Here is a 115343-nt window from a genome sequence, read left to right as displayed (position 1 = left end):
CGGTGTTGATCGGGTAGCCTGTCGATACGAGCGCGGGGTCGTAGGCGATCCCCGCGGCTTCAAGCGCTTCGCGATACCCCTCGATGCGAAGCGGCACCGCATCCATCGCGGGATCGAATGTCAGATAGGCAATGCGCCTGTGGCCATGCGCGGTCAGACGCTCGACGAGCCGTTTCTCACAGGCCTTGTCGTCGGGCACGATCGCCGGGGTTCCGTGCGCGTCGTAGCAGTTTGCGAGCACCAGCGGGCAAGCCGGTGTCGCGGTCTCGAAGGCCACCCGCTTGTGATAGTCGGCGACATAGATCAGCCCCTCGACCCGATGCTCCTGAAACGTGCGCAGGAGTGCGGGAACCTTGTCGATCTGTCCGGCCGTATCCGCGATCATCAAGGTCAGATCGCGCTCGGCGACGACCTGCTGAATGCCCTGAAGGATGAACAGATCGGGCAGGCCCTTGGGGTCGGACAGCTCGGCCGTGCGCGAAATTGCCCCCGTCACGACGCCGATCAGCCCCGACCGGTTCGAGCGCATCATGCGTGCCGCGCTCGAGGGGACATATTTCAACTCGCGAATGGCGGTTTCCACCTTCTCGCGGGTCTTTTTGCCGACCGGCGCATCCCCGTTCACGACGCGCGACACCGTTTTCGGCGAAACGCCAGCCAGCTTTGCTACATCGTAAATCGTCGACACGACAGACCCTCCAACGCAGAGAAAACTCCGCGACTCCCAAAAGACATCGATGTCATAATCAGAAATGTCATCGATGTCAAATTGAGTTGGGAGGCGATCCTTAGGCCCTGCCCCGTGCGCCAAAGAAGTGCGCTATCCCGAACTGGTGCTCTCCCCGAACACTCAGCACCACCACGAAGTCCGGGAGATCGATAAGCGGTTCAATATCTTCGGAATGCATATTCCGCGCAGGGCCCGCACGCGCGCGATCGTTCTCGGGCCGATTGTAGCCGGGCAGCACGACAAGGCCGACGCCGAGCGACGACAGGCCGCCCCCCGATGCCTTGAGGATCGCATGCGCCGCAGCCCGGCAGTCAGCGTGCGGCCCGCAAGATCTGCTCGACCCCTTCCGCGTCCAAGCGGATCGGATTGCCTCCGGCGCACGGATCGCGCAACGCATCGGCGATCAGATCGGGAATATCACTGTCATTCACCTTCACGCCCATTTCGCTCAGCGTCGAAGGCATGTCGATGCGCGCCTGCAACGCCTCGAGCCAGGCAAGAACCGCCGTGCCGGGATCGCCGCCCTCGAGCCGCAATTCATGCGCGAGCGTCGCCATCTGCTCTCTCACGGCAGGCAGGTTGAAGCGGAGCACATGGGGCATCAGCACCGCGTTGAGCATTCCGTGATGCGCATCGTAACGCGCGCCCAACGGATGCGCCAAGGCATGAACCGCCCCGAGCCCCTTTTGCAGGGCCGTGCAGGCCATCGCGGAGGCAACGATCATGTTCGAGCGCGCCTCCAGATTTTCGGGCTCCCAATAGGCCGTCGCGAGGGCCCCGTCGATCATCTTCAATGCAGTCAGGGCCAAGCCATCGGCCATCGGGTGCCAGCCCGGCGCACAGAGCGCCTCGAGCGCATGCGAAAGCGCATCCATACCGGTTGCGGCCGTCAAAGTCGGCGGCAGGCCAACGGTCAGCTCGGGATCGAGGATGACCAGCTCCGGCAGCATCTCGGGGTGGAAGATGATGACCTTGCGATGGGTCTGGGTATCGGTGATCACCGACGATCTGCCGAATTCGGAGCCCGTCCCTGCCGTTGTCGGAATCGCGATGACAGGCACCATTCCCTCGGTCTGAACGCGCCGGAAGTTGTCGCCGACATCTTCGAAATCCATCAGCGGGCGCGACTGCCCCGCCATCATCGCGACCGCCTTGGCAGCATCCATCGCGGAGCCCCCACCAAGCGCGATGACGCAATCATGGCCGCCTTTGCGCAAGATCTCCCGTCCCGCCATGACATTTTCCACAGTGGGGTTCGGCTGCACATCGTGGAAAAACCCGGGCTCCATGCCTGCAGCTTTCACGATCTCCAGCGCCTGCGTTGCGATCGAAGACGTGGCGAGACCTCTGTCGGTGATCAGGAGCGGTGCCGTCGCACCGATCTCCGCCAAACCTGCCGGAAGATCGGACAGGCGCCAAGCTCCGAACCAGACTTGCGTCGGGAAACTCCAGCGCGCGTGGAGGCTCGCAAAATCGAATTCACTCATGGGAAGGTCCTGTCGAAGTGATCAGCTCTCGGCAATCGCGCTCAGGCGGCGACGGGCGGCGCGTTTGCGCAACCTGTCGACGGCGAAGATCAATACCAAGGCGGGGATGAAGGTCAGCGTGGCGAGGGCCGGGTAGATCGGGGACGAGCCCACGGCGATCCCCGAGAAGACGAAGGTCGGAAGCGTGCGCGTCGAGCCCGAGAGGCTGTAGGTGATGTAGAAATTCCCCCACGATAGCAGGAAGGCGAAGATCGCGGCCGAGAAAATCCCCGGCCAGATCAGCGGAAGCGTGATCTCCCGCAGGATCTGCCAGCGGGTCGCCCCCGCATCCTCGGCGGCATAGTCGAGCGTGTTGTCATAGCCCTGCATCTGCACCGAGATGATCACGATGCAGAAGGGCGTGATGTAGATGACATGCCCGATCACCGCGGACCAAAGCCCGGGCGACATGTTCAGCCAGCCGGCCAGAACCGAGAACCACAAGAGCATCACGACGCCCAGCAGAAGCTGCGGGAACAAAAGCGGCGCGAAGGTCAGGATACGAAAGCCCCACTGGAAGCGGAACTTGTAGCGGCTCCAGGCGAAGGCGCCTCCGATGCCAAGAAGCGTCGCGAAGACCGTCGCGAGCACCGCGAGAAGCGCCGAATTGCCAAGCGCGGACCAGAAGTCGCGATCCGCCAGCAACTCGCCATACCAACGGGTCGAGAATTCGGGGATCGGCCAGGACAGGAAGCGGCTCTTGGTGAAGGAGAACAGCACCAGCGTGGCGATCGGGATGTAGAAGAAAATCAGCGCGGCGAACACGGAGCCGTAAAGCAGGACATCCGCAATTCGCTTTTCCATGCGATCAGTCATTCGCCCCCCTCCGCGCCTGCCAGAGCGCGACCGCTCCAGCCACCGTCAAAGCCGCCGCCCCGATTACGATCAGCACGAGCGTCAGCGCCGCCCCCAGGGGCCAGTTCACACGGGTCTCGAAACTCTGGCGGATCAGTTCCGCCGCGAGCGGGGACGTCCCGCCCCCCATCACCTTCGGCTCGAGAAACACGCCGAGGCTGAGGACGAACACCAGAACCGCCCCGGCCCAGATACCGGGCTTGGCAAGCGGCAAGGTCACCTCGATGAAGGCGCGCAGCCGGGACGCGCCCGCGTCACGTGCCGCGAGCACCAGATCTCCATCGATCCGCGCCATGGAGAGCGCGATGGTGAAGATCGTATAGGGCAGCAGGTTGTAGACCATGCCGATCATCGTCGCGTTCGGCGTGAAGAGCACGTTCACCGCGGCCGGTGGGAATCCGATCGCCTCGAGCGTGCCGTTCAGCACGCCGGAGCGGTCGAGAAACAGCACCCAACCGAAGGTCTTCAGGACCGCGTCGGTGAGAAAGGCGAACACCATCAGCAGCGTGATATGGTCGGACCAGCGCGACAGGCGATGCAGCATGCCATAGGCGATCGGGATCGCGAGGATGGTGCAGAGCACCGTGCAAACCAGCGCCATCGTCAAGGTGCGCCACATGATCGTCCAGTAATGGACTTGGCTGAACACGTCGGTCCAGACCTTCAGATCCCAGGTCCAGACAAGCCGATAGTATTGCGTGCCCTGAAAACTCAGGAGCGCCGTCATGATCAGCGGGATCACGAAGAACAGCCCCATCAGCAGCAAGAGAGGCAAGGTCGACAGGCGCAATGCCCCGTCCCGCCAGGATTTCTGTATCTCGGCCATCGCTTACGCCTCCACCGCGAACAGATCGCCCAGCGCGAGACCGAGCTTCACCGGATCGCCCTGCTTCGCCGGCAAGGTGGAGGTGCCGGGGATATCCATCACGATCTCGGTTCCGGCCGCCGCGATCCGATATTGGATCGATGCGCCGCGGATGAAATACTCGTTCACCGTTCCGGTAATGGTGCAGTCGGCGCTTTCGCCCGGCGCAAGCAGGCGCAGCATTTCCGGACGGATCATCAGCGCCGCATCGGCCCCCGCCGCAACACCGGGCGCGACCTGATCGGCAGCAATGATCGGGTTTGCGCAATCGAGAACGTCGCAGTTGAACCGGAACGCATCGCCTTCTCGCGTGACCTTGGCGGGCAGCAGGTTGGTATCCCCGATGAACCCGGCCACGAAAGCATTCGCGGGGCGATAATAAATCTCTGAAGGTTCGCCCAGTTGCACGATCTTCCCGGCGCGCATGACGCAAATCCGGTCGGCGAGCATCATCGCCTCTTCTAGGTCATGCGTGACATGGACGAAGCTCGTCCCGACATGGCGATGCAGGTGCTTGAGTTCAGCCTGCAGGGATTTCTTGAGCTTCGCATCGAGCGCGCTCATCGGTTCGTCCAGCAGCAGCACCGGCGGCTGCGACACCATCGACCGCGCGAGCGCCACGCGCTGTTGCTCCCCGCCCGACAGCTCATGCGGATAGCGGTTGAGGTAGCTCTCCTTGAGATGCATCAGCTCCAACATCCGGCGCACCGCCGCATCGATCTCGGGCTTCGGGCGTTTGGCCAGATGCAGCGGGAAGCCGATATTCTGCGCGACGGTCTTATGCGGGAAAAGCGCGAGCTTCTGGAACACCATCCGCGTCGGTCGGGCCGAGGCTGGGATCTCCGTCATATCCTCCCCGTCGATCACGAGACTGCCCGCCGACAGGTCCTCGAAACCGGCCAGGATCTTGAGCAACGTGGTTTTGCCGCAGCCCGAAGGCCCGACGAGCGCCAGAAACTCACCGTTGGCGACTTCCAATGAGATATCGGTCAGCGCGCGATAGGTGCCGTAGTATTTATCGATTCCGGTGGCTTTGATGATGGGAGAAACCAAGGGGGACTTCCTGTCTCAGAAAGGGAGCAAGGGCGGCGAAACCGCCCTTGCAAATCGGGAGATCAACGCGCGGCGGCCAGTTCCTGAGACCAGATCTCAAGCATCTGGTCGATATTCGGCGCCACGTTGTGGAAGTGGGATTTGTCCCAGGCCTCCCACATGTAATCCATCTGCAGCACGTCCTTCTGCTCGTCGGTGAACAGAGCTTCGGCCTCCTGCGAGGGCACGAGGTTGCAGGTCGCTTCCGTCCAGGCGAGTTTCACGGCCACTTCCGGCGAGGTCAGGTCGCGCAGAAGCGCCTTGGCCTTGGCGTCGTCGACCGGGTCTTTCACGATCCCGCCCGCTTCCATCCAGATGATGCCCTGATTCAAGCCGTCCTTGGGTTCCGGCACGATCGACATGATCTCTTTCTGACCGTCCTTGCGCAGCGCCGAGGTGCAGTAGGTGCCGCCGCCGATCAGGGTTCTGAACGAGCCGTCCATCAAACCCTTCTGCGCGACCGAAAGGTCTCCGACGATCGCCCGCGTGTTCTTGAAGAGCGCGCGCAGCACGAGGCGGATCTCGTTGAGCTCGGCGTCGTCGAGCTCCTTGTAGGGATCGATCCCGGCATAGAGCGCCATCGGCATGATCGGCCAGTCGCCCCAGTCGAGCACACAGATCTTGTCCTTGTAGGCCGGATCGAAACAAGGCGCATAGCTGCTCCAGTTCTCAAGCTTGTCATACTTCGTATTGACGGTCGGCCCGACCCAGCCCCAGCGCGTCGGCAGGCCCGTCGTCTTCCCGTCGAAATCCAGCGGCGCGAAAGGTGCGCGGAATTGCGGATAGAAGCTCTCGTAGACATCGGCGAACTCGGCATCGTCGAGGAATTCCCCGATATCGGCCGGGCCCATGCGCTGCACCCACGGGCTGTCGGTGGCCACGACGTCGAAATCGCGCCATGCGCCGGCTGCGAGCTTGGCGAACCCGCCGGGGCTGTCGGTGATGAGGTCGATCGAGATCGAAACGTCGTTCGCCTCCTCGAAGGGCTTGATGATCTCGGGGCTGTCATAGCCCTCCCAGCACATGAATTTCATCGAGGTGGCGGCATGTGCCTTTCGCGGCATCAACCCTGCCCCCGCGAGCCCTGCCGCCCCCATGCCTTGCAGGAAGGTTCGGCGATTGGGCGAAAACATCGGTATTCCCTTGGACTTTGTCATCTCTCTTTACTCCCGGTTGGTTGGATCAAGGCCAGCTTTCTTTTCTTGTTTCAGACGACCTCTAGGTATCTTTCACGTTCCCACGTGCTCACATGGCGAAGGAAAGAAGCGTATTCGTGGCGCCGCGCGCGCACGAAACTGTCGATGAACACGTCGCCGAAAATCGCCCGAGCGACTTTGCTTTCGTTCAGCCGCTCGGCGGCCATGCCAAGATCGCTCGGGAAACGGGTGTCGGGCGACGGGTCCAGAAGATACTGATCACCGGAGGCAGGCGGGCCCGGATCGAGCTCGTTCTCGATCCCCCACAACCCGGCTCCGAGGCACATGGCCAAGGCCAGATGCGGGTTCGTATCTGCCGATGGCACACGGAACTCCACGCGGGTCGCATCGGGGCTGTCATTCATCACCCGCGCCGCGACCGTGCGGTTCTGGATCGCCCATGAGGCCGCCGTGGGCGCCCACATCCCCGGAACCATCCGGCGATAGGCATTCACGGTCTGGCTGCACAGCGCGAGCATCTCCGGCATCAAAGCGACCAATCCTGCGATGAAATGCCGGGCGGTCTGGCTCAGCCCGTCCGCATCGCCGGGATCGACGAAGGCGGGGCTATTGTCGGTCAGGTTGCGCAGCGAGACATGCAGGTGCCCGGACTGCCCCGAGAGGTTTTCATTCAGCTTCGACATGAAACAGGCGGTGAGCCCGTGGCGCCGGAAGTATGTCTTCGCGAAGTTCTTGAACAAGGCGGCATCGTCGGCGGCTTTCACACCGGGCGCATGGGTCAGCGGCACTTCGAGACAACCGGGCCCAAGTTCCGTATGCAGCGCGTCGAGACCGATCCCGAGGCTCTCCATCATCGCCACGAGCCCATCGAGCAGCTCGTGCTCATTCGCCAGCGTCTCGAGCGAGTAGGTCTTATTGCCCAACGCGTAATGCTTGGGCTCGGCATAGCCGCCTTCGCGCAGGCTCGCCGCGTCCTCGTCGAGCAGGTTGAACTCGAACTCGAAAGCCGAATGGACCGAGAAGCCCATGTCCCGCGCTTTCTCGAGCTGGCGGATCAACTGATTTCGCCCCGACCGCTCTCCGAAGGGCATCGCATAATCGGCGATGCAGATCGCCTGATCGCCCTCAAAGGGCCAGGCGCGCACCGTCTCGGGGAAAAGCTGCGCCGGAACATCGGTATAGTCGCCGCTCCCATAGGTTTCCTCGGCGCTGTCCCAATTGTAGAGCACATCGCAGAACGGGTAGCCGCCTTGGGCCAGCTTCTCCGCCTTGGCGCGCGCGACCCGTTTGACGCGGAACATCCCGTCCTGATCGAAAATCCCGATATGCACATATTGCGCGCCGATCCGATCGAGCATTTCGTGCATATCGACATGATTGGGGGTATCAGCTTGCATTCCGCAGCATTCCATTTTTTCCTGATCCGGTTCAGCTTAGAGCCTTGGCTGAGCCTACCAATACCCCCCAAGGGGTATGCCGCGTTCCCCGCAACGGGCGCCGCGGATCGAAGCGAGAGCGGGAACGATGTCAGGATGGAATGAGCGCATCGCCGATGCGATCACTGCGATGGGGACCGAAGAGTTCGCCCGAACGCTCGACCGGGCGACGGAGACGCTGTTTCCCTACAAGATTTGCATGGTCTTTGCCTATGAGGGCAACGCGACGCCGCAATCGCTCTACCACAACCTGCCGCCGGACTCGGCTCGGATCGTGATCTGGGATTACTGCACCGGTCCGTATCTGCTCGACCCGTTCTACGCCGAGACCGAACGGCGGCGCTCGGGGATGGCCGGTCTTCGACAGATGGCACCGGACAAGTTCTTCCAATCGGAATATTACGCCAAGCATTACAGCCGCACCGGCATTCGCGACGAGATCGGCATCTTCGCCGCGATCGGGCCCGAGCGGGTCGCGGTGATCAGCTTCGCCCGGGAACGCGGCCAGCCAGTTTTCAGTGCGCGAGAGCGGGCGCGTCTCGCCGAGGTGGGGCCCGTCATCGAAGCCCTGATGCGCGGCCATTGGGGCGTTACGGCAGTGCGCGAGGCGCGCGACGATGCGGCGGAGACCGCCCTGCCCCCTCTGCAGGTCCTGCTCGACCGAATTGCCGGTGGCGTTCTGACCCCGCGCGAGACCGAGGTGATCGCGATGGTGCTGCGTGGGTATTCGACGACCGCGATCGGCGCAAATCTCGAGATCAGCGACGAGACAGTGAAAGTCCATCGCAAGAACGCCTACCGGAAGCTGTCGATCTCGTCTCAGGCGCAGCTCTTCTCGCTGTTCCTGAAGGCGCTGGACGAAAGTTCAGTGGCAGGTCAGTTGCAGCAGCGTCGATCTGGGTAGCCCTGCGTCCAGCGCCGACGACTCCGAGACGGCTAGAAAACCATGCTCCCGACGCCTTCGCGCTTCGCTTCGCGAGCTGCCTCTGGCGCGGCGCGCGCCATCGACTGGTAGGCCATCAGTTCGACCGTGTCGCGAATGGCCACGAAATGCCCCTCCCTGACTTCACGCAGCGCGATGCGCTCGGGGTCTGTGGCGCGCGGCAGCAGAAGCTTCGGCGTTTTCAGGTCGGCTGTGCGCTCGCGCTGGAGCGGTCTGCGCTGCGGGTCCGGATGCGGCACCGCCGACAGCAGCCGTCGGGTATAGGGATGCAGCGGGTTCTTCAGCACGGTGTCGGTCGGCCCGGTTTCGACGACCTGCCCCGCCCACATCACGGCGATGCGGTGGCTGACGCGTTCGACGACTGCAATGTCATGGGAGATGAAGAGGAACGAGACGCCCTCCTCCCGCTGCAGCTTGGCGATCAGATCGGTAATCTGGCGCGCGACCGATACGTCGAGGGCCGAAACCGCCTCATCCGCGACGATGATCGCCGGTTTGACCGAGAGCGCGCGGCAGATGCAAAGCCGCTGACGCTGCCCGCCGGAGAACTGGTGCGGGTAACGGTCCATCGCGGCGGCTTCCAGCCCGACCCGTTCCAGCAGCTCGCCCGCCATCGCCCGCCGCTCGGCGCGCGTCATCGGGTTGCGGATATGGGCGGGCTCGGTGATCAGATCATAGACCGGGAGCCGCGGGTTGAGGCTGGCATAGGGGTCCTGAAAGACCATCTGCATCTTTCCGCGCAGCGGGCGCAGCTCTTGCGCCGTCAGGCCGGTCAGGGTCTGCCCGCTCAGCCGGACCCGCCCGCTAGATGCCGCCTCGAGACCGAGCAAGGTCCGCGCCAAGGTGGATTTGCCGCAGCCGGATTCCCCCACCAGCCCGAGCGTTTCTCCGCGCCCGAGGGTCAGCGAGACCTCGTTGACCGCGTGATAATCGAGCGCAGGCCGTCCCGGAGCGGCGCGGCGCACCGGGAAACGCACAGAAAGCCGGTCGACTTCGAGGAGCGGCGCATCGGCGCTGAGCGGTCGTTTCGGAGCCCCCGCGCCCAGCATCGGCGTCGCCGCCATCAGGTTGCGGGTATATTCGGCCTGCGGTGCCGCGAAGATCTGCCCGACCGGAGCGGTTTCGACCTGTTCGCCGCGACACAGCACGACCACGCGGTCGGCGATCTCGGCCACCACCCCCATGTCGTGGGTGATGAACAGCACGGCCATTCCGCTCTCTTCCTGCAGCTCTTTGATCAGCGACAGGATCTCCGCTTGCGTCGTCACATCGAGCGCGGTCGTCGGTTCATCGGCGATCAGCAGATCGGGCTGGCAGGCCAGCGCCATCGCGATCATGACGCGCTGCCGCAACCCGCCCGACAGCTCGTGCGGATATTGCACCAGCCGCCGATCGGGTTCTGGGATTTTGACCCGCGCGAAGGCGGCACGGGCCGCCGCCAGCGCCGCCTTGCGGTCCAGCCCCTGATGCAGGCGCAAGACTTCTGCCACCTGTTCGCCAAGCGGCATCACCGGGTTGAGCGCGGTCATCGGCTCCTGAAAGATCATCGAGATCCGGTTGCCGCGCACCTGCTGCATCTCGCGTTCCTCGAGCGCCGTGATCTCGACCGGCGTGTCGCCGTCCAGATCGATGCGCCCACCGGTCAGGCGTCCGCCCTCGCGTTCGATCAGGCGCATCAGCGCCAGCGCGGTGGCGGATTTGCCCGAGCCGGACTCCCCCACCAGCGCGACGGTCTCGCCGCGTGCGATGTCGAAGCTGAGCCCCGACAGCGCGGTGTGGGAGCCGAAAGCGAGGCTCAGGTTCTGGACTGACAGAAGCGGTGCGCGGCTCATGGATCAACTCGCGGCTGCGGCAGCGCGGCGGACGCGTGCCTCGGGGTGGTCGGCGAAGGACGGCAGCGGGGGCGTCCAGCGGCGATGGCGGGGAGTGGTCTCGAAGGAGAAGGGATCGTCGCCCACGACCTCCCAGCGGAAACTGTCGCCCAGTTCGATCATCCCCATCGCGCCGGCGGGCTCACCCTCGGTGGTGAAGCTCTCGGTCAGCGATTGCTGGGTCAGATGGGTAATCCCGTCGACCGTGGTGACGGTGTTCCAGTGCACGTGACCGGCGAGACAGACGACCGGCACCTTCGCGCGAGACAGGGCGGCACGGGCGCGCTCGGCCATCGGATAGGTCGAGCTGGCCGGGTTGTTCTCGAAATAGTAGTTGCCCAGCTGCGAATGGCCCGAGATCGGCACATGGCTGACCACGAGCGTCGGACGATCGCTCGCCTGCATGGTGCGCGAGAGCCAGACCACATCGGGCTCGGTCAGCACGAAGCCGGAATAGTCGGGCATCCGGCGGATACGCGTATCGGCGCGCCACAAAACGATCCGCCAGCCACCGATGTCGACCACCCCGTGATCGAGCGTCTGGCCGAGGATCCCTTCGTTATCCGAGACCTCCAGATGATCGCGATCATGGTTGCCGTTGAGATGCAGGATCGGGGCCTCGACGGCGCGGAACGCCTCGGCCACTTCGGCTTCCAGACGCAGGTCGGTGTCGCGGTTCTCATCCGAGATCCGGTCCCCGAGATCGAGCACCAGATCGGCGCCGCCGTCGCGAACGTAACGGGCGAAGTCTTCCATCAGGGGCAGCGCCATGTCGCCGCGCTTCGCGGTCGAGGGTTTGCCATGGTGGATATCAGTGACGATGGCGATACGGGTGGACATGCTGAAACTTTCCAAAGAGTTGGGGGAAGGTGCCCGCCGCCACGCATAAGCGGCGACGGGCGGGGAGCGTTAGTTGGAGGCGAAGGAGATCGCCCCGGCGCGGAAATCGAGCACATAGGGGATGTGGCCCGGCTTCGGCGCCCAGGCGATATCCTTGCGCATCGCCCAGCTCTCATAGGGGCGATAGAGCGGCAGCACCGGCGGGTCCTGCTTGATGCGATCCATCAGCTCGGCATAGGCGGCGCGACGATCCGCGACATCCTTGGAGAAGCGGAACTTGTCCCAGGTCTTGCGATAGGCTTCGTCGGTGGTGAATCGGCCTTCCGATTCCGAGGCCGCATCCGGGGCCCACATGACGCCGAACGAGCCGAAGGGGTCCGCGAAATACATCGGGTTCGACCAGTTGCGGGTCATCATGTCCTTGCTGTTGCCGGTCCATTTCTCGGCAACATTCACCTTGCCCTTGATGCCGACCTGCGCCCACATCTCGACGATGGCCTGCGCGGCCAGAAGGCCGTTGGTGTAATAGACCGGGTCGGTGTCATAGGTGATCTCGAACCCGTCATAGCCAGCTTCCTTCAGCAGTTCGCGGGCTTTCTCGGGATTGTACTCGAAGGTCTTCAGCTCCGGCATGTAGAGATCGCCGTATTCCTTCATCGTGTGGGTCGAGGGAACGACGGCCTTGCCCAGCCACAGCGCCTCGTTCAGCGCGTCGCGGTCGATCGCGAGGCTGAGCGCCTGACGGATGCGCGGGTCGCGCAGCTTGGGATGGTTGGTGTTCATGATCATGACGTGGAACAGCGGCGTGACGCTGCCCGCGGCCTTGATGCTCGGGTCGGCCTCGATCAGCGACAGCTGGTCGGGCGCGACATTGGTGATCATATCCACTTCGCCGGTCTTCAGCGCGGTGATCCGCGAGGCGGTTTCCGGGATATGGATCACGGAGACCTTTTCCAGCGGCGCCTTGTCGCCCCAGAAGTTGTCGAAGCGGGTATAGACCACGCGCTCGCCGGGGCTGAACTCGCTGATCGCATAGGGGCCGGTGCCGACCGGAGCCATCGAAAAGGCTTCGTAATCGCTGTCCTCGGCCACGTTCGGATCGCCGGTCAGGCCCTTGGTGTAGTCTTCGGGGATGATCATGACCTGCTGCAGGTTCACGAGCGTTTCCCAAAGCGGCTCTTCGCGCTTCACGGTGATGCGGACGGTGTAATCGTCGACCTTCTCGGCTTTCTCGAAGTTGTTCAGACGGTCCTTCGAGCGCACCATGTAGGGCGGGAACGTGGCCTGATACATGCGGTTGAGCGAGAAGACCACGTCATCGGCGGTCATCGCTTCGCCGTTCTGGAAGGTCACGCCCTGACGGAGCTTGAACTCCATGACCTTGGGCGAAACGAGGTTCCATTCGGTCGCCAGACCGGGGCGCCATTCGCCGCCGATCTTCTCGTGATCCTTGTCGATCAGCGTGTCGAAGGTGTTGTAGTAGAACTGCGAGCCGACATTCGAGTGGTCGCGGCCGGGATCGAGATATTTGGCGACGTTGGCAGCGCCGACTTTCAGTTCGCGGGCCTGAGCCCCGGTGACGGCAGAGGCAGCGATGCCGGCGGCAAGAGCGGTGGAAACGAGCAGTCTGAGCATTGGTATCTCCATTGCAGGGTTTGACGACGGGCGCTTGCGGCCTTCTGTTCTTGTTGCGGGGTGTCAGCGTGCGCGCAGGCGCACGTCGACGCTGTCGCGTAACCAGTCACCGACCACCTGGACGGCGAAGGTCAGCAACACGATCAGCGCGGCGGGGACGATGACGATCCAGGGGGCGGTCGGCATGTAGTCGCGACCGATGCCGACCATCGAACCAAGCGTCGCGGTGGGCGGCTGCACGCCGAGGCCGAGGAAGGACAGCGTGCTTTCAAGGAGCACGATATTCGACAGCGACAGCGTGAACTGGACCACCAGCGGCGAGACGATATTGGGCAGCAGGTGGGTGAAGGCGATCCGCCGCGGACTGGCGCCTGCGGCACGGGCGGCCTCGATGAACGGCAGATGCATCAGGCGGCGCACGTCGCCGCGCACGATCCGGGCATATTGCTCCCAGCCGGCGAGGCCGAGGACGATGACCATCACCTGAAGCGAGCTGCCGAAGATCGCCAACGTGAACAGCGCGATCAGCGTGAAAGGCACCGCGATCTGGGTGTCGACCGCCGACATGATCGCGGCATCGGTGCGTCCGCCGACCACGCCTGCCAGCAGACCGAGCAGCCCGCCGACGAGAAGGCCCAGCAGCGCGCCGAGGATCGCCAGCATCAGCGTCAGGCGCAGACCGTGCAGGCTGCGCGACAGGACATCGCGGCCCAGCTCGTCCGTACCCAGCGGATAGGCGACCTTCGCCCGGTCGAAGCCGATCGGCGGGCGCAACCGCGAGAGCAGGCTCTGCGCATTGGGATCATGCGGCGCGATCAGCGGGCCGAGGAAAGCCATGAGCAAGAGGGCCAGCCCGACCGCGAAGGCGACTTTCTGGATCACGTTGGTGCCGGTCCAAAGGCGGTGAAGGGCCGAAGGCGCGGGAGTGTTGAGGGCCATGGTCATCGGATCACCCTTTGAGTTGATGGCGCAGGCGCGGATCGGCCCAGGCATAGGCAAGGTCGATGGCGGCGTTGATGAGGATGACGGCGATGGCGACGGTGATGACCCCGAACTGGAGCACCGGGTAGTCGCGCCGGATCGCCGAGGAGACGAGCAGGTCGCCGATGCCGGGCCAGGCGAAGATCGATTCCACCACCACCGAACCGGAGGCGGCGAGCCCCGCGATCTGAAGACCGATCACCGACAGCAGCGTGATCGAGGCGTTGCGCAATCCGTGGCGCAAGATCACCGCACGCTCGGGCAGGCCCTTGGCGCGGGCGGTGCGCATGAAGTCCTGCCCCAGCACGTCGAGCATGGCGTTGCGGGTAAAGCGCGTGAGCGCCGCGATCAGCACGCCCGACATCGCCAGCGTCGGCATGATGAAATGCAAGGGCGTTCCATTGCCCACCACCGGCAGCCAGTTCAGCCAGTAGGCGAAGACCAAGACCATCACCACGGCGAGGATGAAGTTCGGCACCGCGTAGCCGAGGAAGGCCACGACCATCGCCGCGCTGCCCAGCCAGTGCTTGCGCCAGATCGCGGCGATCATGCCCAGCGGGAGCGACACGACGAGCGTGAGCCCGATCGCCGACAAGAGAAGCTGCGCCGAGGGCCACAACCGCTCCGCCACGATCTGGATGACCGGTCGGCGCTCGATGAAGGACAGGCCGAAATTCCCGTCGAGGAAGGCGCGCAGGAAGGCGAAATACTGGTCCCAGAGCGATCGGTCGAGCTCGTAATAGCGGATCAGGATCTCGCGGTCTTCTTGGGTCATGCCCTCGCCCGCGAGGAAATCGATGGCGTTCCCCGACAGGCGCGTGGCGAAGAACACGAGCGTGACGATGACGAAGAAGGTCAGCGCCATCCGGACGAGGGTGCGCAGGGTGTAGCTCAGCATGTCACGATCTCCTGGGCGAGGGTCACGCCGCCCGGCCGGGCGAGCAGGACGAACTCGACCCCGGCGGCGGCAGCCGCGCGGCCATCTGTTTCGGGCGTGTCGCCAAGGAAGACCGCCGCACCCGGCGCGACCCCGGCGCGCGACAGCGCGGCGTGAACCAGATCGGGGGCGGGCTTGGCGAGGCTCGACGCCGTCGCGGCGGGCACTGCGGCGCGTGCCGCGGCCCACAGGGCGCCGGTCTCGGGTCGGGGCGTGCCGTCAGGGCCGGGATGGAACGTGTCGGGATTGCTCAGGAGCACGGGCAGGCCCCGTGCGGCCATCGCGGTGAGTTCCGTCAGGTCGGCGAAGCTGAAACCGGTGTCGCGCGCCAGAAGCACCAGCTCGGGCTGCGCCCGGTCGGGCACAAGTCCCAGCTTGCGCGCCAGCGTGACAAGCGGCGGCGCGGCAAAAAGTGCGACCCGCGCGCCGGGGCGACGGCGCTGCAGATTGCGGAGCGTTTCCTCCCCCGCCAGCACCATGCGCTCGGCAGCTACCGCGAGCCCCATCATGCCGAGCCGGGCCGAGAGGTGCTCGGCAGTGTCGGTGGAATTGTTCGAGACGACCCAAAGCCGCTCGCCGCAACGCTCGATCAGCTCGGGCACGCCGGGCAGCACGCGGTCCCCAGCGATCAGACAGCCATCGAGATCGGCCAGAACCGCAGCACGTTCGGGGAGCGGCCCTGACAGGAACTCGGACAATCCGACAGGCTGGGTCATGGGCAAATCCTCTCCGTTCGGGGCCTCGGCCCCGTTCGCGCGATGCGCGTCTGTTCATGCGGTGATGGGGCGTCGCCCCGGACTGCTCACGGTTTGACGAGTTTCTGTGACGTGGATGTTACATCTGCAAGCTAAGCCGTCGGATGATGAAAGCTTCGGTTGGATCTTTGGCGAGCGCCCTGTCGCTTTCCCGCCTGCGCTCGGTGACTGCGGTCGCCGAGGAGGGCTCTTTTTCGGCTGCTGCGCGCCGATTGGGGGTGTCGCATTCCGCAGTCGCGCAGCAGATTCGCGATCTCGAGAGAGCCTTCGGCGTGCGGCTGTTCGACAAGCTCAACGGAACCCTGTGTGCCACGCCCCTGTGCGAGCAGCTTTGCGACATCGGCGCCCGGATGCGCGAGGCCGAGCATGACGCGTTGCGCATTCTCGAACGCCGGGGCCCGACCGGCAGGCGCAGGCTGCGCGTCGGTCTGGGCAATTCCATGCCGGGCATCGCGATTGTCCACCAGCTCCTGCGCCAGCACCCCTCGCTGACGGTCTCGGTGGAAAGCGGCTCGCATCAGGACATTCTCGCGGCCCTGCTGCGGCGCGAGGTCGATGTCGCGGTGCTGCCCGATCTGCCGAACGATCGCCGGTTCCGCACCGCGCGGGTGCTGTCGCAGGAGGTGGTGGGGATCGTCTCCGCCGACAGCCCGACCGGATTGCGCGACGAGGTCACCCTCGAAGAACTGGCGCGGCTGCCGCTGATCTTCCGCTCGCAGGGGTCCTCGACCCAGAAGGTCGTCGACCGCGCCTTCCGTGCGACCGGCCTGTCCCCCGAGCCGCAGCTGATCGCCGACACCCGCGACGCCGTCTATGAGGCGGTGGCCTTGGGGATCGGCGTCGGCTTCATGTGGCGCTTTGGCACTTACCGAACCGATACGGTGCGCAGGCTGCTGATCCGCGACATTCGGTCAACGGTGGACGAGGTCGTGTTCGCCCTGAAGGACGAAAGGAACGAGTTGATCGAACTGTTCTTCAACGCCGCCAGCCAGATCGATCCGGCCGGGGCGGCTGGCGCGGAGATCATTCGAGAATAGGTGCGCCGACGCCCAAGCGACGTGGCCTAGACCGCCGCCGCGACGCTCTCGGGAAACAGATCGCCTGTCCCGAAGCTTTTCACGCACCCGTCGTCCTCGCGCATCAGGAACAGGGCGTCGAGGCCGCGTTTCCTAGCAACCTCCAACCCCTTGTCCGGGCCAAGCACCATGAGCGCGGTGGCCCAGCCATCGGCCTCGGCGCAACTGCGCGCGACCACCGTCACGGAGGCGGGCGATGCCAGCAAGGGCGCACCACGCGAACGATCCATCGTATGCGAGAGCCTGCGCGCGCCGAGGTCGATCCAGTGCCGATAATCGCCGGAGGTCGCGACCGATGCGTTCTCGAGCGCGAGGATCGAATGCGGCGTGCGACGCAGCGGATCGGGGCTCTCGACCGCGATCGTCCACGGGCTGCCATCGGGCCTGAGCCCCACGGCCCGCATTTCGCCGTCGATCCCGACAAGACCGGCCTCGATCCCCTGCGCGGCCAGCGTCTCGGCAAGGCGATCCACGCCGTAGCCTTTCGCGATCCCGTTCAGGTCCAGCACCACGGGGCCGCTCTTGCGCACGCTGTCATGGTCGAGCTCGAGCCATTGATATGCGGGCTGCCGCGACACACTCATCGCGGCGCGGATCGCCTCGGGAGTCGCATCGTCGGGACCGAAGCCCCAAGCCGTGACCGCATCTCCGAGCCCGATATCGAACGCACCGCCCGAGGCTTTGCCGATCTCCAGCCCGAGACGGAGCACTTCGGCCAAACACCCGGGCACCTTCACCCACTCGCCTTCCGCAGCCGCGTTGAGCCGCATCAGGTCGCTGTCCGGTTTCCAGGTGGACATCTGCGCATCCACTGCCGCAACCGCCGCCTGAAGCGCGGCTTGGATCGGCGCGGGGTCGCGCTCGGGCGGTGCGAAGAACAGGGCGGTCCAGCGGGTGCCCATGGTCGCGCCGTGCAAAGCGTGGCGCAGCAGATCAGAAGATGTCTTCGACATAACGGCCCTCCGTTTTCAGTTTGGTCGCACTCAGGCCCGACGCGGCGAGGATGTCATGCAGAGCCTCTGCGACACCCGCCGCCATGTCCCGCCCGCCGCACACCATGATCCGCGCACCGCTCTGCACGAGCCGGACAAGTTCGGGGGCATCGGCGCGCATCGCATCCTGAACATAGCGCGGTCGCTGGCCGCGCGAGACCGAGGTCACGAGCCGCGACAGACGGCCTTCGTCCTTCCACCCGCCGATCTCCTGCGCATAGAGGAAATCGCTTTGCGGATCGCGCATCCCGAAGAAGAGGTGGATCGGGCGCCGTTGCTCGTTTTCGCGCACGAAGCCCACCAGAGGGCCGATCCCCGTGCCCGCGCCGATCAGGATCAGCGGCGCGCGCGAACGGTCCGGCCGGAAGGCGGGGTTGCGTCGAACGAAGGCGCGGACGCTCTCGCCCGGCTCGAGCGCCGTCAGTTGACCCGAACACAACCCGCCGGGATGTTTCTTGACCACGATCTCCAGAAACCCGTCGCGGCGTGACGACGCGAGCGAATAGAGGCGCGGTGTCGGCGCCCCTTCCGGCAGGATCCCGATCAGATCTCCTGCGGCAAACCGCGTGAAGCCAGCCCCCGTCAGGCGCTGCCAGAACGTGGCGCGCGGCAGGGAAAAGCGCAGGATCGACGTCGGCGCCTGCACGTCCGCCCCATAATCGCGCCGCGACTGGAGCGTGAGTTCGGTCGTGGCAGGGGGCGTCGGTTGGTGATGCAGATCGAGCACGATCCCGAGCACTGCGCCCAGCGCCTGCCCCCAGCGCGCGAAGGCCTGCGGCGACTGACGGTCGATCGTGTCATAGGGCAGAAGAACCGGCCACCCTTTCGCCTCCACGGTGTCGGCAATCGTCTGGGCATAGGCGCAATAGGCAGGGAAACTCCGGTCCCCGAAACCGAGCACGGCAATCGGGATATCCAGCACATCGGAGCAGGCGTCGAGTTTCGTCAGAAAGCCTTTGGCGGAGCTGGGCTCCGCCCCGTCGCCATAAGTGGCCGCGAGCACGATGATCCGATCGGCCCGGGCGTAGCGCTCGGGGGCGAAGGAGGACATCGGCGCGATATGAACACTCTGGCCCGCAGCCCGGAGCGCCGCGTGCAGGGTCGCGGCAAAACCCCAGGTGCTGCCGCTCTCGCTGCCGACGAGGAGGATCGTCTCCGCCCGCGCGGCTGGTTGGTTGGCCCGGATGCGCGGGCGACCGCGCCGTCCGGCCAGCCAAATGATCAGGCCGGTGAGCCCCATCACCGGCACGCCCAGCGCCATGAGACCCAGCACCGCGCCAAGCAGCGCAGCGCCCTGCCCCGTATGCAGCATGTAGATGGTTTCCGAGATGCGTTGCCATGCGGTCAGGTCCGCCCAGGCGAGTACGTCGCCGGTGCCCTGATCGAGATAGCCGGTGCCGCGATCGGTCTTCAGCGTGAAAACATCGGTGGCATCGCCGTCATAGGGAAAACTCAGGCTCCGCAGTTCCTTGACCGGCGTGTCGCCGAGCATCGCGAGACCGGCAAGCGGCACGTCAGTTTGGCCGCTCACCTCGGCGGGGATGCCGAGCGAGGGCCCGCCATCGGGGATCAGCTCGAAGGTCGAGGCCGTCATCCACAGAGACGTGGCGGAGGAGAGAAGCAGGCCGATCACCGCGACGCGCGCGATCTCGACGTGGAGCCGCCCGGCGAGCGGCCCGCGCAAACGCGAGAACCAGTTCCGCCAGCCGCCGACACGCCGCGCGACGAGCAGGGCGCCGGAGACCGAGAGCACCAGCATCGCGACGGAGCCCAGCGCGCTTGCAACGCGGCCCGGATCGCCGAGAAAGAGGGAGCGGTGAAGGTTGGTCAGCCAACGCTGAAAGGCATTCGGGTCAGCCGATGCGACGCCACGCCCCGTGGTGGGATCTATCACCGCCGCGCCGGGCTGTCCGGCTTCGAACCAATAGGCCGTGATCCGCCCCGACGGTGCGCGCCGGATTTGTTCGAGACCCGGATAGATCGTCTGGATGCGCTCAGCGAGGGTCGCAACGCTGAGCTCCGCCCCTGCCTGCGGTGCCGCGATCCGCTCCGCAACCGGAAAGACCGCGAGCACCGCGCCACTGAGCGCCAGCACCGTGACAAGCGCCAGGGCAATCAGCCCCGGCCAGCGATGAAACGCGCGGATCATGGCCTGTCACCTCACATGTCGTAGGTGAAATCGGAGACGTAGCGACGCCCCGGAACCGGCGTGCCCGCGCCCTCGGTCGTGAGCGGCACGGCGACCTCGTTGGGGCTGTCGCGCATGTCCTCGACCGCGGCGTCGATATGCAGCGTGTAACCCGCATCGAAGAGCGCATCCGCAAGATCGAGCGTGATCTCGAGCGTCCGGCCTGCGCCTACGCTTGCGCCGGTGATGCCGTTGATCTGCGTCGGATCGCCGCCGGTCGCGCGATACCAGTCGCGGAGATGCTCGTAATATTTGGACTTGCCGCCCGCCATCCAGAGGCTGCCCGCATAGGCGCCCGACGGGTCGGTGACATAGAGCGCGAGATAAGCGCCGTCGCCGCCGTAGTTGTTCAGCGTGGTCTTGAGCGTGACGGGCTGCGCGGATGCGAGCGCGGGAATAGTCAGCGCCGTGCTCAGCGCCAATGTTGCGAGAAGAGATTTCATTTCGGGAATCCTTGTTCTGGGGAGGAATGCGGCGGCGGCTCAGTTCACCTGAACCTTGGGCGGAGCACCGTCACCGAAGAGACCGTTTTTCGGCGGGGCGACCGTGCCGGCGGGGGCCGGGTTGCGCGCCGATGCGCCGTAGTCGTCATCATCGTCGTCCTCGTCATCGTCGTCATAGTCCGACGTGATGAGGCGCTGCGTCGCCGGATCGAGCTTGGCTTCGATTTTCCGCCCGTCGCGGTCGCGGCCCTCGATCTCGTATCGGCCGTCTTCCATCTCGATTTCGTGGACAGTCCAGCCGTTCTCGCGCGCGATCTGCATCACCGCGTCGCGGGACATTCCTTCGCCGCGCGAAGACTTTTCATAGTCGTCGTCGGCCAGAGCCATCCCCGCAGGCAGCAGGGCGATGAGGGGAAGTGCGGTCAGGATCTTTCGCATGGCAGGGTCTCCTTTTTCATCTGCTAGCGACAATCTGGGCAGCGGACCTGAGCGCTTCCTGACGGGCAGAGAGTTTCCGCTTCAGCTTCGCGTCAGGAAAAAGGCCCCGCCTTGTGAGGGCGGGGCCAGGTGAGGCCGCGGGACAAACGGCCTTGGCGATGTGAAAGGGAATCGTCAGGCGATATCGCCGGGTTCAGGCCCACGCTTGTCGCCGGTCAGCATCGACCGCGCGAGGTTTTCGCGATGCCGGAAGGAGGCCAGAACCACACCGGCGACATGCAGCGCCACGAGCAGCAGGACCAGATTGGCGAGAACCTCGTGCAGCTCTTCCAGCGCCTCGTTGCCTTCGCCTTCCGCGCCCTCGCCGTATTCACCGTATTCGCCATCCTCGTCCGCGAAGGCGGGGGTCACGATCTGCGGCAGCGCGGGAAGCATCGCCACGCGCGTGGGTTCCGCCATCAGCCAGCCGGTAAAGGCGGTGCCCGACAGCGAGATCAGCAGCGCCACGATCATCAGCGCCCCCGCAGGGTTGTGGCCGAGATAGCGACGCTCTTTGCCGCGGAGCATGTCGCCAAGATAGGACAGCGTCTGCCCGGGCCCTCTGAGGAACTGGGTGAACCGGGCATAGCGCCCGCCCACGAGCCCCCAGATCAGCCGGAATGCGACCAGCCCGGCGACGGTGTAGCCTGCGATCTCATGCACCGGCTGCAACTCGTCAGCCGTGAACCAAGCCGTGGCGAAAGCCGCAACGAGACCCCAGTGGAAAATCCGCACCAGCGGATCCCAGACCCGCACCTTGCCTCCGGAGCTACCGCCGGAATTCGTCGTGTCGTGAAATGCTGCTTCAGTCATGTTTGTCTCCTTCACGATCTTCGCGGGACCGACCATGTTCATCGCCCTCATATTCGACCTCGAGAATCTGGAGCGTCGAAGGATGAACCGTCACTTCGAGCTGGCGGCCCTGCGCGTCGGTGCCGTCGATCTCGTAGCAGCCGTCATCGATCTTGATGCGGCGCACCGTCCAGCCGTTCTCTTCGGCGAGTTGGGCCACGGCATCGCGCGGCTGCCAATCCGCCATCGGCACGAAACAGTCATCATCGGCCAGAGCCATTCCAGCCGGAAGCACCGCGAGAAAGGCGAGAATTGTCACTGTCTTCTTCATGGGCCAAACTCCTGTTCGTGGCCAACTCTGCACCTTTCATGGGCGATCAATCTGACGGGAACCTGAAGCCGCATCGCGCGCAACGTCAGCTTGGTGTCAGCCGGGCAGGTGAAGACAGGGCAACGGATAAGAGATGGGACCAACATGCGCATCCTGCTGATCGAGGACGACACTATTCTGGGCACCGCGGTGCGCGACCAGATCGCGAGCGACGGCCACTCGGTGGACTGGGTCACGCGTCTCGACGAGGCGGGTGCGTCGGTCCGCAGCACCGGCTATGATCTCGTCCTGCTCGATCTCATGCTTCCCGATGGCCGCGGCATCGGCTTTCTGAAGTCGCTGCGCAGCCGGGGCGATGTGACCCCCGTGATCATCATGACCGCGCTCGATCAGGTCTCGGACCGGATCGAGGGGCTGAACGCGGGCGCCGACGACTATCTCGTGAAGCCCTTCGATCTCGCGGAACTCTCCGCGCGCATCGGCTCGGTCGCGCGACGCTACAGCGGCAATCCGAACCCGATCGTGACCCATGCCGGGCTCGAGATCGACCTTGCCGCGCGCAGCATCCTGCGCGACGGCAAGCCCGTGCAACTGACCGCACGCGAATGGGCCCTGTTCGAGGCGTTCCTCTCGCGCCCCGGCCAATTGCTGTCCAAAGCCCAGCTCGAAGAGAAACTCTATGCCTTCGACGCGGAGGTGGAGAGCAACACGATCGAGGTCCATGTCAGCCGCCTGCGCAAGAAACTCGGTGCCCATGTGATCGAGACCGAACGCGGTCTTGGCTACAGGCTGGGCAAGGCATGAGATTGCCGCGAAGCCTTCAGGCCCGTCTGGGGCTTTCGCTCGGGGTCGTTCTGGCGCTGATGTGGATCGCAGCGGCAACCGTCACCGCGCTGATCGTGCGCAAGGAGATGAGCGAGGTCTTCGACTCCACGCTTCAGGAAACGGCGCAGAGGATCCTGCCCCTCGCGGTCATGGATATCGTGAACCGCGACGGCAACAACACGACACAGCGTCTTGCGAGGCTGCGCAACCACGAGGAATTCTTCACCTATATCGTGCGGGACGCGGAGGGGCACATTCTTCTTCAGTCCCATGCGGCCGATCCGTCCGTCTTCCCCGCCTATGACGGACGGGGGTTCAGCCAGACGGCCACCCACCGGCTCTATAGCGATGCCGCCCTTCAGGACACGATCCGGATCACCGTCGCGGAACCGCTCGCGCATCGTGCGAAGGTCGCGCGAGAGGTGGAGCTTGGCCTTGGTCTGCCTCTGCTGATCGTGATCCCGCTCGCCTTCGCGGCGGTCGTGCTGGCGGTGCGGACCAATCTCGGGCCGATGCGGCGGTTCCGAACCAGTCTAGAGGCGCGCAGCGCCCGCGATCTCACCCCCATTCCGACCGACGATCTGCAGACCGAAATTTCTCCGGTCGCCGCCACGCTCAACAATCTTCTCGGGCGGTTGCGCGAAGGGTTCGAGGCCGAGCGAAGCTTCGCCTCCAACGCCGCGCATGAATTGCGCACGCCCCTTGCGGGCGCCATCGCGCAGACACAGCGTCTGAGCGCGGAAACCACCGACCCTGTCGCGAAGACACGCGCCGCCGATATCGAGGCGACGCTCAAACGTCTCACGCGGCTCTCGGAACGTCTGCTGCAACTCGCCCGCGCGGAAGGCGGGCCTTTGCGGCTTGAGCGCAGCTCGGACCTGCGGGTCGCCGCCCGCCTGATCGTCGAAGACCTCGCGCGCGGCTTCGATCCCGGGCGTATCGCTCTGGAGCTGCCGGAGACGCCTGTCATCTCGGATCTCGATCCCGATGCTTTCGGCATCCTGTGTCGGAACCTGATCGAGAACGCGCTGAAGCATGGGGCGCAGGACGAACCGGTTACGGTGCGCCTGACTGCGAAAGGCGTTTTCACCGTGACGAATGCCGGGCCTGTCATTCCGCAGGAGACCCTCGCGCGCCTGACCGCGCGGTTCGAGCGCGCCGGCAGCACGAATGATGGCAGCGGATTGGGCCTCGCCATCGTCGCCGTCATCGCGGAGCGGATCGGTAGCCCGCTCTCGCTGACATCCCCGCCGAGCGGTCGCGACTCCGGCCTCGAGGTCAGCCTACAGCTGCCGCTGAGTGCGGCGACATCCTGACGAGCCCCGCGCCGAAACCCGTCACGTTCCGAAGCGCGCCTTGTTCAGCGTCACTTGCCGGACCTCGTTCGGCTGATAGTCTGGAAAAATGACCGACGCGGAAACGATGACTGCGGTGCTTTGCGACCGCTATGGAGCGCCTGACACGCTTTGGCTGGACGAGGTCCCCATCCCGGCGCCCGCACCGGGTGAAATCCGGGTGCGCGTGCATGCCGGAACGGTGAACCGGACCGACACGGCCACGCTGCGCGGCCATCCCTTCTTCGCGCGGGCGATGACGGGGCTCTTGCGGCCGAAGATGCCCACGCTCGGGATGGATTTCGCCGGCGTGGTCGACGCCCTGGGCGATGGCGTGAGCGCATTCCGGCCCGGGGAGCGGGTCTTCGGCCTGTCGCCCGAGCGGTTCGGCGCCCATGCCCAATATCTCTGCCTGCCCGCCGACGGACCGATTGCGCGGATTCCGGGCGATCTCGCCTTCGACGAGGCTGTGGTGGGCGAAGGCGCCTGGTATGCCGACGCGACCACCAGCCTGCTGTCCGAGGGCGCCCGCTGCCTGATCTACGGTGCCTCCGGCGCCATCGGCTCTGCGGCGGTTCAGCTTGCCAAGGCGCGCGGGGCGCATGTCACGGCGGTCGTCGGAACCCGTCACCTCGAATTGGCGCAGAGCCTGGGGGCCGACAGGGTGGTGAATTACGAGACCGAGGATTTCACCGCGCTCGGCGAGCGCTTCGATCTTGTCATCGACGCGGTGGGCAAGACCTCGTGGCGCGCCTGCCGCCCGCTGCTGACGCCCGACGGCATCTTCACTGCGACCGATCTGGGCCCCGGCTGGTCGCACCTGTTCCTCTCCGGCTGGTGCGCGCTTACCGGCAGCAAACGCGTGCGGCTCCCCTTTCCCGAGAATGCCCCCGGTTTCGTGCGACGCCTCGCCGGGCTGATGGCGGAGGGGCGGTTCCGGGGCGTCTTCGACCGGCGCTATCGGCTGGACGAGATCGTCGAGGCCTTCCGCTATGTCGAGACCGGGCAGAAGACCGGGATCGTGAGGATCGACATCCTCTAGGATCAGGACGGGCGGATCAGGACGGGCGGATCACGATCTTGCCCCTCACTTCGCCATGACCGGTGCGCGCCAGTGCCTCCGGCAGCTCGGCCAGCGGCAGCTCCGCCTCGAGATGCGGCGCGATCCGCCCCGCCTCTGCCAGCGCCGCCACGCGCGCGGTCAGTTCGCGCCCCGAGGGCACCATCAGCATTCCGATCGACTTGTGCCGCCCCCGGTAGATCGCCCCACCGAGCAGGAGCGACAAGAGCACGCGGACCTCGCCGCCGACCGCCCGGTAGATGCCACCCGGCGCAAGCGCCTTCGCAATGCGGCGTGGCCCGCGCGTCGCCACCATGTCAAGGATGAGATCCCAGGTGGCCCCGGTCTCGGTAAAGTCCTGTGCGCGATAGTCGATCACCTCGTCGGCACCGAGCGCGCGCAGCCAGTCGACCTTGCCGCCATTGTCGACCGCGCTCACGAAGGCCCCCGCCTGCTTCGCCAGTTGCAGCGCCATCGTGCCCGAACCACCCCCGGCCCCGTTGATCAGCAGCCTGTCCCCTGCCGTGACATTTTCAGTCCCGGCGACGGCGATGCCGCCCGCCTGCGGCAGACAGGCGGCGACCGCGTCGGACAGGCTCTCGGGCACCTTCACCATCAGTTCAGAGGGCACGCAGACATATTCGGCGAAGCCGCCGCGGGTCATGACGACGTCCCCCATGACCCGGTCGCCGATCGCGAAGCCGGGGGTGTCGGGACCGAGCTTGTCGACGATCCCCACGACATCCGAGCCCAGCACCGGTTGCTTCGGCCGCCAATACCCGCCGACCATTCGCGCGTAGAACGGCGCACCCGTGAGATATTCCCAATCCGACAGGTTCACCGCGCAGGCACTTACCCGGAGCCGAAGCTGGCCCTTGCCCGGCTCGGGCACCGGCAGGTCCGCAAGCCGCAGCTGCTCGGCCCCGCCGTAGCGGTGATAGGTCATGGCTTTCATTTGCCGGGTCCGGGGGGATCGGTGAACACACGGACCAGCATCGTGCCGATGATCCAGACCCCCAAGGTCCAGACGATGGTGGCGCCGGGGCTCAGGTAGCCGCCGACAAATCCGGCAATCGCTATCACCACGCCGATTGCGCCGACCAGTCCGACCAGTTCTTTTCTCTTCTGTCGCAAGCCCATCGGTCTCTCCCCCTCTTCATGCAAATCCTAGTCGATTCGCGCGCGACGCCCAAAGATCACGGCACCCAAGCCGAACGGCCCGACAAGCCCGACCGACAATCAGCCGAGCCAGTCGCCGATGCGCCCGTAGAGCGCCCTGATCCCTTTCATGGGCACGTCGACCGCCATAGGGGATTGAAGTTCGCATGATCATGCTCCTCCGGTTTGTCATCGTTGATTGAGCTGTGCGCGCACGGCTTTGATGCCTTGCCGCGATACGCGATAAGGCTGGCCGTTCTGCGAGCGGATGAAGCGCCGTTTTCTCAGGCGCATAAACACGTCGAGCGTGCAGTCCGAAAGGACGTAACCGTCGCGCGTGTAACAGGTGATGGCGCGTATCTTGCCGCCCTCGCCTCTTTCATGGTGGATTGCTCCGCCAAGGGCGAGTTCATGCAAAACACGCTGTTCGTGCTTTGAGATATTCAAGGGATTAGTCTCGATTTTATGAGAGTGCAGAAACAGAGGCACTCAGCGTTGCGCGTGAGTGTTCTTTTGGTTCTGGCGTTCCCGCATCACTTGATCGGGAACGGGCTTATGCCCGGGGCTCTTGCATAAAATCTCCATCGCATGAGGTCTCTGCCTCATACCTGTTGGACAGTTAGGCACGGACGCAGAGCACAACAAGTCCCCTGCGACATCTCTGCGCGATCAAAGAAGTGGCGTTGCAGAAATGCGGGCGTTCATGTCCCTCCGCGAAAGCTCTGGCGCCGAGCGTTCTGATAAAGAGCCGCAACGAGAGCGCCGGTTGCATTGTCCTCAGCGACTATCTACGCCATCAGATACACCAGCCCAGATTGGACAGCGGTAATGCCGATTTTCCTGATCCTCATGGTCATTGTCGCAGGCGCCGTTGGAGCGTTCTTCTGGCTCAAGCGGCACAAGCGAGCCCAACTGCTGATGACCGCACTGCCGGAGCGTCAGCGTCGCGTCGTGAAGCAGCAGGTTCCGCTGGTCCGAAGACTGCCGAGCGACCTGCAAGCCCGGCTCGACGGCAAGATCAGCCTGTTTCTGGATCAGGTCGAATTCCTCGGCTGCAATGGCTTGGAAGTGACCGAGGAAATGCGGCTCTCCATCGCCGCCCAAGCCTGTCTTCTCGTCGTGAATTCAGACAGCTGGTACGATCACCTTCGCACCATCCTGATCTATCCCGGGGCCTTCAAGTCCAGACAAGCTCAGCGCAGCGGCTATGTCCTGACAGAGCGCGAAACCATCCGGACCGGGGAGAGCTGGGCGCGCGGTCCGGTCGTTCTGTCTTGGAAGCACACCCGGTGGGGCGCCTCCAACGATCATGACGGCCACAACGTCGTCCTGCATGAGTTCGCCCACCAGCTCGACGATCTTTCAGGTCACACGGACGGCATTCCGGTGCTGAGCAAAGAGCAGAGCTTCGCTGGCTGGGCAGTGCCATTCTCCGAGGCTTACGAGCGCCATGTTCAGCACGTCAAACACGGGCGGCGCACTGTGATAGACGCCTACGGTGCCGAGGGGCCGGAGGAGTTCTTCGCGGTTCTGGTCGAGGCCTTCTTCGAGCGACCGGCAGAGCTGAAACACGCCGAACCTGCCGTCTATGAACAGCTTTCGATACTCTTCCAGCTTGAGCCATCGACATGGGGCTGATGGCCCTGCGCGCAAGCTCGTCCCCGTGACCGTCCGATCTGCACCGGAAGATCCGGCATCCGCCGGCTCATCCCGCTCTCATCGAGGCTTTCAGGACAGCGCGGCATACACTCCAGAACGAGGCCGCCGCCATCACAGCCCGGCGAAGGCGTCGGTGTGAATCCATCTGCGACGGACACCACATTTGCGCAGCATCTTCAGAAATCCGGAGACCATGGTGCTCGCGCCGGAAACATAAACGCGCCGTTCGTCCAGATCGGGAACGCATTCGCGCAAGTTCGTCTCGTCCATCCGGCCCTGCACCAGCGTAACATCGTCATATATGGCTGAGCCGGGTTCTCCGGACACCGCGTAGACCACCTTCATCCCCAATTCGTTGCGCGCGCGTGTCAGAAGCTCTCGATAGGCGATCTCGTCGGCTGACCTGTTCGCATAGACCAGAACGATATCGCGTTTCTCACCGCGTTCGAGGAGGTCGGCGATCATGCTGCGAAACGGGGTAATTCCGATCCCGCCCGCGATGAACAGAAGCTTCTTCTCGCGCTGCCGCGGCAGGACGAAGGTACCCGCGATCTGCGAGCCATAGATCGTGTCGCCTTCCTGCATCCGCAAAAGCCCGCGCTTGAACGCGCTGCCCTGAGGGTTGAACTTGACGCCGACCCGCACGGCTGAGGCCCCGGGCGCGGAGGCGATGGTGAAGGGCCTGCGGTTGCCGCGCTTGTCCGATCCCGACAGCCCCAGCGTCCAATCGAGATACTGGCCCGCCCGGAATTTCAGCGCGCGGTCCGACTGGAAGACGAATTCGTAGCAGTTCGCGGCGATCTCTTCGACGCCGATCAGCTTCATCTTGAACCGACCTTTGGGGCTGGCGGCCCAGGCGTAGATATTCGCCACGAGGAAGGCCATTTCGGGGGAGAAATACATCGTCCCGATATGGATATTCGAGGAAGACAGAACCCCGACGATGGCGGCGTAGACATGCCGCGACCAGCGCCCATGCGCGGCCGTCAACGGCTCCGTCAGCATCGCGAAACCCGCAAAGAACAGCGGCGAATAGAGGAGCGTCTGTTGCAGCGCCATTCCCATCATGCCCGGGGGCGTCGTCAGCAGAACGGCGGCAAGGTTGGACAGGATGTAGACTGCGATCATGCCAAGGCGTTCGATCTTGTAGGCGACGAGCAGCCCTCCGAGGATCACCAGAGGCAACAGCTGAGGCGTGCCCCCGACCCACCACAAGGCCGGGGTGTTGAGCCCTACCCCTGCGACGACCGCGCCGATCGCCACCGGATTGAAGATGTGCTTATGCCCGAGCGTCAGGATGAATTTCGACGCGATCGCGGCGACCGATGCGAGCACGATTGCAGCCAGTGTCATCGGATCGGCGAAATCCGCTGGCGGCATGATGAGCGCGAGGATCAGGGCCGTGATATGAACGGACTCCGCGTTCGTCGGCAGCTTCAGAAAAAAGCTGAAAAGCCGGTTTGTCACCCAGGCGCTCGCGACAGACAGCACGAGCGACACGACAAGCCCGACAGGGTCGAGGAAGGCCGCTCCCATCATGCCGACCGCAACCCCGCCCAGAAACAGGACCCCGAGGTAATAGACCATCAATCGATACATCGTGACGCCATTCAGCGAGCGCCTGATCAGTTTCATCATGAGAAGACAAACTCCTTGAAACCGGTCGTTTGCACGGCCGTTCCATCCTGGTGGATTTGGTAGGCTTCGAGGCCATCGAGGGCTTCGATGTAGTAGATGCCCTTGTCGCCCATCGCGAAGGCCGCCGTGGCGTGTAGGTCCGCGACGAGAACGTCATGCCCGATCACGGTTATGCTGACGGGGCCTTCGATGCGGCTGGTTCGGTCATGCGGGTCATAGATATGATCGCCACGGACGTAGTTGCCTGACGTCGCCACGCCCTGCCCTCTCGGCGCGATCGCCTTGACGATCTGGCGCGGATCGAAGGGATTGCGAATACCGATCGACCACTCGCTGTCGCGCGCATCGCGCCCGCCGACCTGAATGTCTCCGCCCGCGTCGATGCAGAAATTCCCGAACCCGTCCCTCTCGAGCAGTCGGGCCGCACCGAGGATCGCCCATCCTTTCACGACACCGGAAGGATCGATGGTTCCATCTTCGCGCTTAATGTCGAAATACCCGTCGGTGATCTCTTGCATCTCATGCGCGATCTTCAGGACGTCGCGCATCTGGGAACTGAGTGCGGGTTCGTCGATCTCGCCCGAATTGAAGCGCGAAACTTCGCTGTCGGGGCGGAAGGGGCTGAAGCGTTTATCGGCGTCATTGAAGACGTCGAACACCCTTTCGTGAATGTCTGCGCCCTCTGAATTCGGGATGTCGAGCGTGATCGGCATTCCCATGATAATCCGCGTCTCGACGGTCATGGCCGGACTATTTCAGCGATTTCAGCAGCGCATCATTTGCCGAATTCAGGAACGCCTGGCTGGTGAGCGTTGCGCCGGAAATGTAAGAGACGTTGGTATTCTGCGCCATGACGATCTCGCGTTCGAGCATCGGCAGGGCCTTGCTGTTGATATAGCGGCTCGTCCTGCGATCCGTCGGCGATCTCAGGATGTCGATGGAGGCGATTTTCCCATTTTTCACATGGGCTTGCACCTGCACATAGCCGTAATACTGGCGGACCGGAGACCCGGTCCAAGTGCCATCCTGAAATTGAGCGTTCGCGGGGATTTGGCGAGGCGGCGAAAAGCTCGAGAAAAAGCCTGCCGATGCCGCGGTCGAACTGAGCAGCACAGCGAGAACGGTGCCTGAAAGTGCGCTTGTAAACTTCCTGCTCGTCATTGGGGACCTCCTGATATTCCTTGCGGGCTCCCGGCCCGGTGACTTCGATTTGACGGTCGCTCGCCTGCCCCCAGACCACTTATAAAGATACGTGTTCCGCATCGACATTGAAGTCGCGCCCGTTCCCCTTTGCGTGAAGCAATTGCGAGCGAAGGGAGCGGCCCTATCGAGAACGCAGTCGCGCCCGACCCCGTTTCCGGTTGAGGTATCGCTTTCCCTTCGCGGATCTTTCACCCTGCCAGCACTTGTGCGCCGTCAGCCTCACCGCCGCCGGGACAGCAACCTGAGGGAGAACGCAGTCTCTGCGAGGATCGTCAGCCCATATGCCGGAGTGAAAGCCGACGAGAGGTCGGGGGCGGAAGCTATTGGCAACGCGCGGACGGTTCGCACGCTGCCCGGCCCAGACCGACACGAGAACGATAGCCGCGCCGGGCTCGAGACGGGCGACGCGCCCCGACAGTATTGTGCCCGGCCTTCAAACGACCAGCTACGCTGGCACGATAATTTGACGCAATTCCTCAAGCTCCTCCTCGGACATGTCCAGCGCATCGCGGGTCACATCGTGAAGCTCCTGCATCAATGTTTGAGCCTGCTCGATCTCCTCCTGCGTGATCGGACGAGACGGATGGGCAAAGAAACCGAGCGAGCGGTCCAGCTCCCCAAGCGCAATGACTTTTCCGAAGCGCAATCCGAAACGCGCGGCGGCGCCGAACACGTCACTCTGGTCACCGTCGGCGAGATCTTCCCAGTCACAAATGCCCTGATTGGAGATCGCCCAGCGGACGGTCGGATCCACAAAAACGAGCTCTTTTTCAGTGTAGTAATCGACCCACTCTTTTGGGTAGGTGAGATAGCTAAGGGTCGGACTAGCAAAGCGAACATGCAGGCCCAACGCGAATGTCCAATCGCAGACCCGGTTCAGACGTTGCAATAGGTCCTCGATCTTCCGCAGATTATCCATGTCTCGCCTCCTGACCACATCTTGCAACTCTTCGCCGATGCTTTTGGCGTATTTAGGGCAGTTTCTTGAAAACTTCGATTTGTAAATTCGGGAAACGAGCTGAGACCGATGAAACCCGTGCTGTGCCTGAGGACTCTGGAGCATCCGCAGCGGGAGTTTTCGGGTCGGGTGTGCCTTGGGCAGAAAGCGCGATAGCGCCGTTCCGATGGGATCGGCATCCTGAAACGACACCTCGCAGCCAGAAGCACTCAAAAAATGCGCTTTCGGAGGATCAGGCAAGAATACCCCCGGAATGATATATCTGTCTCCGGCCTTCGGGACTTATTTCGAGTGCAACGCCGCTAAGCAGATTGGCGCGTCGATCTCGAAAGGACACATGATGGAACTCACGCAAGACTGGGACAAAACCTTCCCGAAAAGCGACAAGGTCGACCACAGCAAGGTCACCTTCACCAACCGCTACGGCATCACGCTGGCGGGCGATCTCTATGCTCCCAAGGGCGACGGCCCCTTTGCCGCAATCGCGATCAGCGGCCCGTTCGGCGCCGTGAAAGAGCAATCCTCCGGCTTCCACGCGCAGACGCTCGCCGAGCGCGGCTTCGTGACCCTGGCATTCGACCCGTCCTTCACAGGCGAAAGCGGCGGCAGCCCGCGCAATGTCGCCTCGCCCGACATCAACACCGAGGATTTCAGCGCCGCCGTCGACTATCTCGGTCTGCTGGAGGCGGTCGATCGCGAGCGCATCGGCATCCTCGGGATTTGCGGCTTCGGCGGCATGGGCCTGAACGCAGCCGCGGTGGACAAGCGGGTCAAGGCCGTGGCGGTCACCACGATGTATGACATCAGCCGGATGATGGCCAAAGGCTACTTCGACAGCACCACGCCCGAGCAGCGCGCGGAAGCTCTCGAGGCGCTCGGTCAGCAGCGCTGGGTCGATGCGGAAAACGGCGCTCCGGCCTATGGCCCGGTCTCGCTCGAAATTCAGGGCGGCGAGCCGCAATTCGTCGTGGAATACGCCAGCTACTACAAGTCCGAAGAGCGCGGCTTCCACCCCCGGTCGGTCAACTCGAACGCGTCCTGGACGCTGACGACGCCGCTGTCGTTCATGAACATGCCGCTCCTGACCTATATCGACGAGATTTCGCCGCGTCCGAGCCTTTTCGTTCACGGCGACAAGGCGCATTCGCTCTATTTCAGCGAGACGGCTTACGCCGCTGCGGCCGAACCGAAAGAGCTGTTCATCGTCGAAGATGCGAACCACACCGATCTCTACGATCAGGTCGACAAGATCCCCTTCGACAAATTCACCAGCTTCTTCACCGAGAACCTGTGATAAAATGCTCGGAGCCGCCTGAGGGCGGCTCCGACCTGTAGACGGGGCATCATGCCGATGAATGAGCAGACCATCCGATATGGACATTCGCACGACGCCCTCGCCGCGATGATCGCGAAATGGGCCGAGGGTTCGGAAGATGTCTCGACCCCTCTCCCCGATCTGAGCTTCTTCCGGCGCACGCGCCCGACCGAGCCGGATGTCTGCCTGGTCGAACCCGCGCTTCTGGTCGTGGCGCAAGGGGCCAAGCAGATGTTCGTGGGCGGCGCGCCGCATCGATACGACCCGTCCGGTTTTCTGATCACCTCTCTGGAAATCCCCGGGCAGACGCAGATCATCGAGGCGAGCGAAGAACGGCCCTGCCTTGGACTGGTCCTGAAGCTCGACCAGAGGATGCTGGCCGAGATGGTCGCGCGCAACGTGACGCCACCGCCCTCTCACGCAAAGGAGCGCAGCAGTATCGCGGTGGGCACCATGACCTCTGACCTTCTCGCCCCGCTGGAGCGGCTCGTGGCGCTTCTGGACGATCCCGAGGCCCTCCCCGTTCTTGCGCCATTGATCCGGCAGGAAATCCACTATCGGCTCCTGCGCAGCGATCAGGGGGACCGTCTGTGGTCCTTCGTTGCCGCCGGTAGCCCGAACCAACGCATTCTCGCCCTGCTCAACTGGATGAAGCTCAACTATGCCGAGCCCCTCCGGGTGGACGACCTCGCGGCCCGCGCACAGATGAGCAGTTCGACCTTTCACCAGCATTTCCGCGAGCTCACCACGATGAGCCCGCTCAAATACCAGAAATGGCTCCGTCTGAACGAGGCGCGCCAATTGATGCTCAACGACCATCTCGATGCAGCCAGCGCGGCCTTCCAAGTAGGCTATGAAAGCCCCTCGCAGTTCAGCCGGGAATACTCCCGGCTGTTCGGAAATCCTCCCAAGAAGGACATCGATCAGCTGCGGCTCGATGTAGCGATATAAGACGCTCACATCTCTCCAAGGTGGGGCGTCTTGCGCTGCATGAATTCGAGCCAAAATTCGACCTTCAAAACCGGAGGCGGGAATGTCGGCTCGGACGAAGCCGCGTCGCGACATCAGCTTCAGCAACGAAGGTCCGGATGGGGCCGGGACCTTCCTCCTGCACGCTCTTGTTGGATGGAAGGGCTGGCGAAAAGAGGCCACCCTGCCCGCCGCGCGCTCGGGGCCAACGTGAGCTTGGCGGCTCACCACGCGCACCGTAGGATACGGGGCATGGGGTATGTGACGTCTCTCTTCGCACGCAAGATCGTCGCCGCAGCAGGCGGTGACGTTGACGCTGCCGCGATGCTGGCCACCGTCGGGATTACTCCTGACGATCCCTGGAACGCAGGGCGGATGGTTTCCGCCGAGCGTTACTACGACATGCTCGAGAAAATTGCCGATCAGATCGACGTGACGGATCTTCCGCTGCGCACGGGCGCCTCGATGCGGCTTGATGAATACGGTGCGCTTGGACTGGCCTTCAAGGCCGCAACGACGCTCGGGGCGTCCTACGCGCGGGTCGAACGCTATGCGCGCCTCTGGACCAGCGTCGTCGAATACGAGTTGCGGCCGGAGGCCGGGGGCACCCTCTTCATCCTGCACCGCGAAGGCGAGCGGCGCCTCGGGATGCGGCTGTCGAACGAGGCGACCCTTACGAGCGCCGTGTCCATCGCAAGGCAGGTCTCCCCAGTGCCCCTCGCGCCCGTGGAAGTGCTGGTCCGGCATCCCGCCCCGCGCTCGATTACTGCCCACGAAGACTGGTTCGGCTGTCCGGTGCGCTTCGGAGCCGATCTCGACGCGATCTTCTATGACAACGAGACGCTGGCCCGGCCCAATATCCTCGGCGACGAGGGTATTTCAAAATATCTAACAAAGCACCTCGACGCGGAAATGGCCGAGATCACGCAGGAGCCCGCGCTCGTCTCGCAGGCGAAAACCGCAATCGCCCAAGCCCTCAGCGAGGGCGCACCCAAAATGGCCGAGATCGCCCGCAGTCTCGGGCTCAGTGCGCGGTCCTTTCACCGGCGCCTCTCCGAGCACGGGGTGAACTTTCAGAGCCTCACCGAAGAAACCCGCCGCGATCTCGCCGAGGGGCTCTTGCGGGACGAAAGTCATTCTTTGGCAGAAATCGCGTTCCTCACCGGGTTTTCCGAGCAGAGCGCCTTTACCCGCGCGTTCAAGCGCTGGGTCGGCACGACGCCGGCGAGCTACCGCAAGGATTTGACCCACCGCTGACGGGCGCGCTGGCGACGTCGGTCAAAAGGCTGGCCTCACCGGTCAAGACCGCGCTGCCTCCCCCGCTTATCCCTTGGTTATCGAAACCGAAACCAGGGAGACAGCCCATGCAAGACCGGGAGATTCTCGTCATCGGCGCCACCGGAAAGACCGGCCGCCGTGTCGCCAACCGCCTCGAGGCGCGGGGCCTTCCCGTGCGCCGCGGCTCGCGCAGTTCTGCAACGCCCTTCGACTGGGACGCGCCGGAGACGTGGGCGCCAGCCCTGCGCGGAGCGCGCGCAGCCTACGTCACCTACTTTCCCGACCTTGCTTTCCCCGGCGCGGTGGAAAAGCTGGAGTCCCTCTGCGAGACGGCCCGCGACGTCGGCGTCGAACACCTCGTGCTGCTCTCCGGTCGCGGCGAACACCACGCCCGTCTGGGCGAAGAGGTGGTGCGCAAGTCCGGCATCGACTTCACGATCGTCCGGGCAGCCTGGTTCGCCCAGAACTTCTCCGAGGGCTACCTTCGCGATCCGGTCCTTGCCGGTATCCTTCCGATGCCCGGCGGCGATATCGCCGAGCCCATCATCGACATCGACGACATTGCCGAGGTCGTCGTCGCCGCGCTGACCGAAGACGGCCATAAGGGCGAACTCTATGAGGTGACAGGCCCGCGGCTGATGACATTTGCCGACATGGCAGGCGAGCTTTCGAGGGCCACCGGGCGCGAGATCCGGCACATCCCGATCAGCTTCGAGGCGTTCCGCGAGGCCGTCGCGCAGGCGGGCGGCGATTTCGTCGCTGACGTCTTCACGGCCATCGCGCGCGAAACGCTGGACGGGCGCAACGCCCACACCACGGACGGCGTTATGCGCGCGCTCGGCCGTGCGCCCCGCGACTTTACGGATTTCGCCCGGGCCGCCGCCCGCACCGGCGCCTGGACAAGCGCTGCCTGATACCGCCCCACGAAAGGAACATGACATGAGACCCACCCTGTTCGAGAAGATCGCGCTCGGCCTCTCCGGCCTTACCGCGTTCACCATCGGCGCGTTGATCCTGTTCGTGCCGCACGCCTTCTACGCCAGCTACGGCATCACGTTGGGCGACGACGCCAACCTGCTTAGCGAACTGCGCGCACCCGGCGCCGGGCTCGCGGGGTTCGGCCTTCTGATGCTGCTCGGCCTCTGGCGGCAGGCAGCCCTGCCCGTCTCCATGGCTGCGACCCTGACGGTCTTCATCGCCTTTCCGGTCGGACGGCTGGTCGGACTGATCGCGGACGGGATGCCCTCGGGTAACGTGATCGGTGCCCTCATCGTGGAACTGATCCTCGCCGCGCTCTGCCTCGCCGCATTCCGCCGCCGCCTTTGGCAGCGGGCACCCGGACTCTCCACGGCGCAGCCCGCGCGCTGAGCCTGCCGTGCCAGCGCGGCGCTTCCGGGCGTGATCGATATGACCGGGGAAGTCTGCCGTGCATGACATCCAAAAGGCTGACTTTCCTCGAGCGCTGCCACCTTCACAGCGCCGCCGGCACCCCCAACTGAACGCTCCAAAAGGAGACACCCCAATGATCCAACAACTCTTCGAAATCAGCCTCGTCGCCGCAACGCTCGCCACAGGCCTCGTCGCAGGTGTGTTTCTCTCCTTCTCCGATTTCGTGATGCGCGCGCTTGGACGCGCCGAACCCGCAGCCGGGATCGAAGCGATGCAGATGATAAACCGTGAGGTCTATCGGTCGCTATTCGCCACGCTCCTGCTCGGGCTGGCCTTCGTCTCGATCCTGCTCGCCGTCGTCGGGATATTCCTTGCGGAACCTGACGTGGCGCTCTGGCTCGCCGCGGCCGCCGGGTTCTACATCGTCGGTGTCGTGGCGGTCACCGCCCGCAAGAACGTGCCGATGAATCAGCGTCTTGACGGCATGGAGCACCGAAGCCCCGACGCACATGCCTATTGGTCCAGCTACACGCGCGACTGGACCCGCTGGAACCATCTGCGCTGGGTGGCCGCACTGGCCGCCTCGATCGGCTACCTCGGCGCGACCGTCACGGTGGCCGGACAGGTGTGACGGGGTTCGGGTGGGGGCGATCGCGCTCGAATCTGCCGCGCTTGAAGGAGGACAAGACCATGATCGATACAGCGCTGACCATTCGCCCGGCTCGCGAGACCGATCTGTTCGAGATCGTCGAGATGCTGGCCGACGATCCGCTGGGGGCCACGCGCGAGGATCTGCGCGACCCGCTGCCAGAGGCCTACCACGCGGCCTTTTCCGCAATCGAAAGCGACCCTAACCAGCTGCTGGTCGTTGCCGAGCGCAAGGGAGCGGTCGTCGGAACATTGCAGCTCAGCTTCCTGCCCGGCCTCGCCAGACAGGGCGCCTGGCGCGGACAGGTCGAGGCGGTGCGGATCTCGCGCGATCACCGGGGCGGCAAGCTCGGTGAAGCGATGTTTGCCTGGGCGATCAACGAATGCCGGGCGCGCGGGTGTTCGTTGGTTCAGCTCACCACGGACAAGGCCCGTCCGGACGCGCACCGCTTCTATGACCGTCTGGGATTTGAACCGACCCATGTCGGATACAAGCTGAAGCTCTGAGGGAGAGGCGACTAATCCCGCAGGCGAACTCCAAAGAACCATGTCGCGCTTTCCGCGCTCCCTCCGACAGTGTAGGTCTGGCTCGTTTGAACCCTCCTCGTAGGGCTGGTCCAATCAGGAAGGTAACGATGAGCTCTGCGATTTCCAACGCGCCGAGACCTTACACGCAGGGCATCTTCCTGATGTGCGTGGGCGTGGCCTGTCTGAGCGCCAATGACGCCTTCGCGAAAGCACTGACCGCCGGCTATTCTCCCCTGCAGATCCTATTCCTGCGCAACGTGATCGCCCTGCCGGCCACCATCGTGATCGCGCTGCTCTTCGGTGGCCCCAAAGCCTTGCGGTCGCACCGGCCGCTTGCGCATTTGCTGCGCGGTGCGCTCTGGGTCGGGGCCGCAATGATGTTCTTCACCAGCTTCATCCATCTCGGTCTGGCAGAGGCGACCGCGCTCATCTTCGTCGCCCCCTTCTTCATCACCGTGATTTCAGCCGCTTTCCTCGGGGAAGAGGTCGGTTGGCGGCGCTGGCTCGCCGTGCTGGTCGGGTTTCTCGGGGTTCTCGTGATCATCCGCCCGGGCGGCGCGACATTTCAGCTGGTGTCACTGCTGCCAGTCGCGACGGCACTAGTCTATGCCCTGCTGATGCTCAGCGCCCGTTGGGTGAACAGCCGCGAGAGCGTGTGGACTTTGCTTGTTTACCTGACGGGCGCAGGCGCGCTGCTGAGTGCGCTGATCGTGCCATTCGTCTGGGTGCCGGTGCGGTCCGAGGATCTCTGGCTTTTCGCGGGGCTCGCGATATTCGGAACCGCCGGGATGACGATGATCACGCAAGCCTTCCGTTTCGCGCCTGCGGTCGTCGTGGCGCCTTTGGACTACACCGGTTTGCTCTGGGCGACCCTCTTTGGCTGGCTCATCTGGCGTGAGAGCCCCGATGCGATGACGGTCGTGGGCGCGGCGATCATCATCGCGAGCGGCGTTTTCACGATCTTCCGCGAGCATAGACAGGCCAGCGACTGAAGCGCGTTGTGTCACCGAGAAAGAGGATATCGGGCCACCCGGTCTAACCGCAGCGAAACCCTGCGATCCGACCGGAAAGACACCGCCTTGGCGAGAAATGCCCGACTCACGTATCGGTGATAATCGCGTTAGTGATTTGACAGCCACGAACTTATCCACCTGATTGAAAACAGGGATGAGACGCACGTTACGTCAACGCGCCGAAAATCAATAAATTCAGGCCTGTGGGGGCCAAACGGGGACAATTTCAAATGGAAGCTTTCAACAAGCTTGCGCGCCTGTTCGCGCGTCTTGTCGCATGTCGTGAACCTGCCGCTACGGCAATCGCCAACTCCACTCAGAGCGACAATCCAGCCAGCCGCTTGGACCAAAAAATGCGCACAGCGCTGCGTGCCCTCGGGATCGCAACGGCGTTGATCTTCGTCGGGCAGGCCGCCGCCGCCGTCACCTTCGTGGGCACGCCGACCGCATCTCCCACGACCTTCTCCGGCGCAGGCCAGACCATTGATCTGAGCGTCACCTTCAACACCGACTCGAGGGCCTACAATTCCGCGTCGATCACCTTTCAGGCGTTTCCCGCCGGCTCGGTTCAGACCATTTGCCCGCCAGGCACGAACCAGACGAACGCGACTGTCACCTGCACGGCGCGCTATGTGACGACGTCGAGCAACACGTCGAATTTGGAAATCATTCCGATCGTCACGGTCGATGGGCTCGAATCGGCGACCTATAGCGGCGGCATCATCACCGTGGCCTACACCGGCTCGGGGCCTGCAGCCCCGGTGGCCGGCGCGGTCTCGAAGACGGTTGCCTATGGCAGCAGCGCCAACAGCATTCCGCTCGATTTTTCCGGCGGCGGCACCCCGACATCGGTTGCGGTGACCTCACAGCCCTCCCACGGGACGACCAGCGTCAGCGGCACCTCGATCAGCTACACGCCCACCGCCGGCTATGCCGGGGCGGACAGCTTTTCCTATACCGGCACCAATTCCACCGGAACTTCGAACGCGGCGACCGCCTCGATCACCGTGAGCAATCCCACCCTGAGCATCGCCGCCAGCGGGTCGTTTAGCGCAACCGTCGGACAGAGCTACAGCCAGACCTTCACCTTCTCGGGTGGCACGGCCCCCTATATCGGCTATTCGATCCTCGGCATCCCCGCTGGTCTTAGCGTCACAGCCTTCAACAGCACATCCATCACGATTTCCGGCACACCCACGGTCAGCGGCACTTTCCAGTTAACTGTCGCAGGCACCGATTCCAGCACCGGGAACGGGCCCTTCAAGGTGACGAAGTCCTTCACGCTGACGATCGCCTCAGCGACAATAAGCATTACCTCGCCAGCCTCTCTTACCAATGCGACTGTGGGGAGCCCCTATAGTCAGGTGATCAAGGCCGGTGGCGGCATCGCACCCTACACGTTTACAGTTCAATCGGGATCCCTACCTGCGGGGGTGAACCTCACGACCTCCGGGACCCTCAAGGGCACACCGACTGCGGGCGGCACTTTCTCCTTCACAGCGAAGGCAACCGACAGCAGCACCGGCACAGGATCACCGGCGAGCGCCACGAAAACCTACACGCTGACCGTAAACCAACCGACGATCTCCGTGGCGCCAACGACCTTGCCCGATGCGGCGCAGAATACGGCATACAGCCAGACGATCACAGCGAGTGGCGGCACCTCCCCCTACACCTATTCCGTTTCTGGCACCTTGCCCACTGGCATGACCCTCTCGTCAGGCGGCGTGCTTTCCGGAACGCCGACGGGCTATGGCAGCTTCAACTTTTCCATCACCGCCACTGACAGCTCGACCGGCACGGGACCCTATACCGGAACGCAAAACTACGCGTTCAACGTGACGGCTGCCGCGCCGGTGATCTCCACCACGAGCCTGCCCGGCGCAATGGTCGGCACGCCCTACAACCAGACGATCACCGCCACGAGCGGCAACGCGCCTTACACGTTCTCGATCGCCTCGGGCACCCTTCCGTCCAATATCAGCCTGAGCAGTGGTGGTGTCCTGAGCGGAACGCCGACAACCGCCGGTTCCTATGATTTCACGGTGCAGGTGAAGGATGGCGCGGGGAATACCGATCAGCAAAGCTACGCGGGCTTTACCGTCTCGAAAGCCGCGACCGGAGTATCGCTGACCCTTTCGTCGAGCAGCGCACTGCAAGGCGTTCCGGTCACGATGACGGCGAGTGTGACGAGCGGTGCCTCGCCGACCGGCAACATCATCTTCCGCGACGGTGGCACCGCGATTGCGACGGTCGCGCTATCCGGCTCGACGGCGAGCTATACCACGCGCACGCTCTCGACGGGTTCGCATTCGATCACCGCGGATTACTCCGGGGATGCCGCCAATGCGCCCGCAAGCTCGGCGGCACAGCCTCTGGCCGTCAACGGTCGCCCTGCCCCTGAGCTCGATCCGACCGTGCGGAGCATGATCGTCTCGCAGGTTTCGACATCGCATCGTTTCGCGCAAACCCAGATCGACAACACGCATCGGCGTCTCGACACGCTTCATGGCATGCTGCGCTCGGGCGGGAACCGCACCGGTTGGGGAACGACATCCCAAGCCTTTGCGGGGACAGGCGGTGCGCCGGAGGCGTCGGCAGCCCAAGGGGCGACCACGCCAACCACGAACTACCTGCTCGATCCGGCCGCCACCAATTCGGAGAGCTCCTCGGAGCCGGAGCAGGTCATCGATCTCGTTTCCCGCGCTTTGCAGCCCGCTCAGAACGGCTCTGATCTGCCCTACCGTATCTGGGCGACAGGCACGCTCGATTTCGGCAGGGATCAGGTCGATGGGGGCTATACCAACAAGCTCTCGACGCAGGGGATCACGCTCGGGGTCGATCGGGTCTTCGGCAGCGAGATGGCCGCCGGGGCTGCGCTTGGGTTCGGGTATAACCGGACGACCTTCGGGCCGGATGGAAGCAAGTCGCGCTCCCGGGCGAAAACCGTTTCGCTCTACGCCACATGGCAGATGAAGCCTGATCTCTTCCTCGATGCGACAGGCGGTTATGGGAAACTCGACTTCCGCGAAAACCGTTACTCGACCGATGGCGGCGTGATGCTTTCAGGCGAGCGCGGCGGCCATATGCTCTTCGGCTCGCTCGGCCTATCGCAGCTCGGGCAATTGGGACGATGGAGCACGTCGAGCTATGGCCGCCTCGACGTGGTGAAACTGTCGCTGGACAGCTACTCGGAAACCGGCTCGTCGGTTTGGGCGCTAGACTACGGAAAGCTCGAAAACACGACAGCTTCGAGCGTCATCGGGATCACGGCCGAATATGACATGCGTCGCGACTGGGGGACCCTGACACCCGGCGCGCAGCTGGAATACCGGCATGCTTTCAATGGTGGCTTCACGCAAACTCTCGGTTACGCCGATCTCGGAACGATGGATTACTCCTTCGCCGGGGACACGCAATCGCAGGATGCCCTGACCCTCGGGCTGTCGCTGCGCGGCACGGTCGATCAGAACATGGACTTCGAGCTGGGCTATCAGTTCACCTCCGACCTCGCCTCCGCACATAGCCAACAAGTAAGAGCGTCGATGCATATCTCCTTCTGATTTCGAAGTTCAGAACGGCACAAAATCAGAAGGTCCACTGAGCTTTCGCGACCACGAAGAACGATAACCATGGGCTGATTTTGATGTCGGCCCATGGGCATGGTCCAGAGCGCATAATCAGAAGTTGACGATTGCGCCCGCGATCGTAGCTCTGCTCGGACGCCCATCGAGGCCGCCGCCTCCGCGCAGGTCATGTCTCGAGATCAGCGGACGCTCACGACGGTCACCGGAGACAGGTGCAGGACCTTTTGAGAAACGCTTCCGACAATCAGCGCCTTGAGGTCCGATAGCCCCCGCGCGCCCAACACGATCATGTCTGCGCCGGTGTCCCCGGCAGCTTCGACGATCCGGCGGGCGGCATCGCCATCCGCGGTCAGACTTTCCACGCCCTCCACGCCATGATCATGCAGCGTGCGTTCCGCGACATCGAGAATGCGCTTTGCCACGGCGCGCAGCAATTCGTCCTCGGTCCGGGCGTTCTTCGGTATGAGATCTGCGAGGGGGAAGCGGGCATGGGGCAGCGCCGAAACCGCTTCGAAGAGGGTCCGACCACCCTCCGCGGGTTTGTATTCCACTTCGGCCATGTGCCGCAGCCCCTCCGAAAGGTGATCGCGCAAAAGAACATGGAGCAGCACGACCGGCACGCTGAAGCGCGCGGCAATATCCGCCCCGAGCTCCACCGCGCGATTTGACGCGTCCGAACCGTCGGTTGCGATGAGAATTTTCTTGACCATGTCATACTCCCTCGGTGTTCACGCTTCAGCATCACAGCGATGGCGCATCGCCACATTGATTGCGCTCAACGTCGAACGAATGGCCCTGCAATTTGGCCGTGTGGGCGATTGGGGGTATCCGAAAGGCATTGCCAACGAAGGACTGCTCGCTTCACATTGATCGCGTAAGCAGTTTTCAAAAGGATACAGACAGGTGGCTGGAAAATTCGAACTCTATAAGGACAAGGCGGGCGAATACCGCTTTCGACTGAAAGCCGGGAACGGTGAGACCATCCTTGCCAGCGAGGGTTATAAGCAAAAGGCAAGCGCCGAACAGGGCATCGCATCCGTGCGCAAGAACGCGCCGCAGGACGAGCGCTATGAGCGCAAGGCCACGACGTCGGGCAAACCGATGTTCAACCTCAAGGCCACCAACGGGCAGGTTATCGGGACCAGCGAAGCCTATAGCAGCGAAGCCGCCCGCGAGAATGGCATCACATCGGTGAAAAATAATGCACCAGATGCCAAGCTCGACGATCTGACAGCTTGAAGAGGCGCCGTTCCGTCGGCGTGACGCGCCCCGAATGAGCGGTCCATGGAGAATGCGATGGCCCTACTGAGCTTGGAAAATCCGGTCTTTGCGACTTACGTGATTGCAGCCGCTCTGATGGTGCTCAAAGTGATGGGCCAGGGCTGGATGACGGTCTACCGGATGCAGAAAACCAACTCCGGGCTTGCGAGCCCGGAGGACGTTCAAAGTGGCCTTCTCAATAAGGCGCCCGACCCGGCCCAGCTTGAGATCAACGACTATGTTGATCGGTCTCGGCGCATGCATCGAAACGACCTGGAGAACATTCCAGCCTTCTGGGTCGCGGGTTTCCTGTTCGTCATGGTCGACCCCGCACTTTGGCTCGCGCAGGCTCTGATGTATGGGTTCGTTGCCACACGGCTTGCGCATTTCTTGGCTTATGCCACGCGCCAAACCCACGAAGTCCGGGCGACCTTCTACACGATCGGTTCTTTGATCGTGATCTACATGGCCCTTCATGTTCTCTGGGTGGCGATTGCGTAGGCCCGAGCAAAAGGGAGGGGCCCGCGCCTTTCAGCACAGCTAGGCGCCGGGACGGTTGGCTCGCTGGTCTAGACGCATAGATCTCGCCGACACAATCATCAGCTTTATCACTGGAAGCGAGGTTTCACCCGCAAGGGCACCAAACCATGCGCCCCATTCTTTCCCACGAAAAAGCTGAACTCACACTCGACGCCCCTTCGGATACAGTCGGACCCGAGGCTTCTTACCTTCGACAGCGCCACCCATGTTCTGCATCGGATATCCGATCGAAACATTCACGACCCGCGTCTTCCCGACAAGGAGCTCAGTTCGGTGATGCGTATGCCCGAAATACCACTCGACCGGCTGATATTCGTGAATGAGATCCGTCAGGTCACTCGCATAACACCAGCTGAGCTTCTGTTCTCCTGGGAGAACATCAAAGGTCGGTGCATGATGCGTGACAACCGCGGTTTCCCCATCAAAACCCTCGGCCAGCTTTGAGCGCAGCCAAGAGAGATGCTCGCGGTGTTTCGCGATCGTATCAGCCGGCCGAGCTTTCCGGTAGCCCGCTGAGGCCACGCGAATGTAGCGGTAATCGTTCATCTTCGCCCGGGCATCATGATCCCGACTCTCGAGAGTTCCAGGTCCCTTTTGGAAGTCCGTCCAGAGCGTGCAGCAAAGGTATCGCTTGCTCCCGCAGATGATCTCTCGCTTCTGCGCGAAGTTTACCCCAGCGTCGCGCGCGATCTGCTCGAGCCGGTCATCACCGTCCAACGCGTGATGATAATAGTCGTGGTTGCCAGGCACGACATACACGCGCTCGAGATCGACGCGCTGCCCGATCCTCTCGAACGCCTGCTTCCATCTGACCTTCGGTTTATTCGTGAGATCCCCGGCGACAATCATCAGCCCAACGTCGCTAAAATCGAGACGCTCAAGGGCATCTCGACCCGCTTCGGACCACATATCCAAGTGAAGATCCGCCACGATCAGAGCTCTCGTCATTCTTTCCGCTCCTCACTTCCCGATGAAATTGGCGGCAATCACATCAACATGTCGCGTCTGGTCGCGCGCAGAGTTTTCGCAAGGCGCCCGATCTGCCGCAGGCTCGGAGGACGCCCGGCATCGCACATCTCCTCAATGAAGGCGCCCACGCGTTCCAGCTCTCCCGGCTCGGCATCGTCTCCGGCCGCACGGTTGAAGAACGCCACGAGGTGCTCAGGCTTGCTCACATCGACACGAAACACCTGACACCGGTCGAGAAGCGGCGCGGGAATCTGGTGCTCGTAATTAGCGGTCAGGATCCAGTTCACATGGCTAAGGTCGAAGCGCGTGCGCAAGAACGGGCAGACGAAGTGCTCTGCGCTCGACCGCTCAAGGACCTGTAGCAGCGATGTTGTCAGAGACGTTGCCGACCTGTCTGCAGAGTGCATGGCGCCGCCCGCCTTGCAGACCTCGTCTACAACGATCACCGGGTTCGCAACCGCGGTTTCCGAGATCAACTCGACCGGGACTCCTGACCTGGCAGAGGACCAGCCATGTTCAACGCCTGCGATCCGGAACCCGGCACCCCCGGCCCCCACGTCGATGATCGCGCGCGGCGTGCGCGCAAATTCAGCAACAAGCCGCGCGAAATGGGTCTTCCCGCATCCTGGCGATCCGACGAGGATCATCGGGTCGAAGCGCAACCCGACGCCTCCAGCCGCAATATGCGCGAGCCCCTGGTTCATGATCGAGGTCGACACCTCTGCAAGCCAAGGCGCCTGCGCATGCAACACCGCCGCGAGATCATAAACGGACTCCGCGGCTTCCGGCCCCGCAAGTCTAGCGCCATGCGTATAAAGGTGATGCATACGTTTGACGGACGTGTCGCTGATATTCTTGTCGACCTCGAAAGTGCTCCTGAATTTCTGATCGACAAGTCGCTCTACAGCGCGAAAAATCCGATGATTTTCACGCTTATTTCGCTCACGCCACTCTTTCGACGGACCGTCGAAAATGTCACCGCAATCATCTCGAGACTCGTCGCTCGGGAACATGCGACCCCACCGCTTTACGAAAGCGGTATTTGTTTTGCTCATGACCGTCGACCGGGCCAGGCTTGCTGAAAGGGGCTTTTTATGGAGAACTTGAACGCGCTTCTGCGTCATGGCGACCACCATCGCTTGAAAATTACCTGATTGAAATCTCGACACCGATAGGCACCCGGTTACGGGCGCAGCTCACGATATCGAGCAGGTAATCTCCGACGTGGTGGTTTTCGTGTTCATGGTGAGACGGTAGTCCGGGATAGGGGAATGCGTCAAGCGCGCCACATCCGGACAGGTCAAACCTGTCGGGAATGGGGCTCGGATAGCGGACGTTAAGGGGGGCGTGGAGGCATTTTGCGCATTTCTCAAAGCAAATCGCTCCAGCCCCCTGCCGAAACTGCGAGCGATCGACGGTCTGGATGAGACGATCCCATCCAGCAGACATGCGGGGTGAACCTCTCGAGACCCCTTGTCATGAACGAAGCACTGCCACGAACATAGAAGCCCCCTACTTGAAGAGCTTCAGCAGACCTTTCGCGGCCTCCTCCTTGAGCTTCTGCTTTGCGGCATCCTCGGTGCTCTGGCCCTCCTGCGGCGTGATCCCGAGCTTCTTGGCGATCTCGGCCTCCGCTTTCGCCTTCAGGTCTTGCTTCGCGGCATCGACCTTGTCGCCCGAGAGCGCCTTCATATCGAGGCCGAATTTCGGCTTCGCCCAGGGCCCCGTGATCGAGAGCGGCACCTTCACCCCACCCGTGCCATCGGCCTTGCTGAGCGCGGTCGGCGTGACGGTGTAATCGAGGCTCTGCGCCCCGATGTCGACCCGCCCCTTGCCCGCAGCACTCAGAAGCGGTGCTTTCAGCGCAAGGTCGTCATTCGACAGCACCCCTTTGGCGATGGTGAAGCTCGCGGTGATCTGATCGAAAATCGTCTTCGCCCCCTCCCCCACGTAGTTCAGATCGAGCGTGCGCAGCATCCCCACAAGATCGAGCCCCTCCAGCGCCCCCTTGCCGAAGGCGACATTGCCCGAGCCCGAAAGCGAGCGCGCCAGCGCGGCCTCGCTGTTGCCCGAGGCCAGGAGTTTCACCGCAAGATCCGCCTTCGCATCCAGCCGCGTGTAATCGGCCAGATCGCTCAGAAGCGGCTGCATCGAGACGCCCTTGGCCACCAGATCGGCGGAGGCCGAGAAGCCGTTGCGCGCATTGGCCACCACTTGCCCGGTGACGCTGCCGCCATAGGCCGAGACCTGACGCAGATCTGCCACCGCGCGGCCGTTGTCGATCGTGATCTGCGCTTTGGTCGGGCCCAGCTTGGCAGTGCCGAAATCGATGGAACTCGCATCGAGGGCGATCTTTCCATCCAGCGCTCTCAGGCCCGAGGCGTCGATCGGCGTGGTTGACCAGCCACTGGCGCCAGAGCCAGAGCCGGAGGAGGACCCGCCTGCGCCAGCCTTGCCCGACGCCCCGGTCAGCGCCGAGAGATCAAGCGCGCCCGCGTCGATCTGGGCATCGATCCGCGGCTTGCCTTTCGCGAAGGACAGATCGCCCGCCACGCTCAGCGCATTGCCGTCGAGCGTGAGTTTGCCACCGCGCAGTTGCATCGCGCCATCCGCGCCCAGTGTCACATCGCCCTTCGCGGTAATCGTGTCACTCCCCAGCCCCTTCGGCAGATCTCGCGCGGTCTGTCCGAAGATCGCAGCCAGCGCGGTTGGATCCTTGACGCTTGCGGTGAGCGCCCCTTTTGCCGCCAAGGGTGCCGTCCCAAACGTGCCTTTGAAGCCGATCGACGACGCGTCGAGGGTCAGCGCAAGATCGGTGGGGGCCGGATCGCCCGCAAGGAAGGACGCGAAACTTCCGAGCGTGCCATTGACCTTCAGCGCCTTACCGTTGGCCTGCCCCGTCAGGTCCAGGTTCGCCGGACCGTCGAAGGACGGAAGCGCGAGGCTCGCATCGAGGCCGGTGAGCGCAAGGCGCTGGCCACTCGCATGATCGATCCACCTCACCGATCCGTCGCTGATCTCCGCCTTGTCGAGACTGAAAGCCGTCATCCCGCCGCCCTCGCCCGTGCCCGGGCGCGCGGTCTGGGTGCTGGTGGCCGCGTCCGGTGGCGTGACCTCCCAGTTCCCGGTCCCGTCCTTGCGCCGCTCGAGAAGGATGTTCGGCGAGAGCACGTCGACCTTGGAGACGCGGATCTCGCCGCCGATCAGGGCGCCCGGATCGACACCGATCTGGAGCCCCTTGGCCGAGAGCATCGGCCCGTCCTTGGACCAATCCGCATTCGCGATCTCGACCGGCCCCGTGCGCACGCCAAGCTGCGGCCAGATCGTCGCATGGACCGACCCGCTCAGCGTCATCTTGCGCCCGGTTGCGGCCTCGAACCGTGCCTCGGCGATCTGGGCGATCTTCTTCGACGGGATCAGCAGGAGCGCCCCCCCGAGGCTCAGGGCGATCAGAACGACGAGAGCGAGAGCGCGAAAGAGCCAGCGCATGGGGCCTCCGGGGGTTGGGTCTTCGCATTCAAGCTACGCGCCCGTCTGAAGGCCTTTCAAGTCGGAACAGCTGCGCCGCGGACAACGTGATCGAGTTGCCTCCTGCTCCGCCCCCTCCTTGTCGCGCCGGATCATATCGCAGATGTGTTCGCCGACGTTCGCACAGGAGCCGCCAACATCGACATCGGCCGAGCCAAAATCACCGAGAGGGCCACCAAGCCGGACGGCCCGCGTGGTCGGTCGGGATATCGCACCGCAGCTCTCACTTCTCGTGCATTCAAATTTTCAAAGGCAATCGCAAAACGATTGCAGCTTGGCGCGACCTTGTTGGAGTTAGAAGTAAAAAGCTCCGCATCGGCACACCATTCTCTAAGATCAATTTCTATTCCGGTCTGAAGCGCAGTCTGTGCTATCGTCCCTTCTGGGAGGCGACGCGCCATGAGAGATGCAGGGCATGTCGAGGAGATCGGACGGGTGCTGGACGGCAGCCAGACCGGGCGAGACAGTTTCGTTTCGGCCTCGTGGCGGCGTTGTGTCGAGCTTTACGGCATGGATCCGACGCGCTCCGACCCGGCCTATATCGTGACCGAGGCAGAGCTGCGCGATCACCGCAAGCAGGCGGAATGGATGATCGCGGCGGCGCGTTCCGGGTTGCAGTCGCTTTTCCGGCAGGTGGCAGGACAAAATTACGTCTTGCTGCTCACCGACGCCAAAGGGGTCTGTGTCGATTTCTTCGGCGACGATCTCTTCACCGAAGACCTGCGCAGCGCGGGGCTCTATCTAGGATCGAACTGGTCCGAGGACCTGGCCGGAACCTGTGGTGTCGGGGCTTGCATCGTGACGCAAGAGCCTGTGACCGTGCATCAGGACGATCATTTCGGAAACGCCCATACTGTTTTGTCCTGCACCGCCGCGCCGATCTTCGACAGTCTCGGACAACTGGCAGCGGTGCTCGACATTTCGCTTTTGCGCTCGCCCACGCCCAAGAGTAGCCAGAACCTCGCGATGAATCTCGTGACGTCAGCGGCACGACGGGTCGAGATGGCCAACCTGATGGCCGAGAGCCCGCGCGACTGGGTGCTGCGCCTGTCCTCCAGCCCGGAATTCCTCGATGTCGATCCCGAAGCGGCGGTGCGGCTCGATGGCTCCGGTCGCGTGCTGGGCTATACCCGCGCCGCGCGGCGGTTGTTTCCCGAAGGCGCCCCGATCCTCGGGCGCGGGATCGATGAGGTGCTCAGCATCGACGTCGATGACCTGCCCGACCTGATGCGTGACCGCCCGACCGAGGAGCGGGTGATCGAGATGCGCGATGGCGGGGCGTTGTTTGGCCATGCGATCGCACCCAAAGCGCCACGTCACCCTCATCAGGGAATGCGTCGTGGCGGGCCGCTCGCGGGGCTGACCGGGGGCGATCCGGAGATGAACCGTTTGATCGGACAGGCTGAGCGGCTGGCCCCGGGCAATGTGCCCCTGTTGATCTGTGGTGAGACCGGCACCGGAAAGACGAAACTCGCCCGTGCGATCCACATGAGCAGCAAGGCGCAAGGGTTCATCAGCCTCGAATGCGCGGGGCTCGACCCGCAGACGCTGATGCAAAACTGCGCCGAGGCGATCGGGCCGACGACACTCCTGCTGCGCCGGATCGAAGAGATCGCTCCGGAGACGGCGATCGCGCTCGGCGGGCTACTCGACCGGCGCCCCGAATTGCGCACGCTGGCGACGAGTTGCTTTGAGCCCAGCCAGATCGCGCTGCCGCGTCCGCTTTTCCATCGGCTCGCGGGGTGCGCGCTCAGCGTCCCGCCCCTGCGGATGCGGCGTGATCTCGATTGGCTGATGTCGCGTCATCTGCGCCGCCACGCGGGCGACGCGGTCCGGCTGTCGCCCTCGGCACGGGCCGAATTGCTGGGACGTAGCTGGCCCGGCAATATCCGCGAGCTCGAACAGGTTCTCGACGTGGCGGCGGCGCTCTGTGTCGGCTCGGTGATCGACCTCCTCGATCTGCCTAACCCCGTCGAAGTAACCCCGCAAATCGAGAAGGCTCTGCCCGCACCGAGCGACCCTTGGGACATGCTCGAGGAGATTCTGGACGCCTGCGAGTGGAACATGGCGCGCGCCGCCCGGCGGCTCGGGGTCAACCGCTCGACTATCCTGCGCCGGATTCGCAAGGCCGGGTTGCGTCCGCCCGAGTGATATGTTGCGCCCTTGTTGCGCACGCAACATGCCGCGCCGCAGCAGTCGCTTTTCCTCCCTTTGCACGCGTCGCGACCATGGATCGCTCAGCGATCACGCGCCGATACTCCTCCTAGAGACACGCGCAGAGGAGGAGACGCGATGCTTGATACCACCATTAACACACAGACCCAGGACATGCTGGACAGCCTGAACGCCGCGCTGGAGAGCGGCGATATCGACCGCGCGGCCGCGCTGTTTGCGACCGACAGCTACTGGCGCGACCTCGTTGCGGTCAGCTGGAACCTGAAAACCGTGGAAGGGCCGGACGGCGTCGCCGACATGCTGAGAAACCAGCTCGAGCACACCCGCCCCGGCAAGTTCGAGATCCAGTCGGGCGAGATCCCTGCCGAGGAGGGCGGCGTGATCACCGCCTGGGTCACCTTCGAGACGAATTCGGGCCGCGGCTGGGGCTTGATGCGCATCCGAGATGGCCGCATCTGGACGCTTCTGACCGCGCTTCAGGAGCTCAAGGGTTTCGAGGAAAACCGCGGCACGCGCCGCCCGATGGGCGCTGAACATGGCGCGCGCAAGAACCGGACCTCGTGGAAGGAGCACCGCGAGGCGGAAGAGGCGGATCTGGGCTATCGCACGCAGCCCTATGTGCTGATCGTCGGCGGCGGTCAGGGTGGGATCGCGCTGGGAGCGCGGCTGCGCCAGCTAGGCGTGCCTGCGATCGTGCTGGATAAGCATGACCGACCCGGCGACCAGTGGCGGAGCCGTTACAAGTCGCTCTGCCTGCATGACCCGATCTGGTATGACCACCTGCCCTACATCAAGTTTCCCGACAATTGGCCGGTCTTCACGCCCAAGGACAAGGTTGGCGACTGGCTCGAGATGTATACCAAGGTGATGGAGATCAATTACTGGACGCGGTCCGAAGTGACCGGTGCCAGCTACGATGACGCCTCCGGAAAATGGACGGTCGAGGTCAATCGTGACGGAGAGACGGTGACACTTGAGCCGACGCAGCTTGTGCTCGCGACCGGAATGTCTGGCAAGCCGAATATGCCGCATTTCCCGGGCATGGAAGACTTCAAGGGCACGATCCAGCACTCGTCGCAGCATGAGGGACCCGATCCGTGGACTGGCAAGAAAGTGGTCGTGATCGGCTCGAACAACTCCGCTCACGACATTTGCGCGGCGCTCTGGGAAGGCGATGCGGATGTCACCATGGTGCAGCGATCCTCCACCCATATCGTGCGCTCGGACTCGCTGATGGAGATCGGGCTCGGCGCGCTCTACTCGGAAGAGGCGCTCGCAAGCGGAGTCACAACCGAGAAGGCGGACATGATCTTCGCCTCCCTGCCCTACAAGATCATGCACGAGTTCCAGATCCCGCTCTACGATCAGATGCGCGAGCGCGATGCTGAGTTCTATGCAGGGCTGGAAAAGGCCGGCTTCGATCTGGACTGGGGCGATGACGGCTCTGGGCTGTTCATGAAATACCTGCGCCGCGGCTCGGGCTATTACATCGACGTGGGCGCCAGCCAGCTGATCATCGATGGCGAGGTGAAGCTGGCCAAGGGGCAGGTCGACCATTTCGAGGAAGACGCTGTGGTGCTCGCCGACGGCACGCGCTTGCCCGCCGATCTGGTGGTCTTCGCCACAGGCTACGGCTCGATGAACGGTTGGGCCGCCGATCTGATCAGCCAAGAGGTCGCCGACAGGGTTGGCAAGGTCTGGGGGCTTGGCTCGGACACCACGAAAGACCCCGGCCCGTGGGAAGGCGAGCAGCGCAATATGTGGAAGCCGACCCAACAGGAACATTTGTGGTTCATGGGCGGCAACCTGCACCAATCGCGGCATTACTCGCTCTATCTCGCGCTGCAACTGAAAGCGCGACTGGAGGGGCTGGAGACCCCGGTCTACGGGCTCCAGGAAGCCCACCACCTCTCCTGACCCCATCCCTCTCCCGGCCCCTTCACGGGCCGGGAGAACTTCCCCCATTGAACGGAGACATTCCATGAAAGCTGCACGTTGGCACGGCGTGAAAGACATTCGCGTCGAGGAAATCGACACCCCTACCCCCGGCCCCGGAGAGGTCGCGATCAAGGTCGCATGGACCGGGATCTGCGGTTCCGATCTGCACGAATATCTGGCGGGACCGATCTTCGTCCCGGTCGAGCAGGATCATCCGCTCAGCCACGACAAGGCGCCGATCACCATGGGCCACGAATATTGTGGGACCGTGGCGGAGTTGGGAGAAGGCGTCACGGGACTGAGCATCGGCGACCGTGTCGCAATCGAGCCGATCTTCGCCTGCGGCACCTGCCCCGCCTGCCTTGAGGGCAAATACAACCTCTGTGACAGCCTCGGTTTCGTCGGGCTCTCTGGGGGACATGGCGGTTTCGCTGCAACCTCGGTTGTGCCCGCCCGAATGGTTCACAAGATGCCCGACGCGCTGTCGATGGAACAGGGCGCATTGGTCGAGCCCGCCGCCGTCGCGCTGCACGCGGTGCGCATGTCGAAGATCAGGGCGGGTGACACGGCTGCGGTCTTCGGCGCGGGGCCGATCGGGCTTTTGGTCGTCGAGGCGCTGCGCGTCGCGGGCGCGGCCCAGATCCATGTCGTAGAACCCTCAGTTGAACGCCGCGAGAAAGCGCTCGAACTCGGCGCCACCAGCGCCATAGACCCGATGGCGGAAGACCCCGTCGAGAAAATTCGTGCGGCCACCGGCGGTGTTCACGTTGCTTTCGAGGTGACAGGCGTGCCGCGCGTTTTGCCGCAATGCATCGACAGCACCCGCCACGAAGGTCAGACGCTGATCGTCTCGATCTGGGAGGGAGACGCCTCCTTCCAACCCAATACGGCCGTTCTGAAAGAGCGCCAACTGCAGGGCACCATCGCATACCGCAATGTCTACCCGGCGGTGATGGAGCTGATGGTGCAGGGCTATTTCAGTGCCGACAAGCTGGTGACCAAGCGGATCAAGATCGATCAGATCGTGGAGCAAGGCTTCGAAGCGCTCGTCGCGGAAAAATCCCAGGTGAAGATCCTGGTCGAAGCGCCAGACTGAAGAAGCCAGAACCTCTTCGCGCTGCGCACGCAAAACCCCTAACGCGCGCGCAGCGCACCAGAGCGGGAAATCGCCCTATTCGTCCGAGAAGCCTTGGTGCTCGATAAATGGCGCTTCACACTGTGAATGCATATTCTCGAGCAACGCTTCTTTGAAAGCTTATCCTTGTGAGGATAGGGCCACCTTGGACGGTCGCTGACCCCGAGATCGTGCTTTTCCATGTGCCGATCGGAGCCGGGATCAGCCGCTATGATCCCTCAAAATAAGCGGGCGTGCCCCGGGCTTCCACGGATTCCGCGATCCGACGCAGGCCGTGGATATAGGCGGCATCGCGCATCGAAAGCTCCATTTCGTTGTGCAAGGTCCAGATCGATTGCGTCTCGGTTTCCATCGTCGTCTTCAGATGATCCCGGACGCGCGAGCTGTCCCAATAAAAACCCGATCTGTTCTGGACCCATTCCAAATGGGACACCGTAACCCCGCCGGAATTCGCGAGGATATCGGGCACGATGATATGCCCGGCTTCCGTCAGCTTCTTGTCGGCCTCGGGTGAAACCGGTCCGTTCGCCATTTCCAGAATGATGCGGGCTTTGACCCTGTCGCAATTCTCGAGCGTGATCTGACGCTCCAATGCGGCAGGCACCAGCACGTCGCAATCGAGTTCCAACAACTCGGCGTTTGAAATCTCTTTCGTCTTACCTTGCCCCTTCGCGCCTTTCACGCCGCCGGTTTCATGCTTGTGTTGCATGACGGCGAGCGGGTCCAACCCGCTTGGATCGTAGATGCCGCCGGCGGAATCCGAAATGGCGACGATTTTATACCCGTCGGCATGCAGAAGCTTGGCGCAGTGGAAGCCGACATTCCCGAACCCCTGGATAGCCACCGTGGCGGTGTTCGGGTCGAGGGCGAGCGCGGTTTCCAGATAGCGTAGCGCATAGTATCCGCCACGCGCCGTCGCATCGACCCGCCCATTCGTGCCCCCGAAAGCGAGAGGTTTTCCGGTAATCGCGCTCGGGGAGGCTTGCCCTGAAATCCAGCTGTATTGGTCCGCCATCCACGCGATGACGATCCCGTTCGTATACATGTCCGGCGCCAGAATATCGCGATCAGGGCCGATGAACGGCGCGAAGGCTTCGACATAGGCCCGGCTCAATCGTTCCAATTCGTTCACCGAGAGCGTCTTCGTGTCCACGCAGACCCCGCCCTTCCCACCGCCGAATGGCAGGTTGGCCACGGCGCATTTGAACGTCATCCAGAAGGAAAGCGTCTCGATCTCGTCGAGCGAGACGTTCGGATGGAAACGAACGCCGCCCTTGGTCGGACCTCGCCGGTCGTTATAGCGGCACCGCCACGACTGGAACGCGCGTCGGCTCCCGTCATCCATCCGGATCAAGAGCGTGGCGGCCAGAGTTTCACGGGGCCCTTTGAGCTCTTCGAAAACGTCGGGATGAATGTTGAGCCGCTCGCAGGCTGCCCGCAGCGTCTCGCGAGACTTCGCCAGCATTCCCGTCGCCGGGGGCGTATTTTCCTCGACGTCTTTTTTCTTAGTCGGCATGGGCTCGAAACTCCGTGGCGAGGTTTTCTAGGACGGTTTCTTCAGGACTCTTTCTGACAGTCAGCCGACAGGGCGGGCGGCGTCATTGATTTGTCTCAAAATATGCGAGCCGGCGTCTAAGGCTTCGACTGCGCTCCAAGTCGCGGCTTGGAGGCACAGCCTGACTGCAAACTGACGCCCCAGATTTGCAGCCGGCATCGTTGACGGTAGGAAATTTCGCTCGCCTTGGCTCAGCTATTCAACGTCAGCGAGCTGTCGAAAGTCAGCCGGAAGTAGTCGTAGAGCGCGACCGCGCCCGGAGACAGCTCGGCCCCGCGGCGCCACGCCAGACCGACATCCATTGTCGGAACGGGCGGATCGGTTTCGACCGTTACGATGCGTTTTCCCTCGAGAGACCAGGGCCGATAGACCATGTCGGAGAGCACGGTCACCCCCTGCCCGTTCGCCACGATCGAGCGCACCGCCTCGATCGATGAGGTGCGCAGCTTCACGCGCGGTTGGGTCGAGCCGAAGTTCCAGTATTTCATCGTCGTGTTCGCCGCCTCGTCAACGGTGAGCATGATATAGTCCTCGTCGGCGATCTCCTTGAAATCGACGCTGCGCAGGTTCGCCAGTCGGTGTCCCTGCGGCAACCAGAGCCTGCGGGGCGAGCGCATCAGCGTCTCGCTTTCCAGTTCCGGGTTCATCACGTTCGAGGTCAGCACGATCGCGATGTCGAAACGGTTCGACAGCAGTCCTTCCTCCACCGCCTCGCGGTTCAGCTCGTGGAGCTGGATATCGAGATTGGGGTGCAGCCGCGCCAGCCGCCCCAGATGATAGGGCAGGAAATACCCGATCACCGTGTAGGTGGTCGCGACGAGAACCCGCCCGGTCACGCCGCTGCTGCGCTCGCGGATATTCACCGCCTCGTCGAGCTTGGTGAGGATATCGTAGGACAGGCCCAGCAACTCGCGCCCCGACTGGGTCAGCTCCATCCCGTGCGAGGTCCGGGTGAAAAGCTCGGTATCCATTTCGGCCTCAAGCTCGCGGATCGCGGTCGTCACCGAGGACTGGGAAATCGAGAGTTCGTTGGCCGCCCGGCTGACCTGACCGGTCTCGGCGGTGGCCACGAAATACTTGAGCTGACGGAAGTTCATGCCGTCTCCTTTCGGATTTTCCGATAATGGCATCCCGCCATTTCAGATACCCAACGTTCGCAATCTGCACAGCGCAAAATCAGAGTTCTATTTTTCAATGGGTTACACATGACGTCGCGACCCACCTTTATCGGATAACACGATAAAGCTGTCGGTGATATTAGAATTTTACATGTCGATCACATTGTCGAAAGCTGATCTTGCAACAGAGATCTGGGAAGAGACATGCCGAAACTCATCGACCTGAACTGTGACCTCGGAGAAGGCTTCGGCCATTGGGCCATGGCTGGCGCGCCGGATGATCAGCTGATGCCGCTGATCTCCTCGGCCAATGTCGCGAACGGTTTTCACGCCGGCGACCCGATGCAGATGAACCGGGTCGCGAAGCTCTGCCATCAGCATTCCGTTGGTCTCGGCGCGCATCCCGGCTATCGCGATCTCGTCGGTTTCGGGCGCCGCCACATCAACGCAAGCTCCGAGGAGCTGGTGAACGACATCATTTACCAGGTGGGGGCGATGCGCGAATTCGGCCGCCGCTACGGGGTGCCGCTGCAGCACGTCAAACCGCACGGCGCGCTCTACATGGAAGCCGCGCGCAACGAGGACCTCTCGCGCCATCTGGTCGAGACGCTGCAACGCTACGCGCCGGGGCTGATCCTGTTCTGCATGGATATCTCAAAGACCTACGCGGTCGCCAAGCGCCTCGGTCAGCCGGTCGTGCGCGAGTTCTATGCCGACCGTGACTATGACGACAGCGGCTCGATCGTCTTCGCCCGCCACGTCTCCGCGCCCGACCCCAAGAAGCTCGCGGCGAAATGCGTGCGCGCCTGCCTCGAGAACACCGTCGAGACGGTCACCGGAAAGACGATTACGGTGGAGTTCGAGTCGATCTGCTTCCACTCGGACACGCCCGGTGCGCTGGAAATCGGCCACGCGATCAAGACTGCACTGCAAGAAAACGGCGTCACCATTGCCCCCGCGGCGATGGTTCTCGCTGAAAATGAAAAGACCTGACAGGAGAGAGCCATGACGGATATCGTTTCCCCGCTTCCCGGAACTTTCTACCACAAGCCTGACCCGAATTCGGCGCCGTTCAAATCCGCGGGCGACGCGGTCGCGGTCGGCGACACGATCGGGCTGATCGAGGTGATGAAGACCTTCATCGAGGTGAAAGCCGAGGCCGCGGGCACCTTCTCGGACTATGCCGCGGCGGATGCGACGCCGGTTTCGGCGGGCGATGTGCTCGCGAAGATGGGCTGATCCAATGGCGATCGAAACTCTCTTCATTGCAAACCGGGGCGAGATCGCCGTGCGGATCATCCGCGCCGCGCAATCGCTCGGCATCAAGACGGTGCAGGCCTATTCCGAGGCCGATGCCGAGATGCTGGCGGTCCGGCTCGCCGACGAGGCGGTCTGCGTCGGGCCTGCCCCGGCTGCGAAATCCTACCTGAACATCCCATCCGTCGTGGCGGCCGCGAAAGACGCAGGCGCCGATGCGGTCCATCCGGGCTACGGATTTCTCGCCGAGAACGCCGATTTCGCCCGCGCCGTGGAAGACGCCGGGATGATCTTCGTCGGCCCCAAGGCTGAGACGATCGAGCGGATGGGCGACAAGGTCGCCGCCCGGATCGCCGCGAAAGAGGCGGGCGTGCCGACGGTGCCCGGCTCTGACGGGCGCATCACGGCAGACGAGGCGCTGAGCGTGGCGGAGGAGATCGGCTACCCGGTGATGATCAAGGCCGCCGCCGGTGGCGGTGGGCGCGGCATCCGGATCGCGCAGGACGCGGCCGAGCTGGCCCGTCTCGCCCCGCAGGCCCGCGCCGAGGCCGAAGCGGCTTTCGGCGACGGTGGCCTCTATCTTGAAAAGGTGATCGTCAATCCGCGCCATATCGAGGTGCAGATCCTCGGTGACGGCACGGGGGCCGCGGTCCATTGCTACGAGCGCGAATGTTCGCTGCAGCGCCGCCGCCAGAAGGTCTGGGAAGAAGCCCCGGCCTTCGGCCTGCCGGACGCCACCCGCGAGGCGATGTGCAACGCGGCCGTCGCTTTGGCCGAAGCCGTGAACTACCGCGGCGCGGGCACGATCGAATACCTCTACGATGCGGCCGCCGATGAGTTCTACTTCATCGAGATGAACACCCGTATTCAGGTCGAACATCCCGTGACCGAGATGATCACCGGGCTCGATCTGGTCGCCATGATGCTGCGCATCGCGGGCGGCGAGACGCTGCCCGTCACGCAAGATCAGATCACCTGCACGGGCCATGCGATCGAGGTGCGCCTCAATGCCGAGGATCCGCTGATGCAGTTTATGCCCTTCCCCGGCAACGTGGCCTCGCTGTCGATCCCCGAAGGCGAAGGTCTGCGCTTCGATCACTTCCTCTATGAGGGCTATCAGATCCCGCCCTTCTACGACTCGCTTCTGGGCAAGATGATCGTTCATGCGCCGACCCGCGAGGCCGCGATCGATCTGATGGCCGAGACGCTGAAAGACCTGGAAATCGGCGGCCTGAAGACCACCACGCCCCTGCATCTGGCGCTCGCCGCCGATCCGGGCGTGCGCGCCGGCGACTTCCATACGCAATGGCTCGAGCCGTGGCTCGATGCCGGCAACCTCACCGCAACCGACGCAGCATAGGAGATCCCCATGAAGACAAGGTATTCCTTTGGCGGCGACGAGCACGTCTATGTCGAGGTCGACGAGGAGATGTCGCTCGAAGCCTTCTTCGTAGCACTGTCGCTGCGCAACGCCGTGGCCGAGGCGAACATTCCCGGCGTGACCGAGATCTGCCCCGCCAATGCCAGCTTTGAAGTGCGCTTCAACCCCGACGTGATCTCGCCCGACGAGATGATGGCGCGGATCAAGGAGCTCGAACACAAGGCCGAGGCCGGCGAGAAGCGCCTCGACACGAGGATCGTCGAGGTCCCGGTCTATTTCCAGGACCCCTGGACCCACGAGACCCTGATGCGGTTCCGCGAACGCCATCAGGATCCGGAGGCGACCGATCTCGAATATGCCGCGCGGATCAACGGCTATGACAGCGTGGAAGCCTTCATCGAAGCCTATCACTCGCAGCCGTGGTTCGTCTCGATGGTGGGGTTCGTGGCGGGCTTGCCGTTCCTTTACCAGCTCGTCGAGCGCGAGAAGCAGATCGAGGTGCCGAAATACCTGCGCCCCCGGACCGACACGCCCAAGCATACGGTCGGTATCGGCGGCTGCTTCGGCTGCATCTACTCGGTGCGCGGCGCGGGCGGCTACCAGATGTTCGGCATCACCCCGATGACGATCTTCGATCCGACCCAGACCGTCTCCTATCTGCAAGACTTCATGGTCTTCTTCAAACCCGGCGACATCGTGAAGTGGAAACCGATCGACCGCGCCGAGTTCGACCGGATCGAGGCCGCCGTGAAAGACGGCACCTATACCCCCCGCATTGCCGAAGTGACCTTCGATCTCGAAGCGTTCAACGCCGATATGGCGGGCACCAATGCGAAACTGATGGAGGCCCTCAATGGCGTTTAAGGTTGTCAAACCCGGCCTGTCGACGACGATCCAGGATCTTGGTCGTCCGGGCTATTTCCATCTCGGCATTCCCGAAGGCGGTGCGATGGATCGCTTCGCGATGCGGGTCGCCAACATGCTGGTCGGCAATGACGAGGCCGAGGCCGGTCTGGAAGCCGTCTTCATGGGCCCGGAACTGACGTTCGAGGATGACACGCTCGTGGCCGTCACCGGTGGCGAGATGCCGATCATGGTCGATGGCGAGCCGCGCGAGAGCTGGTCCTCCTTCGTCGTGAAGGCCGGTCAGACGCTGAGCTTCGGCTTCCTGAAATCCGGCGCGCGCATCTACATCGCTTTCGGCGGCGGGATCGACACGCCGAGCGCGCTCGGCTCGCGCTCGACCTATCCGATCGGCGCGCTTGGCGGGGTCGAAGGCCGCGCCATCGCGGCGGACGACGTGATCCCGGTCGGCAAGTCCAAGGACATGACCGAGCGCACGCTCGACAAGGCGCTGCTCGCCCCGGTCGAGACGCCGGTCAGCCTGCGGGTTCTCCCGGGCCTTTATTGGCACCGGCTGACCCCGGCCTCGCAGGCGCAGTTCTTCGCCGATGAATGGACCGTCGCCCCCGAGGCAGACCGGATGGGCTATCGCTTCCGCGGTGGCGCGCCGATGGAATTCGTCGAGCGTGAACAGCCCTTCGGCGCGGGCTCCGACCCGTCGAACATCGTCGATGGCTGTTATTCCTACGGCTCGATCCAGGTGCCGGGCGGACAGGAGCCCATCGTGCTCCATCGCGACGCGGTCTCGGGCGGGGGCTACTTCACCCTCGGCGCGGTGATCTCGGCCGATATGGACCTGATCGGGCAGCTGCAACCCAACACCAAGGTGCGCTTCGTCGAAGTGACCATGGAACAGGCACTGGCCGCGCGCACCGCACGCCGCGAACGGCTCGACAAGATCCGCGCCGCGCTCGGGTAAACCCCGGGCGCCCCGCGCCGACGCTATTCCACAAGCGGGGACAACCCGCGATCAAACCAAGCAACAGAGAGGTCTCTGAACAATGAAACATGTCCTGACATCCGTCGCGCTTCTGGGCGCTACGTGTGCCGCGCTCCCGGCCATGGCCGAGGATGCGTGGTTCCCCTACCCCGCCGAAGAGGTCGTCCCGGCCTTCTCCGCCGATGGCACCGCCCAGCCCATCGAATATGAGGCGCTGGCCAAGGCCGACAAGGATTACAAGATCTGCGTCTCCTTCCCGCATATGAAAGATGCCTATTGGCTGGGCGTCGATTACGGCGTGACCGAAGAGGCCAAGCGCGAAGGCGTCAGCCTGAACGTGGTCGAGGCCGGTGGCTACACCAACCTCGCCAAGCAGATCAGCCAGATCGAGGACTGTGCCGCCGGTGGCGCGCAGGCGGTCATCATCGGGGCGATCTCCTATGACGGCCTGAACTCGGTCGTGAAGGAACTGGCCGACAAGGACATCCCCGTCATCGACCTCGTCAACGGCATGTCCTCGCCCGACCTCGCGGCCAAGTCGCTCGTCTCCTTCGAGACGATGGGCAAAGAAATCGGCTCCTACCTCGCGCAGAAGCACCCCGAGGGCAGCGACGAAGTGACCGTCGGCTGGTTCCCGGGCCCGGCAGGCGCCGGTTGGGTCGAAGCCGCGAACAAGGGCTTCATGGAAGCCGTGAAGGGCTCGGCCGTGAAAGTGCTCGAGCCGCGCTATGGCGATACCGGCAAGGAAGCCCAGCTCAAGCTCGTTGAAGACGTGCTGCAGGCGAACCCGGAAGTGAGCTACATCGCGGGCACCGCAGTGACCGCGGAAGTGGCACAGGGCCTGCTGCGCGAGCGCGGCCTGACCGACAAGGTCGGCAACCTCGCCTTCTACCTGACGCCCGGCGTCTATAGCGGCATCCAGCGCGGCTTCATCGAGGCGGCCCCGGCGGACTCGATGGTCATCCAGGGCCGGATCGCGGTCGATCAGGCGGTGCGGATCCTCGAAGGCAAGGACTACGTGAAGCATGTCGGTCCGAAGATCTTCGTCATCACCAAGGACAATATCGAAGACACGCCGCGTTCCGCGGTGCTGCCCCCGGACGGCTTCCAGCCGGTCTTCTCGGTGAACTGACGACCCGCGGCGCCGGCCCTCCCCCTTCCGCCGGCGCCGCCAATTCCTGCCCTGGGAGACAGCAAATGACGAGCAAACCGCTTCTACAGGCGCATGGGCTGAGCAAGGCCTATCCGGGTGTCCTCGCCCTCGATGCCGTCGATTTCGACCTCTATGCGGGTGAGCTGCATGTGCTGTTCGGTGAGAACGGCGCGGGGAAATCGACGATGATCTCGCTGCTGGCGGGCGCCAATACCCCGACTTCCGGCACGATCGAGATGCGCGGCGAGCCGGTCCAGTTCGCCTCGGTGGCCGATGCGCAGGCCAAAGGCATCCATACCGTTTTTCAAGAATTCTCGCTGATCCCGACGATGAGCGTGGCGCAGAACATGTTTCTGGGTCACGAGCCGGGCGTCGGCCCCTTCCTGTCGCCGCGCGCGATGCGCCAGCGGGCAAAGCAGATCCTGACCGATCTGAACTTCGACATCGACCCGGACCTGACCGTGGCGCGCCTGTCGCGGGCGCAACAGCAGATGGTCGAGATCGCGAAGGCGATGCAGGGCGATCTGTCGGTCCTGATCCTCGACGAGCCCACCGCCTCGCTGACCGATCGCGAGGTCGATCAGCTCTTCGAGGTGATCGGGCGGCTCAAATCCGAGGGTGTGGGGATCATCTATATCTCGCACCGCGTGCATGAATTCGAGCGCATCGCAGAGCGTGTGACGGTGCTGCGCGACGGCGCGCATATCGGCACCGCGCCGATGGCCGAGATGACCGAGCAGTCGCTCGTGGACATGATGGCCGGACGCGAAATTCGCGACATCTACCCGACCATCGCCCATACGCCCGGCGAAGTCGTCCTCGACGTGCAAAACCTCAGCGCCCCCGGCATAGATCATGCCTCCTTCGGGGTGCGCCGGGGCGAGGTGCTCGGCGTCGCGGGCCTCGTGGGCTCGGGCAAGTCGCGGCTGTTCCGCTCGGTGATGGGGCTCAATCCGACCCATACCGGACAGGTCCGCTTCAAGGGCCGGGACGTCACCGGCGCACAGACCCGCAAGCTGGTGAAGGCGGGCGCGTGGTATCTCTCGCCCGACCGCAAGCACGAGGGCCTGATCCTCGCCGAGACGCCGCGCGGCAATCTGGTGATGGACCTGATGGCCGAGGGCGGCCCGCTGCTGCGCTCGCGTCAGCTGAGCACCCGCGCGGCGGAAATCTTCGGCCATGTCGAACTGCATGAGAGCTACCGCAGCCGCGTCGTCGGCAAGCTCTCGGGCGGCAATCAGCAGAAGGTGCTGTTCGGCAAGGCCTTCGGGCATGAGGCCGATCTCTACATCTTCGACGAGCCGACCGTGGGCGTCGACATGGGCACCCGCGCGGCGCTCTACCGGCTGATCGCGGAACTGGCCGAGGCCGGAAAGGCCGTGGTGGTGATCTCGTCGGATCTGCCCGAGGTGATGAACCTCGCCCACCGCGCCATCGTGCTCGCCAATGGCAAGATCACCGCCGAGCTGCCGCGCGAGGATCTGCGCGAGGACATCGTCCTGCGCTATTTCTTCGACCAGCCCGGCGCCTCCCAACAGACACAAAAAGACACAGAAGGAAGCCCCGCATGATGCAGGCCAATTCCAAGCCTTCGCTGGCGGCGCTGCCGCTGCGTATCTTCATCAAGCTCGGCGTGCTGCCGTTCTTCCTCATCGCGGCCGTCGTGATCTTCACCCTCGCCGCGCCGAACTTCCTGTCGCCGCAGAACCTGATCAACGTGGCAAGGCAATCGGTCTATCTGGTGCTCGTGTCGCTGGGCCAGATGCTGGTGCTGATCTCGGGGGGCTTCGACCTCTCTGTGGGCACGGTGATCGCGCTCAGCTCCGTCGTCTCGGCGCTGGCGATGACATGGGCCGCACAGATCTTCCCCGATGCGATCTGGCTCGTGATCCTGATCGGGGCCTTCGCAGGCTTCGCGGTCGCGCTGATCGTGGGTGCGGTGAACGGGATCGGCGTCGCGCTATTCGACGTCTCGCCCTTCATCATGACGCTGGGCGTCTCGTCTGTCGGCACCGGGCTTGCGCTGTTCCTGACCGGGGGCGTGCCGGTTTCGGGCCTGCCCTTCGCCTTCGGTGACACGTTCGGCTTCGGTAGGGTGTTCGGGGTGCCCGTGCCCGTGGTGATCGCCGTGATCGCCATCATCGTGATGTGGGTGCTGATGGCCCGCACCCGCGTCGGCGCCCGGATCTATGCCGTCGGCGGCAATATAAAGGCGGCGCATCTGTCGGCGATCAACACCCGCGGCACGCTGATCCTCGTCTATGGGCTTTGCGCCGTGATCGCGGCCCTGACCGGTCTGTTGCTGACCGCGCGCGTCGAGAGCGGCGATGCGAACCTTGGCGGCACGATCGCAATGGAGAGCATCGCGGCCTGCGTCATCGCCGGGGTCTCGCTGCGCGGCGGGATCGGCCGGGTGGAGAATGTCGTGCTCGGCGCCTTCTTCATCATTCTTATGCAAAACGGGATGAACCTCGCGCAGGTCAGCTCCTACATGCAGATGGTGCTCATCGGTCTGTTGCTCATCTGCGCCGTGATCTTCGACCAGCTGCGCTACCGGATGATCGTGAAGGGCTAAGAGACCAACCTGGCCGGGTGCGCGCGTCTTGCGCCACCCGGCTTTTGTCTTTTCGTTCGGTCGAAGCGATATGGAACGAAGCCGACATTCGTTGCGCGCTGCCGGTCGAGCGCGACCGAGGCCTAGGGTCAGGATGCATCGATTTGTGTTGCGTCGCGTGATTCACGGCTCCGAAAACGGAGAGAAAAAGACCGTGATGATCGACGCAACCTACCTGAAGGCACACCGCACCGCGACCAGCCTGGCCGCGAAAAAGGGGGGCGCGGTCGCCTGATCGAGCGAACCAAGGGGTTTGAGGGAAAAAGAAACTGTCCGGGGGGCAGTTTCGCCCGAAAACGGAATACCAAACTGGATGCCATCTGCGACAGCCAAGGGCGACCGCTCAGCCTGTTCGTCACCGCTGGGCAGGTCGGCGACTACATCGGTGCGCGGGCGCTGCTGAGCAGCCTACCCAAGGTCGACTGGTTCCGAGACGCGTTTCAGGACAAGGGGATACGCGCCTGCATCCCGGGCCGAAAGCAACGCAAGACGCCCATCAAATATGACAAACGCCGCTACAAGCGCCGTAACCGGATTGAGATAATGTTCGGCAGTCTCAAAGACTGGAGGCGTGTGGCGACTCGCTATGACCGATCTCCGAAGGTCTTCCTCTCCGCCATCGCCCTGGCGGCTCTCGTCATCTACTGGTTATGAATCCTAAGCCTAGAAAATGACAAACCCGCGCCACGAGGCGCGGGTTCGCTCTTCATCGGGAGCAAAGGCTCAGTTCAGCTCGTTCGCACGCTCTGCATCGACGGTCTTCGATGCCTGATCGACGGCTGATTGCAGGTCATCGAATACTTCGCCACCGTTCTGGACGTTGTCCTTGAACCAGCCATAGACCGGCTTCGCCGCGTCCTGGAACTGCTGCTTTTCCTCGGGCGTCGGCACGTATATCTCGCCGCCGTCCTTCTTGAACTCCTCATAGGCGGCGATCGACTTGCGCTTGGGCGAGGCGAAGGTCGCCTGCTGGAGCGCGGCGAACCCGTCTACGATCACACGCTGCATGTCGGGCGACATCTCCTTGAACTTTTGGTTGTTCATCCACCACAGCGCCGCCATGTAGGCATGCCCGTCGAGCGTCAGATGCTTCAGCCCGGCCTCGGGGAATTTCATGTTCATGATGTCGGTGATGCCGTTCTTGGTGCCGTCCACAACGCCGGTCTGCATCGCGGTGAACAGCTCCGGCCACGGGATCGGGGTCGGCGAAGCACCCATCGCCTTCACCAACTCTTGCGGCAGATCGGCGACGATGGTGCGGATCTTCATCCCCTTCAGATCTGCGGGCGTCTTCACCGTCTTCTTGGTGTTGGCGAAGTTGCGCCAGCCGCCGGTATTCCCGATCTTCATCAGGCGGATCATGTCGTCGCTATCCGCCAGCGCCATCTTGCGCAGCTCGGAGGTGAAGTCGGTATGGGTCAGCACTTCCTCGGCCACCCGGTCGTTCGGCATCAGATACGGCAGGTCGAGGACCTGCACGTAAGGAAAGATCCCCGCGGCGCCGCCCGAGGTCGAGATGTAGATATCGAGCGAGCCATCCGCGATGCCCTGCAGGCACTCCGCCCCGTTCGAGCAGAGCTGCGTGCCGATGAAGAGGTCGACCTTGATCTTCCCGTTCGAGGCATTCTCGACATAGTTCTTGAACACGACGAGACCGTCGTAATCCTCGTCATTGGTGTTGGAGTTGGCGACCGCGCGCAGGGTGATCGTATCGTCCTGAGCCTGCGCGGCCATGCCGAGCCCCGAGGCCAGCACGGCCCCCAACGCAAGCGATTTCACAAAAGTTCTGAGCATCGTTTCCTCCCTATATGCTTCAGTCTTGTCTTAGTTGGCGAACCCCGTCAGGCGGGGGATGGTCATCGAAATCGCGGGAAAATAGGTAATCAGGAAGATCACGGCCACTTCGACCGCGAGGAACGGCAGGATCGCGCGGGCGATGGTCTCGACCCGCTCTTTCGAGACGGCGGCGGCGACGAACAGCACCAACCCCATCGGCGGCGTCGCGAGGCCCACGGTCAGGTTCACGCTCATGATGATCGCGAAATGGATCGGATCGACGCCGAGCCCGGTGAAGATCGGCGCGAGGATCGGTCCCAGCACGATGATCGCGGGGCCCGCGTCGAGGAACATGCCCACGATGAACAGCAGGATATTGATCAGGAACAGCAGGATCAGCGGGTTCTGCGACAGGCCGAGGATGAATTCCGCCAGCGCCTCGGGGGCGTGCGCAAGGCTGACGACGGTCTTGAACGCCATCGCCGCGCCCACCAGCAAAAGCACCACCGAAGAGGTCAGCCCCGCCCGCATCAGGATATGCGGCAGGTCGCCCCAGCGCAGCGTGCGCAGGATGAAGAGACCGACGATCAGCGCATAGGCCACGGCGATTGCCGCCGCCTCGGTCGGCGTGAAGACACCGCCCAAGATACCGCCTAGAATGATCACCGGCGTCATCAGCGGGAAAAACGCGCGCAAGGATGCCTGCCCGCGCTCGGGCCAGGTGTGTTTCTTCGAGGCGGGGGGAAACCCGTGCTTGTTGGCCATGAACTTGACCATCAGCATCAGCCCGATACCGACGAGCGCCCCTGGCACGATCCCCGCGAGGAACAGCGCCGCGACCGACTGGCCCATGACATAGGCGTAGATGATCATGATGCCCGAAGGCGGGATGATCGGGCCAATCACCGAGCTGGCCGCGGTGATGGCGGCGGCGAATTTGCGGGTGTAGCCCTGCTGTTCCATCGCCGGGATCAGCATCGAACCCAGTGCCGAAGTGTCGGCCACCGCCGAGCCCGAAAGCCCCGCGAACAGCATCGAGGACAGGACATTCACATGCGCGAGCCCGCCGCGCAGATGGCCCATCATCGCTTCCGAGAACTCCACCAGACGGCGCGTGATGCCGCCCGAATTCATCATCTCGCCCGCCAGCATGAAGAACGGGATCGCGAGCAGCGGGAAGCTATCCATCCCGTTGTAAAGGTTGCGGTAAAGCAGCGCGAAATCGCGCTCTTGTCCGTTCAGGAGCAGCATCGCGCCGGGCGCTGCCAGAAGCGCGAAGAAGATCGGGAAGCCGATCAGGATCAGGACGAGGAAAAGGGGCAGGAACCAGACCAGCATCACTCGGCCCCTCCGGCGACGGACCAGACCGGCGGCAGCGGATCGTCCCCGGTGCGGAAGGCGAGCAGATTGCGCAGGATCAGCTCGATATTGACCAGCACGAGAAGCGCGAAGCCCACCACGAGCGAGGCCATCATCCAGCTCCGCGGCACGCGAATCCAAGCGTCGAAGGCCAGATTTTCCGGCACCCAGAGCGAGGCGGTCGCGAATTTCCCGCCAAAGCCGGTGATCCCGGCCCAGCCGAGTTTCAGTGCCGCGACCGAGACCAGCAGCGAGAACACCAAAAGCACCAGCGTCAGCCCGCGCCCCACCAGCTTCGGCAGCATCACCGCCAGCATGTCGATCGCCACGAAGCCGCCCGAGCGAAACGCCGAGGGCGCCATCAGACCCGCCATCCAGAGCATGCAGAACCGCGCCGCCTCATCGGGCCAGGGCAGCGCGCTGTTGAGCACATAGCGGAACCAGATCTGGATCAGGATCGCGATGACCATCGCCGCCACGGCGAAAACACCCGCCCACCGACCGATGGCGAGCAGGATGTCGTTCAGCCGGACCAGCGGCCTGGCCAGAATTGTCAGCAGGGTCATGCGCGCGTCTCCTCCCTCGCGATCCCTTGAAGCCCCGGCGCCGCGCTCCTCCTGCGCGGTCCGGGCCGGATATGTCAGCGCCTCAGTTCATCTCGATCCGCCGCACCTGCCCACGGTAGAAGGCCAGCGCGTCACCATCGTCGCGCATCACCGCGCGCTCGACTTGACCCAGCACCAGCAGGTGATCGCCGCCCTCGTGGCAGGCGACGCGATGACACTCGAACCGCGCGAGACAGCCGTCGATCAGCGGCACGCCATGATCGTTGAGGTGATAGGCGTGATCGAGCAGCGCATGGGCGTTCTTCGTCGTCGCGAAACACAGATCGTCCTGATCGGCGGCCAGCACGTGGATCGCGTAATGCTCGGCCTTCTCGAAATGCACGAAGCGGCGCGAGTTGCGATCCGGGGCCCAGATCACCAGCGGCGGATCGAGCGAGACCGAAGAGAAACTGTTCGCCGTGATCGCGACAGGGCCGTTCTCGCTGGCGGCGGTCACGATGGTGATGCCCGTGGCAAACCGCCCGAAGGCGTCGCGCAGCAAGCGGGTATTCTCTGGGCCCGGCACGAAAGTGCGCGGGGTGAACTGGCGGGTTGCGTTCATCATGGGACCTCCTGACCGAGCCCGGCCTCGTAGAGGCGGAACCAGGTCTCCCTGTCGATCCGAACCTTGAGCGCATCGGAAAGCTTCGCGATCCGCTCAAGGTTATTCGTCCCCATCACCGGGATGATCCGCGCCGGATGCGCCAGCAGGAAGGCCGTCGCGACAGCCGCACGATCCACGCCCTGCGTCTGCGCGATCTCATCGAGAACCGCCTGCACCGGCCCCTCGCCGGTCATCAGCGCGCCGCCACCCAGCGGCGACCATGCCATCACGGGCTGGGACTGACGCTGGTGGAAGGCCAGATCGCCATTGGTGAAGGGCTGCAGACAGCCAAGGCTGATCTCGATCTGGTTGGTCACCAGCGGCGTCTTCATCCCCGATTGCAGCAGCTCCCAGTCCCACGGGCGGAAGTTCGATACGCCCACCGCGCGCACCTTGCCCGAGGCGACCAGATCATCGAGCGTGGCCCCTGTCTCGTGATGGTCCATCAGCGGATCGGGCCGGTGGATAAGCAGCAGGTCGATCCGGTCGGTGGCCAGCTCCCGCAGCGAGGCCTCGACCGAGGCTTCGATATGGGCGCGCGAGGTGTCGTAATGCTTCACCTTGCGATGCGAATGACGGCCCGCCGCGACGATGATGTCACATTTCGTGACGATCTCCATCTGGTCGCGCAGCGACGGGTCCTCGCGCATCGCCGCGCCGAAGACCCCCTCAGCCGTGTAGCCGCCATAGATATCGGCATGATCGAACGTGGTGATCCCCTGCTCCAGACAGGCGTCGATCTTGGCGCGGACATGGGCGGGCGAGGTGTCAGCATCGTCGGCCAGTCGCCACATGCCATAGACGATCCGGCTGAGTGCGACATCCGAGGTAAGGTCGATCTTCTCCATTAGCGGCGTTCCCCTTCTGCGAGCGGTGTTGCCGGCGGCCCCATCGGGACGCGACCATAGATTTCGGGCAGCGAGACCGTGTCGAGATGCGGCATCACGAGACGGCCGAACTGGCGAGCCTCGTCGATATGCGGATAGCCCGACAGGATGAAGGCGCGAATGCCCATCTTGCGATATTCCTCGAGCTTCGAGAGCACCTGATCGGCCGAGCCCACCAGCGCCGCGCCGCAGCCCGAACGCGCGCGCCCCACCCCGGTCCAGAGGTTCGGCTCGACATAGCCGCTCTCATCAGCGATCTCGCGGTTGCGCGCCTGCTTCGACACGCCGAGCGAGCCCGCATCATGCGCCCGCTCGCGGATTTTCCGGCCTTCCTCGTCATCGAGCTTCGAGACAAGTTCCTGCGCGTATTCCTTCGCCTCGGCCTCGGTGTCGCGCACGATCACATGGACTCGCAGCCCGTAGTCGAGAACGCGCCCGTGCCGCTCGGCGGCCTCGTTGACCACCTTCATCCGGCCTTCCAGCTCTTCCTTCGTCTCGGGCCACATCAGGTAGACGTCGCAATGCTCTGCGCACAGCTCGACCGCCGCCGGGGAATAGCCGCCGAAATAGAGAAGCGGGCCGCCCTGCTGATAGGGCTTCGCCGGGTCGGTCGTGAGGCCTTTGAAATTGTAGACCTGACCTTCGTAATTGATCTCGTCTTGGGTCCAGGCCTGCTTGAGAATCTCCACCACCTCGCGCGAGCGCTGGTAGCGGAATTCGCTCTCTTCCTTCTCGCCCGGGAAATCCGACGAGATGATGTTCACCGTCAGACGGCCTTCGAGCATGTGGTCGAGCGTCGCGATGGTGCGCGCCAGCATGATCGGTTGCATTTCCCCGCAGCGCACGGCGGCGAGGAAATTCATCCGGTTGGTGATCTGGCTGGCGCCGGCCACAAAGCTCAGCGTGTCTTGGCCCACCTGATAGCTCGACGGGCACAGGATGTTACGGAAGCCCTGCCGCTCGGCCTCTCGCACGATATCGGAACAATGCGCCCAGCTGGAGCGGAGATCGCCCTCGGGCTGGCCGAGATAGCGGTAATCATCCGAACACAGGGCAGAAAACCAGGACACCTCCGCGGCATCGAGATCACCCGATCTCACCGGCACAACAGTCATGCGTTCCTCCCTCGCGATTCCCGTTCGATTTCCCTTCACTTAGCAGCCGCCTTGATGTAGATCAATACTGTATCAATTTTTGGGGCGACCAAGTGACACAGGCAAATCAAGGGTCAGAGCGCACCGGACTGCCGATCTACAAGCAGGTTTCCGAAGTGCTGATTCGAGATATCGCGGCGGGCCGGCTGACCGACGGGGAGCGCCTCCCCCCCGAACGGACGATGGCCGCGCAGCTGAAGATCGCGGTGGGCACTTTGCGGCGCGCGCTGGAGGATCTGAAGGAGAAAGGTCTACTGGAGCGGGTTCAGGGCTCGGGCAATTACATCCGCACCCGCAACCTTCGCGACCATTTCTACTCCATGCTGCGGATCGAGCTCCTGTCGGGAGGCGGATTTCCGAATGCCCGCATCCTCTCGGTCGATGTGATGGACAAGCCCGCCGACCTGCCGGAGTTTGGCACGTCCAAGCGCGCGAGCCGGGTGCGCCGCCTGCGCTTTCTCGACGAGACGCCGGTCGCAGCGGAGGAAATCTGGCTCGACGCCTCGAAAGGCGAGGTGAAAGCCGAGGATCTCGAGGACTCGCTTTACGCCTACTACCAACGCGCGCTCGGCTTCTGGATCGCGAGCGCCGAGGATCGGGTCAGCTTCGCGCCGATGCCGGACTGGGGGCCGTCGGAGCTCGACTGCCGCCCCGGTGAGACCGCTGGCTATATCGAGCGCTTCAGCTGGGCCGACGGCCCTGCCCCGGTCGAATTTTCGCGCACATGGTTCGACACCAGCCGCGCACATTACGTTCAACGCATGAGATGAGGAGGCTCGGATGAGCGTCACCAAGACGGGACCCGTTCGCTACGGCATGATCGGCTGCGGCATGATGGGACAGGAACACCTGCGCAATATTGCGCTGCTGGACGGAGCGGAGGTCGCGGCGATCTTCGAACCCGACGCGGAGATGGCGCAGGCCGCGCAGACGCTCGCCCCCGGGGCGAAGATGGCGGGGTCGGTGGCGGAGCTTCTGGCGGTGGAGGCGCTCGACTGCCTCGTCATCACCAGCCCGAATTTCCGCCATCTCGAACAGCTCGAAGAGATCGCATCGACCCGCCCGCTGCCGGTGCTCGTGGAAAAGCCGCTTTTTACCGATCCGACCCATGCGGAGCGGCTGCAAGCCTTCCGCGACAGCTACCCCGCTCCGGTTTGGGTCGCGATGGAATATCGCTACATGCCGCCGATCGCCGCCTTCCTCGACGAGGCCGAGGCAGCGACGGGCGGGATCACCATGCTCATGGTCCGCGAACACCGCTTCCCATTCCTGTTCAAGGTCGGCAACTGGAACCGCTTCAACCGCTACACGGGCGGCACCTTCGTCGAGAAATGCTGCCATTTCTTCGATCTGATGCGGCTCGCCCTGAAATCCGAGCCGGTGCGCGTCATGGCCTCGGCTCCTGCGCCGGTGAACCACGTCACCGAGGCCGACGCGCCTGATATCCTCGATGCGGGCTTCGCCATCGTCGAATTCGAGAGCGGCGCGCGGGCGATGCTGGAGCTGTGCATGTATGCCGAGGGCGCGCGCTATCAGGAGGAGGTCACCGCCGTCGGACCCAATGGCAAGATCGAGGCGCTGGTGCCCGGCCCGACCCGGTTCTGGCCCGCACATCTGGGCGCGCCGCCGGTGCCGAAACTGGTGATCTCGCCGCGCGATCCGAAAGGCCCGGTGGAGCGCGAGCTGCCGGTGCCCGAGGAACTGCTCGCCGCGGGCGATCACAACGGGTCCACCTATCACCAGCATGTAGGCTTCATCGCCCTCGTGCGCGGGGAACGCAGCGCGCCTGAGGTCACGCTGGAAGATGGCTGGGCTGCCGTCGCTATCGGCCAAGCGGTGCAGCGCTCGATCGAGACCAGTGAGGTGGTGCGCCTCGCCGACCAGCCTTGGCAGCGCGTGAGCCAAGACGCCTGAACGCCACAAGCGACGCTCCCCGAAAACGAAAACCGCTGTGCCCTCCCTCGAGAAGGCACAGCGGAGAAGCCTTGCTAAGTCGGACCGAGGCCACCCCTCGAGCTCGCGTTCGCTTCGATAGCCGCATTGCGCGCTCAGGCCGCGCCACAACATCGGCAAGCGCGGAATAGACCCGATCTGATCACCGGAAACTTGCCCGTTCGAAGCGGGGGCCGATTGGTGGGGCTCTGCTGAACAAATCCTGTGAGGGATTCATCTCGTGAATCTGACCAGCCACCGGCGGTTCGCCCAGTCGCGATTGAAGACAAGTTAACGTTTGATCCGCCCCCCTTCACGGCTCCAGGCGCATCCGATGAGACGGCGAGAAGGCTTGCCGCGCATAGGTAATCGGTTGCGCATCGAGCCAGGTCACCCGGAGCATCGTGAGCACCGGATCGTCGGGCGCGCAGACAAGAGGTTTTGCAGCCACCCCGGCAGATTCCGCCAGGAATTCCATCCTGCCGGGAGTATAGGGTGTCTGCCGGACGAGCCAGCCATTCGGGTTCTTCTTCGATAGGTCCACTTCTTCGATCTTGGGGCTCAAGGGCCCGAATTTTTGCAAGCGTTTGAATTTAATACATTTGTTGCGCCCACAGCAAAGCCACCGGCCGCAGAGACAATAAAACATTTGACTTCAATGGCTTAGATCCGCGGACCCCGCGCCAACCGATTAACGCACGGCCTCCTTGCCTCAAAATTAGCGAAGAAGACGTCTACGATACACGGGGCCATTCAAGCGAGCTGGTGCCTGGGCCTGAAGATATTCGACAGCGACATCGCTGTGCTTTGAGGACACTCGGATCGCGCCTCAGCTTTTCGCGGCCGGGGCGGCAACAGTGCTGCGCTCGACAAGTTCGCAGTCGAGGATCCGACGGGCGCACTGCCCCGGCCCGTTTTCGAGCATGTCGATCACCATCTCGGCCGCGACCGCTCCCATTTGCTGCCGCGGCTGGCGAATTGTAGTGAGCGGCGGGTCGGAGATCTCGGCCAGCATCGTGTCATCGAAGCCGATGACGGAGAGGTCGCGCGGCACGTCCAGACCGGCTTGCTGTGCGGCACGAATCGCACCCAGGGCGGATTCGTCATTGGCGCAGAAGATTGCGGTTGGCGGATCCGGCAAGGCAAGCAGGGCGCGGGTTGCGCGCCGTCCGGTCTCGAAGCTGAAATCCCCCGGCGCTTCGAGGGCGGGATCCGCTGGCAGTCCTGCCTGCGAGAGGGCGCGCCGATACCCCTCGCGTCGTTCGCGGCTGATGATCCGCGCCATCGGGCCGCACAGATGCGCGATCCGGCGATGTCCCAGTGCATGAAGATGGGCCACCGCCTGCGCGGCCCAGCCGACATTGTCTACCAGCACCGCGCAGAGCGCGAGTTCGGGATTGTCTTCTGACACCAGCACGACCGGACCTTGCTCGGCCATTTTGCGCGAGAGACCCGCGGGCAGATGGCCGGTCAGCAGGATCAGGCCGTCCACGCGCCGCCCCAGATATTGCTCGGCGTAGAGACGTTCGACGTCTTCGAGCCCATCCGTTCCGCCCACCACCACCGAAAACTGACGCTCACGCGCGACATATTCCGCGCCCTTGATCAGCTCGGCGTAGAACGGGTTTTCAAGGTCCTGCACGAGGATCAACAGCGAATTGGCCGCCTGGGCGCGCAGTTGGCGTCCGATCAGGTTGGGACGGAAACCGAGCTCCTCGGCGATCTCATGCACCAGCTCGCGGGTCTTGGGGCTGACTTGGTCGGGACGGGTGAGCGCACGCGACACCGTCGCGGTCGAGACACCGGCGCGGCGCGCCACGTCGGCCATCGTGTGGCGCGGACCACTCGCCCCTGCCCCCGCCATTCCGCCCTCACCCGACTCACCGCTCACATTCGTCCCTTTCATTTCATTTTCTATAGGCCTTGCCGGTCCGCCTTCACCAGTGGCAGAGCGCTACACCTCCTGTATTTACTCGGAAATTTCATGATTGCAATCGATTACATGCGCGATTAGCGTGAAATGTAATCGATTGCATACGGGATAGATCCCGGATGACGTCGAGACGCGCGATTGAGGAGTCGCGATCAATTCTGGGAGGAATTCATGCAAGCTCATAAAGGACGGCACGCCCTCGGCATCGCCGCATCTCTGGCACTCGGTCTCGCCGCAGCACAGGCGCAGGCGGCCGAAAAGGCAGAGGTGATCCACTGGTGGACCTCGGGCGGCGAACATGCCGCGGTCAAGGAATTCGAGAAGGCGTTCGACGCGCAGGGCGGCAAATGGGTCGATGCCGCGGTTGCCGGGGGCGGCGGAGATTCCGCGCGCGCCGACGGGATCAACCGCATCATCGGGGGCAATCCGCCTGCCGCCATGCAGTTCAACACCGGCAAGCAGTTCGACGAGCTGGTCTCGAACGGGCTGTTACGCAACCTAGATCCGCTGGCGAAGGAATATGGCTGGAAGGACAAGATCAACCCGGTGCTGCTGAACGCGGTGAGCCAAGATGGGCACATGTATGCCGTGCCGGTCGATATCCACTCCAACATCTGGCTCTGGTATTCGCCCGAACTGCTGAAGAAAGCGGGCGTCGAGCCACCCAAGACCTGGGACGACCTGTTCACCGATCTCGACGCGCTCAAGAAGCAGGGCGTGATCCCGCTCGCGCAGGCGGGCAGCGCCTGGACGCAAGCCCTGACGTTCTTCAACGTCATGATCGGCGAGGGTGGCAAGGACCTTTACATGAAGGTGCTCAAGGATCGCGACGTCGCGGCGGTGAAATCCCCGGAGTTCCTCAAGGTCGCTCAGACGTTCGGCAAACTGCGTGACTACGTGGATAGCGGGATGCAGGGTCGGCAGTGGAATCAGGCGACCGCGCTGGTGATCAACGACAAGGCCGGCTTCAACTTCATGGGCGACTGGGCCAAGGGCGAGATGGAACTCCAGAACAAAGTGCCCGGCAAGGACGTAGGCTGCATTCCGGCACTGGGGCACAATACCTACTGGGTCGGCGGCGATGTCTTCGTCTTCCCCAAGCTGAACGACAAGGCCGAGATCAAGGCACAGGACCTGCTTGCCAAGGTGCTGCTCGAACCCAAGGTGCAGCTGGCCTTCAATGAGAAGAAAGGCGCGGTGCCCGTGCTCAAGGACGTGCCGAGTCAGGATATGGACCAATGCGCGCAGCAAGGGCTCGCGCTGCTCAAGAAGGGCGACTACGTGCCCAGTTCGGACATCCTGATCTCGCCCGACATGAGCGGCTCCATAACCGATCTCGTGGCTTCGTTCTTCACCGACAAGAGCCAGACGCCCGAGAACTTCGTGAACCGCTTCGCCCAGATCATCGGCGGCTAAGCGGACGGGGCCGCGATCCGTCCCTTGGGGTCGCGGCCCCGGCGCGCCCAGCCTCCCCGGGCGCGCGCCCTCTCCCGAGACCGTCACGAGACAGGACATCACGACATGAAGCCGCTTCGACTGCGCCGCCTGAGCGCACAAGTTGCGCTCGTCCCGACATGGATCATCGTCATCTTCGCCTATATCGGCACGATCCTCTGGACGATCCGCATCTCCTTCACCAGTTCCGGCATCCTGCCCAAATACGACTTCGTCGGATTCAAGCAATATGACCGGCTATTCCAATCTTCCCGCTGGACGATCTCAGTCGAGAACCTCGCGATCTTCGGCCTGATCTTCGTCATCGGCTGTCTCGTGCTAGGCTTCCTGATGGCGGTGTTCCTCGATCAGAGGATCAAGGGGGAAGGGATTTTCCGCACGATCTTCCTCTACCCCTACGCGATGTCCTTCATCGTCACAGGCCTCGTCTGGGCCTGGATTCTGAACCCGACGCTGGGCATCCAGCAGGCGGTTCAGAACTGGGGCTGGAACGGCTTCACCTTCGACTGGCTGTCACGCGGTGACCGGGCGATCTATCTCGTAGGATTTGCCGGCATGTGGCAATCGGCGGGTCTTGTGATGGCGATCCTGCTGGCCGGTTTGCGTGGCGTGGATGAAGACATCTGGAAGGCCGCCCGTGTCGACGGCATCCCGCCGTGGCGCGTCTACCTCTCGATTGTGATCCCGATGCTCTCGAGCATGTTCGTCACCGCGGTGGTGCTGCTCGCGATCGCGGTGGTCAAAGTCTACGACATCGTGGTCGCGATGACCGGAGGCGGTCCCGGCATCTCGACGGAGGTGCCCGCCAAATTCGTCATCGATTACCTCTTCAACCGACAGAACATCGCGCTCGCGACCGCGGCCGCCTCAGTGATGTTCGTGGCCGTGCTCGTGGTGCTGGGGCCGTGGCTCTACAACCAGTATTTCCGCCAGGACCGGAGGGCGTCATGACCGCTGAGACCCAACCGCGCGGGCGCAAGCCCCGGCGGCTCACCGCCAGCCGGATCGGCATCTATGCCTTTCTCGTGCTCGCAGCCGCGTTCTTCCTGCTGCCCTTCTACGTGATGATCGTGACATCGTTCAAAACGATGCCCGAGATCCAGCAGGGTAATATCTTCGGCCTGCCCACGGACTTCACCCTCAAGCCCTGGTCCACGGCCTGGGCCCATGCCTGCACGGGCGTGAACTGCGAGGGCATCCGGGTGGGTGTGCTGAACTCCTTCGAGATCATGATCCCGGCTGCGACGCTCTCGATCCTGCTGGGCGCGATCAACGGCTACGCGCTGTCATTCTGGCGCCCGCGCGGGGGCAACCTGATCTTTGCGGTGCTGCTGCTGGGTGCGTTCATTCCTTACCAGGTCTACCTTTACCCGTTGGTGCGGATGCTCTCGAAAGTGTCGCTCTACAACACGCTGCCGGGCATCATCACCGTGCATGTGATCTTCGGCCTGCCGGTAATGACGCTGCTGTTTCGCAATTACTACGTCGCCGTGCCCGTGGACCTGTTTAAGGCTGCGCGGATCGACGGGGGCGGCTTCTGGACGATCTTCTTCCAACTGATGATCCCGATGTCCGGTCCGATCCTCGTCGTCGCCGCGATCCTGCAGGTCACAGGCATCTGGAACGACTTCCTCTTCGGCCTGATCTTCGCCGGGCGCGATCACCTGCCGATGACCGTCGAGCTCAACAACATCGTCAACACAACCACCGGCACCAAGGCCTACAACGTCAACATGGCCGCGACGATCCTGACGGCGCTGGTGCCGCTGATCGTCTACTTCGTCTCGGGCCGCTGGTTCGTCCGCGGCATCGCCGCCGGCGCCGTGAAAGGATAATGCAATGGAACCTTCCGTAAGTGTCCGCGACCTGCGCATCAGCTACGGCGCGCTGGACGTCATCGACAATCTGCAACTGGACATCACGCCGGGGGAATTCCTCGTGCTGCTGGGGCCCTCTGGCTGTGGCAAGTCCACCCTTCTCAACGCGATCGCAGGCCTGATCGACATCTCCGACGGCGAGGTCTGGATTTCGGGCAAGAACGTCACATGGGACGAACCCAAGGATCGCGGGATCGGCATGGTGTTCCAATCCTACGCGCTCTATCCGCAGATGTCGGTGGAGAGGAATCTAAGCTTCGGGCTGCGCGTCGCGCGGCATTCCAAGAAGGACATCGCGGAGCGCGTCTCGCGCGCAGCCGAGATCCTGCAGATCGAGCCTCTTTTGAAGCGTCGCCCCTCGAACCTGTCGGGCGGGCAGCGCCAGCGGGTCGCGATCGGTCGGGCGCTGGTGCGCGACGCGGATGTCTTCCTGTTCGACGAGCCGCTTTCCAACCTCGACGCCAAGCTGCGCGTCGACCTTCGCGTGGAGATCAAGCGGCTCCACCAGCGGCTACGCTCGACGATGATCTACGTCACCCACGATCAGATCGAGGCGCTCACGCTGGCTGACCGGATCGCGGTGATGCATGGCGGCGAGATCCAGCAGCTCGACGAGCCTCTCACGATCTACAACCGACCATGCAACATGTTCGTTGCGGGCTTCATCGGGTCACCAGCCATGAACTTCTTCGATGGGCGTCTGGTCGCCGGACAAGACGGCCCGATCTTCGAAGGGCAAGGCTTTGCCACGGGTCTCGCGGGCTATGACGGCAACGGCCCCCTGCCGGTTAATCGCGACGTGATCCTTGGCGTGCGCCCGGAACACGTGCTGTTCGACCGGGATGCGGCAGGCCAACCGGGAGAGGTCGAGGCCGTCGTAGAACTGGAAGAGCCGATGGGCGCGGACAGCCTCGTCTGGCTGACCTATGGCGAGGCCAAGCTCTCGGTGCGCTGCGCCTCCGGCAAACGCTACCGCCCCGGTGACCGTGTCCCCATCGCCTTCGACATTACGCGCGCGTCGATCTTCGACACGCAAAGCGAAAAGCGCCTCTAGGTGCGCACCTGATTTTTCCTAGGAGGAGAGAAACATGACCGATTTCAGTTACCAGCTTTACAGTTCGCGCAATGCGGGTCCACTCGACCAGACGCTCGGGATGCTGGCACAGGCAGGCTATGCAAGCGTCGAGGGGTTCGGCGGGCTCTATGAAAAACTCGGAACGTCTGACCTAGATGCGTTCCGCGCCCAGCTCGACGCGGCCGGGCTGAAGATGCCGACGGGACATTTCAGCCTCGATGTCGTGGAGACCGACCCGGACCGTGCAATTGCAATCGCGCGCGCGCTGGGGATGGAGGCGCTCTACGTGCCCTTCCTGATGCCCGATGACCGGCCCACCGATACGAAAGGCTGGCAGGAGCTCGGCATTCGGCTCGCCCGCGCTGGTGCCCCGATCCGCGCCGCCGGGTTCGGCTTCGGCTGGCACAACCACGACTTCGAGTTCAAGCCGCTCGCCGACGGCACGCTGCCGATGGAGCATATCCTCGCTGCGGGCGACCTCGACTGGGAGGCCGATATCGCCTGGATCACGCGCGGAGGGGCCGACCCGCTCGACTGGATCGCGCGGCATGGCAACCGGATTACGGCAGCGCATGTGAAGGATATCGCCCCCGAAGGCGAGAAAGCCGAGGAGGACGGCTGGGCCGACGTGGGCACCGGCATCATGGACTGGGCCCAGCTGCTCGAGGCCCTGCGCCGCGACAGCAAGGCCGCCCATTTCGTAATGGAGCATGACAACCCGTCCGACGACGCGCGCTTCGCCCGCAGCTCGATCGACAACGCGCGCAAGCTCTCTAAAGGGAGCGTGGCATGAGCACTGAACTCGGTATCGGCATCATCGGCTGCGGCAATATCTCGACCACCTATCTCGGTTTCGCGCCGCTCTTTCGCGGCATCAAACTCATCGCCTGCGCTGACCTGAACCCGGCAGCCGCCAAGGCACGCGCGGAGGAATACGGCGTCGAGGCGCAAAGCGTGGAGGCCCTCCTCGCGAACCCTGCGATTGATGTCATCATCAACCTCACCGTCCCTGCGGCGCATTTCGAGGTCGCGAAAGCGGCGCTTGAGGCAGGCAAGCATGTCTACAGCGAAAAGCCCTTCGTTCTCTCGGCCGAAGACGGAAAGGCGCTGCGCGAGCTTGCGCAGGCCAAGGGGCTCTCGGTGGGCAGTTCGCCCGACACCTTCCTTGGCGGCGCGCATCAGCAGGCACGCGCGCTGATCGACGAGGGTCGCCTCGGCACGATCACGGCGGGCACGGCCCATGTGATGAGCCACGGCATGGAGCATTGGCACCCGAACCCGGATTTCTTCTTCAAGCCGGGCGGCGGTCCGATGCTCGATCTCGGGCCCTATTACCTTGCGAACCTTATCAACCTGATCGGCCCGGTGAAACGGGTGGCGGCACTGACCTCCACTGCGACGCCCACGCGCAGGATTACGTCTGAGCCGCGCAATGGCGAGACGATCGATGTCGAGACGCCCACCAACATCCATGCGTTGCTCGAATTTGCGCGAGGGGCCACCGTCACCCTGTCCACGAGCTGGGATGTCTGGGCGCACCGTCACGGCCCGATGGAGATCTACGGGACCGAGGGCTCGCTCTTTCTGCCGGATCCGAACTTCTTCGGCGGCCCGGTGGAGATCGCGGGGCGCGACGGGAAGATCGCGCCCGTGGAGCCCTGGGCCCACCCGTTCGGCAAGCCCAACCAGGAGCACCCGCATGGCATGGTCGCCAACTACCGCGCGGCGGGCCTTGCCGATATGGCGCTCTCTGTGATCGAGGGCCGCGAGGCGCGGTGTTCCATCGACCGCGCGCTGCACGGGATCGAGATCATGACGGCGATCCTGCGCTCGGGCGAGGAAGGTGGCTTCGTGGAGATGACCACGACCTGCACCCGCGCCCCGGCGCTCGACCCAGAGGGCGCGCGGGCGCTCTTGCGCAAACCAGACTGAACCCGGCCAAGCGCAGGGGACGGCCCCTCGCGCTTGGCCTGAAAGGACCCGACAGGAGTATTCCCAGATGAAGACGATCAAGGGGCCTGCCCTCTTTCTCGCGCAATTCGTGGGCGATGATGCGCCCTTCAACAGTCTCGACGCGATCTGCGGCTGGGCGGCCGGGCTCGGCTACAAGGGCGTGCAGATCCCGACATGGGACCGCCGCCTGATCGATCTCGAGCGCGCCGCCAGCTCGCAGGATTACTGCGATGAGATCACCGGAACAGTCGCCGCCCACGGAATGGAGGTGACGGAGCTTTCGACGCATCTGCAGGGCCAGCTCGTAGCTGCACACCCGGTCTATGACGAGCTGCTCGACGGCTTCGCCCCACCCGAGCTGCACGGCAAGCCCGCGGCGCGGCAGGCATGGGCCTGCGAGCAGGTTCGGCTTGCCGCGCGTGCCTCGCGCCGGATGGGGCTCTCGGCGATGCCGACCTTCTCGGGCGCGCTGGCTTGGCCCTTCCTCTACCCCTTCCCGCAACGCCCGCCGGGGCTGATCGAGAGCGCCTTCGACGAGCTGGCCGCGCGCTGGCGCCCGCTGCTCGACGCCTGCGAGGAGAGCGGCGTCGATGCCTGTTTCGAGCTGCATCCCGGCGAAGACCTGCATGACGGGGTCAGCTATGAGATGTTCCTCGACCGGGTGGACAATCACACCCGCGCCAACCTACTCTACGATCCCTCGCATTTCGTTCTGCAGCAGCTCGATTATCTCGAGCATCTCGAGATCTACCGCGACCGTATCCGGGCCTTCCACGTCAAGGATGCGGAATTCGTGCCCTCGGGGCGCCAGGGCGTCTATGGTGGCTACCAGTCCTGGGTGGACCGCGCGGGGCGGTTCCGGTCGCTCGGCGACGGACAGGTGGATTTCGGGCGGATCTTCTCGCAGATGGCGGCGCATGACTTCGACGGCTGGGCCGTGCTTGAATGGGAATGCGCGCTCAAACATCCTGAGGACGGTGCGCGCGAGGGGGCGGAGTTCATCGCCCGCCACATCATCCGCGTGACCGATCACGCTTTCGACGATTTCGCAGGCGCGGGCACCGACGAAGGTGCCAATCGGCGTATTCTCGGGCTGGAGGGCACGACGTGAACGACACGAACGGACATCGCAAACTGCGCCTCGGCATGGTCGGCGGCGGCGAGGGCGCCTTCATCGGCGGCGTTCATCGCATCGCGGCGCGGCTCGACGACCGGTTTGATCTGGTCGCGGGCGCGCTTGCTTCTGAGCCTGCGCGCGCCCATCGCTCTGCGGCAGCACTGGGGTTGGACCCCACGCGCAGCTACGCGGATTTCGAGGTGATGGCGCGAGAAGAAGCGGCCCGGCCCGATGGGATCGAGGTTGTGTCGATCGTGACCCCCAATCATATGCATGCGCCTGTCGCGACCGCCTTCCTGCGCGCGGGCATTCACGTGATCTGCGACAAGCCGATGACGCGCACACTCGAAGAGGCGGAAGCGTTGGCGGAAGAGGTGCGCGCCTCAAACGCGCTCTTCGTGCTTACGCATAATTACACAGGCTACGCGATGGTGCGACAGGCCCGCGCAATGGTGGGAGCCGGACAGCTCGGGCGCATCCGGGTCGTTCAGGTCGAGTATCCGCAGGATTGGCTCACCGAGCCGGTGGGAACGGATGGCGCGAAACAGGCCGTCTGGCGGACCGATCCCACGCGGGCCGGTGCAGCGGGGTCGCTTGGAGATATCGGCACCCACGCAATGAACCTCGCGAGCTTTGTCTCGGGGCTCGAGCCGCGCGAGATCTGCGCCGAACTCACCAGTTTCGTGCCAGGGCGCGCGGTCGATGACGACGTGCAGATGTTGATCCGTTATGCGAGCGGGGCGAAGGGTATGCTCTGGGCCAGCCAGGTCTCCCCGGGCAATGAGAATGGGCTGAAACTGCGTATTTACGGCGAGTCGGCGGGGCTCGAATGGCTGCAAACCGCGCCCGATAGTCTACGCGTGTCCCCCTTCGGAGAGCCCCCATATCTCCTGTCTCGGGGCGGACCGGGCCTCACGCCCGAGGTTGCCGAGATGGGCCGTGTTCCGGCCGGCCACCCGGAGGGGTTCCTCGAGGCCTTCGGCAACCTCTATAGCGCGACAGCTGACGCGATCCTGGCCCATGAGCGCGGCGAGCCCAGGCCGCTCGGGCTGCTGCCGGGTGTGGCGGATGGCCTAGCCGGGATGCGCTTCATCTCGGCGGCCTTGCGATCCTCGCAGGCAGGAGGTGTCTGGACAGCGCTCTGAGGTATGAATGAATAGCCCCGTGTATCATGGACGCCTTCTTCGCTAATTTTGAGGCAAGGAGGCCGTGATGACAGCGCCACAAATCACCTTGTTCGCGATTCTCGGCGGAACCCTTTCGTTGTTCTTGTGGGGGAGGTTTCGCCACGACCTGGTTGCCTTGGCCTCGCTGATGGCCTGCGTCTTGACCGGATTGGTTCCGGCGGATGCGGCGTTTGCGGGGTTTGGCCATCCCGCCGTGATTACCGTGGCCTGCGTGCTCATACTAAGTCAGGGTTTACAAAATACCGGGGCGGTGGACTGGCTGGCGCGGGCAGTCCTACCATCCGAGGCGAACCGTCTGACCAGCATGACGGCGCTTGTGGCTCTTTCGGCTGTTCTTTCTGGCTTCATGAACAACGTCGGAGCGCTGGCGCTTCTCATGCCGATCGCGATCCGGCTCGCCGGGCGGCTGGACCTGACACCTGGGCAGATGCTGATGCCCCTGGCCTTTGGCACGATCCTCGGCGGCATGACCACGCTGGTCGGCACACCGCCTAACCTGATCGTCTCGGGTTTTCGCGCCGAAGCCGGATTGGGGCAGTTCGGTATGTTCGATTATGCCCCCGTAGGTGTGGCGGTCGCCTTCGTCGGCGTGGCTTTCATCGCGCTTCTGGGATGGCGCATCGTGCCTGCGCGCAAACCGATGAGCAAGGCAGGTTTCGACACTGGCAGCTATCTGACCGAGGTTCGGGTGCCGGATAAAAGTAAGGCCGTGGGACTGACCCTGCGCAAGTTCGAACGCGGGATTGAAAAAAGCGGCGCGCAGATCATTGGGCTGGTCCGCAACGACGTGCGGATGACCGCGCCACATGGTGGACGGCGCATACAGGCGGACGACGTTCTGATCCTGGAGGCCGAGGCTCAAGAGCTGGCCGAAGTATTGTCGGCCTTCGGCATCACGCTTGAAGAGGAGGAGAGCGGATCGGCGCGAGCGGAAAGGAAAGCCGGAGAGACAACACCGAAGACTGAAAACGACGAAGCCGAGAGCAACAAGTCCGCCGAGGACACCGATGCAGCGACGAAGCCTTCGGACCGCGACGAGGATATCGTGTTGCGCGAATTCGCGGTGCTGCCGGGCTCCACGATCGTCGGGCAGTCCGCGACAGACCTGCGGCTGCGGACGCGCTACGGGCTCAATCTTCTGGCTGTCTCACGCGAAGGGCGTCCCCCGCGGACGCGGCTGCGCACACTGAAGCTGAAACCTGGCGATCTGCTGATGTTGCAGGGGCCCGCCGAGATCATGGCCGATTTCATGAATGAGACCGGCTGCGCGCCTTTGGGAGAGCGCGAATTGCATCTTCCAAATGCGCGAATGGCAATCATCGCCAGCGCCCTCTTGCTTGGCTCTATCGGAATTGCCACCTTCGGCCTGCTGCCGGCATCCGTGGCCTTTACGTTGGGGGTTCTGGGCTCGATGCTCCTGCGAACCGTGCCGCCCGGGCAGGTCTACAAAGCCATCGACTGGCCAGTCATCGTCCTGCTGGGATCGCTTATCCCGGTGGCCGGCGCGATGCAGACCACTGGCGCGGCAGATGTTCTGGCGCGTTTTCTGGTCGAGACGATCGCGCGCGGGAACGCCATCGCGGCTCTGGCGGCAATTCTGGTCACCACGATGTTTCTCTCGGATTTGATGAACAATGCGGCCACGGCAGCGGTGCTGTCGCCAGTTGCCTTGGGCATCGCCGCTTCACTCGACGTGAACCCCGACAGCTTCCTGATGGCGGTGGCGATCGGGGCATCTTGTGCTTTCCTCACGCCGATCGGCCATCAGAACAACACTCTCATCCTCGGGTCAGGCGGCTTTCGCTTCGGCGACTACTGGAAGCTTGGACTGCCGCTCGAGGTGATCGTCGTTGCCGTAAGCTTGCCGCTGCTGCTGATCGTTTGGCCACTTTAGACCCCGGCGAAGGCACGCCCTGACCGGCAGTCCTCCAGAACATCGCCACCGACCCGACACCGTGGGCCACCCGGCCTGCAACCACCGGACCGAGCACACTGCTTGTCGCGGTGGTCGGGAGCGTGATCCCAAAGCCGAGCGGCGGACCTGAGGCCGGTCATGAACTAACACTCAAGCCGGGCCACTCCAGTGGCGCTGATCACCTGCAAGCCGAGCGCCTCGATATACTGAAGTCTGTCGTCATACGCGTCTGGTGCCCTCTTGAAGCCGACATCGCGCGCGGCGACTGCGTCGAAGTGCTCAATCCTGAAAGGTGAGGTTGCGCAAACCCCGTCCGAGAACCATATCCCTCCCGCCGATAAGAGGGGGACTGTATGACTTTGCGCGACCGGATCGCGATGGCGCTCGACACATCAACTTTCAGGAACACGATCACGGCCGTGATCCTTTTCAACGCATTGCTTCTTGGACTGGAGACTTCGGAGCGCGCGATGGCCTTGGCTGGCGATCTGATCCGGCTCCTCGACATGCTTTGCCTGTCGGTTTTCGTGATCGAGATTGGACTTAAGCTCGTGGTGCAGAGATTGGGCTTCTTCCGGTCTGGCTGGAACCTCTTCGATTTCACCATTGTCGGCGTGTCGCTTCTGCCCGGCGCGCAGGTCTTCAGCGTGCTGCGGGCGCTTCGAGTGCTGAGGCTCTTGCGCATCATTTCGGTCGCGCCGCGCCTGCGGCGCGTGGTCGAGGGGCTCATCAACGCCCTGCCGGGCATGGGCAGCGTCTTCCTCTTGATGGGCATCATCTTCTATATCGCGAGCGTGATGGCGACAAAGTTGTTCGGCGCGAGTTTCCCGCAGTGGTTCGGCTCGCTCGGACAATCAGCCTATTCACTGTTTCAGATCATGACGCTCGAGAGCTGGTCGATGGGGATTGTGCGCCCGGTGATGGAAACCCACCCTCTGGCTTGGGCCTTCTTCGTGCCTTTCATCATGGTCACGACCTTCGCAGTGGTGAACCTTCTGGTGGGCCTCATCGTAAATTCGATGCAGGATGCCCATTCCGAAGAGGAGACCACACGCACCGACGCCTACCGCGACGAGGTTCTCCTGCGGCTCGATGCGATCGAGCGGCGGATCGGAGATCTTCGGAAAGGCAACCAAACGGGCGGCTGACGCGAGGGGCAGAAGCGTGCCTGACCCTCCACGTCTCGCAGATGACCCGAGCGGATATCAGGCTCACTAGCTACATGACTGGGGAGCCTGTCGGCACGCTCGGGCTCATCGCGCCTGGCGGCCTCACTCCTGGCTTTTACACGAGTAGCCGCAACAGTGTCTTCGTTGTGTTAACGGCTCATTTACTCTCAAATTGTTAGCCTGCCCACTCGTGCAGTTGATAGGAGAATGCAATGAAAGACCCGACCCAACCTGACACGGCGGAAGCCGTTTTACTCGACTATGTCGAGCGATATGGCTTAACGGACAGGGCACGAAGATACTTCCTCAATCTTGGCCAGAAGGAAGCATCCGATGGATCACGCGCCGAAGCTCGACACCCAAAAGACGATCAAAGCTCTTCCTGAAAGACGGGAGCCCTACTGGAACATTCTCGAGTATTGCCGTCACATTGGGCTCGAGAAGAAACCAGAGAAGCCCCTTCATTGGGTCGCTCGAATCCGCAAGAAGGATGGTCGCTATAAACAGCAGCGACTCGGACCCGCAGCTTCGGAAAACTCACAGGGCTTTTCCTACGAAGCGGCGATCACGCTCGCGCGCGCCTGGTTCGCCGAGCAGGAATTGCGGGGCATCGCCTCTGCGAGCTTCCCAGTGGGAACCACACAGCATCTGCGATATTCGAAGAGTGACGCTGGCTTCACTGTGGGCGACGCCCTGATCGACTATGTGGAATGGAAGCGCATAGCTGCCACGAAGACGACCTTTGAGACTCTGGTCGCATTGATCAACTTTCATATCCTGCCGCGCCTCGGAGCGGTTCAGCTCGACGAGCTGACCGGCAACACAATCACCAATTTCTGTCGTGCCATCCTTGAGACGCCACCCAAGCGGGGGAACCAGGCGCTCAAGGCAAGGGTAAAGATTGAAAGCCTCGACCCGGATGCATTGCGCCGCCGGAAAGGAACACTGAACACGCTGCTGGGGATATTGCGAACTGCCATGCAGATGGCATGGGAGAACGGCCACACCGCCTCGGAACGCTCTTGGCGCTGCATCCACCGCGTCCCGAATTTGGAAGTTCCTCGTCAGATATTCCTCACACGCGCGCAGTGTCGTGAGCTGATCGCCGCATGCCGCCCAGATCTTGCGGACTTGGTGCGTGCAGCGCTTTATACGGGCTGTCGCGTGTCCGAGCTTTCAGCGCTTCGCGTGTGCGATGTCGGAAAAGACATCTTTGGCATTTACGTCTCCTCTCCCAAAGGCTGGCGACCACGCTATGTGTATCTCCCCGAGGAAGGGATGCGATTTTTCTTGGCCAAATGCGCCGGGAAAGCAGACGATGACATCGTCTTTCGCACTGGCGCAGGCCAGATCTGGAAAACCCGTCACAAACATCTCTTCAAAGCAGCTGTCGAGAAGGCCGGGCTGCCGCATGAATTCGTGTTCCACGGATTGCGGCACACTTATGCCAGTCAGCTTGTGCAGGCCGGCGCGCCGCTTGCCATCGTCGCGCGTCAACTCGGCCACGCGAACACAGACACGGTGAGCCGGACCTACGGCCATCTGTCTTGCGAGAGCATCGAACGTGAGCTCGCTCTACGATTTGCCGCGTTGGAAGATCAGCCTCGGGAATATGACGTGCGAACGCGCTCGTTACGGAAATCGCTGCAAGCTCCGCCTCCGTCGATCCCCGTCGCGTCTTGGCCACGGAGCAACTTCGCCTTGTGTCGAGGCGACGAGCTTCAGTTCGTCAGCCGCAGAGGAGCCTGAGGCATTCGCCGCCTTAGTGCGGAGAACGCTTACGAACACACTGAGCCGCCATTTTCTGGAAAACGTGACGCATGTCTTCAAGCCTGCCTTAGATCACAGCTCGGACCGAATTTAGAATGGGGAACGACACCCGAAACCCGCCGCGACCAGAAATCATCCTCACTCGGAAGTTCCATTCACGAGAGTGAGCGGACCTGCGTTCGATTTAAGCAATTGGGCATCAATCCCGCATGGTCGCTGCGCCGAAGACCGAATGCACGGCAAACGCTATGCCGCAATTGCGCTAGAGACGCTCAGGCACGCAACCACCTTTACCCCTTGCGTAAATTTCGCCCCCCCGCGCTATCGCTGAGGCTCTCTCGACGCGAAACGAGAGATAACACCTCTTAGAAATTTTCGCACCATCGGCCGAAGCGCACCCTCCGTCGCTTCCAAGTAAACTGCCAACCCAAAGATGAGAAGTGAGGCGATGAGAGCCGTCTCACGCAGTGACGCGCTCTCCCAAACATAGGAAATATCCTCAACAAACATCACCGTCGACGCAACTGCGAGAACACCAGACATCACCAAATATCCGTAAGGCGAGACAACAAGCATGAAAAGCGAGAGCCCGAGAAAACCGCCACAGACACCGATCAGATAGAAGACAAATTCCCGCAAAGAAGATCCATCGGGGGCATAAATGAGCCCCCAGGTGAGTAGAGCGCCCAACATCGAAAAACAAAAAAATAACGAAACACGCAGCGGCTATGGTCAACTTTCGCCGCAACGCGAGCGCCAAGAGGGAAAGAGTTACGACGAGAATAACAGCCTCTAAACCGACCATGGGTGGGCTTGTAAGACCTAAACCATTCAAGTTTTCACCCTCTAAGTTTTGCTAAAGCAGCGCCGTGCTCGAGACCAACTCACCGCGTGATCAGCACAACCCCTACGAAAATCGCAAAGATCAGCAGGAAGCCCCACACACCGGACCGGTTCAGGAGAGGCGCGCTCCGACCGCAAGCCCCACATCGGCTTGCTCCGAAACGCAACCGATGCGAACAAGACTCGCATGTAAAAATTCGCAGCGACCGGCCTTTGGCTTTTTGAAATTCACGCATTGATATATCTGAAATGTAGGAACGAGGTGTTGTTAGTAGATTTTATGAACGTTGAACGCCTCGAAACGCAGAAACTTTCGCTGTGCGAGAGGCGCCGAAGCAGTCGAAGGTCACTTCCCGAGAGGTTAATGCAGGCTTTCTAAGAAATAGCAAAAGTAATTTAAATTTTCACACCCGGCAACGCGAACCCGCCACCTTGAGTTGTATTTTCATAAATTTCTCATCGCCGCACAATTATTGCGTGCATAAAATTTTCGGAACTTGGATGTTCGGTGTCTGATTATCGCAAATTGCAAATGCTCTACGTAATTTGATTCGTCTAGAACATACATGCGGAAGAGTTAAGCCGCCTCAAAGAGACATTGCGAGGCAGCGCGCGTTATAGAGACCGGGCCTTCCACTTGTAGCAAACCGCCTATCGCACGGCGAAATTCTCCGCCGGAAGCCTTGTGAGGCATTCCAACATTTCACCTCCGGGTGATCCAGATATTTGAGGCATCGTCGCTCTGATCGCTCAACGGCTGCGACTGCTCGGATCCGGACTCTCTCCGAGGTCGAAGACTTTCCGCGTCTCGCAGATGACCCGAGCAGTTATCGGGCTCACTGACTAATGCCTGGGAGCCAGCCTACTCGCTCGGACTCATCGCGCCCAACGGATCCACCTGCGGTCTCAATGTGGGCGCCCAGCTCAGGATCGAAGAAGTCCATCGAGGCTCGGCCCTATCGAAAACACCCGTCGAAACCATGAGAGACCTGCCCGGGGGATCGCCCATCCAAAACGGGGGCGGGCTGGGGTTTTCTGCGGCCGGCTATCGGGCGCACCGAACGAGCTCGAAAGAGCATCGAAGCGGCTGCGCGGCACGCTGGATACCCGAGAGAGATTGTTGTTTGCGAAATGCGAGGCACACGGGCGCACAAACGTGATCGTCGGTCTGGCCGGAAGGACAAAGGCGACCTACACCGGGCGTCGCGCTTTCTTGGTCCGGCGAGGCCCCGTCAGGCACAGACGTCTGTTAGGGCCTGTTGGCTGAGGCGTAAGACGGGTGCGCGGAGCTTTGAGTTGGCCATCAATCTTGATGAATCGAGGTTCGGGAAGGTCACAGGCCTCAAGTGCCCTGAGATCTTCTTCCGTCATCTTCGCTGGCTCCGAAAGGGTGGCTCGCAAGACATAAGCGGCCACCGCCGCTCCCCCGGAGAGCACGGTGAGCACGCCCGCAATGATGTATTCGGCCAGATCCATGACACATCCTTTCCTCAGAACTGTAGCGACGAAACATCAAAAAGATCAAACTCGGAATTGCTCGGGTTGGTCCCGCCTTCTTTGCGGAATACTGACGCGCGTCGAGGCCTCGGAGCAGCCGTGGTAGTCGCTCACCAGGCGCACGCAGTCGCACAGCTCAAAAATCGCAAAGCCGGTGTCCCCGATCAAACGAGACAAAGCACGGGCTTTCAGGCTATAATTAAGTTTTACGGAGGGCACCGCATGGAAGATCTTTTCAGGAAGCGGCAAGAGGAAAAGGCGCGAAGCCGCGCGAAGGATGAAGAACGTCTGGCGAGAGGCGAGGTCAGCCCCAGCGAGTTGCAGCATCAGAATTTAGTATTCAAGAAAGTCCGAGCCGACCGGGTCGGCTTCGTGAAGAGCCGCGAGCCAAAATCCGTCAAGTTCCTCAGCCTTTGAGGCTGCTATGTCTATCGATCAGAAACTTGCTCGAGCGAGAACTCAACGCCCAAGGGTCCTCGGCGAGCTGGAGGCACTGCTGCGAGCAGGCAATCCAGACCTCAACCTCTTCGTCTCGGCCCGCGCCCATTATGGCGAGCCCGGATTGGCGCATCTCCATCTCTATGGCATCGAGGACGACCACGAACGCAGATCCCGGCTGATGAAATTTGCGACAGCCTGGCTTCTGGAACGCGGCATATCGATCGAACTTCAGGAGGGACGCGACGTCTATGACATTCGTCCATGGCGCGAGCCCCATGGGGGCACGGCTCAAGATATGGGATCTCTGGACGAGCTGGACGAGATCTGAAAGTGCTCGAACCAGGCCAAGCAGAAGACAAATCGCAGCGCGCACTAAGAGGCTTTTGCGCCCCCTCCCCCTCGAAGCTGGACTACCTTCCAATGCCCGGTATACCCTTTCTTCAAATGGGCCGCGACGATCTGAAAGCCGCTCTGTGGCCAGCTCTTCGGTGTGTCGACGAAGAGCAATTCCGCAATTCCGAATCCGGCCTCCTGGAGATCCCGCAACCGCGCCTTCGTCGTCAGATTGGTCAGCGGCGCGAGCCAGACGATATTTTCTGAGACTCGCATCGCGTGTCGCGTGAATGTCCGCAGCTCGGACCAGGGTGGGTTTGTGACCACCCACTCCACGCGATCGGACCAAGAGAGAAAGTCGCGCCCCTCACTGATCTCACACCAGTGGCTCTCCACGTGATCCGGATAGTGATTGTAGAATGCCCCTTCTCCGCGCGACGGATCGAGAACGCGACCCTCCAGCGCATGCGAAAAATGTTCGATGATCGCCTTGGCGAGGTTAGGCGGCGTCATGACCCGGTCCTGTTCCGCGTCATTCTTAGGCGGCACCAACCCGCGTCCTTTCGCGAGATCGCTCCGTTCCAGTGGGCTGCGGAGGCGGAGTAGCCGCAAGGCCGCGGCAAGCGTCGCAACCCGTCCGGAAAACTCCCTTTCCAAGGCAATGACCGTCACGCGACTGCAGCCGATCTTGCGGGCGAGAGCCTGCTGCGAAAAACCGCGCGCACGCCGCCGCTCCGCGAGCGCGCGTCCCATATGCTCACCCGCCTTGGTAACACGCCAGCGCAAGCCAAGTATCGGCAAGATGGCCTCGAGCGAAAGGATCGTGCCCGCCCCGCTCTCGAGAGCGCGCACCGTCGGGATGCTGATATTGGCGCGGGAGGCAAGGTCAGCCTGTGTGAGCCCGCGCTCCGCGCGTTCGGCTCTCAGGAGCTCGGAAAATGACATGTGCGAAAATCTTTCTATCGAAAGCTCACAGATAGAAAGAAATAGAGACAAAGCGCAACCGCTAGCGCTGCACCCTAGGCGCTCCCGAAAACGAGCGGCAATGAGCTCCAGCGAAATTTTCTCTACTTCCTAAAAAAACGGAAACCCGTTTTTTCACCCGCGGCACCTAGACTGAACGCATCGTCAAGATCCGCTCCGGATCGCCCTACCCGTCCCCGCCGAGCCTCGCTTGCGCGGCCTCAGGAGATGCATGCCATGGCCCAGCGCCCTTTTGCGCCAAATATGCGAAAATCTCATCGCGCAACTGGGTTCACCAAATCCGATGAAGAGCTTCTCGAGCGGCTCGTGAAAGCCCGGCTGCAGGTCGCCGAACTGATGCTGGAAAAATCAATTTATGCCCCGATCTTCGAGAGACTGGAACACGAGATCGCGGCCGTCGAGGCGCGCCGGATCGAAGATCCTCTGGCCCGCGCAAGGGCGATCCTGCGTGGACAGCCAAGTGACGCGACCTCCCCGTCAGAGGATCAAGACGATACCCCTGAGCCATGGTAGGTCAAACGATCTCACTTGCCGATGCGACGAGGATCCCGAATGCACCGGGCAGCTCAGCCGTCATGCGAAAAACGAAAGGCAAAAAATCAAAAAAGCTCTCTAGCTTAAAAACACGAAGCTAAAAATGCTCGAAAATACCAAGCAGACCGAACAAGCATCGCCTGGCCGCGCAGCTAAAGGCTGCCGGCAACTCCTAGATTGCATGTGAAAATCGGGACCTCTTGTAAGAAGGCGTTCCTCGTATCCGGGCGCAAGGCTACTACCACCAGGCCCAGCAACACAAAGGCCCACTTGTGCGAGCAACGTCGAAGCTTCACTTTGGCCTCTCGCAGCGCAAGCGCCATTTCGAGGTGCTCGCCATGCCCGTTGCTGCACCGCATCAATTCATATGGTCCGCCCAAAGCTCGATCTGCTCTCGCCGCGAACCGTCCGACCAGCTCCCTTCGCACGGCTGGGAGGAAGCTTCGCTACCACGTGCGAAAAAGGTTCGGTGCGCCCGCTGCCTTCACCTATCGCCCAATTTATCCCTCACTAAGTCGCCCCCAACACGGTCCGAACGCCCCCTCATCATGCTATCCAGTCCGGTTAGCCCATGCACGCGCCAAATGATTCGCGCGATTGGTGGCGAACACGCCCTTACCAATAAAATTTCGAAAAATTTTTATTTTTACAATCGGTGCGAAAAATTCTGTTTTTTTGCCGACCGTAATGCTCCCCAGCGAGCAGAATAAAGAAATTATCGTCTTTGAAGGACTCCGCGAAAAACGCGCTCAATTTTCTTTTTGCGCCGCTATACGTAAAAGGGACATCGCTATATAAATAGCGACGACGCCATTCTACTTCACAAGCACGGATCGCCCCATGTATGAAATCTAAACTTTACGCTCGAGTGGGTCGAATCCACCACTCGAAACGCATAGCGGCTACGCTCGGCTCCGAAAAGTAGCCCAGCATCAGCATCGACAACACTTCGGCCTGCGCCTTTTGCCACGGAAACCAATCTAGCCATAGCATTGTCCGGAGGCGCTCCACTGCCGAAAACGCAATGCCTGACGCGATATTAATTCCCTGCCCGACCACTTCGAGGCGCGTGCGTGTGCGCATGTGCAAGAGAGACCTACAGATGACAAAAAATTCCCAACCGCCAATACAGCCTTACCTTGCAATAATTAATGACTTAGTGCCACCAGGTTCGCCCGCAATGATGGATTTCGGCAGCCCCCAGCAGCGCATTAGAGAACATCCGGCGCTTGTTCCACTCCTGCAGACCTATCTCGCTGATCGCGCCCTCGGCGGACAGGGAGGGTCGGTCGGCGATGGAGCATTCGACGCCACACTGGTGCTCTCCTGGATCAGGGATCTAAGTCACCAAAGGCCGTCAATCGGGGAGCTATCAGCCGCGCCTCTGCTCGATTCGTGGTGCGCGATAGTCGAAGACGCCGTGCCCCTGCTTGTCGGGCGAGTCTCCGGCCACCCGCATCTGCGTGAGGGTGCGCGGGTTCGGACATCTCCTCTCATGAACCTTCAACCGAATGAGGGTTGGGCGCGGAGCTGCAACCGCTTCTATCGCTTGGGCGCACGCGATGAGGGCTTCTTCGAGACATTGAAGAGAGATGGACGGCTTTCTCCTAGCGTTCAACTCCTGCGCGCTGATCGGAGCTCCTGATCATGCCCGACGTGCTTATTTTAGGAGACTTGCATCTCGATCTCTGGATGCAGAAAAACCGCAACCCATTCGACGACCTTGAGCTCGAGCACGCTGAGCTTCTCATCATAGCTGGCGACCTCGCCAATAAGCCCAAGATCCGTTGGCGTCCGGCGCTTCAGCTGATCGGCCAGCACGTCGATCTCGATCGGGTTCATATCATCCCGGGCAATCATGACTATTACGATTTTCGGCTCGATGGCGACGACCGCCTCGCAGATCTCGCGCATGAAGCCGGCGCGCATCTCGCGCAGAAACGTGTGATCACCCATGAGCGCACGCGATTCGTCTGCGTGACGCTCTGGACCGACTTCGCGCTCGGGCCGGGAAGCGTTGCGGAAAAGTCGTCCCGCAGCGACTGGGTGATGAATGACTATCGCTATATTCGCGTCGCAGGAAGCGGCTACCGCAAGGCGCGGCCAGTCGACACCATCGCGAAACACCATGAGCATCTCGATTGGCTGCGAGGGCAATTGGCGACACCCTTCGAGGGCGAAACCGTCGTCGTCACGCATCATGCCCCGCACCCGGCTGCGCTCCCTCCGGGCGCGCCGCTTCCCTGGTGCTACGCCTCAGACCTGACTGCACTCATCGAGGAATACCAGCCCGAGAAATGGCTTTTCGGCCATACCCACCATGCTGCGGAATTTCGGGTCGGGCGCACGCAGCTGAAGAACGTCTCGATAGGATATCCAAAATGAAAGGAAAGAAGATGGCATATGACCACAATGATAGTCTTGGCAGCATAACACCAGACAAAAAGTTCCAGGAAGAAACCGGCCCTCTCACTTTCACGTATTTAATATACAATGCCACCAAGGATGACCTACACCTCATACCTAGGGTCCCAGGGCTGTATGTTTTGCTTAGTGGAGGTAAAATTTACTGTGGAGAAGCGGAAAATTTAAATCGCAGAATACGCGAAAGCATTCGCAAACAGGGCTTTGGAACAGTTATCCTCTACGTGACCCAAAACCTCATCGTGGATCTAAACCAAGAAATTCGCCAACAGCTCTGGAAAAGCCTCGAAACGGATGTCATTCGCGCACTAATAACCATCTGCCTTTATAACAAGATACGAATAGGAATAACCAACCAGCGCAAAGTCCGAGCGCTACCACCAGAAGCTTGGGAGGATGAAGAAAATTCACCCTACCGGGTTCCTATTAGAATAGCGCAGACTGCTCTTTATATGTCAGGAGTGCCAATCTCGCCACCGCGACGGATAAACGCGCACGAATACCTGCGAAGACTTTGGCTAATCAGGCCCCTTGAAAGCGAGGACGAGATCTACAGACTTAAAATAATCTGGGAGCCGAGAGTCGCCTCACCGCTAACTCAGCTATTCTTAAAGGATTTTAGAAAGCGAGATTAAGTGCCCTCAATCCTCGACGGCGCCTCGCCTCTTAGCCCATGCTACGGCCTGGGCAATCAGAGCGTTTACCTTAAACGCTGTGATGGAACAGGATGCGTTAGTTGAGCCCGCCGTCGTCGCGCTGCATGCGGTGCGCATGTCGAAGATCAGGGCGGGTGACATGGCTGCGGTCTTCGGCGCGGGGCCGATCGGGCTTTTGGTCGTCGAGGCGCTGCGCGTCGCGGGCGCGGCCCAGATCCATGTCGTAGACCCCTCAGTTGAACGCCGCGAGAAAGCGCTCGAACTCGGCGCCACCAGTGTCATCGACCCGATGGCGGAAGACCCCGTCGCGAAAATTCGGGCGGCCACCGGCGGTGTTCATGTCGCTTTCGAGGTGACAGGTGTGCCGCGCGTTCTGCCGCAATGCATCGACAGCACCCGCCACGAAGGTCAGACGCTGATCGTCTCGATCTGGGAGGGAGACGCTTCCTTCCAACCCAATACGGCCGTTCTGAAAGAGCGCCAACTGCAAGGCACCATCGCATACCGCAATGTCTACCCGGCAGTGATGGAGTTGATGGTGCAGGGCTATTTCAGCGCCGACAAGCTGGTGACCAAGCGGATCAAGATCGATCAGATCGTGGAGCAAGGCTTCGAAGCGCTCGTCGCAGAGAAATCCCAGGTGAAGATCTTGGTGGAAGCGTCAGAGTGAAACCTTACCGCTCGATCTCAGCTGCGCGCGCCGCATACTAAAACTGCGCGCAGCACATCGGTGAGTAGGTGACCTGCTCTCTGATCGTTGAACAGAATCTGGCACAATATAACCTACTCGTTGCACCTTCTGATCGGGTTGGTTGAGGTCGCTTCTCTGCCCATACACTAGCGCCGGTAGCTCGCCGCCAACCGGGCTCCCGCGCAGATGGATGAAACTTCAGTCGCGGGTCACCACGAAAAAGATGCGAACATCTTTCCTTTCTTCCTAAAGAGGATAGGGTCGTCACATTAACGTGTAAAAGACGGATCCCATCCGGGCATGCATTGGGGCACCGACAAGACAGGTTCAGTATTTCTGGAACGATGTGTGGCAATCGACATCGAGGTCGACCCATCGACGGCCCGCATATTCTCCCTTGCAGCTGCGAGCGCCGCCGTCGGGAGCGAAGCTCTCGTTCTAGGTGCCCGCGTTGACGCCGGTTTACCCAGGCTCGAGGAATTCTGCGCCGACTTCGACCACGTGATCGGACATAATATCCTGCGCCACGACCTGCCCCATTTGATGGCGGCATCGCCTCGCCTCGCGCGTCTCGCCCAAGCTCCAATAGACACGCTTTGGCTTAACCCGCTCGCTTTTCCACGTAATCCCTACCACCACCTGGTGAAGCATTATCATGACGGACGATTGCAGAGCGGTCATGTGAATGATCCCGAGTTCGACGCGAGGCTCGTCTTAGAAGTCTTGAGCAATCAAATCGGCGCCTTCGCGGAGATCGGGCGGCGATCTCCCGACGCCTTGGTCGCCTACCACTATCTCTGTAGCCGGATGCCCCGCAGCGATGGGTTCGATCGGCTCTTCACAGCAATTCGAGGCGCGCCGATGCCCGATATGGCAAAGGCCCGCGCTGCGATTGAACGTCTGCTTGAGGCGTCATCCTGTGCAACCCAGCGGAAGGAAGTCCTGAGCGATCTCGATGACAGCTCGCTCAGCTGGCCCCTGGCTTATGCACTGTCCTGGATATCCGTTGCCGGCGGCGACTCCGTGATGCCCCCTTGGGTCCGCGCGCAGTTCCGCGACGCCGCGCGGATCGTTCGCACCTTGCGCGACACGAGATGCGGCGACACTGCCTGCCAATATTGCGCGGCTCACAATGACCCCGAGCAAGCGCTGAGCCGCTGGTTCGGCTTCGAAAGCTTTCGTCCGGAGCCTGTCGATGAATTCGGTCGACCTCTTCAGGAACGTATCGTCGAAACTGCGATGCGGCGCGAAAGCCTTCTCGGAATTCTTCCGACCGGCACGGGAAAATCCATCTGCTATCAGATCCCTGCCCTTTCGCGCTTCGACAAGACTGGGGCGCTGACCGTTGTGATTTCCCCTCTGGTCGCGCTCATGGCAGATCAGGTTCAGGGCCTTGCACGCGCCGGAATTTCCACTGCGGTCACTATCAACGGCCTGCTTTCGCTTCCCGAACGGCAAGACGCCTTGGACAAGGTGCGTCTCGGCGAGGCTGCGATCTTGCTGATCTCGCCCGAGCAGTTGCGCAGCACTTCGGTCCGCTCCGTGCTCGCCCAGCGCGAGGTCGGCCTCTGGGTTCTCGACGAGGCACATTGCGTATCCAAATGGGGGCATGATTTCCGGCCGGACTACCGCTATGTCAGTCGCTTCATCAAGGAAAGTTCAGGCGAAGACGTAGCCCCCGTTCTCTGTCTGACCGCCACAGCGAAACCCGATGTCGTTCGGGACATTCGCGAGCATTTCAGCACGCGTCTCGGGTGCGAACTCACTCTGCTGGACGGTGGTGCATCACGGACGAACCTGAGCTTCAGCGTGTTGCCGACCCAGAGGCAGACGAAGCTGGCCGATATCCTTACTGCGCTTGAAGAGGATTTACCGGCAAGCGGGGTTTCAGGGGCTGTTGTTTATTGTGCCACTCGAAACTCCACCGAACGTGTGGCGGAATTTCTTCGACAGCAGGGGCTTGCGGCGGAGCGCTATCATGCGGGGCTTACCGCCGATGAGAAGCGCGAAATCCAGGAAGCGTTCCGAGTGGGTGAGTTGCGTGTCATCGCCGCCACCAACGCCTTCGGAATGGGCATCGACAAACCCGACATCCGGCTCGTCGTGCATGGGGATGTGCCGGGTTCTCTGGAGAATTACCTGCAAGAAGCCGGGCGTGCGGGACGAGATCGGGATCCTGCGAAATGTATCCTCCTATTCAATTCGGAAGATGTTGACCGGCAGTTCAATCTGAGTGCTCGCTCTCGCCTCGCCCGTCACGAGATCGGAGCGATCTTGAAGGCAGTCCGAAGGCTCGATGTTCGATCGGGTAAAAAGGGTGAAGTCATCGCCTCCCCAGGCGAAATCGTCCACGAGGAAAAGGACCGGGATTTCCAGCGGGACAGCGCCACCGAAGACACCCGCGTGAAGACAGCTGTGGCTTGGCTCGAAGAGGCGACACTTCTCCGGCGGGAAGAAAACCGCGTTCAGGTCTTCCCTGCTTCGCTTCTCGTGCGAAGCGTCGATCAGGTCCGCAAGATCCTCGATGCTGCGGAGATAACCGGAAATCGCAAGAAGCAACTTCTCGGCATCGTTCAGCATATCATCAACGCGCCAGCAGATGAGGGTATCTCGACCGATCAGCTGAGCGGCACAAGCGGCCTCACCGGGCCGGCATTGCGAAAGGCGATGACCGATCTCGAAGCGCTCGGGATCGCCAACAACGATACCAACATCACGATCCATATACATATTGGCGGCGCAACGTCTTCACGCGCACGCTTCGAGGCTGCAGCGCGGTTGGAGCGCGACCTGATCGCGCAGATGCGCGAGGACGCACCCGATGCCGATAATGGCGAACTATCGGCATTCAATCTTGCCGCGACGAGCCAGGCACTGCGCGAGAAGGGCCACGGCACGGTCCGTCCGGATCTCGTCGAAAGCCTCCTGCGCGGGATGGCGCAGGACGGGCGCGACATGGAAGGCGGGCGTGGCAACCTGCATTTGCGCAAAGCCTCGCGTTCGAGCCTGTTCGTGCGGCTGCAACGCTCATGGTCCGTGATCGAGAAGACTGCAGAATTACGCAGGCTCGGTGCGGAACGCCTTCTCGAGCATCTCGTCGGTCGCGTTCAGAAGGGGTTGCGCGGGAAAGACATCGCCGTCGAAACCACCTTGGGCGCGTTGCTCAGCGCCATCACCGGAGATGCGATGCTGCGCGGCTCCGTCAACGATCCGAACAAGCTGATGGATCGCGCCTTGCTCTGGTTGCACGAGCAGCAGGTCGTAGCTTTGGGCAAAGGGCTATCCGTCTTCCGTCCTACCATAACCCTGCATCTCAATCCGAAGGGCGGTCAATTCACGACGCAGCACTTCGCCCCTCTGGAGGATCATTACACCGAACAAACCATCCAGACGCATGTGATGGCTGCCTATGGCGAGAAAGGTCTCAATAGCATCAATGATGCAGAACGGTTGGCGGCCGATTACTTCGTGCTCGATCGCGACGCGTTCATGCGCCGCTGGATGCCCGGGCGCGGGACCGAATTTCGGCGGCAAGCCACGGGCGAGGTCTGGAAGCAGATCGTTGAAGACCTGGGCAACAGCACGCAGGAAAAAATCGTTCAGGACGAACGCGAACAGACGAATGTGCTGGTTCTTGCCGGGCCAGGTTCGGGCAAGACCCGCGTGCTCGTTCATCGCATCGCGTATCTAGTGAAAATCAAACGCGAGGATCCAAGTGGAATTCTCGTTCTCGCCTATAACCGACACGCCGCTGCGGAAATCCGTGAACGGCTTCGTCGCCTCATAGGCGACGATGCGCGTTTCGTGACCGTCTCCACCATTCATGCGCTCGCAATGCGGCTCGTCGGCGCAAGCTTTGCCGGCCGCGCCAGTGCGGAGGACCAAGATTTCGACACGCTCCTGATGGATGCGGTGCGCTTGCTTCGCGGTGACGGGCTGGACAAGGTCGAAGCAGAGGCGCTGCGCGACACGCTCATTCAAGGCTACCGCTGGATACTCGTCGATGAGTATCAGGATGTCGGCCCGGAAGAATATGCCCTGATCTCAGCCGTGGCCGGGCGGAGCTTAGAGGACCCGGATCTGCGGATCAGCCTTTTTGCCGTCGGCGATGACGACCAGAACATCTATTCCTTCGCAGGTGCGTCCATCCGCCATATCCGACAATTCGAGCAGGACTACAGCGCCAAGCCATTCTTCCTGACCGAAAACTATCGCTCGAGCCATCATATCATCACCGCCGCGAATGCCGTGATCGAGGCGGCCTCCGAGCGAATGAAACTGGGTCACGACATCACGGTCGACAAAGACCGGGCCAAAGCCCCACCCGGCGGCGTTATGGAGAGTCTGGATCCCGTGGCACAGGGGCGTGTGCAGATCCTGGGTTGCCCGTCAGGAAATGACGCACAGGCGATGGCGGCGCTAGAGGAAATGGTGCGCCTGTCGCAATTGATCCCGGACTGGACGTGGTCGCGGGCCGCAATCATCTCGCGAGACTGGCGCAAACTCGCGCCAGTGCGCGACTTTGCGGAAGCGCTCGGCATTCCGGTCGAGTTCGCGAACGAAAAACTGCCCGGGCTGTGGCGCATGCGCGAGATGCAGAGCTTCATAGAGGCGCTTCGCGCGGACCATGGGCGCGTCGTCTCGCTGGGCGATCTCACCGAAATTCTCAATGCGATCCCGTCCTCGCGCTGGACCGATCGCATCGGCGAGGGTCTTGGCCTGCTCGCGCGAGAAGTGGATGGTCGAAACCTACCGGCACCGGATGTGATCGAGTGGTTCGCCGAATGGTCACGCGAGGCCTGGGGCGAACAACGCGGTCTCAAGCTCCTGACAGCGCATCGGGCCAAGGGGCTCGAATTCGACGATGTTGTCATTCTCGATGGTGGTTGGGAACGCCCCTCGCGCAACGAAGATCAGGATGCGCCGCGCCGCCTGTTCTACGTCGCCATGACGCGGGCCCGCCGCAACCTGATCGTCATGAGCAACGACAATCACGAATATCTGCCCGCGCAGTCGGCCTCTATCGTGAGCCGGACGGCAAACCCGGATTTGACAGGCTTCCCGGGCCCGCGGCGCTACTATCAGTCGGCAGAGATGCGGATGGTCGATCTATCCTTCGCGGGCCGACAACGCGCAGGTCACCCCGCCCTACGTGCAATCCATGAAGCGAATGTTGGAAACGCGATCTCCCTGACGCTGGAGAATGATCGCTGGCATCTAATGGATGCTCAGGGCCGCAGCCTCGGTCGAATGTCGAAGAGTTTTGCTCCGCCACCGAATACACGTTTTGCCCGAGGCGAAATCGCCGCAATTCTGCGCTGGCGGAAGGAAAACGGCGACGAGGCCTATCACCATATGCTCAAGCGCGATGCTTGGGAGGTGGTGATACCGGAACTGGTATTCGAGGCGGATTAATTCACCGCAACGGCTACTTTCCCTCATTAGCAAGGGAAGCCATGCAGCCGAAAAGCCATTCTCGGACATCCTCTCGCCGGCGCCAAAGTCCGGAAAATTTGACTTTTCCGGACTTTCTCTGTGAGATTGACGCCTTCAATGGAGGTCGCCATGGGCGCACATGAGATCGTCGGAATGCTCGGGTTCCTCGCTTTTTGCGCGGCGGCGATCATTCCTGTCTTGATTGAACGCGCTCGCGACTACAAGCGTCTCGCGGCTGATTTTGGTGGCCTCACCGAGGAAGAAGTGCAATGGCTCAAGAGCCAACCGATCTCCGACGATGCCTACTTCGAAGACGGTGATGATGACGCCGGCGAGTAAAGTTTCGCGCGGCAAGGTCAGAGATGGTCGGGCCTCTGAAACCTCAGTTGCCCGAAGTCGCGAACCGTCGCAATTGCCGCTGTCAGTCGGCTTCGGTGCTCGTTCAACGACATGCCACACCCGAACTGCATATAAACGAGCACTTTAAGCGCCGGGCCCGCAGGTGCTCGTTCAACTTCACGGGGGTGCGCGATTCGCGCCGTGGCATACCGTCTATCAAGCACCCTTACCCCGCCGTAAGCCATTGATATGCTTTGAAACCGGGGTTTATGAAATACAGCAAAACGAGCACCCCGGATTTGGCGAAGTCTAGCCGCCGGCAAGGTGATCGGCTGCTTGGTTACTCAAAGAACAATGTGGTCGGACCGCTTCGTCGTCGTATCGCCGCAGGAAGGCCGCGAGCAGGAGCCCGCAGCCTCGAGAGAAACGATGAATCACCCGGTATCACCACCTGCAACCACCAGAGTGCTGCCGGTGATGTAGGACGCCTCTCGTGACGCAAGGAAGAGAATAGGCGCGACCTGCTCATCGAGTGAACCATAGCGTCCCATCATGGTCGAATTCTTGACCTGTTCGACCGCCTCCGCCATCCAGCCTTGCTCAGCCTCGGTGTCGCCTTTGGCATTACGCGGGATACGGCGAGGCGGCGCTTCCGTGCCCCCCGGAGCGGAGGCCACGACCCGGATATTTTCGCCTGCGACTTCCATCGCGAGGCTGGCCGTCAGCGCATTCACCCCTCCCTTGGCCGCCGAATAAGGCACGCGATGGATGCCGCGCGTGGCGTTGCTGGAGACATTCACGATGACGCCCCCACCCCGCGCGCGCAGATGCGGCAGGACCGCATGGCAGGACCAAAGCGTTGGCATCAAGGAACGTTGAATCTCGGCCTTGATCTGCGCAGGCTCGAACTCTGCGTAAGGCCGCATCCGGATTGCGCCCCCGACACCCGTCACGAGGATGTCGATCCCGCCGAACGCATCTATCGCTCCCTCCATGACCGCCTCGGCGCCCTCATAGGTTTCAAGATCGGCCACCACCGCTTTTGCCCGGCCCGGACTCGCAGCGTTGATTTCAGCTGCGACCTCGGAGACGAACTCCGCCCGGTCCGCAAGAAACACATCAGCCCCTTCCGCACAGGCTCGGGCGGCCACGCCAAGACCGATGCCTTGCGCCGCCCCGGTCACGACCATGACCTGCCCCGCAAAGCGTTCCGGGAAATGATCCGTTGCGCTCATGCGGCCTCCGAGGTGCTGATATCTGCGGGCGTGAACTTCTCGTAATGGAAGCTCGCAGGCACGATGTTCTTCTCCGCGAGGAAGTTGCGCACCGCCTCCACCATCGCAGGTGGCCCGCAAAGATATACGTCCAGATCGCCGCCACGCAGATCCGCATCGCTTAGGTGATGGGTGACATAACCTTTCTGCGGATGGACACTGGCCTCATCGGCCACACAGCAGGCGAATGTCAGGTTCGGCAAACGCTGAGACAGCGCCTCGAGCCGCGCAACCTCCACCAGATCGTCATCCGTCGTCACACCGTAGACGAGGTGAACCGGTTGCGAGGTTTCCCCGGTCTCGGCCATAACTTCGAGCATCGACAAAAGTGGCGCAAGGCCGGTCCCACCGGCCAGCATCAGCACCGGGCGCTGAACCTGCCGCAGGAAGAAGCTCCCATAAGGGCCTGTGAACGACATCTTCTCTCCGAGTGTCACTGTCTCTGTCAGATGCGTGCTCATCGCCCCGCCGGGCACGTTGCGAATGAGGAACGACGCCTCGGACGCACCGGGTGCCGAGCTGAAGGAATAGGAGCGGGTTTGCCCATCCGGGAGAGCGATATTCACGTATTGCCCCGGCAGGAAGTCGAGTGTCCCTGGGTCAGGCAGCGTCAACCCCAGCCGGATCGTCGTCGCCGATACACGATCGAGCGTGCTCACCTCGGCCGCGAACTCCGCAGGGGTCAGCTTGCAGCTCGACGAGGGCACAGGGACCGAGACGATGCAATCCCCCGAGGGCACCATCTGGCAGGAGAGAACATACCCCTCCTGCGCCTCGTCTTCCGACAAGGCTTCCTCGAGGAAATCATCCCCGAGATCGAAAGCCCCCTGCTCGCAACGGCACTTGCAGGTGCCGCAAACCCCGTCCGAACAGTCGACCGGCAGATTCACCTTCTGCCGATAGGCTGCGTCCATCACCGTTTCCATCGGCTTGACCTCGATGACACGGGTCACGCCATCTTCGAAATTGAGCGCTACGCGATAGCTCATGATTGCCTCCGATCACACATGATAGACGTCGATGACCTGATGGATGTAATCGTCCTTCAGGATCACTTTCTTGGCGGCAATCAGCGGCGTGTCGCCCGACAGATCCACCGTATAGAAAGACGTTCCGAAAAAGCTCGTCGTCGTCTTGTAGCGGTGGCTCAGCGTGTGCCAGTTGAACCGCAGATCGATCTCCGTTTCGCGCCGCTCGAGGATTTCGACATTGCTGATCATATGATTGGTGCGCGGCTCAGGCATCGTCGCGCCGGAGCGTTCGGTCTTGATCCGAAAAACCCGGTCTTCGAGCCCGGCCCGATCGGGGTAATAGATCAGCGAGACTTGGCTTTGCGGATCCTCGATCAGCTGATCGTCATCGTCCCAGGACGGCATCCAGAAGCTCGCCTCGGGCGCGTAACATTCGAGCCAGCGATCCCATTCCCGATCATCGAGCAAGCGCGCTTCGCGATAGAGAAACTGCGTGAGTGCGGTCAGATCATTTGTCAAAGGCGCGTTCATGCCAGTTCCTCCACGCGGCTCTCTGCCTTTTCTGCCTCAAGCGCCTTCAGAAGGGTCTCGGCCCAGAATTCGTGCTGACGAACGAAAAGCCCCTCATCTTCGGCACGCTCTGCGCTGAGGATCGGGTTCATGCCCATCGCCTTGGCGTTTTCATCGGGGCCGTTCTCCCAGCGGGTGGCCCCGCGGCTCAAGTCGTTCCAGACGCCATCCGCGGCGGCGTAGGCCTCTTGGCACGCGCGGAACTCTTCGAGATCGTCGGGCGTGCCCATGCCTGAGACGTTGAAGAAGTCCTCGTATTGCCGCAGGCGCAGCGCGCGCTCTTCCGGCGGCTCGCCGACGGGGGCGAAGCAGTAGATTGTGATCTCGGTCTTATCGACGGAGATCGGACGCACCACCCGGATCTGGGTCGAGAACTGATCCATAAGGTAGACATTGGGATAGAGGCCGAGATTTCGCGTCTGGTTGACGATGAAGCTCGTCTTCTCCTCGCCCAGCCGTTCGGCCAGCGCGTCCTTGTGATTCCAGATCGGGCGCACCTCCGGGTTCAGTGTCCGGGTCCACAAAAGGATATGCCCCTGCTCGAAGCCGTAGACACCACCCGTGGATTTCGACCAACCATTGGCATCGACGGCCTTGGTGCCCTCTTCCTTGCGGTGCCCCATCGTGGCGGAATAGTTCCAGTGAACCGAGCTGACGTGATAGCCGTCTGCGCCGTTCTCCATCTGCAGCTTCCAGTTCCCGTCGAAAGTGTAGCTGGAATTTCCGCGCAGAACCTCGAGCCCCTCAGGTGCCTGATCGACGATCTGATCGATGATGACACGGGTTTCGCCAAGATGCTCTTCCAAGTCCGCCACGTCGGGGTTTAGAGACCCGAAGAGGAAGCCCTTGTAGCTGGCGAATTTCGCAACCTTCTTGAGGTTATGCGACCCATCCCGGTTGAAGGCTTCCGGGTAGGCACCGGTCTTGCCGTCTTTCACCTTCAGCAGCTTGCCCGCGTTGTTGAAGGTCCACCCATGAAACTGGCAGGTGAAACTCGACTTGTTGCCATGCTTGCGACGGCAGAGCGTGGCGCCGCGATGCGCGCAGGCGTTGACCACGGCGTGCAACTCACCTTCCTTGTCGCGGGTGATGATGATCGGCACACGCCCGATCCAGGTGGTAAAGTAGTCGTTGTTCTGCGGGATCTGGCTCTCGTGGGCAAGATAAACCCAGTTACCCTCGAAGATATGCTTCATCTCGAGTTCGAACATCTCTTCATCGGTGAAGATGTCGCGGCGACAGCGGTGAATACCGGTCTCTGGGTTCTCGATCACCGCGTTCTCGATACGGGATTTCAGGTCGTTTGCCATAGGTCCTCCTCCAATCTGGCGCGTTCCTGCAACGGCAGGGTCTTGGCTGGATCGTCGGGCCGAGCGGCTGGGAGACCGACCGTCAGGGTGCAAGAGGTCGTTCCCGAAAAACCGGGTTTCAGAGCCATCTCGCGGCTCTTCAGACCTAATAGGTATCGAGCGATACCTCCCGACGGGTAGCGTCCTCCTCTACCCGGCTCAATCAAGCTTCGGCTAAACTGACAAAGTGAGAGGCGTTTGGCCAAGACCAAGTAAGTCTGCCTTTATGCCGGGAGGGTATAGTATGGAAATGCGGCAGCTCCGCTATTTCGTGGCGGTGGCGCGGGAGAGGAGCTTCTCGCGTGCGGCGAACACACTCAACATGGCACAGCCTCCTCTGAGCCGGCAGATTCAGATGCTCGAGGCGGAGATGGGCGCGGAGCTGATCGACCGCTCGGTGCGTCCGTTGCGCCTGAGCCCGGCTGGGCGTCTGTTCCTGAAGCAGGCCGAACAGATACTCGGCCATGCCGAAGCGACGAAGGTGATGATGACGCGAACGATCAAGAGCGCCAAGCGCAGCGTGGTCTTCGGCTTCGTCGCCTCGACGATGTATGGTCGATTTCCAGCACTCATCCGAGGTTTTCGCAAGAAAGCCAGCGATATCGAAGTGCATCTCGTCGAGATGAGCAGCCTTGAACAGATTAACGCCTTGAAGGAAGGAAGGATCGACGCGGGTTTTGGCACCCAGCGGTTCGAGGACACTGACATCCGGCGCGTTCTGCTGCGTGAAGAACAAATGATCGTCGCTCTTCCGATCACGCATCCCCTGGCCGGAACCGACGCGCCGCTGCCCCTGTCGCGGGTCGCCGAAGAGCCGCAGATCCTTTACCCGAGCAAGCCGCGCCCGAGCTACGCCGATCAGGTTCTGACGGTTTTCCACGACCACGGACTGACGCCGATGATCGCCCATGAAGCCCGCGAACTGCACATCGCCCTCGGCCTCGTCGCGGCCGAGGAGGGTATCGCGGTCGTGCCTGCTTCTCTGGACAGGCTCCGGATGGAAGGCATCTGCTATCGTCCCATCGAGGAACACCCCACTTCGCCAATCTTCATGAATTACCGGCAAGGAGACACCTCGCCGCCCATCTGCCTGATGAAGGAAGTCATCTGCGAAATGTATCCCGACTGGGGTTACGCCGTGCCTGAGGGCCTGCGCGAACCCTGACCCCTTGCGGAGCAGTTTCATTCTAAGCGAGCGCGGCCCTATGAAGCACGTGTCAGAGGAAGAAATACGACCGCGTCGGGGCATGACCTTTCTCGCGATACGTTCCTCGTGCCCGCGCGATCTGCCGGAGGGAAAAACACCCACGCCGAAGGATACCCGCTGTGGGAAAGATGGGGGGGCCGGATTTACCAAAAATCGAACCGAGTGGGTCGGCAAAAGGACGCAAGCCATACCCCTGGAGGAAAGCTTCTTTGCCGAGACGACCAATTCAGCTCAAAAGCAGGGAAGACCGCTCTCGATCGTCCGCTTGACTAGATATAGGCGCGTGTGGTGAGCAGTCTTCTCTGGCTGAGCGACGAGAAGATGGCACTGCTCGAGCCGTTCGTCAGAAAAACAGTCCAATGGACTGTTTTCTGATCTTCCTCACTTCCGAAGAGCCATGGCCGCCCACGGGTTGATGATCGTCATATTCTGAGCGGGATAATCTTCATAAACCGCAATGGGTTGCACTGGCGCGATGCACCGCAGGAATACGGTCCACCCAAAACACTCTACAACCGCTGGAAGCGTTGGAGCGAGATGGGCTTCGTGCGCCCAGTGATGGAAACCCACCCTCTGGCCTGGACCTTCTTCTTGCCCTTCACAATGGTCACGACCTTCGCAGTGGTGAACCTCCTGGTGGGCCTGATCGTGGATTCTATGCAGGACGCTCATTCAGAAGAGGAGACCAAGCGCACCGGTGCCTACCGGGATGAAGTTCTCCTGCGGCTCGACGCGATCGAGCGGCGGATCGGCGATCTTCGGAGAGGCGACCAAACGGGCGAGTGACGCGGGGAGCCGGGGTGCGTATGAGGCAACCTCGACCGGACTTTGAAGGCGTGAGTTGCCATGGGGGGCGCCACTATCTCTCATAGTCCGCCCTATCTGATTGCGGGGCTCTGAGGGCATACATCTCTCGCTGCAAAGACGCGCAGATCCTCGTAGAATTCGGCGAACGCAATTATAAACGCCGCAATCGGACCGAAATCATGGTCGGCACAAGAAAGAAAAACGTCAGACACAAATCCGTCACTTTCCCACCGTCCTCTCGCCACCTTCTCGCTCAAAGGTTGAGTGGTCGTCATTTCAATTTAAGGAACGACACTTTCTCCAAATAGTTATCTTGGAGCCTAAAATGCATATTTTTTGGTCTTTTTCTTACCTTATATCTCTGCTTTGCCCGAGATGTGATCCCGTTTTCTCAGCCCGCCTTGAGACCCTCAAGGCCATCCAGGCTTTTCCACCCTACCGCTATCGACGGCGTGAACCACCCACACCCTTTCAAGCACATCGTCGAGTGACCTGACGCAGTTAGCCCCTCAAGCTGTCAGGTTGGTGGCGGGAGCAGCCGGGCGATCGCCCGGCTGCTTCGCGTTCATCTGAGCCTTCCCCGGCCTTCTTCTATGTCAGCTTCTGAAGCTCAAATTGTCTAATCTTTTCGGAGGCATGCCAAAGCAAAGAGCGATTACGTCGCTTTGAGCCTCCCGGTCGCACGAACCCACCGTTCTATTCAGAAAACGGAGGACGAGAGACATCGAATAAGCGGCACAAGCCGGAAGAGATTGCCATGAAGCTTAGGCAGCTAGGACGTTCGATCGACGACACATCATGCTCAGAACGTATATCGACATGCGGGTGAAGCTCCGGGCTCGCAGGAGCTCGTTCAACAGCAAGAGGGTGCGGTTCTAGGTGCGGCCCGTCGTGTATCGTCCCCTCCCCTTTTCAAGTCACCGGCATCTCTTCAAAGCAGCTCTGGTCACATAGAGCGGCGGCCCGGCGCTCGACGGATAGAGCGCTGGGACGAGGTATCAACCGATCTGCGCGGATGCGGGGCCGAAGAACTCATAGTGAATGCGAGCGTCCGGAACGTTTGCTGCCTTCAGACCGGAAACCATCTCCTGCATGAAGCCCGTCGGGCCGCAGATGAAATAGTCCGCCCTAGCGGGATCGCTGATCTGCACGAGCCAGTTCGGATCGACGCGGCCGGTATGGACACCATTCGCGACATCATTCTCTTCCGGCACCTCATAGAAGACGTGGCTCTCATGCGCCTTCGCACGGGAGGTCGCGGCAAGCGCATGGGACTGGCCGTTCCGCGTCGCGTGGACATAGACCATCCGCAGATCGCCGCCGCCATAGCTCTCCAGCATCGAGATCATCGGGGTGAGGCCAACGCCGCCTGACAGCAGAACCACCTCTCGCTTGTCTGCGGGATCGAGGAAGAACTCGCCAGCGGGCGCGGCCACGTCGAACTCGGCGCCGACCTCGACCGCATCATGCAGCCAGTTGGAGATCCGCCCGCCGGGCTCGCGCTTGACGGTGATGCGGTAGGACTGACCATCCGGCGCCGAGGAGATCGAGTAGTTGCGCCGATACTCCTCGCCTTCCGCAGGTGCAAAGCGGAAGCTCAGATACTGACCGGGGCGATGCTTGAGAACAGGCAACCCATCCACGGGATAGAGCGTGAAGGACGCGATCTCGGAGGTTTCGCTGTCCTTCGCGCCAACCTTGAAGCGCCGCCACCCGCGCCAGCCGCCGTCCTGTTCTTCCGCACCGGCGTAGATCTCTTCTTCTCGCTCGATGAGCGTATTGGCAAGGAACCAGTAGGCCTCGCCCCAGGCATTCAGAATCTCGGGGGTCGCGGCCTCGCCCAACACCTCGGCGACAGCGCCCAGCAGCGCTTCGCCGACATGGGGGTAATGCTCGGGGAGGATCTGCAATCCGACATGTTTCTGTGCGATCCGTTCCAGCGCATCGGCCAAGACCCCGGGATTCCGGATATGGGTCGCATAGGCCACCAGCGCGCCCGCGAGCGCTTTGTGCTGCGGCGAGTTGCCATGTTGATGCGACATGTTGAACAGCGCGCGGATTTCGGGAGCAGCGAGCAGCCTGCGATACATGACCGGCACGATCTGATCGACGTGCTCGGCGACGACGGGTGCAGTGGCTTCGATGATCATGAGTGTGTTTTCCGAGAGCGGCTTGGCCATCATTGTCTCCTGGGCTATAAAACATACCAATGAACCGCATCTATTCTCTCGGGAATTAAGATGCCAATCACAGGTATGTTTTTCCCGTGCGACATTCTGTCCGGACTCGCGACACGAGACGGGTCGCTTGGGAGACCGCTCAGGAGAGATGTGCGAATGCGCTTGAACGACACTACGGACCTTGCCTTGCGCGTCATGATCTACGCGGCATCGATGCAAGACCGCCGCTTCACGATCGATCATCTCGTCGCGGCCTATCACGCGCCTCGAAGCACGGTCATGAAGGTCGTCAACGCGCTGACCCGAGGCGAATTTCTGACTGCCCAACGCGGCCGGTCCGGCGGCCTGGGGCTTGCACGTGCCGCCCAAGAGATCGGCGTCGGAACAATTGTGCGCCACATGGAGACGGATTTCGATCTCGTCGAATGTATGCGCAGCGGCGGCGATTGCGCGATCACAGCGTCCTGCCGTTTGATTTCCCCCTTGGCGGAAGCCCGGGCGGCTTTCTTGGCGACGCTCGACAGCTACACGATTGCCGATATCGCGATCTCGCCGCGCGATTTCGGGCTGGCAGCATCATGAGACGGCGATCCTGAGGACTTAAGATCAAAAATCTTGACCGAGGCCGTATCACTCTGAGCAACTAACAATAATCAATCCATAAGACCGAAGAGCTGAGCCGACGACTGGGGTGAAGAATGGAGATTGAAGCCCGATCCCCTCTCGGGTCGCGCTGCGTGCCGCTGGAACCGGCAATCTTGGCCACTCGGGGGATCGCGGCATCGCGAGTTGCAAGACGAGCCCCCCTCTTTGGTAGTTACGCAGCGATGATCGCCCCCGGCTGCGCGATCACCTCGAGCGCGCAGGCATGAGCCTGAACAAGGCAGTCCCTGTCTGAAGCGCCCCGAAAATGCGCGGCGAGCCATGCACCGTTGAAACTGTCGCCGGCCGCGGTGGTATCGACCACCTTTTGCGCGGCAGGCAGGTCGAGCGGCTTGGCGGTGGGATCGAGCGATATCGCCCCTCCTGCGCCCATCTTCAACGCGCCTTTGCGCGCGCCCCAGCCGTTGAGCCGCGCTCGCACCGCTTGCGCATCGCGATCACCGAAGAGAGCCATCTCGTCATCCAGCGAAGGCAGCGCGATATCGGCGATGCGCCACGCCGCCTCGGTCACGGCGCGGGCGGTCTCGATATCTTCCCAGAGCCGCGAGCGGTAGTTGGAATCGAAAGCCACCCGGGCGGGATGTGCCTCCAGATGTGCCAAGAGCGAGAGGCGCACCGAATGGGGCAGGATCGCCAGCGTGATCGCGCTGAGATAGATCAGATCGACCCCTTCAAGCTGCACGAACCCATCCTCGAACAGGCAGCGCGCCGCGGAGTGGCCGCGCCAATAGGAAAAGCTGCGCTCGCCCTTTGCGTCGAGTGCGATCGCGTAGATGCCGGGCAGGCGCTCGGGATGGCGACGGATGCGCGCGCAGCCCACACCTTGGGCGGCAATGAAGCCGCTCATGCGATCGGAGACAGCATCGCGCCCCAGCACGGTGACGAATTCGACCTGCGCCGCCTCCCCCGCTGCGCGCGCAAGATAAACCGCAGTGTTGAGCGTATCTCCGGCAAAGCCGATCTGCTGCTCGGGGCGGTCGAAAGACAGCTCGACCATCGCTTCCCCGACGCAGGCGATCACGGGTTTCTTCGTCACATCACCGCTCCGATTTGCCACGGCTGGAATTCGTTATCGCCCAGCCCGAGGTCTTCCGATTTGGTTTTTTCTCCGGACGCGAACCTCAAGATCGCCTCGAAGATTTCTTCACCCTTGTCAGCGATCGACACGCCTTGGCTCAGGATGTCACCGCAGCCGATATCCATATCGTCGGGCATCGCCTCCATCAGCCGGTCCGAGGTCGCCAGCTTGATCGTCGGCGCGGGTTTCGAGCCGAAGGCGGAGCCACGCCCGGTGGTAAACACCACGATCTGCGCGCCTGCCGCGATCTGGCCCGTGGCCGAGACCGGATCGTAACCGGGGCTGTCCATGAAGCTCAGCCCCGGCGTGCGGACCTGTTCGGCATAGTCGTAGAAAGCCCGCAGCGGCGTCGCCCCGGCCTTCGCGACCGCGCCAAGAGATTTTTCCAAGATCGTGGTAATCCCGCCCTGCTTGTTGCCGGGGCTCGGGTTGTTGTCCATCGAGCCGCCGCCCTGCGCGGCATAGACCTCCCACCAGTCGAGACAGCCAAGGAGCTTTTCGGCTACCTCGGGCGTGGTGCGGCGCAGCAGCAGGTCTTCTGCGCCATGGATTTCGGGTGTCTCGGAGAGGATCACGCCACCGCCCTGCCCCACGATCAGATCCGAGGCCACGCCCAGCGCCGGATTCGCGGTGATCGCGGAAAACCCGTCCGAGCCGCCGCATTGCAGCCCGATGCGCAGCGCAGAGACCGGGCAGGCGCTTCGGCTGGCCTTGTTTGCCTGCGGCAGGATCTCGCGCAGCTTCGCCTTGATCGCCTCGATCGTGGCGCGGGTGCCGCCGGTTTCCTGAATGGTCAGCGCATGGAACCGTTCGGTCCCCGCAGACCCGAAATGGGCCTCCATGCGCGCGATCTGCATCACTTCGCAGCCCAAGCCCACGAAGATCGCCGCACCGACATTCGGGTGGGTCGCATGGCCCCAGAGAACACGCTCGAGGCTGTCCGCCCCGCGCCCGCTCGCCGCCATACCGCAGCCGGTGCCATGGGCGAAGGCGACGACACCGTCGACATTGTCATAGGGGTCGAGCGCGCCCTCGGCCGTGATCTCGGAAGCTGCGCATTTGATCACCGTGGCCGAGCAGTTCACCGTGGCGCAGAGCGCGATATAATTGCGCGTGCCAACCCGACCATCGTCCCGCGCGTATCCCATGAAACTGCGCGGCGCGATATCGGGGATCGCGGCCTCGGCGCGGGCGAGATCGGCGCCGATCTGGTGAGCCTCGTCATGTTCGGAATAGCTGACATTATGGCTGTGAACATGTTCGCCCACCGCGATCGGGGCGCTGGCGCGGCCGATGATCTGACCGAACTTGATCACCGGATCTCCCTCGGCCATCGCGACGCGCGCCAGCTTGTGCCCGGCGGAGACCGGATGTGCAAGCGGCGCGCCCGTGCCGAGCGGAGTGCTGCCCGCATCCGCCCGCGCGGGCAGAACGGCGACCGTGTCGCGCGGATGCAGTGTAATCGCTTCAGCCATCGCGACGCCCCCTCAATCCTGCGATCACGCCGCGCATTTCAGCCAGTCCGCGCATCCGCCCGATAAGCGGGTAGCCAGGAAAGGAGCCGCGGGCGGCGTCGTCGAGCAGGACATGACCGTGATCGGGCCGGAATGGGATATGTGCGTCCGCGCGCCCCTCGGAGGCCCGGCGTGTTTCCTCAGCGAGCAGTGCGGCAGCTACCGCAACCATATCGCTATCGCCACCCAGATGCGCGGCCTCCTCGAAACTGCCATCGGGATCTTTGCGCACGTTACGAAGATGCGCGAAATGGATACGCGGCGCAAAGCGCTCGGCGATCGCGGGCAGATCGTTGGCCGGGTTCGCCCCGAGCGAGCCCGTGCAGAGCGTCAGCCCGTTCGCAGGACTGTCATGGGCCTGCAAGATCCAGTCGATATCCTCGGCATTGGAGACGATCCGCGGCAGACCCAGAATGTCACGCGGCGGATCGTCGGGATGGACACAGAACCGCAGGCCCAGCTCCTCTGCCGCGGGGATCACCTCATCGAGGAAGCGTTTGAAATTGCGCCGGATCTCGTCGCGATCGATGCCGTCATAAAGCGCGAGCTGGTCCCGCAGGCCGGCGATGTCGTAGCGGTCATAGGCGCCCGGCAGCCCCGACATGATCGCGTGCAACAGTGCATCGCGCTCGTCCTGTGTCGAGCCCTCGAACCAGGTCTTGGCGCGGGCGCACACTTCAGGAGAATAATCAGCCTCGGCCCCTTCGCGCCCCAGCATGTGAATCTCGAACGCCGCCATGCGGTAGGCCTCGAAGCGCAGGCAGCTCCCGCCCGTGGCAAGCGGCGCGGTCAGATCGGTGCGGGTCCAGTCCAGCACGGGCATGAAGTTGTAGC

102 protein-coding genes and 3 pseudogenes (2 of these 105 running past the window's edge) are annotated in these 115343 nt (G+C 62.5%); 56 read left to right on the top strand and 49 right to left on the bottom strand.

Going from position 1 to position 115343, the window contains the following annotated elements; genetic code table 11:
- The 7 genes from AKL02_RS04260 to AKL02_RS04230 form a co-directional block, all read right to left on the bottom strand.
- Nucleotides 1-688, bottom strand: partial view of a LacI family DNA-binding transcriptional regulator gene (locus tag AKL02_RS04260; protein ID WP_078545697.1) — the 5' portion only. The gene continues 383 nt to the left of window position 1, outside the view; 688 of the gene's 1071 nt are visible here — the first part of the coding sequence; its start codon is at nucleotides 686-688; its stop codon lies off the left edge, out of view.
- A gap of 353 nt (nucleotides 689-1041) precedes the next feature.
- The gene (locus AKL02_RS04255; protein ID WP_083078701.1) at nucleotides 1042-2217 is read right to left on the bottom strand and encodes an iron-containing alcohol dehydrogenase; all 1176 of its coding nucleotides are present in this window, start codon (nucleotides 2215-2217) and stop codon (nucleotides 1042-1044) included.
- A gap of 21 nt (nucleotides 2218-2238) precedes the next feature.
- Complete coding sequence (locus AKL02_RS04250; RefSeq protein WP_078519941.1) at nucleotides 2239-3072, bottom strand: ABC transporter permease; 834 nt, start codon at nucleotides 3070-3072, stop codon at nucleotides 2239-2241.
- On the bottom strand, nucleotides 3065-3937 hold the full coding sequence (locus tag AKL02_RS04245) for an ABC transporter permease (RefSeq protein WP_083078698.1): 873 nt from the start codon (nucleotides 3935-3937) through the stop codon (nucleotides 3065-3067). The genes AKL02_RS04250 and AKL02_RS04245 overlap by 8 nt, the downstream gene beginning before the upstream one ends.
- Nucleotides 3938-3940: 3 nt before the next feature.
- Nucleotides 3941-5029 carry an ABC transporter ATP-binding protein gene (locus AKL02_RS04240; protein WP_083078696.1) on the bottom strand — a complete coding sequence of 363 codons (1089 nt, stop codon included), beginning with the start codon at nucleotides 5027-5029 and terminating at the stop codon, nucleotides 3941-3943.
- 62 nt (nucleotides 5030-5091) lie between these two features.
- The gene (locus tag AKL02_RS04235; protein WP_165757004.1) at nucleotides 5092-6201 is read right to left on the bottom strand and encodes an ABC transporter substrate-binding protein; all 1110 of its coding nucleotides are present in this window, start codon (nucleotides 6199-6201) and stop codon (nucleotides 5092-5094) included.
- A gap of 74 nt (nucleotides 6202-6275) precedes the next feature.
- Nucleotides 6276-7622, bottom strand: coding sequence for a glutamine synthetase family protein (locus tag AKL02_RS04230; RefSeq protein WP_083078693.1), 1347 nt, complete (start codon nucleotides 7620-7622; stop codon nucleotides 6276-6278).
- A gap of 127 nt (nucleotides 7623-7749) precedes the next feature.
- Between AKL02_RS04230 and AKL02_RS04225 the strand changes: the two genes are divergently transcribed.
- The gene (locus tag AKL02_RS04225; protein ID WP_165757003.1) at nucleotides 7750-8565 is read left to right on the top strand and encodes a response regulator transcription factor; all 816 of its coding nucleotides are present in this window, start codon (nucleotides 7750-7752) and stop codon (nucleotides 8563-8565) included.
- Nucleotides 8566-8597: 32 nt separating this feature from the next.
- Here AKL02_RS04225 and AKL02_RS04220 read toward each other — a convergent pair whose 3' ends face one another.
- From AKL02_RS04220 to AKL02_RS04195, 6 genes are all read right to left on the bottom strand, one after another.
- Nucleotides 8598-10436: an ABC transporter ATP-binding protein gene (locus AKL02_RS04220; RefSeq protein ID WP_083078688.1), complete on the bottom strand. Its 1839-nt coding sequence runs from the start codon at nucleotides 10434-10436 to the stop codon at nucleotides 8598-8600.
- A gap of 3 nt (nucleotides 10437-10439) precedes the next feature.
- Nucleotides 10440-11315 (bottom strand): metallophosphoesterase family protein, encoded by an 876-nt coding sequence (locus AKL02_RS04215; protein ID WP_083078686.1) that lies wholly within the window; start codon nucleotides 11313-11315, stop codon nucleotides 10440-10442.
- A gap of 69 nt (nucleotides 11316-11384) precedes the next feature.
- Nucleotides 11385-12950, bottom strand: a complete 1566-nt coding sequence (locus AKL02_RS04210; RefSeq protein WP_083078683.1) for an ABC transporter substrate-binding protein — start codon at nucleotides 12948-12950, stop codon at nucleotides 11385-11387.
- A gap of 63 nt (nucleotides 12951-13013) precedes the next feature.
- A complete protein-coding gene (locus tag AKL02_RS04205; RefSeq protein ID WP_083078680.1) occupies nucleotides 13014-13895 on the bottom strand; it encodes an ABC transporter permease in 882 nt (293 codons plus the stop codon).
- Between the two features lie 4 nt (nucleotides 13896-13899).
- A complete protein-coding gene (locus tag AKL02_RS04200) occupies nucleotides 13900-14829 on the bottom strand; it encodes an ABC transporter permease (RefSeq protein WP_078539987.1) in 930 nt (309 codons plus the stop codon).
- A complete protein-coding gene (locus tag AKL02_RS04195) occupies nucleotides 14823-15584 on the bottom strand; it encodes an HAD-IIA family hydrolase (protein WP_078599680.1) in 762 nt (253 codons plus the stop codon). Before AKL02_RS04195 ends, AKL02_RS04200 begins: the two co-directional genes overlap by 7 nt.
- Before the next feature lie 167 nt (nucleotides 15585-15751).
- On the opposite strand from AKL02_RS04195, the gene AKL02_RS04190 reads away from it, so the two are divergent.
- Nucleotides 15752-16660 (top strand): LysR family transcriptional regulator, encoded by a 909-nt coding sequence (locus AKL02_RS04190; RefSeq protein WP_232621714.1) that lies wholly within the window; start codon nucleotides 15752-15754, stop codon nucleotides 16658-16660.
- Nucleotides 16661-16686: 26 nt separating this feature from the next.
- On the opposite strand, the gene AKL02_RS04185 is transcribed toward AKL02_RS04190, so the two are convergent.
- The 6 genes from AKL02_RS04185 to AKL02_RS04160 form a co-directional block, all read right to left on the bottom strand.
- Nucleotides 16687-17652 carry an FAD:protein FMN transferase gene (locus AKL02_RS04185; protein WP_083078677.1) on the bottom strand — a complete coding sequence of 322 codons (966 nt, stop codon included), beginning with the start codon at nucleotides 17650-17652 and terminating at the stop codon, nucleotides 16687-16689.
- The gene (locus AKL02_RS04180) at nucleotides 17633-19840 is read right to left on the bottom strand and encodes a PepSY domain-containing protein (protein WP_083078675.1); all 2208 of its coding nucleotides are present in this window, start codon (nucleotides 19838-19840) and stop codon (nucleotides 17633-17635) included. Before AKL02_RS04180 ends, AKL02_RS04185 begins: the two co-directional genes overlap by 20 nt.
- 11 nt (nucleotides 19841-19851) lie before the next feature.
- Nucleotides 19852-20322, bottom strand: coding sequence for a DUF2271 domain-containing protein (locus tag AKL02_RS04175; RefSeq protein ID WP_083078672.1), 471 nt, complete (start codon nucleotides 20320-20322; stop codon nucleotides 19852-19854).
- A gap of 39 nt (nucleotides 20323-20361) precedes the next feature.
- Entirely contained in the window at nucleotides 20362-20760 is a 399-nt protein-coding gene (locus AKL02_RS04170; RefSeq protein WP_083078669.1) for a PepSY domain-containing protein, read from the bottom strand.
- Between the two features lie 174 nt (nucleotides 20761-20934).
- Nucleotides 20935-21612 (bottom strand): cytochrome b/b6 domain-containing protein, encoded by a 678-nt coding sequence (locus AKL02_RS04165; RefSeq protein ID WP_083078667.1) that lies wholly within the window; start codon nucleotides 21610-21612, stop codon nucleotides 20935-20937.
- Nucleotides 21605-21922, bottom strand: coding sequence for a PepSY domain-containing protein (locus AKL02_RS04160; RefSeq protein WP_078599689.1), 318 nt, complete (start codon nucleotides 21920-21922; stop codon nucleotides 21605-21607). The genes AKL02_RS04165 and AKL02_RS04160 overlap by 8 nt, the downstream gene beginning before the upstream one ends.
- A gap of 144 nt (nucleotides 21923-22066) precedes the next feature.
- Here AKL02_RS04160 and AKL02_RS04155 point away from each other — a divergent pair, with 144 nt between their 5' ends.
- From AKL02_RS04155 to AKL02_RS04145, 3 genes are all read left to right on the top strand, one after another.
- Nucleotides 22067-22726: a response regulator transcription factor gene (locus AKL02_RS04155; protein WP_083078664.1), complete on the top strand. Its 660-nt coding sequence runs from the start codon at nucleotides 22067-22069 to the stop codon at nucleotides 22724-22726.
- Entirely contained in the window at nucleotides 22723-24063 is a 1341-nt protein-coding gene (locus AKL02_RS04150; protein WP_083078662.1) for an ATP-binding protein, read from the top strand. The genes AKL02_RS04155 and AKL02_RS04150 overlap by 4 nt, the downstream gene beginning before the upstream one ends.
- An 88-nt stretch (nucleotides 24064-24151) precedes the next feature.
- Nucleotides 24152-25123: an NAD(P)-dependent alcohol dehydrogenase gene (locus AKL02_RS04145; RefSeq protein WP_232621713.1), complete on the top strand. Its 972-nt coding sequence runs from the start codon at nucleotides 24152-24154 to the stop codon at nucleotides 25121-25123.
- 16 nt (nucleotides 25124-25139) lie between these two features.
- On the opposite strand, the gene AKL02_RS04140 is transcribed toward AKL02_RS04145, so the two are convergent.
- The 3 genes from AKL02_RS04140 to AKL02_RS04130 form a co-directional block, all read right to left on the bottom strand.
- Nucleotides 25140-26096, bottom strand: a complete 957-nt coding sequence (locus AKL02_RS04140; protein ID WP_083078659.1) for an NAD(P)-dependent alcohol dehydrogenase — start codon at nucleotides 26094-26096, stop codon at nucleotides 25140-25142.
- Nucleotides 26093-26281 (bottom strand): hypothetical protein, encoded by a 189-nt coding sequence (locus tag AKL02_RS04135; RefSeq protein ID WP_083078657.1) that lies wholly within the window; start codon nucleotides 26279-26281, stop codon nucleotides 26093-26095. The genes AKL02_RS04140 and AKL02_RS04135 overlap by 4 nt, the downstream gene beginning before the upstream one ends.
- 207 nt (nucleotides 26282-26488) lie before the next feature.
- A complete protein-coding gene (locus tag AKL02_RS04130) occupies nucleotides 26489-26746 on the bottom strand; it encodes a YjhX family toxin (RefSeq protein ID WP_078519961.1) in 258 nt (85 codons plus the stop codon).
- Nucleotides 26747-27127: 381 nt separating this feature from the next.
- Here AKL02_RS04130 and AKL02_RS04125 point away from each other — a divergent pair, with 381 nt between their 5' ends.
- Nucleotides 27128-27937: a M90 family metallopeptidase gene (locus AKL02_RS04125; protein ID WP_083078654.1), complete on the top strand. Its 810-nt coding sequence runs from the start codon at nucleotides 27128-27130 to the stop codon at nucleotides 27935-27937.
- 132 nt (nucleotides 27938-28069) lie between these two features.
- On the opposite strand, the gene AKL02_RS04120 is transcribed toward AKL02_RS04125, so the two are convergent.
- The 4 genes from AKL02_RS04120 to AKL02_RS04105 form a co-directional block, all read right to left on the bottom strand.
- Nucleotides 28070-29596, bottom strand: a complete 1527-nt coding sequence (locus AKL02_RS04120; protein WP_083078652.1) for a ferredoxin--NADP reductase — start codon at nucleotides 29594-29596, stop codon at nucleotides 28070-28072.
- Nucleotides 29593-30339, bottom strand: a complete 747-nt coding sequence (locus AKL02_RS04115) for an FAD:protein FMN transferase (RefSeq protein ID WP_083078649.1) — start codon at nucleotides 30337-30339, stop codon at nucleotides 29593-29595. Before AKL02_RS04115 ends, AKL02_RS04120 begins: the two co-directional genes overlap by 4 nt.
- Nucleotides 30340-30346: 7 nt before the next feature.
- On the bottom strand, nucleotides 30347-30757 hold the full coding sequence (locus AKL02_RS04110) for an FMN-binding protein (RefSeq protein ID WP_165757002.1): 411 nt from the start codon (nucleotides 30755-30757) through the stop codon (nucleotides 30347-30349).
- 487 nt (nucleotides 30758-31244) lie between these two features.
- Entirely contained in the window at nucleotides 31245-31997 is a 753-nt protein-coding gene (locus AKL02_RS04105) for an autoinducer binding domain-containing protein (protein WP_133051977.1), read from the bottom strand.
- A 100-nt stretch (nucleotides 31998-32097) separates the two neighbouring features.
- Here AKL02_RS04105 and AKL02_RS04100 point away from each other — a divergent pair, with 100 nt between their 5' ends.
- The 9 genes from AKL02_RS04100 (at nucleotide 32098) to AKL02_RS04060 (ending at nucleotide 42460) form a co-directional block, all read left to right on the top strand.
- The gene (locus AKL02_RS04100; protein WP_083078836.1) at nucleotides 32098-33051 is read left to right on the top strand and encodes an alpha/beta hydrolase; all 954 of its coding nucleotides are present in this window, start codon (nucleotides 32098-32100) and stop codon (nucleotides 33049-33051) included.
- Nucleotides 33052-33102: 51 nt separating this feature from the next.
- Nucleotides 33103-34023, top strand: coding sequence for an AraC family transcriptional regulator (locus AKL02_RS04095; protein ID WP_083078642.1), 921 nt, complete (start codon nucleotides 33103-33105; stop codon nucleotides 34021-34023).
- Nucleotides 34024-34293: 270 nt separating this feature from the next.
- Entirely contained in the window at nucleotides 34294-35298 is a 1005-nt protein-coding gene (locus tag AKL02_RS04090) for an AraC family transcriptional regulator (protein WP_083078639.1), read from the top strand.
- Between the two features lie 107 nt (nucleotides 35299-35405).
- Entirely contained in the window at nucleotides 35406-36233 is an 828-nt protein-coding gene (locus AKL02_RS04085) for an NAD(P)H-binding protein (RefSeq protein ID WP_083078637.1), read from the top strand.
- Nucleotides 36234-36258: 25 nt separating this feature from the next.
- Nucleotides 36259-36687: a DUF4345 domain-containing protein gene (locus tag AKL02_RS04080; RefSeq protein WP_083078635.1), complete on the top strand. Its 429-nt coding sequence runs from the start codon at nucleotides 36259-36261 to the stop codon at nucleotides 36685-36687.
- Nucleotides 36688-36841: 154 nt separating this feature from the next.
- Entirely contained in the window at nucleotides 36842-37339 is a 498-nt protein-coding gene (locus AKL02_RS04075; RefSeq protein ID WP_083078633.1) for an anthrone oxygenase family protein, read from the top strand.
- Nucleotides 37340-37398: 59 nt separating this feature from the next.
- Nucleotides 37399-37863 (top strand): GNAT family N-acetyltransferase, encoded by a 465-nt coding sequence (locus AKL02_RS04070; protein WP_083078630.1) that lies wholly within the window; start codon nucleotides 37399-37401, stop codon nucleotides 37861-37863.
- Nucleotides 37864-37991: 128 nt separating this feature from the next.
- Nucleotides 37992-38876, top strand: a complete 885-nt coding sequence (locus AKL02_RS04065) for a DMT family transporter (RefSeq protein WP_083078627.1) — start codon at nucleotides 37992-37994, stop codon at nucleotides 38874-38876.
- Between the two features lie 374 nt (nucleotides 38877-39250).
- A complete protein-coding gene (locus AKL02_RS04060) occupies nucleotides 39251-42460 on the top strand; it encodes an autotransporter family protein (RefSeq protein ID WP_165757000.1) in 3210 nt (1069 codons plus the stop codon).
- A gap of 203 nt (nucleotides 42461-42663) precedes the next feature.
- Here the strand turns inward: AKL02_RS04060 and AKL02_RS04055 are convergent, their stop codons facing one another.
- Nucleotides 42664-43194 (bottom strand): universal stress protein, encoded by a 531-nt coding sequence (locus AKL02_RS04055; protein ID WP_083078621.1) that lies wholly within the window; start codon nucleotides 43192-43194, stop codon nucleotides 42664-42666.
- 193 nt (nucleotides 43195-43387) lie between these two features.
- Between AKL02_RS04055 and AKL02_RS04050 the strand changes: the two genes are divergently transcribed.
- Together AKL02_RS04050 and AKL02_RS04045 are read left to right on the top strand one after the other, a co-directional pair.
- Nucleotides 43388-43723: a YegP family protein gene (locus tag AKL02_RS04050; protein ID WP_078545629.1), complete on the top strand. Its 336-nt coding sequence runs from the start codon at nucleotides 43388-43390 to the stop codon at nucleotides 43721-43723.
- Nucleotides 43724-43780: 57 nt separating this feature from the next.
- The gene (locus AKL02_RS04045) at nucleotides 43781-44245 is read left to right on the top strand and encodes an MAPEG family protein (RefSeq protein WP_078540431.1); all 465 of its coding nucleotides are present in this window, start codon (nucleotides 43781-43783) and stop codon (nucleotides 44243-44245) included.
- A gap of 180 nt (nucleotides 44246-44425) precedes the next feature.
- On the opposite strand, the gene AKL02_RS04040 is transcribed toward AKL02_RS04045, so the two are convergent.
- The 3 genes from AKL02_RS04040 to AKL02_RS04030 form a co-directional block, all read right to left on the bottom strand.
- The gene (locus AKL02_RS04040; protein ID WP_083078618.1) at nucleotides 44426-45232 is read right to left on the bottom strand and encodes a metallophosphoesterase; all 807 of its coding nucleotides are present in this window, start codon (nucleotides 45230-45232) and stop codon (nucleotides 44426-44428) included.
- A 38-nt stretch (nucleotides 45233-45270) separates the two neighbouring features.
- Nucleotides 45271-46377 carry an AAA family ATPase gene (locus AKL02_RS04035; RefSeq protein ID WP_165756999.1) on the bottom strand — a complete coding sequence of 369 codons (1107 nt, stop codon included), beginning with the start codon at nucleotides 46375-46377 and terminating at the stop codon, nucleotides 45271-45273.
- 388 nt (nucleotides 46378-46765) lie between these two features.
- Nucleotides 46766-48742: an AsmA family protein gene (locus AKL02_RS04030; RefSeq protein ID WP_083078613.1), complete on the bottom strand. Its 1977-nt coding sequence runs from the start codon at nucleotides 48740-48742 to the stop codon at nucleotides 46766-46768.
- Nucleotides 48743-49180: 438 nt separating this feature from the next.
- Between AKL02_RS04030 and AKL02_RS04025 the strand changes: the two genes are divergently transcribed.
- From AKL02_RS04025 to AKL02_RS04015, 3 genes are all read left to right on the top strand, one after another.
- Complete coding sequence (locus AKL02_RS04025) at nucleotides 49181-50932, top strand: sigma-54-dependent Fis family transcriptional regulator (RefSeq protein WP_083078610.1); 1752 nt, start codon at nucleotides 49181-49183, stop codon at nucleotides 50930-50932.
- 141 nt (nucleotides 50933-51073) lie between these two features.
- Complete coding sequence (locus tag AKL02_RS04020; protein ID WP_083078609.1) at nucleotides 51074-52873, top strand: NAD(P)/FAD-dependent oxidoreductase; 1800 nt, start codon at nucleotides 51074-51076, stop codon at nucleotides 52871-52873.
- Between the two features lie 64 nt (nucleotides 52874-52937).
- Entirely contained in the window at nucleotides 52938-53990 is a 1053-nt protein-coding gene (locus AKL02_RS04015; protein ID WP_083078608.1) for a 2,3-butanediol dehydrogenase, read from the top strand.
- A gap of 247 nt (nucleotides 53991-54237) precedes the next feature.
- On the opposite strand, the gene AKL02_RS04010 is transcribed toward AKL02_RS04015, so the two are convergent.
- Nucleotides 54238-55545, bottom strand: coding sequence for a Glu/Leu/Phe/Val family dehydrogenase (locus AKL02_RS04010; RefSeq protein WP_198453250.1), 1308 nt, complete (start codon nucleotides 55543-55545; stop codon nucleotides 54238-54240).
- 230 nt (nucleotides 55546-55775) lie between these two features.
- Nucleotides 55776-56681, bottom strand: coding sequence for a LysR family transcriptional regulator (locus tag AKL02_RS04005; protein ID WP_078545613.1), 906 nt, complete (start codon nucleotides 56679-56681; stop codon nucleotides 55776-55778).
- 225 nt (nucleotides 56682-56906) lie between these two features.
- Between AKL02_RS04005 and AKL02_RS04000 the strand changes: the two genes are divergently transcribed.
- The 9 genes and pseudogenes from AKL02_RS04000 to AKL02_RS03960 all read left to right on the top strand — a co-directional run.
- Nucleotides 56907-57695, top strand: coding sequence for a 5-oxoprolinase subunit PxpA (locus tag AKL02_RS04000; RefSeq protein WP_078569730.1), 789 nt, complete (start codon nucleotides 56907-56909; stop codon nucleotides 57693-57695).
- 12 nt (nucleotides 57696-57707) lie between these two features.
- A complete protein-coding gene (locus AKL02_RS03995; RefSeq protein ID WP_083078602.1) occupies nucleotides 57708-57941 on the top strand; it encodes an acetyl-CoA carboxylase in 234 nt (77 codons plus the stop codon).
- A 4-nt stretch (nucleotides 57942-57945) separates the two neighbouring features.
- On the top strand, nucleotides 57946-59319 hold the full coding sequence (locus tag AKL02_RS03990; protein ID WP_083078600.1) for an acetyl-CoA carboxylase biotin carboxylase subunit: 1374 nt from the start codon (nucleotides 57946-57948) through the stop codon (nucleotides 59317-59319).
- Nucleotides 59320-59328: 9 nt separating this feature from the next.
- A complete protein-coding gene (locus AKL02_RS03985; protein ID WP_078540024.1) occupies nucleotides 59329-60204 on the top strand; it encodes a 5-oxoprolinase subunit B family protein in 876 nt (291 codons plus the stop codon).
- Nucleotides 60194-61162 (top strand): 5-oxoprolinase subunit C family protein, encoded by a 969-nt coding sequence (locus AKL02_RS03980; RefSeq protein ID WP_078540025.1) that lies wholly within the window; start codon nucleotides 60194-60196, stop codon nucleotides 61160-61162. The genes AKL02_RS03985 and AKL02_RS03980 overlap by 11 nt, the downstream gene beginning before the upstream one ends.
- An 82-nt stretch (nucleotides 61163-61244) precedes the next feature.
- Entirely contained in the window at nucleotides 61245-62315 is a 1071-nt protein-coding gene (gene torT, locus AKL02_RS03975) for a TMAO reductase system periplasmic protein TorT (protein ID WP_078545607.1), read from the top strand.
- Nucleotides 62316-62380: 65 nt separating this feature from the next.
- Complete coding sequence (locus AKL02_RS03970) at nucleotides 62381-63907, top strand: sugar ABC transporter ATP-binding protein (protein WP_083078597.1); 1527 nt, start codon at nucleotides 62381-62383, stop codon at nucleotides 63905-63907.
- Nucleotides 63904-64911 carry an ABC transporter permease gene (locus tag AKL02_RS03965; RefSeq protein WP_232621712.1) on the top strand — a complete coding sequence of 336 codons (1008 nt, stop codon included), beginning with the start codon at nucleotides 63904-63906 and terminating at the stop codon, nucleotides 64909-64911. Before AKL02_RS03970 ends, AKL02_RS03965 begins: the two co-directional genes overlap by 4 nt.
- A 145-nt stretch (nucleotides 64912-65056) precedes the next feature.
- Nucleotides 65057-65604 (top strand): annotated as a pseudogene (locus tag AKL02_RS03960) (transposase); the annotation flags it as partial.
- Between the two features lie 69 nt (nucleotides 65605-65673).
- Here AKL02_RS03960 and AKL02_RS03955 read toward each other — a convergent pair.
- The 6 genes from AKL02_RS03955 to AKL02_RS03930 form a co-directional block, all read right to left on the bottom strand.
- Entirely contained in the window at nucleotides 65674-66744 is a 1071-nt protein-coding gene (locus AKL02_RS03955; RefSeq protein ID WP_083078595.1) for a TRAP transporter substrate-binding protein, read from the bottom strand.
- A 30-nt stretch (nucleotides 66745-66774) separates the two neighbouring features.
- Nucleotides 66775-68064 (bottom strand): TRAP transporter large permease, encoded by a 1290-nt coding sequence (locus AKL02_RS03950; protein ID WP_078540029.1) that lies wholly within the window; start codon nucleotides 68062-68064, stop codon nucleotides 66775-66777.
- A complete protein-coding gene (locus AKL02_RS03945) occupies nucleotides 68064-68651 on the bottom strand; it encodes a TRAP transporter small permease (RefSeq protein ID WP_078569736.1) in 588 nt (195 codons plus the stop codon). The genes AKL02_RS03950 and AKL02_RS03945 overlap by 1 nt, the downstream gene beginning before the upstream one ends.
- Before the next feature lie 82 nt (nucleotides 68652-68733).
- On the bottom strand, nucleotides 68734-69255 hold the full coding sequence (locus tag AKL02_RS03940) for a flavin reductase family protein (RefSeq protein ID WP_369907789.1): 522 nt from the start codon (nucleotides 69253-69255) through the stop codon (nucleotides 68734-68736).
- Complete coding sequence (locus tag AKL02_RS03935) at nucleotides 69252-70142, bottom strand: aldo/keto reductase (protein WP_083078592.1); 891 nt, start codon at nucleotides 70140-70142, stop codon at nucleotides 69252-69254. Before AKL02_RS03935 ends, AKL02_RS03940 begins: the two co-directional genes overlap by 4 nt.
- The gene (locus AKL02_RS03930; RefSeq protein ID WP_078569738.1) at nucleotides 70142-71296 is read right to left on the bottom strand and encodes an LLM class flavin-dependent oxidoreductase; all 1155 of its coding nucleotides are present in this window, start codon (nucleotides 71294-71296) and stop codon (nucleotides 70142-70144) included. Before AKL02_RS03930 ends, AKL02_RS03935 begins: the two co-directional genes overlap by 1 nt.
- A gap of 92 nt (nucleotides 71297-71388) precedes the next feature.
- Between AKL02_RS03930 and AKL02_RS03925 the strand changes: the two genes are divergently transcribed.
- Nucleotides 71389-72105, top strand: coding sequence for a GntR family transcriptional regulator (locus AKL02_RS03925; RefSeq protein WP_198453249.1), 717 nt, complete (start codon nucleotides 71389-71391; stop codon nucleotides 72103-72105).
- 10 nt (nucleotides 72106-72115) lie between these two features.
- Nucleotides 72116-73249 carry a Gfo/Idh/MocA family protein gene (locus AKL02_RS03920; protein ID WP_083078589.1) on the top strand — a complete coding sequence of 378 codons (1134 nt, stop codon included), beginning with the start codon at nucleotides 72116-72118 and terminating at the stop codon, nucleotides 73247-73249.
- A gap of 331 nt (nucleotides 73250-73580) precedes the next feature.
- Here AKL02_RS03920 and AKL02_RS03915 read toward each other — a convergent pair whose 3' ends face one another.
- The gene (locus tag AKL02_RS03915; RefSeq protein WP_133052002.1) at nucleotides 73581-73832 is read right to left on the bottom strand and encodes a GntR family transcriptional regulator; all 252 of its coding nucleotides are present in this window, start codon (nucleotides 73830-73832) and stop codon (nucleotides 73581-73583) included.
- Nucleotides 73833-74096: 264 nt separating this feature from the next.
- The gene (locus AKL02_RS03910; protein ID WP_078569741.1) at nucleotides 74097-75173 is read right to left on the bottom strand and encodes a LacI family DNA-binding transcriptional regulator; all 1077 of its coding nucleotides are present in this window, start codon (nucleotides 75171-75173) and stop codon (nucleotides 74097-74099) included.
- A gap of 198 nt (nucleotides 75174-75371) precedes the next feature.
- On the opposite strand from AKL02_RS03910, the gene AKL02_RS03905 reads away from it, so the two are divergent.
- The 14 genes from AKL02_RS03905 to AKL02_RS03840 all read left to right on the top strand — a co-directional run bounded on the left by AKL02_RS03905 (nucleotide 75372) and on the right by AKL02_RS03840 (nucleotide 91827).
- Nucleotides 75372-76616 (top strand): ABC transporter substrate-binding protein, encoded by a 1245-nt coding sequence (locus tag AKL02_RS03905; RefSeq protein ID WP_078569742.1) that lies wholly within the window; start codon nucleotides 75372-75374, stop codon nucleotides 76614-76616.
- 105 nt (nucleotides 76617-76721) lie between these two features.
- Nucleotides 76722-77606: a carbohydrate ABC transporter permease gene (locus AKL02_RS03900; protein WP_078569743.1), complete on the top strand. Its 885-nt coding sequence runs from the start codon at nucleotides 76722-76724 to the stop codon at nucleotides 77604-77606.
- The gene (locus tag AKL02_RS03895; protein ID WP_078569744.1) at nucleotides 77603-78490 is read left to right on the top strand and encodes a carbohydrate ABC transporter permease; all 888 of its coding nucleotides are present in this window, start codon (nucleotides 77603-77605) and stop codon (nucleotides 78488-78490) included. Before AKL02_RS03900 ends, AKL02_RS03895 begins: the two co-directional genes overlap by 4 nt.
- A gap of 4 nt (nucleotides 78491-78494) precedes the next feature.
- Nucleotides 78495-79586, top strand: a complete 1092-nt coding sequence (locus tag AKL02_RS03890) for an ABC transporter ATP-binding protein (RefSeq protein WP_083079706.1) — start codon at nucleotides 78495-78497, stop codon at nucleotides 79584-79586.
- 34 nt (nucleotides 79587-79620) lie between these two features.
- Nucleotides 79621-80400, top strand: coding sequence for a sugar phosphate isomerase/epimerase family protein (locus AKL02_RS03885; RefSeq protein WP_083079708.1), 780 nt, complete (start codon nucleotides 79621-79623; stop codon nucleotides 80398-80400).
- Nucleotides 80397-81539, top strand: a complete 1143-nt coding sequence (locus AKL02_RS03880) for a Gfo/Idh/MocA family protein (protein WP_083079709.1) — start codon at nucleotides 80397-80399, stop codon at nucleotides 81537-81539. Before AKL02_RS03885 ends, AKL02_RS03880 begins: the two co-directional genes overlap by 4 nt.
- Nucleotides 81540-81606: 67 nt before the next feature.
- Nucleotides 81607-82671 (top strand): sugar phosphate isomerase/epimerase family protein, encoded by a 1065-nt coding sequence (locus tag AKL02_RS03875; RefSeq protein ID WP_083079711.1) that lies wholly within the window; start codon nucleotides 81607-81609, stop codon nucleotides 82669-82671.
- A 35-nt stretch (nucleotides 82672-82706) separates the two neighbouring features.
- On the top strand, nucleotides 82707-83822 hold the full coding sequence (locus AKL02_RS03870; protein WP_083079850.1) for a Gfo/Idh/MocA family protein: 1116 nt from the start codon (nucleotides 82707-82709) through the stop codon (nucleotides 83820-83822).
- Nucleotides 83823-83889: 67 nt separating this feature from the next.
- On the top strand, nucleotides 83890-85758 hold the full coding sequence (locus tag AKL02_RS03865; protein ID WP_083079713.1) for an SLC13 family permease: 1869 nt from the start codon (nucleotides 83890-83892) through the stop codon (nucleotides 85756-85758).
- Between the two features lie 374 nt (nucleotides 85759-86132).
- Nucleotides 86133-86927, top strand: a complete 795-nt coding sequence (locus AKL02_RS03860; RefSeq protein WP_108722444.1) for an ion transporter — start codon at nucleotides 86133-86135, stop codon at nucleotides 86925-86927.
- Between the two features lie 233 nt (nucleotides 86928-87160).
- Nucleotides 87161-87334 carry a hypothetical protein gene (locus tag AKL02_RS03855; protein WP_165757046.1) on the top strand — a complete coding sequence of 58 codons (174 nt, stop codon included), beginning with the start codon at nucleotides 87161-87163 and terminating at the stop codon, nucleotides 87332-87334.
- Nucleotides 87282-88697 carry a tyrosine-type recombinase/integrase gene (locus AKL02_RS03850; RefSeq protein ID WP_083079715.1) on the top strand — a complete coding sequence of 472 codons (1416 nt, stop codon included), beginning with the start codon at nucleotides 87282-87284 and terminating at the stop codon, nucleotides 88695-88697. The genes AKL02_RS03855 and AKL02_RS03850 overlap by 53 nt, the downstream gene beginning before the upstream one ends.
- Before the next feature lie 2583 nt (nucleotides 88698-91280).
- Complete coding sequence (locus AKL02_RS03845) at nucleotides 91281-91475, top strand: hypothetical protein (RefSeq protein ID WP_075777083.1); 195 nt, start codon at nucleotides 91281-91283, stop codon at nucleotides 91473-91475.
- A 7-nt stretch (nucleotides 91476-91482) separates the two neighbouring features.
- On the top strand, nucleotides 91483-91827 hold the full coding sequence (locus AKL02_RS03840; protein ID WP_133052003.1) for a hypothetical protein: 345 nt from the start codon (nucleotides 91483-91485) through the stop codon (nucleotides 91825-91827).
- 44 nt (nucleotides 91828-91871) lie between these two features.
- Here AKL02_RS03840 and AKL02_RS03835 read toward each other — a convergent pair whose 3' ends face one another.
- The gene (locus AKL02_RS03835; protein ID WP_083079723.1) at nucleotides 91872-92777 is read right to left on the bottom strand and encodes a helix-turn-helix domain-containing protein; all 906 of its coding nucleotides are present in this window, start codon (nucleotides 92775-92777) and stop codon (nucleotides 91872-91874) included.
- 255 nt (nucleotides 92778-93032) lie between these two features.
- On the opposite strand from AKL02_RS03835, the gene AKL02_RS03830 reads away from it, so the two are divergent.
- From AKL02_RS03830 to AKL02_RS03805, 7 genes are all read left to right on the top strand, one after another.
- Entirely contained in the window at nucleotides 93033-93329 is a 297-nt protein-coding gene (locus tag AKL02_RS03830; protein ID WP_083079725.1) for a hypothetical protein, read from the top strand.
- A 1045-nt stretch (nucleotides 93330-94374) separates the two neighbouring features.
- Nucleotides 94375-94995, top strand: a complete 621-nt coding sequence (locus tag AKL02_RS21285) for a DUF6634 family protein (RefSeq protein WP_408648113.1) — start codon at nucleotides 94375-94377, stop codon at nucleotides 94993-94995.
- Nucleotides 94996-94997: 2 nt separating this feature from the next.
- Nucleotides 94998-95735 carry a metallophosphoesterase gene (locus AKL02_RS03825; RefSeq protein ID WP_083079729.1) on the top strand — a complete coding sequence of 246 codons (738 nt, stop codon included), beginning with the start codon at nucleotides 94998-95000 and terminating at the stop codon, nucleotides 95733-95735.
- Complete coding sequence (locus AKL02_RS03820) at nucleotides 95732-96409, top strand: GIY-YIG nuclease family protein (RefSeq protein ID WP_133052004.1); 678 nt, start codon at nucleotides 95732-95734, stop codon at nucleotides 96407-96409. Before AKL02_RS03825 ends, AKL02_RS03820 begins: the two co-directional genes overlap by 4 nt.
- An 82-nt stretch (nucleotides 96410-96491) precedes the next feature.
- Nucleotides 96492-97100, top strand: a complete 609-nt coding sequence (locus tag AKL02_RS03815) for a zinc-binding dehydrogenase (protein WP_269780190.1) — start codon at nucleotides 96492-96494, stop codon at nucleotides 97098-97100.
- Between the two features lie 321 nt (nucleotides 97101-97421).
- Nucleotides 97422-102536 (top strand): RecQ family ATP-dependent DNA helicase, encoded by a 5115-nt coding sequence (locus tag AKL02_RS03810; protein WP_083079731.1) that lies wholly within the window; start codon nucleotides 97422-97424, stop codon nucleotides 102534-102536.
- A gap of 150 nt (nucleotides 102537-102686) precedes the next feature.
- A complete protein-coding gene (locus AKL02_RS03805; protein WP_083079733.1) occupies nucleotides 102687-102896 on the top strand; it encodes a hypothetical protein in 210 nt (69 codons plus the stop codon).
- 434 nt (nucleotides 102897-103330) lie between these two features.
- Here the strand turns inward: AKL02_RS03805 and benD are convergent, their stop codons facing one another.
- The 4 genes from benD to AKL02_RS03785 are packed head-to-tail and all read right to left on the bottom strand — an operon-like array spanning nucleotide 103331 to nucleotide 107021.
- The gene (benD, locus tag AKL02_RS03800) at nucleotides 103331-104131 is read right to left on the bottom strand and encodes a benzoate diol dehydrogenase BenD (protein WP_078599787.1); all 801 of its coding nucleotides are present in this window, start codon (nucleotides 104129-104131) and stop codon (nucleotides 103331-103333) included.
- The gene (benC, locus tag AKL02_RS03795; protein WP_083079735.1) at nucleotides 104128-105159 is read right to left on the bottom strand and encodes a benzoate 1,2-dioxygenase electron transfer component BenC; all 1032 of its coding nucleotides are present in this window, start codon (nucleotides 105157-105159) and stop codon (nucleotides 104128-104130) included. Before benC ends, benD begins: the two co-directional genes overlap by 4 nt.
- 12 nt (nucleotides 105160-105171) lie before the next feature.
- Nucleotides 105172-105672, bottom strand: a complete 501-nt coding sequence (gene benB / locus AKL02_RS03790; protein ID WP_078540055.1) for a benzoate 1,2-dioxygenase small subunit — start codon at nucleotides 105670-105672, stop codon at nucleotides 105172-105174.
- Entirely contained in the window at nucleotides 105669-107021 is a 1353-nt protein-coding gene (locus AKL02_RS03785; protein ID WP_083079737.1) for a Rieske 2Fe-2S domain-containing protein, read from the bottom strand. The genes benB and AKL02_RS03785 overlap by 4 nt, the downstream gene beginning before the upstream one ends.
- A 283-nt stretch (nucleotides 107022-107304) precedes the next feature.
- Between AKL02_RS03785 and AKL02_RS03780 the strand changes: the two genes are divergently transcribed.
- From AKL02_RS03780 to AKL02_RS03770, 3 genes and pseudogenes are all read left to right on the top strand, one after another.
- The gene (locus AKL02_RS03780; RefSeq protein ID WP_078540057.1) at nucleotides 107305-108225 is read left to right on the top strand and encodes a LysR family transcriptional regulator; all 921 of its coding nucleotides are present in this window, start codon (nucleotides 107305-107307) and stop codon (nucleotides 108223-108225) included.
- Nucleotides 108226-108555: 330 nt separating this feature from the next.
- Nucleotides 108556-108828: pseudogene (locus AKL02_RS03775) on the top strand (transposase); the annotation flags it as partial.
- Nucleotides 108805-109053: pseudogene (locus AKL02_RS03770) on the top strand (ion transporter); the annotation flags it as partial. The pseudogenes AKL02_RS03775 and AKL02_RS03770, both read left to right, overlap by 24 nt.
- A 1019-nt stretch (nucleotides 109054-110072) precedes the next feature.
- On the opposite strand, the gene hmpA reads toward AKL02_RS03770, so the two are convergent.
- The gene (gene hmpA / locus AKL02_RS03765; RefSeq protein WP_083079739.1) at nucleotides 110073-111254 is read right to left on the bottom strand and encodes an NO-inducible flavohemoprotein; all 1182 of its coding nucleotides are present in this window, start codon (nucleotides 111252-111254) and stop codon (nucleotides 110073-110075) included.
- Between the two features lie 156 nt (nucleotides 111255-111410).
- Here hmpA and AKL02_RS03760 point away from each other — a divergent pair, with 156 nt between their 5' ends.
- Nucleotides 111411-111836 carry an RrF2 family transcriptional regulator gene (locus AKL02_RS03760; protein ID WP_083079741.1) on the top strand — a complete coding sequence of 142 codons (426 nt, stop codon included), beginning with the start codon at nucleotides 111411-111413 and terminating at the stop codon, nucleotides 111834-111836.
- A gap of 235 nt (nucleotides 111837-112071) precedes the next feature.
- On the opposite strand, the gene AKL02_RS03755 is transcribed toward AKL02_RS03760, so the two are convergent.
- The 3 genes in view from AKL02_RS03755 to uxuA are tightly spaced (each overlapping or abutting the next) and all read right to left on the bottom strand, a layout consistent with a single transcriptional unit that may run on beyond the window.
- A complete protein-coding gene (locus AKL02_RS03755) occupies nucleotides 112072-112953 on the bottom strand; it encodes a sugar kinase (protein ID WP_232621711.1) in 882 nt (293 codons plus the stop codon).
- Nucleotides 112950-114470, bottom strand: coding sequence for a UxaA family hydrolase (locus tag AKL02_RS03750; protein WP_083079743.1), 1521 nt, complete (start codon nucleotides 114468-114470; stop codon nucleotides 112950-112952). Before AKL02_RS03750 ends, AKL02_RS03755 begins: the two co-directional genes overlap by 4 nt.
- A protein-coding gene (uxuA, locus tag AKL02_RS03745) for a mannonate dehydratase (RefSeq protein ID WP_083079745.1) crosses the window boundary here: on the bottom strand, nucleotides 114463-115343 show its 3' portion. 304 nt of this gene lie beyond the right edge of the window; 881 of the gene's 1185 nt are visible here — the last part of the coding sequence; the start codon falls outside the window, past its right edge; it ends in the stop codon at nucleotides 114463-114465. Before uxuA ends, AKL02_RS03750 begins: the two co-directional genes overlap by 8 nt.

Origin of the sequence: Thioclava electrotropha (assembly GCF_002085925.2) — a bacterium.
Taxonomy (GTDB): Bacteria; Pseudomonadota; Alphaproteobacteria; order Rhodobacterales; family Rhodobacteraceae; genus Thioclava; species Thioclava electrotropha.
Note: the sequence above shows the minus strand (reverse complement) of the source record. Positions and strands in the feature narration are given on the sequence as shown.

Coding starts and splice junctions, on each gene's coding strand:
- AKL02_RS04255 (WP_083078701.1), bottom strand. CDS start 2,217: ATGAGTGAATTCGATTTTGCGAGCCTCCACGCGCGCTGGAGTTTCCCG.
- AKL02_RS04250 (WP_078519941.1), bottom strand. CDS start 3,072: ATGACTGATCGCATGGAAAAGCGAATTGCGGATGTCCTGCTTTACGGC.
- AKL02_RS04245 (WP_083078698.1), bottom strand. CDS start 3,937: ATGGCCGAGATACAGAAATCCTGGCGGGACGGGGCATTGCGCCTGTCG.
- AKL02_RS04235 (WP_165757004.1), bottom strand. CDS start 6,201: ATGTTTTCGCCCAATCGCCGAACCTTCCTGCAAGGCATGGGGGCGGCA.
- AKL02_RS04230 (WP_083078693.1), bottom strand. CDS start 7,622: ATGCAAGCTGATACCCCCAATCATGTCGATATGCACGAAATGCTCGAT.
- AKL02_RS04225 (WP_165757003.1), top strand. CDS start 7,750: ATGTCAGGATGGAATGAGCGCATCGCCGATGCGATCACTGCGATGGGG.
- AKL02_RS04220 (WP_083078688.1), bottom strand. CDS start 10,436: ATGAGCCGCGCACCGCTTCTGTCAGTCCAGAACCTGAGCCTCGCTTTC.
- AKL02_RS04215 (WP_083078686.1), bottom strand. CDS start 11,315: ATGTCCACCCGTATCGCCATCGTCACTGATATCCACCATGGCAAACCC.
- AKL02_RS04210 (WP_083078683.1), bottom strand. CDS start 12,950: ATGCTCAGACTGCTCGTTTCCACCGCTCTTGCCGCCGGCATCGCTGCC.
- AKL02_RS04205 (WP_083078680.1), bottom strand. CDS start 13,895: ATGACCATGGCCCTCAACACTCCCGCGCCTTCGGCCCTTCACCGCCTT.
- AKL02_RS04200 (WP_078539987.1), bottom strand. CDS start 14,829: ATGCTGAGCTACACCCTGCGCACCCTCGTCCGGATGGCGCTGACCTTC.
- AKL02_RS04195 (WP_078599680.1), bottom strand. CDS start 15,584: ATGACCCAGCCTGTCGGATTGTCCGAGTTCCTGTCAGGGCCGCTCCCC.
- AKL02_RS04185 (WP_083078677.1), bottom strand. CDS start 17,652: ATGTCGAAGACATCTTCTGATCTGCTGCGCCACGCTTTGCACGGCGCG.
- AKL02_RS04180 (WP_083078675.1), bottom strand. CDS start 19,840: ATGATCCGCGCGTTTCATCGCTGGCCGGGGCTGATTGCCCTGGCGCTT.
- AKL02_RS04175 (WP_083078672.1), bottom strand. CDS start 20,322: ATGAAATCTCTTCTCGCAACATTGGCGCTGAGCACGGCGCTGACTATT.
- AKL02_RS04170 (WP_083078669.1), bottom strand. CDS start 20,760: ATGCGAAAGATCCTGACCGCACTTCCCCTCATCGCCCTGCTGCCTGCG.
- AKL02_RS04165 (WP_083078667.1), bottom strand. CDS start 21,612: ATGACTGAAGCAGCATTTCACGACACGACGAATTCCGGCGGTAGCTCC.
- AKL02_RS04160 (WP_078599689.1), bottom strand. CDS start 21,922: ATGAAGAAGACAGTGACAATTCTCGCCTTTCTCGCGGTGCTTCCGGCT.
- AKL02_RS04155 (WP_083078664.1), top strand. CDS start 22,067: ATGCGCATCCTGCTGATCGAGGACGACACTATTCTGGGCACCGCGGTG.
- AKL02_RS04150 (WP_083078662.1), top strand. CDS start 22,723: ATGAGATTGCCGCGAAGCCTTCAGGCCCGTCTGGGGCTTTCGCTCGGG.
- AKL02_RS04145 (WP_232621713.1), top strand. CDS start 24,152: ATGACCGACGCGGAAACGATGACTGCGGTGCTTTGCGACCGCTATGGA.
- AKL02_RS04140 (WP_083078659.1), bottom strand. CDS start 26,096: ATGAAAGCCATGACCTATCACCGCTACGGCGGGGCCGAGCAGCTGCGG.
- AKL02_RS04135 (WP_083078657.1), bottom strand. CDS start 26,281: ATGGGCTTGCGACAGAAGAGAAAAGAACTGGTCGGACTGGTCGGCGCA.
- AKL02_RS04125 (WP_083078654.1), top strand. CDS start 27,128: ATGCCGATTTTCCTGATCCTCATGGTCATTGTCGCAGGCGCCGTTGGA.
- AKL02_RS04120 (WP_083078652.1), bottom strand. CDS start 29,596: ATGATGAAACTGATCAGGCGCTCGCTGAATGGCGTCACGATGTATCGA.
- AKL02_RS04115 (WP_083078649.1), bottom strand. CDS start 30,339: ATGACCGTCGAGACGCGGATTATCATGGGAATGCCGATCACGCTCGAC.
- AKL02_RS04110 (WP_165757002.1), bottom strand. CDS start 30,757: ATGACGAGCAGGAAGTTTACAAGCGCACTTTCAGGCACCGTTCTCGCT.
- AKL02_RS04100 (WP_083078836.1), top strand. CDS start 32,098: ATGGAACTCACGCAAGACTGGGACAAAACCTTCCCGAAAAGCGACAAG.
- AKL02_RS04095 (WP_083078642.1), top strand. CDS start 33,103: ATGCCGATGAATGAGCAGACCATCCGATATGGACATTCGCACGACGCC.
- AKL02_RS04090 (WP_083078639.1), top strand. CDS start 34,294: ATGGGGTATGTGACGTCTCTCTTCGCACGCAAGATCGTCGCCGCAGCA.
- AKL02_RS04085 (WP_083078637.1), top strand. CDS start 35,406: ATGCAAGACCGGGAGATTCTCGTCATCGGCGCCACCGGAAAGACCGGC.
- AKL02_RS04080 (WP_083078635.1), top strand. CDS start 36,259: ATGAGACCCACCCTGTTCGAGAAGATCGCGCTCGGCCTCTCCGGCCTT.
- AKL02_RS04075 (WP_083078633.1), top strand. CDS start 36,842: ATGATCCAACAACTCTTCGAAATCAGCCTCGTCGCCGCAACGCTCGCC.
- AKL02_RS04070 (WP_083078630.1), top strand. CDS start 37,399: ATGATCGATACAGCGCTGACCATTCGCCCGGCTCGCGAGACCGATCTG.
- AKL02_RS04065 (WP_083078627.1), top strand. CDS start 37,992: ATGAGCTCTGCGATTTCCAACGCGCCGAGACCTTACACGCAGGGCATC.
- AKL02_RS04060 (WP_165757000.1), top strand. CDS start 39,251: ATGCGCACAGCGCTGCGTGCCCTCGGGATCGCAACGGCGTTGATCTTC.
- AKL02_RS04055 (WP_083078621.1), bottom strand. CDS start 43,194: ATGGTCAAGAAAATTCTCATCGCAACCGACGGTTCGGACGCGTCAAAT.
- AKL02_RS04045 (WP_078540431.1), top strand. CDS start 43,781: ATGGCCCTACTGAGCTTGGAAAATCCGGTCTTTGCGACTTACGTGATT.
- AKL02_RS04040 (WP_083078618.1), bottom strand. CDS start 45,232: ATGACGAGAGCTCTGATCGTGGCGGATCTTCACTTGGATATGTGGTCC.
- AKL02_RS04035 (WP_165756999.1), bottom strand. CDS start 46,377: ATGACGCAGAAGCGCGTTCAAGTTCTCCATAAAAAGCCCCTTTCAGCA.
- AKL02_RS04030 (WP_083078613.1), bottom strand. CDS start 48,742: ATGCGCTGGCTCTTTCGCGCTCTCGCTCTCGTCGTTCTGATCGCCCTG.
- AKL02_RS04025 (WP_083078610.1), top strand. CDS start 49,181: ATGAGAGATGCAGGGCATGTCGAGGAGATCGGACGGGTGCTGGACGGC.
- AKL02_RS04020 (WP_083078609.1), top strand. CDS start 51,074: ATGCTTGATACCACCATTAACACACAGACCCAGGACATGCTGGACAGC.
- AKL02_RS04015 (WP_083078608.1), top strand. CDS start 52,938: ATGAAAGCTGCACGTTGGCACGGCGTGAAAGACATTCGCGTCGAGGAA.
- AKL02_RS04010 (WP_198453250.1), bottom strand. CDS start 55,545: ATGCCGACTAAGAAAAAAGACGTCGAGGAAAATACGCCCCCGGCGACG.
- AKL02_RS04005 (WP_078545613.1), bottom strand. CDS start 56,681: ATGAACTTCCGTCAGCTCAAGTATTTCGTGGCCACCGCCGAGACCGGT.
- AKL02_RS04000 (WP_078569730.1), top strand. CDS start 56,907: ATGCCGAAACTCATCGACCTGAACTGTGACCTCGGAGAAGGCTTCGGC.
- AKL02_RS03995 (WP_083078602.1), top strand. CDS start 57,708: ATGACGGATATCGTTTCCCCGCTTCCCGGAACTTTCTACCACAAGCCT.
- AKL02_RS03990 (WP_083078600.1), top strand. CDS start 57,946: ATGGCGATCGAAACTCTCTTCATTGCAAACCGGGGCGAGATCGCCGTG.
- AKL02_RS03985 (WP_078540024.1), top strand. CDS start 59,329: ATGAAGACAAGGTATTCCTTTGGCGGCGACGAGCACGTCTATGTCGAG.
- AKL02_RS03980 (WP_078540025.1), top strand. CDS start 60,194: ATGGCGTTTAAGGTTGTCAAACCCGGCCTGTCGACGACGATCCAGGAT.
- torT (WP_078545607.1), top strand. CDS start 61,245: ATGAAACATGTCCTGACATCCGTCGCGCTTCTGGGCGCTACGTGTGCC.
- AKL02_RS03970 (WP_083078597.1), top strand. CDS start 62,381: ATGACGAGCAAACCGCTTCTACAGGCGCATGGGCTGAGCAAGGCCTAT.
- AKL02_RS03965 (WP_232621712.1), top strand. CDS start 63,904: ATGATGCAGGCCAATTCCAAGCCTTCGCTGGCGGCGCTGCCGCTGCGT.
- AKL02_RS03955 (WP_083078595.1), bottom strand. CDS start 66,744: ATGCTCAGAACTTTTGTGAAATCGCTTGCGTTGGGGGCCGTGCTGGCC.
- AKL02_RS03950 (WP_078540029.1), bottom strand. CDS start 68,064: ATGCTGGTCTGGTTCCTGCCCCTTTTCCTCGTCCTGATCCTGATCGGC.
- AKL02_RS03945 (WP_078569736.1), bottom strand. CDS start 68,651: ATGACCCTGCTGACAATTCTGGCCAGGCCGCTGGTCCGGCTGAACGAC.
- AKL02_RS03940 (WP_369907789.1), bottom strand. CDS start 69,255: ATGATGAACGCAACCCGCCAGTTCACCCCGCGCACTTTCGTGCCGGGC.
- AKL02_RS03935 (WP_083078592.1), bottom strand. CDS start 70,142: ATGGAGAAGATCGACCTTACCTCGGATGTCGCACTCAGCCGGATCGTC.
- AKL02_RS03930 (WP_078569738.1), bottom strand. CDS start 71,296: ATGACTGTTGTGCCGGTGAGATCGGGTGATCTCGATGCCGCGGAGGTG.
- AKL02_RS03920 (WP_083078589.1), top strand. CDS start 72,116: ATGAGCGTCACCAAGACGGGACCCGTTCGCTACGGCATGATCGGCTGC.
- AKL02_RS03910 (WP_078569741.1), bottom strand. CDS start 75,173: ATGAAAGGGACGAATGTGAGCGGTGAGTCGGGTGAGGGCGGAATGGCG.
- AKL02_RS03905 (WP_078569742.1), top strand. CDS start 75,372: ATGCAAGCTCATAAAGGACGGCACGCCCTCGGCATCGCCGCATCTCTG.
- AKL02_RS03900 (WP_078569743.1), top strand. CDS start 76,722: ATGAAGCCGCTTCGACTGCGCCGCCTGAGCGCACAAGTTGCGCTCGTC.
- AKL02_RS03895 (WP_078569744.1), top strand. CDS start 77,603: ATGACCGCTGAGACCCAACCGCGCGGGCGCAAGCCCCGGCGGCTCACC.
- AKL02_RS03890 (WP_083079706.1), top strand. CDS start 78,495: ATGGAACCTTCCGTAAGTGTCCGCGACCTGCGCATCAGCTACGGCGCG.
- AKL02_RS03885 (WP_083079708.1), top strand. CDS start 79,621: ATGACCGATTTCAGTTACCAGCTTTACAGTTCGCGCAATGCGGGTCCA.
- AKL02_RS03880 (WP_083079709.1), top strand. CDS start 80,397: ATGAGCACTGAACTCGGTATCGGCATCATCGGCTGCGGCAATATCTCG.
- AKL02_RS03875 (WP_083079711.1), top strand. CDS start 81,607: ATGAAGACGATCAAGGGGCCTGCCCTCTTTCTCGCGCAATTCGTGGGC.
- AKL02_RS03870 (WP_083079850.1), top strand. CDS start 82,707: ATGGTCGGCGGCGGCGAGGGCGCCTTCATCGGCGGCGTTCATCGCATC.
- AKL02_RS03865 (WP_083079713.1), top strand. CDS start 83,890: ATGACAGCGCCACAAATCACCTTGTTCGCGATTCTCGGCGGAACCCTT.
- AKL02_RS03860 (WP_108722444.1), top strand. CDS start 86,133: ATGACTTTGCGCGACCGGATCGCGATGGCGCTCGACACATCAACTTTC.
- AKL02_RS03855 (WP_165757046.1), top strand. CDS start 87,161: ATGAAAGACCCGACCCAACCTGACACGGCGGAAGCCGTTTTACTCGAC.
- AKL02_RS03850 (WP_083079715.1), top strand. CDS start 87,282: ATGGATCACGCGCCGAAGCTCGACACCCAAAAGACGATCAAAGCTCTT.
- AKL02_RS03845 (WP_075777083.1), top strand. CDS start 91,281: ATGGAAGATCTTTTCAGGAAGCGGCAAGAGGAAAAGGCGCGAAGCCGC.
- AKL02_RS03840 (WP_133052003.1), top strand. CDS start 91,483: ATGTCTATCGATCAGAAACTTGCTCGAGCGAGAACTCAACGCCCAAGG.
- AKL02_RS03835 (WP_083079723.1), bottom strand. CDS start 92,777: ATGTCATTTTCCGAGCTCCTGAGAGCCGAACGCGCGGAGCGCGGGCTC.
- AKL02_RS03830 (WP_083079725.1), top strand. CDS start 93,033: ATGGCCCAGCGCCCTTTTGCGCCAAATATGCGAAAATCTCATCGCGCA.
- AKL02_RS21285 (WP_408648113.1), top strand. CDS start 94,375: ATGCCTGACGCGATATTAATTCCCTGCCCGACCACTTCGAGGCGCGTG.
- AKL02_RS03825 (WP_083079729.1), top strand. CDS start 94,998: ATGCCCGACGTGCTTATTTTAGGAGACTTGCATCTCGATCTCTGGATG.
- AKL02_RS03820 (WP_133052004.1), top strand. CDS start 95,732: ATGAAAGGAAAGAAGATGGCATATGACCACAATGATAGTCTTGGCAGC.
- AKL02_RS03815 (WP_269780190.1), top strand. CDS start 96,492: ATGGAACAGGATGCGTTAGTTGAGCCCGCCGTCGTCGCGCTGCATGCG.
- AKL02_RS03810 (WP_083079731.1), top strand. CDS start 97,422: ATGCATTGGGGCACCGACAAGACAGGTTCAGTATTTCTGGAACGATGT.
- AKL02_RS03805 (WP_083079733.1), top strand. CDS start 102,687: ATGGGCGCACATGAGATCGTCGGAATGCTCGGGTTCCTCGCTTTTTGC.
- benD (WP_078599787.1), bottom strand. CDS start 104,131: ATGAGCGCAACGGATCATTTCCCGGAACGCTTTGCGGGGCAGGTCATG.
- benC (WP_083079735.1), bottom strand. CDS start 105,159: ATGAGCTATCGCGTAGCGCTCAATTTCGAAGATGGCGTGACCCGTGTC.
- benB (WP_078540055.1), bottom strand. CDS start 105,672: ATGAACGCGCCTTTGACAAATGATCTGACCGCACTCACGCAGTTTCTC.
- AKL02_RS03785 (WP_083079737.1), bottom strand. CDS start 107,021: ATGGCAAACGACCTGAAATCCCGTATCGAGAACGCGGTGATCGAGAAC.
- AKL02_RS03780 (WP_078540057.1), top strand. CDS start 107,305: ATGGAAATGCGGCAGCTCCGCTATTTCGTGGCGGTGGCGCGGGAGAGG.
- hmpA (WP_083079739.1), bottom strand. CDS start 111,254: ATGGCCAAGCCGCTCTCGGAAAACACACTCATGATCATCGAAGCCACT.
- AKL02_RS03760 (WP_083079741.1), top strand. CDS start 111,411: ATGCGCTTGAACGACACTACGGACCTTGCCTTGCGCGTCATGATCTAC.
- AKL02_RS03750 (WP_083079743.1), bottom strand. CDS start 114,470: ATGGCTGAAGCGATTACACTGCATCCGCGCGACACGGTCGCCGTTCTG.